Source organism: Microbacterium galbum, from assembly GCF_032464915.1.
GTDB classification, from domain to species: Bacteria; Actinomycetota; Actinomycetes; order Actinomycetales; family Microbacteriaceae; genus Microbacterium; species Microbacterium galbum.
In genome coordinates, this window is the sequence record NZ_JAWDIS010000003.1 from 170,149 (window position 1) to 281,947 (window position 111,799).

113 protein-coding genes, 4 tRNA genes and 1 other RNA gene (2 of these 118 running past the window's edge) are annotated in these 111,799 nt (G+C 70.8%); 79 read left to right on the forward strand and 39 right to left on the reverse strand.

Annotated elements, in window-relative coordinates:
* On the forward strand, positions 1-139 hold the end of the coding sequence (locus RWH45_RS13535; RefSeq protein WP_315995423.1) for a CDP-glycerol glycerophosphotransferase family protein. It extends 1,091 nt beyond the left edge of the window; the window shows 139 of its 1,230 coding nt (coding positions 1,092-1,230); its start codon lies beyond the left edge, outside the window; its stop codon occupies positions 137-139.
* A gap of 126 nt (positions 140-265) precedes the next feature.
* Here RWH45_RS13535 and RWH45_RS13540 read toward each other — a convergent pair whose 3' ends face one another.
* The 4 genes from RWH45_RS13540 to RWH45_RS13555 all read right to left on the reverse strand — a co-directional run bounded on the left by RWH45_RS13540 (position 266) and on the right by RWH45_RS13555 (position 4,135).
* Positions 266-1,630, reverse strand: coding sequence for a maltokinase N-terminal cap-like domain-containing protein (locus tag RWH45_RS13540; protein WP_315995424.1), 1,365 nt, complete (start codon positions 1,628-1,630; stop codon positions 266-268).
* A gap of 104 nt (positions 1,631-1,734) precedes the next feature.
* Positions 1,735-2,682, reverse strand: coding sequence for a hypothetical protein (locus tag RWH45_RS13545; protein ID WP_315995425.1), 948 nt, complete (start codon positions 2,680-2,682; stop codon positions 1,735-1,737).
* Between the two features lie 99 nt (positions 2,683-2,781).
* Positions 2,782-3,474 carry a phosphocholine cytidylyltransferase family protein gene (locus RWH45_RS13550; RefSeq protein WP_315995426.1) on the reverse strand — a complete coding sequence of 231 codons (693 nt, stop codon included), beginning with the start codon at positions 3,472-3,474 and terminating at the stop codon, positions 2,782-2,784.
* A gap of 25 nt (positions 3,475-3,499) precedes the next feature.
* Positions 3,500-4,135: a hypothetical protein gene (locus tag RWH45_RS13555; RefSeq protein ID WP_315995427.1), complete on the reverse strand. Its 636-nt coding sequence runs from the start codon at positions 4,133-4,135 to the stop codon at positions 3,500-3,502.
* Positions 4,136-4,154: 19 nt separating this feature from the next.
* Between RWH45_RS13555 and RWH45_RS13560 the strand changes: the two genes are divergently transcribed.
* From RWH45_RS13560 to RWH45_RS13570, 3 genes are read left to right on the forward strand one after another with little or no spacing between them, the layout of a single operon-like run.
* Entirely contained in the window at positions 4,155-6,071 is a 1,917-nt protein-coding gene (locus RWH45_RS13560; protein ID WP_315995428.1) for an ABC transporter ATP-binding protein, read from the forward strand.
* The gene (locus RWH45_RS13565; RefSeq protein ID WP_315995429.1) at positions 6,047-7,609 is read left to right on the forward strand and encodes a hypothetical protein; all 1,563 of its coding nucleotides are present in this window, start codon (positions 6,047-6,049) and stop codon (positions 7,607-7,609) included. Before RWH45_RS13560 ends, RWH45_RS13565 begins: the two co-directional genes overlap by 25 nt.
* 51 nt (positions 7,610-7,660) lie before the next feature.
* Positions 7,661-7,927, forward strand: a complete 267-nt coding sequence (locus RWH45_RS13570) for a DUF3039 domain-containing protein (RefSeq protein ID WP_136585370.1) — start codon at positions 7,661-7,663, stop codon at positions 7,925-7,927.
* A 624-nt stretch (positions 7,928-8,551) separates the two neighbouring features.
* Here RWH45_RS13570 and RWH45_RS13575 read toward each other — a convergent pair.
* Positions 8,552-9,877 carry a nicotinate phosphoribosyltransferase gene (locus RWH45_RS13575; protein WP_315995430.1) on the reverse strand — a complete coding sequence of 442 codons (1,326 nt, stop codon included), beginning with the start codon at positions 9,875-9,877 and terminating at the stop codon, positions 8,552-8,554.
* A gap of 121 nt (positions 9,878-9,998) precedes the next feature.
* On the opposite strand from RWH45_RS13575, the gene murI reads away from it, so the two are divergent.
* From murI to rdgB, 3 genes are read left to right on the forward strand one after another with little or no spacing between them, the layout of a single operon-like run.
* Entirely contained in the window at positions 9,999-10,817 is an 819-nt protein-coding gene (gene murI, locus RWH45_RS13580; protein WP_315995431.1) for a glutamate racemase, read from the forward strand.
* Positions 10,818-10,851: 34 nt separating this feature from the next.
* Positions 10,852-11,577: a ribonuclease PH gene (rph, locus tag RWH45_RS13585; RefSeq protein ID WP_315995432.1), complete on the forward strand. Its 726-nt coding sequence runs from the start codon at positions 10,852-10,854 to the stop codon at positions 11,575-11,577.
* A 1-nt stretch (position 11,578) separates the two neighbouring features.
* The gene (gene rdgB, locus RWH45_RS13590) at positions 11,579-12,175 is read left to right on the forward strand and encodes an RdgB/HAM1 family non-canonical purine NTP pyrophosphatase (protein WP_315995433.1); all 597 of its coding nucleotides are present in this window, start codon (positions 11,579-11,581) and stop codon (positions 12,173-12,175) included.
* A gap of 55 nt (positions 12,176-12,230) precedes the next feature.
* Here rdgB and RWH45_RS13595 read toward each other — a convergent pair whose 3' ends face one another.
* Both RWH45_RS13595 and RWH45_RS13600 read right to left on the reverse strand, forming a co-directional pair.
* Positions 12,231-12,884, reverse strand: a complete 654-nt coding sequence (locus RWH45_RS13595) for a TetR/AcrR family transcriptional regulator (RefSeq protein WP_315995434.1) — start codon at positions 12,882-12,884, stop codon at positions 12,231-12,233.
* 56 nt (positions 12,885-12,940) lie between these two features.
* Positions 12,941-14,239, reverse strand: coding sequence for an MFS transporter (locus tag RWH45_RS13600; RefSeq protein WP_315995435.1), 1,299 nt, complete (start codon positions 14,237-14,239; stop codon positions 12,941-12,943).
* Between the two features lie 203 nt (positions 14,240-14,442).
* Here RWH45_RS13600 and RWH45_RS13605 point away from each other — a divergent pair, with 203 nt between their 5' ends.
* From RWH45_RS13605 to RWH45_RS13615, 3 genes are all read left to right on the forward strand, one after another.
* Positions 14,443-15,426 (forward strand): NAD(P)-dependent oxidoreductase, encoded by a 984-nt coding sequence (locus tag RWH45_RS13605; protein WP_315995436.1) that lies wholly within the window; start codon positions 14,443-14,445, stop codon positions 15,424-15,426.
* Positions 15,426-16,076, forward strand: coding sequence for an RraA family protein (locus RWH45_RS13610; protein ID WP_315995437.1), 651 nt, complete (start codon positions 15,426-15,428; stop codon positions 16,074-16,076). The genes RWH45_RS13605 and RWH45_RS13610 overlap by 1 nt, the downstream gene beginning before the upstream one ends.
* Before the next feature lie 90 nt (positions 16,077-16,166).
* Entirely contained in the window at positions 16,167-17,084 is a 918-nt protein-coding gene (locus RWH45_RS13615) for a cation diffusion facilitator family transporter (RefSeq protein WP_315995438.1), read from the forward strand.
* A 149-nt stretch (positions 17,085-17,233) separates the two neighbouring features.
* Here RWH45_RS13615 and RWH45_RS13620 read toward each other — a convergent pair whose 3' ends face one another.
* Positions 17,234-19,684, reverse strand: coding sequence for an ATP-dependent DNA ligase (locus RWH45_RS13620; protein ID WP_315995439.1), 2,451 nt, complete (start codon positions 19,682-19,684; stop codon positions 17,234-17,236).
* A 185-nt stretch (positions 19,685-19,869) separates the two neighbouring features.
* Between RWH45_RS13620 and ku the strand changes: the two genes are divergently transcribed.
* Positions 19,870-20,721, forward strand: coding sequence for a non-homologous end joining protein Ku (ku, locus tag RWH45_RS13625; RefSeq protein ID WP_315995440.1), 852 nt, complete (start codon positions 19,870-19,872; stop codon positions 20,719-20,721).
* Between the two features lie 56 nt (positions 20,722-20,777).
* Here ku and RWH45_RS13630 read toward each other — a convergent pair whose 3' ends face one another.
* Both RWH45_RS13630 and RWH45_RS13635 read right to left on the reverse strand, forming a co-directional pair.
* Positions 20,778-21,524, reverse strand: coding sequence for a DedA family protein (locus RWH45_RS13630; protein ID WP_315995894.1), 747 nt, complete (start codon positions 21,522-21,524; stop codon positions 20,778-20,780).
* Between the two features lie 51 nt (positions 21,525-21,575).
* Positions 21,576-21,657 (reverse strand) — tRNA-Leu (locus RWH45_RS13635).
* A 148-nt stretch (positions 21,658-21,805) separates the two neighbouring features.
* Here RWH45_RS13635 and RWH45_RS13640 point away from each other — a divergent pair.
* Positions 21,806-22,831: an NADPH:quinone reductase gene (locus RWH45_RS13640; protein WP_315995441.1), complete on the forward strand. Its 1,026-nt coding sequence runs from the start codon at positions 21,806-21,808 to the stop codon at positions 22,829-22,831.
* A 61-nt stretch (positions 22,832-22,892) separates the two neighbouring features.
* Here RWH45_RS13640 and RWH45_RS13645 read toward each other — a convergent pair whose 3' ends face one another.
* The 3 genes from RWH45_RS13645 to RWH45_RS13655 form a co-directional block, all read right to left on the reverse strand.
* On the reverse strand, positions 22,893-24,677 hold the full coding sequence (locus RWH45_RS13645) for a M20/M25/M40 family metallo-hydrolase (protein ID WP_315995442.1): 1,785 nt from the start codon (positions 24,675-24,677) through the stop codon (positions 22,893-22,895).
* 188 nt (positions 24,678-24,865) lie between these two features.
* Positions 24,866-25,504 carry a DUF1275 family protein gene (locus tag RWH45_RS13650; RefSeq protein ID WP_315995443.1) on the reverse strand — a complete coding sequence of 213 codons (639 nt, stop codon included), beginning with the start codon at positions 25,502-25,504 and terminating at the stop codon, positions 24,866-24,868.
* Positions 25,505-25,621: 117 nt separating this feature from the next.
* Positions 25,622-26,854, reverse strand: a complete 1,233-nt coding sequence (locus RWH45_RS13655) for an MFS transporter (protein ID WP_315995895.1) — start codon at positions 26,852-26,854, stop codon at positions 25,622-25,624.
* 71 nt (positions 26,855-26,925) lie between these two features.
* Here RWH45_RS13655 and prfB point away from each other — a divergent pair, with 71 nt between their 5' ends.
* From prfB to smpB, 4 genes are all read left to right on the forward strand, one after another.
* The gene (gene prfB, locus RWH45_RS13660; RefSeq protein WP_298872117.1) at positions 26,926-28,038 is read left to right on the forward strand and encodes a peptide chain release factor 2; all 1,113 of its coding nucleotides are present in this window, start codon (positions 26,926-26,928) and stop codon (positions 28,036-28,038) included.
* Positions 28,039-28,162: 124 nt separating this feature from the next.
* A complete protein-coding gene (gene ftsE / locus RWH45_RS13665) occupies positions 28,163-29,188 on the forward strand; it encodes a cell division ATP-binding protein FtsE (RefSeq protein ID WP_315995444.1) in 1,026 nt (341 codons plus the stop codon).
* Positions 29,185-30,102, forward strand: coding sequence for a permease-like cell division protein FtsX (ftsX, locus tag RWH45_RS13670; RefSeq protein ID WP_315995445.1), 918 nt, complete (start codon positions 29,185-29,187; stop codon positions 30,100-30,102). The genes ftsE and ftsX overlap by 4 nt, the downstream gene beginning before the upstream one ends.
* A 76-nt stretch (positions 30,103-30,178) precedes the next feature.
* A complete protein-coding gene (smpB, locus tag RWH45_RS13675; RefSeq protein ID WP_076676126.1) occupies positions 30,179-30,655 on the forward strand; it encodes an SsrA-binding protein SmpB in 477 nt (158 codons plus the stop codon).
* 6 nt (positions 30,656-30,661) lie between these two features.
* Here the strand turns inward: smpB and RWH45_RS13680 are convergent, their stop codons facing one another.
* The gene (locus RWH45_RS13680) at positions 30,662-31,318 is read right to left on the reverse strand and encodes an SIMPL domain-containing protein (RefSeq protein WP_315995446.1); all 657 of its coding nucleotides are present in this window, start codon (positions 31,316-31,318) and stop codon (positions 30,662-30,664) included.
* Positions 31,319-31,567: 249 nt separating this feature from the next.
* Between RWH45_RS13680 and ssrA the strand changes: the two genes are divergently transcribed.
* Positions 31,568-31,937, forward strand: a transfer-messenger RNA (tmRNA) gene (gene ssrA, locus RWH45_RS13685).
* A gap of 166 nt (positions 31,938-32,103) precedes the next feature.
* Here the strand turns inward: ssrA and RWH45_RS13690 are convergent.
* A complete protein-coding gene (locus RWH45_RS13690) occupies positions 32,104-32,643 on the reverse strand; it encodes a YaeQ family protein (RefSeq protein ID WP_315995447.1) in 540 nt (179 codons plus the stop codon).
* 100 nt (positions 32,644-32,743) lie between these two features.
* Between RWH45_RS13690 and RWH45_RS13695 the strand changes: the two genes are divergently transcribed.
* Positions 32,744-33,040 (forward strand): hypothetical protein, encoded by a 297-nt coding sequence (locus RWH45_RS13695; RefSeq protein ID WP_315995448.1) that lies wholly within the window; start codon positions 32,744-32,746, stop codon positions 33,038-33,040.
* Positions 33,041-33,077: 37 nt separating this feature from the next.
* Here the strand turns inward: RWH45_RS13695 and RWH45_RS13700 are convergent, their stop codons facing one another.
* The gene (locus tag RWH45_RS13700) at positions 33,078-33,695 is read right to left on the reverse strand and encodes a hypothetical protein (RefSeq protein ID WP_315995449.1); all 618 of its coding nucleotides are present in this window, start codon (positions 33,693-33,695) and stop codon (positions 33,078-33,080) included.
* On the reverse strand, positions 33,692-34,519 hold the full coding sequence (locus RWH45_RS13705; RefSeq protein WP_315995450.1) for an inositol monophosphatase family protein: 828 nt from the start codon (positions 34,517-34,519) through the stop codon (positions 33,692-33,694). The genes RWH45_RS13700 and RWH45_RS13705 overlap by 4 nt, the downstream gene beginning before the upstream one ends.
* Positions 34,520-34,622: 103 nt before the next feature.
* On the opposite strand from RWH45_RS13705, the gene RWH45_RS13710 reads away from it, so the two are divergent.
* Positions 34,623-34,698, forward strand: a tRNA-Lys gene (locus RWH45_RS13710).
* A 111-nt stretch (positions 34,699-34,809) separates the two neighbouring features.
* Positions 34,810-35,394, forward strand: a complete 585-nt coding sequence (locus RWH45_RS13715) for an NUDIX hydrolase (RefSeq protein WP_315995451.1) — start codon at positions 34,810-34,812, stop codon at positions 35,392-35,394.
* A 14-nt stretch (positions 35,395-35,408) separates the two neighbouring features.
* On the opposite strand, the gene RWH45_RS13720 is transcribed toward RWH45_RS13715, so the two are convergent.
* Positions 35,409-35,735, reverse strand: coding sequence for a hypothetical protein (locus RWH45_RS13720; RefSeq protein ID WP_315995452.1), 327 nt, complete (start codon positions 35,733-35,735; stop codon positions 35,409-35,411).
* A 213-nt stretch (positions 35,736-35,948) separates the two neighbouring features.
* Between RWH45_RS13720 and RWH45_RS13725 the strand changes: the two genes are divergently transcribed.
* Positions 35,949-36,839: an alpha/beta fold hydrolase gene (locus tag RWH45_RS13725; RefSeq protein ID WP_315995453.1), complete on the forward strand. Its 891-nt coding sequence runs from the start codon at positions 35,949-35,951 to the stop codon at positions 36,837-36,839.
* A gap of 5 nt (positions 36,840-36,844) precedes the next feature.
* Here the strand turns inward: RWH45_RS13725 and RWH45_RS13730 are convergent, their stop codons facing one another.
* The 3 genes from RWH45_RS13730 to RWH45_RS13740 form a co-directional block, all read right to left on the reverse strand.
* Positions 36,845-38,092 (reverse strand): MFS transporter, encoded by a 1,248-nt coding sequence (locus tag RWH45_RS13730; RefSeq protein ID WP_315995454.1) that lies wholly within the window; start codon positions 38,090-38,092, stop codon positions 36,845-36,847.
* Positions 38,089-38,607: a MarR family winged helix-turn-helix transcriptional regulator gene (locus RWH45_RS13735; RefSeq protein WP_315995455.1), complete on the reverse strand. Its 519-nt coding sequence runs from the start codon at positions 38,605-38,607 to the stop codon at positions 38,089-38,091. Before RWH45_RS13735 ends, RWH45_RS13730 begins: the two co-directional genes overlap by 4 nt.
* 111 nt (positions 38,608-38,718) lie before the next feature.
* Entirely contained in the window at positions 38,719-39,462 is a 744-nt protein-coding gene (locus tag RWH45_RS13740) for an IclR family transcriptional regulator (RefSeq protein WP_315995896.1), read from the reverse strand.
* A 211-nt stretch (positions 39,463-39,673) separates the two neighbouring features.
* Between RWH45_RS13740 and RWH45_RS13745 the strand changes: the two genes are divergently transcribed.
* The 3 genes from RWH45_RS13745 (at position 39,674) to RWH45_RS13755 (ending at position 42,429) form a co-directional block, all read left to right on the forward strand.
* Complete coding sequence (locus tag RWH45_RS13745) at positions 39,674-40,447, forward strand: CoA transferase subunit A (protein ID WP_315995456.1); 774 nt, start codon at positions 39,674-39,676, stop codon at positions 40,445-40,447.
* Between the two features lie 120 nt (positions 40,448-40,567).
* Positions 40,568-41,245, forward strand: coding sequence for a CoA transferase subunit B (locus RWH45_RS13750; RefSeq protein ID WP_315995457.1), 678 nt, complete (start codon positions 40,568-40,570; stop codon positions 41,243-41,245).
* Positions 41,242-42,429 (forward strand): acetyl-CoA C-acetyltransferase, encoded by a 1,188-nt coding sequence (locus RWH45_RS13755; RefSeq protein WP_315995458.1) that lies wholly within the window; start codon positions 41,242-41,244, stop codon positions 42,427-42,429. Before RWH45_RS13750 ends, RWH45_RS13755 begins: the two co-directional genes overlap by 4 nt.
* A gap of 62 nt (positions 42,430-42,491) precedes the next feature.
* Here RWH45_RS13755 and RWH45_RS13760 read toward each other — a convergent pair whose 3' ends face one another.
* The gene (locus RWH45_RS13760) at positions 42,492-42,746 is read right to left on the reverse strand and encodes a cytochrome c-type biogenesis protein (protein ID WP_315995459.1); all 255 of its coding nucleotides are present in this window, start codon (positions 42,744-42,746) and stop codon (positions 42,492-42,494) included.
* Between the two features lie 150 nt (positions 42,747-42,896).
* Between RWH45_RS13760 and otsA the strand changes: the two genes are divergently transcribed.
* From otsA to serA, 9 genes are all read left to right on the forward strand, one after another.
* Positions 42,897-44,384 carry an alpha,alpha-trehalose-phosphate synthase (UDP-forming) gene (gene otsA, locus RWH45_RS13765; protein WP_315995460.1) on the forward strand — a complete coding sequence of 496 codons (1,488 nt, stop codon included), beginning with the start codon at positions 42,897-42,899 and terminating at the stop codon, positions 44,382-44,384.
* A gap of 49 nt (positions 44,385-44,433) precedes the next feature.
* On the forward strand, positions 44,434-45,213 hold the full coding sequence (otsB, locus tag RWH45_RS13770) for a trehalose-phosphatase (RefSeq protein ID WP_315995461.1): 780 nt from the start codon (positions 44,434-44,436) through the stop codon (positions 45,211-45,213).
* 88 nt (positions 45,214-45,301) lie between these two features.
* Complete coding sequence (ilvD, locus tag RWH45_RS13775; RefSeq protein ID WP_315995462.1) at positions 45,302-47,020, forward strand: dihydroxy-acid dehydratase; 1,719 nt, start codon at positions 45,302-45,304, stop codon at positions 47,018-47,020.
* Positions 47,021-47,064: 44 nt separating this feature from the next.
* Positions 47,065-48,873: an acetolactate synthase large subunit gene (locus RWH45_RS13780; protein WP_315995463.1), complete on the forward strand. Its 1,809-nt coding sequence runs from the start codon at positions 47,065-47,067 to the stop codon at positions 48,871-48,873.
* A gap of 1 nt (position 48,874) precedes the next feature.
* The gene (gene ilvN / locus RWH45_RS13785; protein WP_315995464.1) at positions 48,875-49,384 is read left to right on the forward strand and encodes an acetolactate synthase small subunit; all 510 of its coding nucleotides are present in this window, start codon (positions 48,875-48,877) and stop codon (positions 49,382-49,384) included.
* Positions 49,385-49,553: 169 nt separating this feature from the next.
* The gene (ilvC, locus tag RWH45_RS13790; RefSeq protein WP_315995465.1) at positions 49,554-50,579 is read left to right on the forward strand and encodes a ketol-acid reductoisomerase; all 1,026 of its coding nucleotides are present in this window, start codon (positions 49,554-49,556) and stop codon (positions 50,577-50,579) included.
* A gap of 143 nt (positions 50,580-50,722) precedes the next feature.
* Positions 50,723-51,298 carry a DNA polymerase III subunit gamma/tau gene (locus RWH45_RS13795; RefSeq protein WP_315995466.1) on the forward strand — a complete coding sequence of 192 codons (576 nt, stop codon included), beginning with the start codon at positions 50,723-50,725 and terminating at the stop codon, positions 51,296-51,298.
* A complete protein-coding gene (locus RWH45_RS13800; protein ID WP_315995467.1) occupies positions 51,295-51,633 on the forward strand; it encodes a bacitracin resistance protein in 339 nt (112 codons plus the stop codon). Before RWH45_RS13795 ends, RWH45_RS13800 begins: the two co-directional genes overlap by 4 nt.
* 300 nt (positions 51,634-51,933) lie before the next feature.
* Positions 51,934-53,538: a phosphoglycerate dehydrogenase gene (serA, locus tag RWH45_RS13805; protein WP_315995468.1), complete on the forward strand. Its 1,605-nt coding sequence runs from the start codon at positions 51,934-51,936 to the stop codon at positions 53,536-53,538.
* A gap of 91 nt (positions 53,539-53,629) precedes the next feature.
* On the opposite strand, the gene RWH45_RS13810 is transcribed toward serA, so the two are convergent.
* Complete coding sequence (locus RWH45_RS13810) at positions 53,630-54,172, reverse strand: TetR/AcrR family transcriptional regulator (protein WP_315995469.1); 543 nt, start codon at positions 54,170-54,172, stop codon at positions 53,630-53,632.
* Between the two features lie 79 nt (positions 54,173-54,251).
* On the opposite strand from RWH45_RS13810, the gene RWH45_RS13815 reads away from it, so the two are divergent.
* The 5 genes from RWH45_RS13815 to RWH45_RS13835 all read left to right on the forward strand — a co-directional run bounded on the left by RWH45_RS13815 (position 54,252) and on the right by RWH45_RS13835 (position 60,200).
* The gene (locus RWH45_RS13815) at positions 54,252-55,790 is read left to right on the forward strand and encodes an MFS transporter (RefSeq protein WP_315995470.1); all 1,539 of its coding nucleotides are present in this window, start codon (positions 54,252-54,254) and stop codon (positions 55,788-55,790) included.
* A gap of 25 nt (positions 55,791-55,815) precedes the next feature.
* Positions 55,816-56,865, forward strand: a complete 1,050-nt coding sequence (locus tag RWH45_RS13820) for a 3-isopropylmalate dehydrogenase (RefSeq protein ID WP_315995471.1) — start codon at positions 55,816-55,818, stop codon at positions 56,863-56,865.
* Between the two features lie 54 nt (positions 56,866-56,919).
* Positions 56,920-58,026, forward strand: a complete 1,107-nt coding sequence (locus RWH45_RS13825) for a branched-chain amino acid aminotransferase (protein ID WP_315995472.1) — start codon at positions 56,920-56,922, stop codon at positions 58,024-58,026.
* A gap of 172 nt (positions 58,027-58,198) precedes the next feature.
* Entirely contained in the window at positions 58,199-58,966 is a 768-nt protein-coding gene (locus RWH45_RS13830; protein WP_315995473.1) for a fumarylacetoacetate hydrolase family protein, read from the forward strand.
* Positions 58,959-60,200: an MFS transporter gene (locus RWH45_RS13835; protein WP_315995474.1), complete on the forward strand. Its 1,242-nt coding sequence runs from the start codon at positions 58,959-58,961 to the stop codon at positions 60,198-60,200. Before RWH45_RS13830 ends, RWH45_RS13835 begins: the two co-directional genes overlap by 8 nt.
* A gap of 69 nt (positions 60,201-60,269) precedes the next feature.
* On the opposite strand, the gene RWH45_RS13840 is transcribed toward RWH45_RS13835, so the two are convergent.
* The gene (locus RWH45_RS13840) at positions 60,270-61,358 is read right to left on the reverse strand and encodes an aminotransferase class V-fold PLP-dependent enzyme (protein WP_315995475.1); all 1,089 of its coding nucleotides are present in this window, start codon (positions 61,356-61,358) and stop codon (positions 60,270-60,272) included.
* 80 nt (positions 61,359-61,438) lie between these two features.
* Between RWH45_RS13840 and RWH45_RS13845 the strand changes: the two genes are divergently transcribed.
* From RWH45_RS13845 to RWH45_RS13885, 9 genes are all read left to right on the forward strand, one after another.
* Positions 61,439-62,389: a LysR family transcriptional regulator gene (locus RWH45_RS13845; RefSeq protein ID WP_315995476.1), complete on the forward strand. Its 951-nt coding sequence runs from the start codon at positions 61,439-61,441 to the stop codon at positions 62,387-62,389.
* Between the two features lie 10 nt (positions 62,390-62,399).
* Positions 62,400-63,908: a glutamate--tRNA ligase gene (gene gltX / locus RWH45_RS13850; RefSeq protein WP_315995477.1), complete on the forward strand. Its 1,509-nt coding sequence runs from the start codon at positions 62,400-62,402 to the stop codon at positions 63,906-63,908.
* Positions 63,909-64,008: 100 nt separating this feature from the next.
* A tRNA-Gln gene (locus RWH45_RS13855) sits at positions 64,009-64,080 on the forward strand.
* Positions 64,081-64,169: 89 nt separating this feature from the next.
* Complete coding sequence (locus RWH45_RS13860) at positions 64,170-64,373, forward strand: hypothetical protein (RefSeq protein WP_315995478.1); 204 nt, start codon at positions 64,170-64,172, stop codon at positions 64,371-64,373.
* 4 nt (positions 64,374-64,377) lie between these two features.
* Positions 64,378-64,842, forward strand: coding sequence for a hypothetical protein (locus tag RWH45_RS13865; protein WP_315995479.1), 465 nt, complete (start codon positions 64,378-64,380; stop codon positions 64,840-64,842).
* Positions 64,843-65,071: 229 nt separating this feature from the next.
* Positions 65,072-65,857: a DeoR/GlpR family DNA-binding transcription regulator gene (locus RWH45_RS13870; protein ID WP_315995480.1), complete on the forward strand. Its 786-nt coding sequence runs from the start codon at positions 65,072-65,074 to the stop codon at positions 65,855-65,857.
* On the forward strand, positions 65,854-66,819 hold the full coding sequence (locus tag RWH45_RS13875; protein ID WP_315995481.1) for a 1-phosphofructokinase family hexose kinase: 966 nt from the start codon (positions 65,854-65,856) through the stop codon (positions 66,817-66,819). The genes RWH45_RS13870 and RWH45_RS13875 overlap by 4 nt, the downstream gene beginning before the upstream one ends.
* A 17-nt stretch (positions 66,820-66,836) precedes the next feature.
* Entirely contained in the window at positions 66,837-68,897 is a 2,061-nt protein-coding gene (locus tag RWH45_RS13880) for a PTS fructose transporter subunit IIABC (RefSeq protein ID WP_315995482.1), read from the forward strand.
* Positions 68,898-68,924: 27 nt separating this feature from the next.
* Positions 68,925-69,194, forward strand: coding sequence for an HPr family phosphocarrier protein (locus tag RWH45_RS13885; protein WP_315995483.1), 270 nt, complete (start codon positions 68,925-68,927; stop codon positions 69,192-69,194).
* Positions 69,195-69,272: 78 nt separating this feature from the next.
* Here the strand turns inward: RWH45_RS13885 and RWH45_RS13890 are convergent, their stop codons facing one another.
* Together RWH45_RS13890 and RWH45_RS13895 are read right to left on the reverse strand one after the other, a co-directional pair.
* Positions 69,273-69,788, reverse strand: coding sequence for a hypothetical protein (locus RWH45_RS13890; RefSeq protein WP_315995484.1), 516 nt, complete (start codon positions 69,786-69,788; stop codon positions 69,273-69,275).
* Between the two features lie 49 nt (positions 69,789-69,837).
* A complete protein-coding gene (locus RWH45_RS13895) occupies positions 69,838-70,476 on the reverse strand; it encodes an MBL fold metallo-hydrolase (protein ID WP_315995485.1) in 639 nt (212 codons plus the stop codon).
* A gap of 187 nt (positions 70,477-70,663) precedes the next feature.
* On the opposite strand from RWH45_RS13895, the gene RWH45_RS13900 reads away from it, so the two are divergent.
* Positions 70,664-70,736: transfer RNA gene (locus RWH45_RS13900), tRNA-Glu, on the forward strand.
* A 289-nt stretch (positions 70,737-71,025) separates the two neighbouring features.
* Here RWH45_RS13900 and RWH45_RS13905 read toward each other — a convergent pair.
* Both RWH45_RS13905 and RWH45_RS13910 read right to left on the reverse strand, forming a co-directional pair.
* A complete protein-coding gene (locus RWH45_RS13905; RefSeq protein ID WP_315995486.1) occupies positions 71,026-72,099 on the reverse strand; it encodes a DUF4349 domain-containing protein in 1,074 nt (357 codons plus the stop codon).
* Positions 72,096-72,650, reverse strand: a complete 555-nt coding sequence (locus RWH45_RS13910; protein ID WP_315995487.1) for an RNA polymerase sigma factor — start codon at positions 72,648-72,650, stop codon at positions 72,096-72,098. Before RWH45_RS13910 ends, RWH45_RS13905 begins: the two co-directional genes overlap by 4 nt.
* 175 nt (positions 72,651-72,825) lie before the next feature.
* Here RWH45_RS13910 and RWH45_RS13915 point away from each other — a divergent pair, with 175 nt between their 5' ends.
* Entirely contained in the window at positions 72,826-73,887 is a 1,062-nt protein-coding gene (locus RWH45_RS13915; protein WP_315995488.1) for a TerC family protein, read from the forward strand.
* Between the two features lie 244 nt (positions 73,888-74,131).
* Here the strand turns inward: RWH45_RS13915 and RWH45_RS13920 are convergent, their stop codons facing one another.
* Both RWH45_RS13920 and RWH45_RS13925 read right to left on the reverse strand, forming a co-directional pair.
* A complete protein-coding gene (locus tag RWH45_RS13920) occupies positions 74,132-75,445 on the reverse strand; it encodes an LLM class flavin-dependent oxidoreductase (RefSeq protein ID WP_315995489.1) in 1,314 nt (437 codons plus the stop codon).
* Positions 75,442-76,752, reverse strand: a complete 1,311-nt coding sequence (locus RWH45_RS13925; RefSeq protein WP_315995490.1) for an O-acetylhomoserine aminocarboxypropyltransferase/cysteine synthase family protein — start codon at positions 76,750-76,752, stop codon at positions 75,442-75,444. The genes RWH45_RS13920 and RWH45_RS13925 overlap by 4 nt, the downstream gene beginning before the upstream one ends.
* A gap of 229 nt (positions 76,753-76,981) precedes the next feature.
* Here RWH45_RS13925 and leuC point away from each other — a divergent pair, with 229 nt between their 5' ends.
* From leuC to RWH45_RS13955, 6 genes are all read left to right on the forward strand, one after another.
* Positions 76,982-78,463 (forward strand): 3-isopropylmalate dehydratase large subunit, encoded by a 1,482-nt coding sequence (leuC, locus tag RWH45_RS13930; RefSeq protein WP_315995491.1) that lies wholly within the window; start codon positions 76,982-76,984, stop codon positions 78,461-78,463.
* Position 78,464: 1 nt separating this feature from the next.
* Positions 78,465-79,061 carry a 3-isopropylmalate dehydratase small subunit gene (gene leuD, locus RWH45_RS13935; RefSeq protein ID WP_315995492.1) on the forward strand — a complete coding sequence of 199 codons (597 nt, stop codon included), beginning with the start codon at positions 78,465-78,467 and terminating at the stop codon, positions 79,059-79,061.
* A gap of 63 nt (positions 79,062-79,124) precedes the next feature.
* Positions 79,125-80,498 (forward strand): UDP-N-acetylglucosamine 1-carboxyvinyltransferase, encoded by a 1,374-nt coding sequence (murA, locus tag RWH45_RS13940; protein WP_315995493.1) that lies wholly within the window; start codon positions 79,125-79,127, stop codon positions 80,496-80,498.
* A 5-nt stretch (positions 80,499-80,503) separates the two neighbouring features.
* Positions 80,504-81,244 (forward strand): lysophospholipid acyltransferase family protein, encoded by a 741-nt coding sequence (locus RWH45_RS13945; protein ID WP_315995494.1) that lies wholly within the window; start codon positions 80,504-80,506, stop codon positions 81,242-81,244.
* The gene (locus RWH45_RS13950) at positions 81,234-82,376 is read left to right on the forward strand and encodes an NAD(P)H-dependent glycerol-3-phosphate dehydrogenase (protein ID WP_315995495.1); all 1,143 of its coding nucleotides are present in this window, start codon (positions 81,234-81,236) and stop codon (positions 82,374-82,376) included. Before RWH45_RS13945 ends, RWH45_RS13950 begins: the two co-directional genes overlap by 11 nt.
* Complete coding sequence (locus RWH45_RS13955; RefSeq protein WP_315995496.1) at positions 82,276-83,361, forward strand: D-alanine--D-alanine ligase family protein; 1,086 nt, start codon at positions 82,276-82,278, stop codon at positions 83,359-83,361. Before RWH45_RS13950 ends, RWH45_RS13955 begins: the two co-directional genes overlap by 101 nt.
* A gap of 309 nt (positions 83,362-83,670) precedes the next feature.
* Here RWH45_RS13955 and RWH45_RS13960 read toward each other — a convergent pair whose 3' ends face one another.
* Positions 83,671-84,174, reverse strand: coding sequence for a DUF3515 family protein (locus RWH45_RS13960; RefSeq protein WP_315995497.1), 504 nt, complete (start codon positions 84,172-84,174; stop codon positions 83,671-83,673).
* A 25-nt stretch (positions 84,175-84,199) separates the two neighbouring features.
* On the opposite strand from RWH45_RS13960, the gene thiL reads away from it, so the two are divergent.
* A complete protein-coding gene (gene thiL / locus RWH45_RS13965) occupies positions 84,200-85,204 on the forward strand; it encodes a thiamine-phosphate kinase (protein WP_315995498.1) in 1,005 nt (334 codons plus the stop codon).
* A 109-nt stretch (positions 85,205-85,313) separates the two neighbouring features.
* Here the strand turns inward: thiL and rsmD are convergent, their stop codons facing one another.
* Positions 85,314-85,877 carry a 16S rRNA (guanine(966)-N(2))-methyltransferase RsmD gene (gene rsmD, locus RWH45_RS13970; RefSeq protein WP_315995499.1) on the reverse strand — a complete coding sequence of 188 codons (564 nt, stop codon included), beginning with the start codon at positions 85,875-85,877 and terminating at the stop codon, positions 85,314-85,316.
* 114 nt (positions 85,878-85,991) lie between these two features.
* Here rsmD and RWH45_RS13975 point away from each other — a divergent pair, with 114 nt between their 5' ends.
* The 6 genes from RWH45_RS13975 (at position 85,992) to mutM (ending at position 91,184) form a co-directional block, all read left to right on the forward strand.
* A complete protein-coding gene (locus tag RWH45_RS13975; protein WP_315995500.1) occupies positions 85,992-88,172 on the forward strand; it encodes an ATP-dependent DNA helicase RecG in 2,181 nt (726 codons plus the stop codon).
* 42 nt (positions 88,173-88,214) lie between these two features.
* Positions 88,215-88,712 carry a pantetheine-phosphate adenylyltransferase gene (gene coaD / locus RWH45_RS13980; protein ID WP_315995501.1) on the forward strand — a complete coding sequence of 166 codons (498 nt, stop codon included), beginning with the start codon at positions 88,215-88,217 and terminating at the stop codon, positions 88,710-88,712.
* 179 nt (positions 88,713-88,891) lie between these two features.
* A complete protein-coding gene (locus tag RWH45_RS13985; RefSeq protein ID WP_315995897.1) occupies positions 88,892-89,386 on the forward strand; it encodes a YceD family protein in 495 nt (164 codons plus the stop codon).
* 2 nt (positions 89,387-89,388) lie between these two features.
* Entirely contained in the window at positions 89,389-89,598 is a 210-nt protein-coding gene (gene rpmF, locus RWH45_RS13990; RefSeq protein WP_013586329.1) for a 50S ribosomal protein L32, read from the forward strand.
* Positions 89,599-89,608: 10 nt separating this feature from the next.
* Positions 89,609-90,301, forward strand: coding sequence for a ribonuclease III (gene rnc, locus RWH45_RS13995; protein ID WP_315995502.1), 693 nt, complete (start codon positions 89,609-89,611; stop codon positions 90,299-90,301).
* Positions 90,294-91,184, forward strand: a complete 891-nt coding sequence (gene mutM / locus RWH45_RS14000; protein WP_315995503.1) for a bifunctional DNA-formamidopyrimidine glycosylase/DNA-(apurinic or apyrimidinic site) lyase — start codon at positions 90,294-90,296, stop codon at positions 91,182-91,184. Before rnc ends, mutM begins: the two co-directional genes overlap by 8 nt.
* Before the next feature lie 75 nt (positions 91,185-91,259).
* Here mutM and RWH45_RS14005 read toward each other — a convergent pair whose 3' ends face one another.
* Together RWH45_RS14005 and RWH45_RS14010 are read right to left on the reverse strand one after the other, a co-directional pair.
* Positions 91,260-92,342, reverse strand: a complete 1,083-nt coding sequence (locus RWH45_RS14005) for a GNAT family N-acetyltransferase (RefSeq protein WP_315995504.1) — start codon at positions 92,340-92,342, stop codon at positions 91,260-91,262.
* Positions 92,343-92,405: 63 nt separating this feature from the next.
* Positions 92,406-92,693, reverse strand: a complete 288-nt coding sequence (locus RWH45_RS14010) for a hypothetical protein (RefSeq protein WP_315995505.1) — start codon at positions 92,691-92,693, stop codon at positions 92,406-92,408.
* Between the two features lie 425 nt (positions 92,694-93,118).
* On the opposite strand from RWH45_RS14010, the gene smc reads away from it, so the two are divergent.
* From smc to RWH45_RS14030, 4 genes are all read left to right on the forward strand, one after another.
* On the forward strand, positions 93,119-96,658 hold the full coding sequence (gene smc / locus RWH45_RS14015) for a chromosome segregation protein SMC (RefSeq protein ID WP_315995506.1): 3,540 nt from the start codon (positions 93,119-93,121) through the stop codon (positions 96,656-96,658).
* Between the two features lie 4 nt (positions 96,659-96,662).
* A complete protein-coding gene (gene ftsY, locus RWH45_RS14020; RefSeq protein ID WP_315995507.1) occupies positions 96,663-97,535 on the forward strand; it encodes a signal recognition particle-docking protein FtsY in 873 nt (290 codons plus the stop codon).
* 72 nt (positions 97,536-97,607) lie between these two features.
* Positions 97,608-98,108, forward strand: coding sequence for a DUF2004 domain-containing protein (locus tag RWH45_RS14025; protein ID WP_315995508.1), 501 nt, complete (start codon positions 97,608-97,610; stop codon positions 98,106-98,108).
* Between the two features lie 2 nt (positions 98,109-98,110).
* Positions 98,111-98,539 carry an MSMEG_6728 family protein gene (locus tag RWH45_RS14030; RefSeq protein WP_315995509.1) on the forward strand — a complete coding sequence of 143 codons (429 nt, stop codon included), beginning with the start codon at positions 98,111-98,113 and terminating at the stop codon, positions 98,537-98,539.
* Between the two features lie 69 nt (positions 98,540-98,608).
* On the opposite strand, the gene lipA is transcribed toward RWH45_RS14030, so the two are convergent.
* Entirely contained in the window at positions 98,609-99,643 is a 1,035-nt protein-coding gene (gene lipA / locus RWH45_RS14035) for a lipoyl synthase (protein WP_315995510.1), read from the reverse strand.
* Positions 99,640-100,278, reverse strand: a complete 639-nt coding sequence (gene lipB, locus RWH45_RS14040; RefSeq protein WP_315995511.1) for a lipoyl(octanoyl) transferase LipB — start codon at positions 100,276-100,278, stop codon at positions 99,640-99,642. Before lipB ends, lipA begins: the two co-directional genes overlap by 4 nt.
* Positions 100,279-100,341: 63 nt before the next feature.
* Here lipB and RWH45_RS14045 point away from each other — a divergent pair, with 63 nt between their 5' ends.
* Together RWH45_RS14045 and ffh are read left to right on the forward strand one after the other, a co-directional pair.
* Positions 100,342-100,887, forward strand: coding sequence for a TetR/AcrR family transcriptional regulator (locus tag RWH45_RS14045; RefSeq protein ID WP_315995512.1), 546 nt, complete (start codon positions 100,342-100,344; stop codon positions 100,885-100,887).
* Between the two features lie 70 nt (positions 100,888-100,957).
* Positions 100,958-102,502: a signal recognition particle protein gene (gene ffh / locus RWH45_RS14050; protein WP_315995513.1), complete on the forward strand. Its 1,545-nt coding sequence runs from the start codon at positions 100,958-100,960 to the stop codon at positions 102,500-102,502.
* 18 nt (positions 102,503-102,520) lie between these two features.
* On the opposite strand, the gene RWH45_RS14055 is transcribed toward ffh, so the two are convergent.
* Entirely contained in the window at positions 102,521-103,264 is a 744-nt protein-coding gene (locus RWH45_RS14055) for an SGNH/GDSL hydrolase family protein (protein ID WP_315995514.1), read from the reverse strand.
* Between the two features lie 49 nt (positions 103,265-103,313).
* On the reverse strand, positions 103,314-104,477 hold the full coding sequence (locus tag RWH45_RS14060; protein ID WP_315995515.1) for a glutamate--cysteine ligase: 1,164 nt from the start codon (positions 104,475-104,477) through the stop codon (positions 103,314-103,316).
* 222 nt (positions 104,478-104,699) lie between these two features.
* Here RWH45_RS14060 and rpsP point away from each other — a divergent pair, with 222 nt between their 5' ends.
* Genes rpsP through trmD form a run of 4 tightly spaced genes read left to right on the forward strand, consistent with a single transcriptional unit; the run spans position 104,700 to position 106,699 of the window.
* The gene (rpsP, locus tag RWH45_RS14065; protein ID WP_315995516.1) at positions 104,700-105,113 is read left to right on the forward strand and encodes a 30S ribosomal protein S16; all 414 of its coding nucleotides are present in this window, start codon (positions 104,700-104,702) and stop codon (positions 105,111-105,113) included.
* A 5-nt stretch (positions 105,114-105,118) separates the two neighbouring features.
* Complete coding sequence (locus RWH45_RS14070) at positions 105,119-105,349, forward strand: RNA-binding protein (RefSeq protein ID WP_315995517.1); 231 nt, start codon at positions 105,119-105,121, stop codon at positions 105,347-105,349.
* Complete coding sequence (rimM, locus tag RWH45_RS14075; protein ID WP_315995518.1) at positions 105,349-106,008, forward strand: ribosome maturation factor RimM; 660 nt, start codon at positions 105,349-105,351, stop codon at positions 106,006-106,008. The genes RWH45_RS14070 and rimM overlap by 1 nt, the downstream gene beginning before the upstream one ends.
* Before the next feature lies 1 nt (position 106,009).
* Positions 106,010-106,699: a tRNA (guanosine(37)-N1)-methyltransferase TrmD gene (gene trmD / locus RWH45_RS14080; protein WP_315995519.1), complete on the forward strand. Its 690-nt coding sequence runs from the start codon at positions 106,010-106,012 to the stop codon at positions 106,697-106,699.
* A gap of 166 nt (positions 106,700-106,865) precedes the next feature.
* Here trmD and map read toward each other — a convergent pair whose 3' ends face one another.
* Positions 106,866-107,648: a type I methionyl aminopeptidase gene (gene map, locus RWH45_RS14085; protein WP_315995520.1), complete on the reverse strand. Its 783-nt coding sequence runs from the start codon at positions 107,646-107,648 to the stop codon at positions 106,866-106,868.
* Between the two features lie 116 nt (positions 107,649-107,764).
* On the opposite strand from map, the gene RWH45_RS14090 reads away from it, so the two are divergent.
* The 7 genes from RWH45_RS14090 to RWH45_RS14120 form a co-directional block, all read left to right on the forward strand.
* Positions 107,765-108,256 (forward strand): MFS transporter permease, encoded by a 492-nt coding sequence (locus tag RWH45_RS14090; RefSeq protein WP_315995521.1) that lies wholly within the window; start codon positions 107,765-107,767, stop codon positions 108,254-108,256.
* Positions 108,257-108,438: 182 nt separating this feature from the next.
* On the forward strand, positions 108,439-108,786 hold the full coding sequence (gene rplS, locus RWH45_RS14095) for a 50S ribosomal protein L19 (protein WP_094736597.1): 348 nt from the start codon (positions 108,439-108,441) through the stop codon (positions 108,784-108,786).
* Positions 108,787-108,925: 139 nt separating this feature from the next.
* Positions 108,926-109,678: a signal peptidase I gene (gene lepB, locus RWH45_RS14100; protein ID WP_315995522.1), complete on the forward strand. Its 753-nt coding sequence runs from the start codon at positions 108,926-108,928 to the stop codon at positions 109,676-109,678.
* The gene (rnhB, locus tag RWH45_RS14105; protein ID WP_315995523.1) at positions 109,675-110,328 is read left to right on the forward strand and encodes a ribonuclease HII; all 654 of its coding nucleotides are present in this window, start codon (positions 109,675-109,677) and stop codon (positions 110,326-110,328) included. The genes lepB and rnhB overlap by 4 nt, the downstream gene beginning before the upstream one ends.
* A gap of 74 nt (positions 110,329-110,402) precedes the next feature.
* Complete coding sequence (locus RWH45_RS14110) at positions 110,403-110,726, forward strand: DUF2469 family protein (protein WP_055836674.1); 324 nt, start codon at positions 110,403-110,405, stop codon at positions 110,724-110,726.
* A gap of 93 nt (positions 110,727-110,819) precedes the next feature.
* Entirely contained in the window at positions 110,820-111,182 is a 363-nt protein-coding gene (locus RWH45_RS14115) for a YraN family protein (RefSeq protein WP_315995524.1), read from the forward strand.
* Positions 111,179-111,799: the start of a YifB family Mg chelatase-like AAA ATPase gene (locus RWH45_RS14120; RefSeq protein WP_315995525.1), read on the forward strand. The gene runs 906 nt beyond the window's last position; 621 of the gene's 1,527 nt are visible here — the first part of the coding sequence; the start codon lies at positions 111,179-111,181; its stop codon lies beyond the right edge, outside the window. Before RWH45_RS14115 ends, RWH45_RS14120 begins: the two co-directional genes overlap by 4 nt.

Here is a 111,799-nt window from a genome sequence, read left to right on the forward strand (position 1 = left end):
CGCGGTCGGGCGGCTCGAGCACTGGGTGCGCCACTACTTCGGCGACACCGGCCCCGGCGCCGCCACTGCCCGCTTCGAGGCCGCGATCGGCGAGCTGATGCAGCGGTGGGAGCAGTGGCACGCCGACTCGGCCGGCTGAGCGCACGCGGCGAACATCGCTGAGCCCGGCGAAGGGTCCGGGACCCGCGGCGCACCGGAGGTCCCTGAGCCTGTCGATTGGTCCGGGACCCGCTGCGTCGACGGGCTCAGCCCCCTCGCGCCACCGTCAGGTGAGGGGAGCCAGGCGTCCGATCGCGGCGAGCGGGATGCCGACCCAGTCGGGGCGGTTGCGCGTCTCGTAGATCGCCTCGTACACGGCCTTGTCGAGTTCGAACGCCGCGAGCAGGGCGTCGTCGACCGCCCGGTCTGGTCCCGCCGTCTCGGCGTATCCCGCGAGGAACGCCTGCTGGGCGGCGATGACCCACGCGCGCACCGCGGCACCGTCGTCGTCGGCGACCGCACCCGAGACGTAGTCGAACGAGCGCAGCATGCCCGCGACGTCGCGGACGGCGACGTCGGGCTGCAGGCGCTCGGCGATGGGCCGCAACGGCTCGCCCTCGAAGTCGAGCAAGACCCATCCGTTCGCGGCCGTGTCGAGCACCTGCCCGAGGTGCAGGTCGCCGTGCACGCGCTGCAGCGCGGGCCAGGGGGCGGCGGCCGCCACGGCGTAGACCTCCCGGATGCGGTCGGCGTAGGGGGCGAGCGCGGGGACCTCGGCGAGGGCGATCGACAGCCGTCGCTCCCATGCGCCGGCCACGGCCGCTCGGTCGGCGTCGTCGGGCTCCCGCGTCGGGAACTGCGCGGCGAGGGCAACGTGCATCCCGGCGACGCTCGCGCCGAGCGCGTGCGCCCGAGCGGCGAAGTCCTCATCGGCGGCCGCGGCGTCCAGCGCCACCCGCCACGCGTCCTCGACGCCGGCGAAGAACTCCTGCGCGAACGCCAGCGATCCGCTGACGGGCACGCCCTCGGGGGTCACCCACGATCCGCGGACCTCGCCGATCGCGGCGGGGACGAAGGCCGCACCGCCCGCGGCGAGCGCCGACTGCAGCTCCACGTCGGGGTTGATGCCGGGGTTCACCTGGCGGAAGAGCTTGCAGATGACCGGGATGCCGGCATCCTGCGCGTCCGCTTCCGCGCCGTCCGCCGTGGCGGGACGGAAGATGAGCGACGTGTTCGACTGCTCCCCGCTGAGCACCTTCGCCGTCGCGCGCGGGGCCGGGACCCGGGGGCCGGGGGAGGCGAGGGCGATGCCGAGGAATCCGTTCTCGGGTGTTCCGACCTCCCCGCCGACGGTCACCCAGGAGTACAGCTGATCGGTGAAGCCGGGGTCGGTGGTGGCATCGGCCCACACGTCGTCATCGGAGGCGGGGCCGATCAGGCTGCCGGGAGGCACCGATCCCTCGGGGCGCCGCGCGACCGGTACTTGGTAGACGATCGCGGGCTGCACCGCCTCGTCGCGGACGAGGAGGAGTCGCGTGTCGGCGTCGAGCGTCCAGTCGGCGACGACGGTGAGCCGAGGATCGCGGCCCTTCGTGCCGTACCAGCGCTGACGCGGCATCCAGACCGCGAGGAGATCGAGGAGGTCGCCCATGCGGCGAGGCTAACGCGCCCGCCGCCGCGACACGCGGGCCTTGCGCCGGTGCGGGTGTCGATGAGATGAGAGGGGAATCCGGTGGCGGTCGGGCGGCGATGCCGTCAGTCGAGCGCCGTATCGCCACCGGTGTCGGCGTGGGTCTCGGCTGTTGCGGCTCTCCGGCGCCGCGGGAGCGCCCCGCGAGCGGCGGATCCGGTCCTGCGTCCGGCGCCGGCGACCGCGGCGGAGAGCGCATCTCCCACGCGGCGCACGCCTCCGACCGCGGTCCTCTCGGGGCGCTCGGTTCCCGGGCGCGGTTCGAGGTCGGTCGGCAGGACGAGCGGCGGGGCGCCGAACGCGCGGCGGGCGGTGACGAGCACCCGGCGTCCGAGGACGTGGTTGCCGGCTCCGCCGACGACGGCGCCCACGCCGAAGGGGAGGGCCTTGCCGACCCAGGACGCGCCGCCCCGAGTGGCGAACTGGCGGACGAACATCGTCTTGAGCCGGTCGACGAGCGGTCCGACGGCCGCGCGCGGCAGGGTCTTCGTGATCGTCTCGCCCCACGAGCCGGAGCGGGTCGTTCCGCGACCGTCACCCTGCCGGGCGAGCTGCGCGACGAGGTCGACGCCCTCCTTGCCGAGCAGGAGGGCGAGCACGAGGGCGCGGGCGCGGTCGGGGTCGTCGACGGCGACGCCGTGCACCTCGGCGACCGACTGCGCGTAGAGCGCCGTCGCTTCCAGGAACCCGAGGGTCTCGACGCCGCTGAGGGCGAGGGTCACCCCGGTTCCGATACCCGGGACGACAGCGGTCGCCCCCACCGCTGCGCCGCCCGTCGTTACCGCGGCCAGGTATCGACGCTCGAGGATCCTCAGGATCTCGCCCACCGCGGCATCCGGATGCCGCAGGCGGATGCTCCGCAGGTGCGCGAGCACGACGGGGCGCTGCACCGACAGCACGCGGTCGAGCAGGCGGATGGCCGGCGGGTGCTCCTCCGACCCCGCGGGAGGCAGTCCCCCCTGCCAGGGGGCGTCCGACGGGAGGGAGTGGATGCGGTGCACCTTCTCGGCCATGCGCTCATCCTCTCCCGCTGGGCTGAGCGGTGGGCGAGAGCTCTCGCGTGCGCCGGGGAGATCGGGGCCGACCTGCGGTGCGCTCGGCTCGCGGCGGGTTCAGACGAAGAGGTTCGCGCGCTCGAGATCCTCGGCGAAGTCGACCTCGACCGCATACAGGTCGGAGATGTCGAGGGGCTCCACGCGCACGCCGTCCTCGGCGATGGCCAGTTCGAGGCCGCGCTCGAAGTAGTCCTGGTCGTCGACCCGCTGCAGGTGGCGCTGCAGCGTCTTCTTGTCGCGCGACGAGATGTAGTTGATGCCCACGGCCTCGCCGATGCCGCCGACGACGACCTTCGACAGCTGGTGGATGAAGCCCTCGGCATCCACCGTGTATTTGACCTCTTCGTCGCTCACCTTGGCGGTGTCGACCGTGACGAACGAGCGGTCGTCGGCGACCAGGCGCGCGGCGCGACGGAGGACGAGGGGGTCGAACACGACGTCGCCGTTCATCCAGAGAACGCCGCCGCGGCCCGTCTTGGCGAGGGCGCGGAGCAGGCTCTTCGACGTGTTGGTCTGGTCGTAGCGGTCGTTGTAGACGTAGTCGACCCGGGGGAAGGCATCGACGATGGTCTCTGCGCGGTATCCGACCACCGTGATGATGCGCGCGTCGGCGCCGAAGGCCGCGTGGATGTTGTCGTGCTGCTGCTGCATGATGCTGCGGCCGTCGGCGAGGGGCGTCAGCGGTTTCGGCAGGCTGCGGCCGAGGCGCGAGCCCATGCCCGCGGCGAGGATCACGATCTGGACTGTCAAGGCTGGCTCCTGGGGGGATGAGTCGTCATGTCCGGTTCACCGGAATGTCACGCCTTCGTGTTCGATCAACAGTAGCGAGGGGGGCCTGGAAGGTGGCATGATTCGCGCCGGTCGTTGTGGTTTCGTGATGCCGGTGGATCGCTGCGCCGCGCGACCAGCCTGCGGGCGGTGTCGGAGGACGTTGATAGTTTGGTGCGATGACAGCCTCGCTGCCGGAATCGCCTGAACCCTCCTCTTCCTCCGCCGAGGGTGGTTCGGAGAGCGTCGAACCTTCTGCGTCGACGCCGGCGAAGCCGCGCACGCCGCGGGCTCCGCGCACCTCCACCCCGCGCACGACCACGCCTCGGACCACGACGCCGCGGACGCCCCGGCGGGCGCCGGGCTCCGCCGCGTCCGCGACGGCGGGCGACGCCGTCGAGAGTGCCGACGAGTCCGCGTCCCCCGCGCCGAAGCCGCGCGCGCCGCGCGCGAGCGGTTCCGCGACGACCGGTTCGCCGCGCACGCCCGCCGCGAAGAAGTCCGCCGCGTCCAAGACCACCGCGGCGAAGACCACCGCGGCCAAGACCACCGCAGCGAAGACCCCCACCGCGAAGACCTCTGCGGCGAAGTCCTCCGCCGCGAAGCCCGCGGCGAAGCGTCCGGCCGCCAAGAAGCCCGCCACGCCTCGAGGATCGGCCTCCGTGGCGCCGACGCACGCGCCCACTGATCCGGCCGAGCAGCCGAACACGGCGGCGGATGCCGCTGTGCAAACGCCGGAAGAGGGCGTCGCCGCCCCGGCCGCCGCCAGCGAGACCGTGACGCCGGTCGCGTTCCCCGATGACATCGTGGTGCCCCCGCGTCCGCCGCTGCCCGCTCCCGCCGCGAGCACCGTCTCCGATGACGTGATCGCCGACCCGGCAGCCCCCCTCGCCGCGTCCGCCGACGCGGACCCGTCGGCGGACGCGGACGCCGGAGCATCGACACCCGCGGAGGGTTCAGCAGACGACGACTCGTCGGCACCTGCGGGCGTCGATATCGCACCGAACTCCGACGACGCGGCGTCGGCGGACGCACCCGCCGCCGATACCGATGAGGCCGCGCCCACGGGCGCGGATGTCGTCGCGGATGCCGCCGCGCCCGTCGACCCCACTCCGGCCGACGTCGCCGTGGAGGAGCCCGTCGTCGAGCAGCCGGTCGATGCGGAACCCATCAGCGCTGAGCCCGCCGCGACCGAGGCCGTCGACGGTGAGCCCGCCGGTGACGAAGCCGTCGACGCCGAGCTCGGCGGCGCGGAGCCGGGTAGGGCAGGACTGCCCGCCGACCCCGCTGCCCCGACGTCATCCGGCGACGGCACAGCCGCCGCCGGTGAGCTCATCAGTGCGGACACGCCCGCGGAAGAGGCGGACGACACCGCCTCGACCGACGCGCCCACCCGCCTCCTCGACACCCCGCAGGTTCCCGCGGGAGAGGCCGCCGAGGGCGAGGATCCCACGCCTCCCGAGGTCCGTGTCGAGGAGCTGACCGTCGACGAGACGCCGGACGCCCCCGTGCACGCCCCGAGTGCCGAGGAGTGGATCCTCGATGCGGACGAGCCCGGCGTCGACGAGTCCGGAGACACCCGGCCCGGAACCGACGAACCCGTGACCGACGACCAGGGCGCCGACGACGCGGCGACCCACGACCCCGCGTCCGACGTTTCGGGGACCGACGTCTCCGCGACGGACGTCTCCGCCGCCGACGTCTCCGCGACCGACGTCTCCGCCGCCGACGTCCCCGCGACGGACGACCCCGACCTCGCGCTCGCCGCCGACACCGCCGTGATCGCCGACCGCCCGGCCGCCGAGGTCGACCCCGATGCCGTTCCCGTGCTGAGCCTGCGCAACGTGTCGAAGTCGTTCGGGGAGCTCCGCGCGGTCGACGCCATCGACCTGACGGTGCCCGCCGGCTCGTTCTACGGCCTGGTCGGCCCCAACGGCGCGGGGAAGACCACCACGCTGTCGATCATCGCCGGACTCCTGCGCGCCGACTCCGGCGCGGTCTCGATCAACGGCGTCGACGCGACGAAGCGCTCGCGCGAGGCGAAGAAGCTCATCGGGGTCCTGCCCGATCGTCTGCGCACCTTCGACCGCCTCACGGGGCGCCAGCTGCTGTCGTACTACGGCGCCCTCCGCGGGCTGCCCGCCCCCCTCGTCGAGAGTCGCACGACCGATCTGGCCCGTGCGTTCGACCTCGTCGACGCGCTGACCCGTCCCGTGTCGGACTACTCGGCCGGTATGACCAAGAAGGTCATGCTGGCCGGAGCGATGATCCATTCGCCGCGCCTGCTCGTGCTCGACGAGCCCTTCGAGGCCGTCGATCCCGTGTCGAGCGGCGTCATCCTCGACATCCTCGGGTCGTACGTCGATCACGGCGGAACGGTGATCCTCTCCAGCCACGGCATGGAGCTCGTCGAACGCGTCTGCTCACGGGTGGCCGTGATCGTGTCGGGTCAGGTGCTCGCCGAGGGCACCGTCGACGAGGTGCGCGGCGAGGCGAGCCTGGAAGAGCGCTACCTCGAGCTGGCCGGCGGCCTGGGCGACGTGGAGGGCCTCGAGTGGTTGCACACGTTCTCCGCCTGAGACTGGCGATGATGGTGGGCGCCCTGCGGGGCGACCCGCGCGAGGTGGTGCGCCGCGCGATCGGCGTGGTACTGCTGACCGCCGCGACGGGAGTCGCCGCGGTCAGCGCCGCCGGCCTCGCCGACGCCGACCGTCTGACCACGGCCGTCGTGACGGTTCTCGCGGGTTCCGCCGTCACCCTCGGCTTCGCAGTGGGGCCCCCGGTGACCGCCTCGGTCGATCCGCTCGACCCGCGCCGCTTCGCCGTCGTCGGACCCGAGCCGCGTCCGCTGGCGGGTGCCCTCCTGCTCGCGGGTTTCCTCAGCGTCCCGGTCCTCGTCGTCCTCGTGCTCGGCATCAGCCTCGCCGTCGCCTGGAGCGCCCACGGTGCTCCGGCGGTGGCGACCGTGGCATCCGTCATCCTCGGGCTCACCACGTGCGTGCTGCTCGCCCGCGTCAGCATGGCCCTCGGCGCGCTCGTGCAGCGACCTCGGCAGTCCCGCGAGTTGATGGGCGTGTACCTCGTCGCCGTGCTGGTGGTCGTCGTGCCCGTCGGGGTGTTCCTCGGCTCGCTCGAGTGGCGCGGCGCCGTCCCCTCGCAGTTGGCCTCGGCGGCCGAGATCCTGGCGTGGACGCCGATCGGTGCCGCATGGGGCATCGCGCTGGCACCGACCGCGGGCGCCGCCATCGGCAGTCTCGTCGTGGCCCTCGTGACCATCGCCGTGCTCGGGCTGGCGTGGTTCGCTCTCGTGACTCTGCTCCTGACGACCACGCGCCGTCCGGCGGCGGCGCGCGAGCGCGGGGGGCTGGGGTGGTTCGCGATCCTCCCGGGCACGCCTGGGGGAGCTGTCGCCGCCCGCAGCCTGTCGTACTGGCTGCGCGACCGTCGGTACATCGTCAACGTGGTCGTCGTGCCGATCGCGGCCGTCGTGTCGACGGTGCCCCTGCTCGTGGCGGGTGTGCCCTTCGAGCTCGCGGTTCTGCTGCCCGTACCGATCATGGCGCTGTTCTTCGGCTGGCTCCCGCACAACGATCTCGCGTACGACTCGACCGCCCTGTGGATGCACATCGCCAGCGGCATGCGCGGCGCCCCCGACCGCATCGGCCGTCTCGTGCCGGTACTGCTCATCGGCATCCCGGTACTCGCCGTCACTCTTCCGCTCGCCGTCGTCGCCCACGGGCGGTGGGCGATCCTGCCCGCCATGATCGGCGTCTGCGCTGCCCTCTTTCTCGCCGGTCTGGGGCTGTCCAGCGTGTCGTCGGTGCTCGCCCCCTACGCGGTGTCGCGCCCGGGCGACAGCCCGTTCCAGCAGCCGCAGCGCACCGGCTCGGGCGGTGTCATCGCGCAGGGCCTCGTGATGGTGGGAGCCATCCTCGCGGCCCTGCCGTCGATCCTGCTGACCTGGCGAGCCGTCGGGGGAGACACCATCGATGCGATGTTCGCGATGTGGGTCGGTATCGGAGCCGGAGGCGTCGTCCTGATCGTCGGCGTCACGGTCGGCGCGGTGCTCTTCGAGCAGCGGGCGACACGACTCATGGAGTTCGCCGAGGCGACCTGAGCGCGAACCCGACCGAGCCCGGGGCCGGGGTCGCGGCTACACTGGCTCTCCATGAGCACGCCTCTCGACAGTCCGGACAGCGGGGGTCTCGCGACCCTCGATCGCGAGCTCGAAGAGCTCATCCGCGAAGAGAACATCGAGCCCGGCGATCATGAGCGCTTCTCGCATTACGTGAAGAAGGACAAGATCCTCGAGTCGGCGATCACCGGCAAGCCCGTGCGCGCCCTCTGTGGCAAGAAGTGGACACCCGGGCGCGACCCCGAGAAGTTCCCCGTCTGCCCCCAGTGCAAAGAGATCTACGAGTCGCTCGTCAACTGAGGACTCTCCCCCCGTGAGGGGTCAAGAGATGTCGCCCGTGCGTCCGCCCGGCGATACTTCTTGACCCCTCACGTGCGTCTCCGGCGTCTCGCGCGCTCCCCTCCCTGCGAAACTGCTCGGGCTCGTCTCCGCGTGGCCGCGCCGGCGACGATCCCCCGCACCTGACGCGGCCGGGGCTCGGTCGCGGCGGGGCGAGGTTGTTTCTGCGGTTGTGTTTGCCGTAGTTGGCCGCAAAGGGGGCGTGGGGGCGGCCTTGTGGGGCGATCGAAGCCGTGCGGGGCCCGGTCGCGGCGGGGCGAGGTCGCCTCTCCGATCGTGTTCGCCGCACATCGCCGCGCAGCGGTCGGCCGGGGGAGAACCCTCAGCCGTTCACGCCGCCGGGACCCGCGACCCCGCGTGAGGGCGGGAAGGGTCCTCCGCGCTTCCTACCGGCACACCACCCCGACCACGTGAGCACCGTGCGGGGCCACGGCCGTGCCGTACGTGCATCCGGCCCGTGAGCACCGTGCAGGGCCACGGCCGTGCCGCACGTGCATCCGACCCGTGAGCGCGCGGTCCTCCGCGCGCGGCGCCCGGATCGCGCCATGGCCGAAGCCCTGCGTCAGACGGTGAGCGCCCCGTGCCTCACTGCGCCTCGCGATATTCCGTGGGCAGCGCGGGGTCGGCCTTGCTCAGCGCGAGCGCCCGCACGGGGAGCTCCTCCCGCACGCGCGCGTGGTGGGCCCGTGCGGCCTGCACGCCCGCGGCACCGAGGGCCGCGGCATCCGCTTCGCCGTGGTGCATGAGGGTCGTCTGCAGGGGGCGGGCATCGGGGTGCTCGGCCGCCGTCGACAGCTCCTCGAAGCCGTCGCTGACGACGACGAGCTCCGAGGTGGCGGTGCCCGCGTCGAGCGTGCGGAACGCCGCCTTGCGGCCGCCGTGCGACGCCTTCTGCGCCGAGGCCTTCGCCACGCCGACCCACGAGCCGTCGGCCGCCTCGCGCGCCACGAGCTTGAAGACCAGCCCCGCCGTGGGAACGCCCGACCCGGTCGCGACCGACGTGCCCACGCCGTACGCGTCCACGGGCGACGCCGCAAGCGCGGCGAGGGCGTACTCGTCGAGATCGCTCGTCACGGTGATGCGGGTTCCGGTGGCGCCGAGCTCGTCGAGCAGCTCCCGCACTTCGCCGGCGACGATCGGCAGGTCGCCGGAGTCGATGCGCACGCCCCCGAGCCCCGTGCCGGCGACGCGCACGGCGGTGCGCACGCCCTCGGTGATGTCGTAGGTGTCGACGAGCAGGGTCGTGGCGCTGCCGAGCGCGTCGACCTGCGAGCGGAACGCGTCCTCCTCGCTGTCGTGCAGGAGCGTCCACGCGTGCGCGGCAGTGCCCATCGTCGGCACGCCCCAGCGTCGGCCGGCCTCGAGGTTGCTGGTCGCCGAGAACCCGGCGATGTAGGCGGCGCGGGCCGCGGCGACCGCCGCCTCCTCGCTCGCGCGACGCGAGCCCATCTCGGCGAGGGGGCGGTCGCCGGCGGCGACGCTCATGCGCGCGGCGGCGGTCGCGACCGCCGAGTCGTAGTTCAGGATGCTGAGCGCCAGCGTCTCCAGGATCACGGCCTCGGCGAACGTGCCCTCGATGGTGAGAAGGGGAGAACCGGGGAAGTACACCTCGCCCTCGCGATAGCCGGTCACGGATCCCGTGAAGCGGTAGTCCGCGAGGAAGTCGAGGGTCGCGGCATCCACGACCTTCTCATCATGCAGATAGCGCAGCTCGTCGTCGCCGAAGCGGAAGTCCTGAATGGCATGGAGCAGGCGGCCCGTGCCGGCGACCACGCCGAAGCGGCGTCCGCCCGACAGGCGCCGCCCGAACACCTCGAAGACGCATCGGCGCTGCGCCGTGCCGTCGCGGAGGGCCGCGTCGAGCATCGTGAGTTCGTAGCGGTCGGTGTGCAGGGCGGTGCTGCGGCTCATCGCGCCAGCCTATTGCGGCACCCGCGCGGAGCCCGCCCGTCCCGTCGGCGGTTGACACGGGCGCGACGGTTCGCCCCGGCCCACCGAGCTCGTCCTCGCCCGCCGGGTAGGCTGGACCCCTATGAATGACGCGCCGATCGGGATCTTCGACTCGGGAGTCGGCGGTCTCACCGTCGCCCGGGCCGTGTCGGCGCAGCTGCCGCGCGAGTCGATCCTCTACATCGGCGACACCGCCCGCTCGCCCTACGGCCCCAAGCCCATCGCCGACGTCCGCAAGTACTCGCTCGAGGTGCTCGACACCCTGGTCGAGCAGGGCGTGAAGATGCTCGTGATCGCGTGCAACACGGCATCCGCCGCCATGCTGCGCGATGCGCGCGAGCGCTACGACGTCCCCGTGGTCGAGGTCATCGGCCCCGCGGTGCGCACCGCGATGTCGACCACGCGCAACGGCCGCATCGGCGTCATCGGCACGACCGGCACGATCGGCTCCCGCGCGTACCAGGACATGCTCGAGGTCAACGAGCGCCTCACGGTGTTCGCGGAAGCCTGCCCGCGGTTCGTGGAGTTCGTCGAGGCGGGCGTCACCGACTCGCCCGAGGTGCTCGCCACGGCGGAGCAGTATCTGGCGCCGCTCCGGCACGCGGGCGTCGACACCCTCGTGCTCGGCTGCACGCACTACCCGTTCCTCGAGGGCGCCATCAGCTACGTGATGGGTCCCGACGTGAGCCTTGTCTCGAGCGACAGCGAGACCGCGAAGGACGTGTTCCGTCAGCTCGTCTCACGTGACCTGCTCGCGAGCCCGGATGCCGTTCCCCACCACCGCTACGAGGCCACCGGCTCGTCGGCCGACGATTTCCTGCGCCTGGCGCACCGCCTCATGGGCCGGGAGGTGCGCGAGGTGCAGCTCGTGCAGACCGGTGCCATCGACCTGCCGCGCTGAGGCGTGGCATCCATCTTCGTCCTGAGGAGGACCCATGACCCGCAAAGACGGTCGCGAGAACGACCAGCTCCGTCCCGTGACCATCGAACGCGGATGGTCGGCGCACGCCGAGGGCTCCGCGCTCATCACCGTCGGCGGCACGAAGGTGCTGTGCACCGCGTCGTTCACCAACGGCGTCCCGCGTTGGCTGACCGGCAAGGGCAAGGGCTGGGTCACCGCCGAGTACGCGATGCTGCCGCGCGCGACGAATAGTCGCAACGACCGCGAGAGCATCAAGGGCAAGGTCGGCGGTCGCACGCACGAGATCTCGCGCCTGATCGGCCGTGCCCTGCGCGCCGTCGTCGACACGAAGGCGCTGGGCGAGAACACCATCGTGATCGACTGCGACGTGCTGCAGGCCGATGGCGGCACGCGGACGGCGGCCATCACGGGTGCGTACGTCGCCCTGGCGGATGCCATCGCCTGGGGCCGCGAGAAGAAGTTCATCGCCCAGCGCTCCGAGGTGCTGCGCGACTCCGTCGCCGCGGTGTCGGTGGGCATCATCGACGGTGAGCCGATGCTCGACCTCGCTTACGTCGAGGATGTGCGGGCCGAGACCGACATGAACGTCGTCGTCACCGGGCGCGGCCTCTTCGTCGAGGTGCAGGGCACCGCCGAGGGGGCGCCCTTCGACAAGGCGGAGCTGGACCGGCTGCTCGACCTGGCGGTGAACGGCTGCGCCGACCTGCGCGGCATCCAGTCCGCGGCTCTCGAGGCCTGACATGGCGCGCGTCGTCCTCGCCACGCACAACCCGCACAAGGTCGAGGAGTTCCAGGCGATCGTCGCCGCCGTCCGCCCCGACCTCGAGGTCGTCGGATACGACGGGCCCGAGCCGGTCGAGGACGGCGTCACCTTCGCGGCGAACGCGCTGATCAAGGCGCGGGCGGCGGCGGCCCACACGGGACTGCCGGCGTTGGCGGATGACTCCGGCGTCGCGGTCGACGTGCTCGGCGGGTCTCCCGGCGTGTTCTCCGCGTACTGGGCGGGCCACCGGAAAGACGCCACAGCCAATCTCGAGCTGCTGCTCGATCAGCTGTCCGACGTCGCCGACCCGCACCGCGCGGCGCAGTTCGTGTCGGTGATCGCGCTCGTGCGTCCTGACGGGACGGAGAACGTTGTCGAGGGCCGCTGGCCCGGTCGCCTGGCGACCGCGCCCGCCGGCCCGGGCGGTTTCGGGTACGACCCGATCTTCATCCCCGACGGTCAGCCCGAGGGCGCAGAGCGCACGGTGGGGGAGTGGACCGCCGAGGAGAAGAACGCCGCCTCGCACCGCGCCCGGGCGTTCGTCGAGCTGGTGCCGCTGCTCGCGACGCTGTAGTCGGGCCCCGGAGGTGCTCGACGAGGGACACCGTCGGGGCGCCCGGCGGTCGGGGTCAGTCGACCAGCGTCGCGGCCAGTCCGCGGAGCGTTCCGCGATACATCGTGGTCAGGTCGCGCACGATACGTGAGGGGGCGCGGCGCGTGACCGTGTGCACATCGAGCAGCTCGCGCGAGTTGAACAGCGCATTGCAGGTTGCGAGGGCGCGGTCGTAGAGCGACTCGTCGACGCCGTCGAGTCTCATGAGCTCGCGCACGGCGGGTCCCCAGGCCGCGTCGATGATGAGCGCGTGGCGTTCGCCCCGGGCCTTGCGGGTGAGGAACCCCTCGCGCGAGCGGATGAGCACCATGGCCGGTCCGTGGGCCACGACGAGTTCGAACCACTTGCCGAGAACCGCCTCGAAGAGGTCGGCGCCATCGAGGTCGAGATCTCGGGCGTAGCCGATGAGCTGTTCGAGGACGTCGAGCAAGTACTCGCGATGAAGCTCGTCGATGGTCGGGAAATAGCGGTACGCCGTGGCGACCGACAGGCCGGCCCGCGCGGCGATCGCCGGCATCGACGCGGCCTCCGGATCGGCCAGCAGCAGATCACCGGTCGCCGCCAGGAGAGCGGCCTTGTTCCGCGCCACATCCTGCCGCGGACCCCGCCGCCGTACCGAGCCGGCGGCGGGGTCCGCGGCGGCGTCGACGGGGGCGGGCAGGGGGGTCATGCAGAAAGGGTAGCGCGGGAGTCGGCGGCTCTGGGAACCGCCGACCCCCGCGTGCGTCACCGGTAGAGGTGGCTCGTGCCGTCGCGGCTGGGGCGCACCCCGGCGGTCACGAGGACGAGGCCCAGGAGGCCCGCCACGATGAGGATGAACGCCGGCATGTAGGTGTTGCCCGTGGCGTCGATCAGCCAGGTGGCGAGGTAGGGACCCGCACCGCCGCCGATCACGGCACCGACGCTATGGCCGACGGCCACACCGGTATGACGGATGCGGGTGGGGTAGAACTCGGAGACCGAGCCATAGGTGCCGGCCTGGCACAGAGCGTACGGAATCATTCCCAGAGCCAGACCGAGGACGGCGAGCCCGAAAGACCCGGTGTTCATCAAGGCGAACGAAGGCAGGGTGATCACGACGTACGCGATGTAGGCCACGACGAGGGTGCGCTTGGCGCCCACGCGATTGCCGAACACACCGGCGAACGGGATGAGACAGGCCGCCAGCAGCACCGCGACCAGCACGATCGTCGAGGCTTGGCTCTTGCTGAAGCCGAGCACCTCGGAGAAGTAGACGGCGACGAACACGGTCCCGACGTAGGTCCCGAGGTTCTGGACGGTCGAGATGCCCATCACCTTGAACAGCTGCGGGCGGTACTCGCGGACGAGGTCGAGGAACGGCTTCTTCGTGGTGGCGTCCTCCTGAGCGAGGGCTGTGAACTCGGGGCTGTCCTCGACCTTCAGGCGCATGTACAGGCACAGGATGCCGAGCGGCAGCGCCGCGAGGAAGGGCAGACGCCAGCCCCAATCCACCATGATGTCGGCCGGGATCAGCGCGGCGATCAGTGCCGCGGCGCCTGCAGCCAGGCCCTTGCCGAGGTTGGCGACGCTGGGGATGAAAGAGATGTAGAGCGGTCGACGGTGCGGCGGTGCCCACTCGCGGATGTAGGAAGCCGCGCCGCCGATCTCTCCACCGGCGGAGAATCCCTGCAGCATGCGCAGCAGGACCAGGAGGGCGGGGGCGAGGATGCCGATCTGCGTGTAGCCGGGCAGCAGGCCGGTCAGTGTGGCCGCGGCTCCCATCAGGGTGATACTCGCCACGAGACTGACCCGGCGTCCACGCCGGTCACCGAGCCGACCGAAGTACCACGCTCCGAGGGGGCGCACGAGGAATGCCGAGCCGAAGACCAGGAAGGTATTGAGCAAAGCGACGGTCGGGTCGTCGCTCGGGAAGAACACCAGGGAGAGGGTCGCGGCGACGTAGCCGTAGACGCTGAAGTCGTAGTACTCGATGAACGTGCCGAAGATTGCGGCACCGGTGGCCTTCTTGGCGCCCGTTCGGCGTTTCTCGGTCACAGCGGTCATGAGTGAATCCTGTCTCCGTTGACTAAATGCGCCTTGTGTCGCACTTTACGAGTTCAGCATGAGGGGGTTTCGGCATGCTGTCAAGACGCCCATTGCGTGACTGCAGGAGCCGCATCACGTGCGAGACGATGATTGAGGACGACGCCGTTGCGACGTATGGTGTTTAAAACGAGAGCAGTGTCTCGATTAGCAAAGGTGCAGCGATGAGTCACATCCATGTCACGAACCCCATCGACGAGGACGTCTTGGCGGACCTGCGACGATCCCACCACGTCACCGTCGGGTTCGGAGACGACGCCCGGGGGTGGGGTGAGGTGGCGACCACGGTCGAGGCCACGATCGTCCGCGCGGAGACCATCGACGCGCGCATGATCGCGTCGGCCCCTCGCCTGAAGATCATCGCCCGGCACGGCGTCGGAACCGACAACGTCGACCTCGACGCCGCCGCTGCGGCGGGCATCTGGGTCACCACCACGCCCGGTGCGAACGCGCGCGCGGTTGCCGAGCACGTCTTCGCGCTGATGCTGACGCTCATACGACGCGTTCGAGAAGCCTCGTCGAGCGTTCAGCGCGGGCGCTGGAGCGAAGAGCGTCCCTCGCTCACCGGAGGAGAGTTGAACGGGCGCACCCTGCTGCTCGTCGGCGGAGGGGGGATCGCAGCCCTCGTCGCCCCGATCGCGCGTGGATTCGGAATGCGGGTCGTCGTCGCCGACCCCTATCTCGCACCCGAGGCGGCTCACGAGCTCGGCGTGGGCCTCGCCGGCCTCGACGACGCCCTTCCTTCGGCCGACGTGGTCAGCCTTCACGTTCCGCTGACCGCCGAGACGCGGCATCTGCTCGACGACCGTCGCCTCGGATTGCTACCCGCGCGAGCCGTCGTGATCAACACCTCGCGCGGCGGCGTCATCGACGAGGCGGCCCTCGTCGCCCGACTGCGGTCGGGGGCGCTCGCCGGCGCGGGGCTCGACGTGATCGAGGCCGAGAGCATCGACATGAACGACCCCCTGACCCACACTCGCACCGACCTGACGCTCGGGAACCTCCTGGTCACCCCGCATGTGGCCGGTCAAACGGAGGAGGCGCTCGTCGCGGTCGGCCGACTCGCGGCGCAGAGCGTGGAACAGGCGCTCGCCGGACGTCGTCCCGACCGGGCCGTCCGCGATCTCGCCGCAACGGCGGTGGTCTGATGTTCATCGCCGCCGACGCTTCCTCCATCTCCGTCTCCCCGGGGTGGCGTCGCGCCCCGATCGGCCTCGTCGACGCTGTCGCCGCGTATCCCGTCGCCCTCATCGGCGACGTCACCGCGCGCATGGGCATGATGACTTCCGTGATCCGCCCGCAGAACGGTCTCCCTCGGTTCGCGGGTACCGTCCTGCCCGTCCTCACCCGCGACGGTGACAACCTCGCCATCCATCGTGGTCTCGACGAAGCGGCCCCCGGCGACGTGCTCGTCGTCGACGCGCACGCTGAGACGAACCGCGCGGTCTTCGGCGACATCCTCGGCGAGGTCTGTGTCGTCCGCGGTGTACGCGGCGTCGTGATCGACGGGGCGACCCGCGACGTCGATGAGCTCGAGAGACTCGGCCTGCCCGTCTTCGCGCGAGCGGTCAATCCGGCCGGCCCCTCGAAGGCCGGCCCGGGGGTGGTGGGAGCGCCGGTCGCCGTCGGCAATGTCGTCTGCCGCGCCGGTGACGCGATCGTCGCCGACCGTGACGGGATCGTCGTGCTCCCCGCCGCGGCCCTCGAGGAGGTGCTCGAACGGTTGTCGGCCCAGGACGCCTTCGAGAACGGCCTGCGCGCGCGCATCCGGGGTGGCGACGCCGTCGATGGCGGCTGAGCGCGTCAGGCGGCGATGACGAGACAGGTTCTCATTCCCGACTTCCCCGGAATCACGCGGATGTCGCCGCACCGCGCCTAGCCTGGACCGATGCACGACCACGCCCCGTCCGGTGGCATCCGCGATGCCGGCAACCGGCGCCTGCTCGCCACCGCACTCGCGCTCACCGCGACGGTGATGCTCGTGCAGATCGTCGGGGCGATCCTGTCGGGCTCCCTGGCGCTGCTGGCCGACGCGGCGCACATGTTCACCGACGCGGCGGCGCTCGTCGTCGCGCTCGTGGCGACCGCGATCGCCGCGCGCCCCGCCGACGACCGCCGCACGTTCGGGTACCAGCGCGCCGAGGTGCTCGGAGCACTGGTCAACGGCGTCATCCTGATCGTCCTGTGCGCCTGGGTGGGGGTCGAGGCCGTGCAGCGGCTGCTCGCTCCCGCCGAGGCCGAGGTGCAGGGCGGGCTCATGCTCGTCGTCGCCGGTGTCGGCATGGTCGCGAATGCGGTGTCGATGTGGCTGCTCAGCCGCGCGCAGAAGCGCAGCATCAACGTCCGCGGCGCCTACCTCGAGGTGCTGGGCGACCTGGTGGGGTCGATCGCGGTGATCATCGCCGCGATCGTGATCGTCACGACGGGTTTCGTGCAGGCGGATGCCATCGCCTCCCTGCTGATCGCGGTGCTCATCGTGCCGCGGGCCATCGGGCTACTGCGCGAGGTCGTCGTGGTGCTGACCGAGTCGGCGCCGGTCGGGATGCACGTCGCCGAAATCCGCGAGCACCTGCGCGGAGCGGACGGAGTGGTCGACGTGCACGACGTGCACGTGTGGCAGCTCACCCGCGGCGCGCCCGTGTTCAGCGCGCACGTCATCGTCGAGGACGCGGCTCTCGCGGATGGTCGCGCCGCGGCCATCCTCGCGTCGCTGCAGACGTGTCTGGCAGATCATTTCGATGTGGAGCACTCGACGTTCCAGCTCGAACCCGCCGGTCACGTCGAGCACGATTCGCGCCACGCCTAGGTCGCCGGACCCGGCGGCGTCGACGGGCTCAGCCACCTCGCGCCGCGGGCCGGAGGTCCCTGAGCTCGTCGAAGGGACCGGTCGCTCCCCGTCGCCGGGGGTTTCGGTGGCGTCGACGGGCTCACCCACCTCGCGCCGCGGGCCGGGGGCTAGACCTCCCGCACGACCTCCTCGGGGCTCTTGTCCGGCCGCAGGCCGCGCCACCGCGCCTGGCGCAGGATGCCGCCGGGCGTGAATTCCGCGAACTCCACCTCTCCCATGAGCTCCGGCCGCACCCACAGCGCGTCGCGGGCGTCTGCCGCCGGAACCCCGACGAACGGGTCGATCTCCGACCGGAGCGGCTCGAGAAGACCGCGGAGGCGGGCGAGCGTCTGCTCGCTGAACCCCGACCCCACGCGTCCCGCGTACCGCAGCCCGTCCGTCGACGGGACACCCACCAACAGCGAGCCGATCGTGCCCGCGCGGTTCCCCTTGCCCGGACGGATCCCCCCGATCACCACCTCCTGCGTCCGCGAGTGCTTGACCTTGAGCCACTGCTCCGACCGCGCACCTCGGCGGTAGGTCGAGCCCGGGTCCTTGACGACGACCCCTTCGAGGCCGAACCGCTCGCTTGTGGACACGGCGGCATCCACGTCGTCGAAAACGGGCGGCACGACGATCGGCGCACCGGCCGCGGCGGCGAGGTCCTCGAGCACCTCACGACGCTGAGCGAGGGGGAGGGATGCCACATCGCGCACTCCCACCGACAGCACGTCGAAGAGGTAGAGGTGCACGGGCGTCCGGGCCGCTTCCCGCTCGATCTCGCGGGGCTGCGCCAGGTTCATGCGCTTCTGCAGGAGCGGGAAGCTCGGTCGTCCCGTGTCGTCGAGGGCCACGATCTCGCCGTCGAACACGGCGTGCTGGGGGCCGAGGTGCAGATCGACGGCGCTCAGCTCCGGGTAGGCGGCGGTGAGGTCGTTGCCGTTGCGCGAGCGCAGTCGCAAGCGTTCGCCGTCCCAGACCCCCAGACCCCGGATGCCGTCCCACTTCATCTCCACCCACGGGGTGCCACCCCAGCGCGCCGCCGCCGCGCGCGCGATTCCCGGCGTGGCGGAGGTGGCGAGCATGGGTCGAAGGTCCGCGGCGACGGGGGTGTCGCTCGCCGACCGGCCGATCACGGCGTCCGCGGCGACGGGGGAGGGCGCGGGCGCCGCCCGGTCGCGCGCCACGACCGGGGCTCCCTCGTTCTGCGGGTGGCCGTCGGCATCCGTCTTCATGCGGTGCAGCAGCCACTGCGACTTCTCGCCCCGCCCCTCGGTGCGGATCAGCGCGAGACGCACGCGCCCGAGCGGACCACCCTCTCGACCGGTGAGGGTGGCGATCACCTCGTCGTCGCGCCACTTCTCGAGGGCGTAGGTGCCGGTGTCCCACACCGTCATGGTTCCGGCGCCGTACTCTCCGCGCGGGATCTCGCCCGCGAAGTCGAGGTATTGCATCGGGTGGTCCTCGGTCATCACGGCGAGGCTGTTCTTCGCCGTGGTCGGCGGGACGCCTTTCGGCACCGCCCAGCTGACGAGCACGCCGTCGCGTTCGAGCCGGAGGTCCCAGTGCAGCCGCGAGGCGTGGTGCTCCTGGATGACGAAGCGGGGCGCGCCTTCGCCACGGGGAGCGCCGTGAGGATGCTCGGGCACCGGCTCGGGCGTCCGATCGGCGGATCGTTTCGCGATGTACGCGCGGAGGGGTCCATGGACCTCGTCGACCGGGGCCAGGGGGTCCTCGGGCCTGTCGAGCACCTCGGTGAACAGCAGATGCCGCAGCTCGGGATCGTCGAGCTCGGCCCACGTGCGGGGAGCCGCGACGAACGGCTGCGTGCGCCCGCGCAACGAGTACGGAGCGATCGTCGTCTTCGAGCCGTTGTTCTGGCTCCAGTCGATGAACACCTTCCCGGGCCGCGCGGCCTTGGACATCTGGCTGACCACGAGCTCCGGGTGATCCGCCTCGATCGCGCGCGCGAGTTCCTTCGCCACCGCACTCGCCGCGTCGCTCGACTGCCGCCCGTCGAGGCGCGCGTACAGGTGGATGCCCTTGCTCCCGCTCGTGACCGGCAGGGGATCCAGTCCCATGTCGGTCAGGATGGCGCGCGCCCACCGTGCGACCTCGGCGCACTCCGCGAGCCCTGTGCCCGGACCCGGGTCGAGATCGAGCACCAGCCGGTCGGGGTTCTGACGCTCTCCCTCGCTCGAGAAGCGCCATTGCGGCACGTGCAGCTCGAGGCTCGCCACCTGCGCCAGGTAGACGAGGGTGGGGAGGTCGTCGACCAGCGGGTAGTCCTTGGCGCCCGAGGAGTGGTCGATCGGGAAGCGCCGCACCCACGCCGGCGCCCCGGGCTCGAGGGCCTTGGCGAAGAACGGCTCGCCCGGTGCGGACGCCGTGCCGACGCCGTCGGGCCAGCGCTTGCGGGTGAGAGGCCGATCGGCCACGTGGGGCAGCAGCAGCGGGGCGATGCGCGAGTAGTAGTCGATGACCTCGCCCTTGGTGGTCCCGGTCTCGGGGTAGAGCACTTTGTCGAGGTTCGAGAGGCGCAGGCGGCGGCCGTCGATCCGCACCGTCTGCTCCGTCATCGCCCCAGCGTAGGGCGGGGGAGGGTCCGGATGCCGAGGGGGTTGCGCCCCGTCGGCCCTCCCGATGGCGTCGACGGGCTCAGCCACCTCCGCGGGAAGGTCCCTGAGCGTGACGAAGGGACCGGGGCTCTCCCCCCGGCGCAAGGGGCTCGGCATCCGTCCCCCTCCGGGTGTTCACTGGGGTCATGCGATCGATCTGGAAGGGCGCCCTGACGTTCGGCCTCGTCAACGTGCCCGTCAAGGTGTACTCGGCCACCGAAGACCACGACGTCTCGCTGCACCAGGTGCACAACGCCGACGGCGGACGCATCCGGTACCAGCGCATCTGCGAGATCGACGGCGAGGTCGTGCCCTACAGCGACATCGACAAGGCGTACGACGACGGCGAGCAGACGGTCGTCCTCACCAAGGACGATCTGGCGTCGCTGCCGAGCGAGCGCAGCCGCGAGATCGAGGTCGTCGAGTTCGTGCCCAGCGAGCAGGTCGACCTGCTCACCCTCGACAAGGCCTACTACCTCGAGCCCGACTCCTCGTCGCCGAAGGCGTACGTGCTGCTGCGCAAGACGCTCGAGCAGACCGACCGCACGGCGATCGTCCGGTTCTCCCTGCGGCAGAAGACGCGGCTCGCCGCCCTGCGCGTCCGTGGCGATGTGCTGGTGCTGCAGACGCTCCTGTGGGCCGACGAGGTGCGCGAGGCCGCGTTCCCGGCGCTGGAGGAGAGCGTGCGCATCTCGGCGAAGGAGCTCGAGATGTCGGCATCTCTGGTCGACAGCTTCTCGAAGGACTTCGACCCCGAGGAGTTCACCGACGAGTACCAGGAGGAGCTGCGCACCCTCATCGACGCCAAGCTCGAGCAGGGCGACGCCCTCGACACGGATGCCACCTTCGGCAAGGCCGAGGACGACGACGGCGGCGAGGTGATCGACCTCATGGAGGCGCTGCGGGCGAGCGTCGAGCGGTCGCGCGCCGCGCGGGGCGAGAAGGATGCGCCCGCGAAGAAGGCTCCGGCGAAGAAGAAGACGTCGAAGGCGTCGTGACGGGGTCGGGTGCCCGAGGCGTCGGCGGCAGCAGAGCGCCGGCGGCGCCCACGGCATCAGCGCGTCGGCTGGTCTCCGTCTTCGAGGGTCTTCGGGTCGAGGGAGAGTGACTCTGCCTCGGCGGGGGTGACCGCGCCCTCGCGCTTGGCGGCGGCGCGCTCGCGGAAGTAGTGGACGACGACGAAGCCCACCGTGCCGACGACGACCGCGAGGAGGATGACGTCGATGTACTCGGCGACGAACTCGCCCACGCCGGGGATGAGGCTCAGCACGTACCCGAACACCGTCAGGCCGAAGCCCCACAGCACGGCTCCGATGAAGTTGTAGAGGGTGTACTTCCACTTGTTCATGTGGCCGACGCCCGCGGCGATGGGGGCGAAGGTGCGCACGATCGGCACGAAGCGCGCCAGGATGACGGTCAGACCACCGAAGCGCACGAAGAACGCGTTGGTGCGCTCGACGTTCTTGCGGCTGAACAGGCCGGAGTCCTTGCGCTCGAAGATCGCCGGACCGGCCTTGTGGCCGATGACGTAGCCCACCTCACCGCCGAGGAACGCGGCGAGACCGATGAGCAGCCCGGTGACCCACACGTTGACGCCGAAGACGCCGTGCGGGGGGTGCGTGACCGGGTTCGACAGGATGCCGGCCATCACCAGCAGCGTGTCGCCGGGAAGGAGGAAGCCGATGAGCAGGCCCGTCTCGGCGAAGATGATGAGGCAGACGATGGCCAGGGCCCACGGGCCGGCCGAGTCGATGATCGTCGCGGGGTCGAGCCACGGGAGCAGTGAGGCGGTGGTGTGGATCACATCGGTCCCGTTCGGGTCGGAGAGGCGGTGCTGGCGAAACGGTGAACGTGCGGAAGGGGGGACTTGAACCCCCACGCCCGAAGGCACAGGAACCTAAATCCTGCGTGTCTGCCGATTTCACCACTCCCGCGAGTGGGATCAGTCTAAGCGCGCGCACGCGCGCGCTCGATGTGAACGAGCCGTCAAACCCCCGCGATCTCACCCGCGGCCGCCGCGGGGGCGGGGGCCCGCCGACACGCCCACGGGAATGCCCCTGCGCCGAGGCGGTTTGACTCCATATGAAGGCGATCACGTATACCCAGCCCGGTGACTCCTCCGTCCTGTCGCTCGTCGAGCGACCACTGCCCGAGCCGGGCCCCGGCGAGGTGCGCGTGCGCATCACGGTGTCGGGGGTGAACCCCACCGACTGGAAGGCGCGTGAAAGCGCCGGCCGCCCCCTCCCGTTCGACGAGATCACCCCGAACCAGGACGGAGCGGGCATCGTGGATGCCGTCGGCCCCGGCGTCTCGACCCTCTCGGCGGGCCAGCGGGTCTGGGTCTACCTGGCCGCCCACCAGCGTCCGACCGGCACCGCCGCCGAGTACGCGGTCCTCCCGGCCGAGCGGGCGGTGCCCCTGGCCGACGGAGCGTCGTTCGAACTCGGCGCGAGCCTCGGCGTGCCCGCGATGACCGCCCATCGCGCGCTCACCGTGCACGAGGACGGCCCCTCGCGCCTCGCGCCCGGTGCTCTCACCGGCCGTACCGTGCTCGTCCAGGGCGGTGCCGGCGCCGTGGGGCACGCGGCGATCCAGCTCGCCGCCTGGGCCGGCGCGAAGGTCATCGCCACCGTCAGCAACGACGAGAAGGCGAAGCTCGCCCGCGCGGCCGGCGCGCACCACGTGCTGCAGTACCCGAGCGCGTCGCTGGCCGACGGCATCCGTGAGATCGCCCCCGACGGGGTCGAGCACATCGTCGAGGTCGCCATCGCCGACAACGCCGCCCTCGACGTCGAGGTCGTCGCCAACCACGGCACGATCGGCTACTACGCCGACAACGGCGGTGACACCTTCGCCGCCCCCGTCCGCCCCAGCTTCGCGAAGAACGTGCGCTGGCAGGGACTGCTGCTGTACACCGTGGGGGAGCGCGCGCTGGCCGCAGCGGCCGAGGACGTCGCGGCCGCGGTGGCCGACGGTGCCCTCCCGGTGGGCGAGGCGCACGGCCTGCCGCTGACGTGGTTCGACCTGTCCGACACCGCCGCCGCTCATGACGCCGTCGCGGGAGGCGCCACGGGCAAGGTCCTCATCCGGGTGACCGACGCGGAGTGAGCCCCCCTCATCGACGAACCGCCGGGACCCGAACGGGCCCCGGCGGTTCGCGTTCGCCTGCTTACTGCTGAGTGCGACGGCGGGCGATCACGGTGCCGGCTGCGACGATCAGCCCCAGGGCCAGCATGCCGGCGCCGACCGCGGGCAGCGGCGAGCCGTCGACGTCGCTACCGGTGTTCGCCAGGTCGCCGCCGCGCGGGCCGCTTCCGGCCGGGCCCCCGGTGGCGCTGGGCGCGGGGCTCGGTGCCGTGGTCGGCGCCGCGGTGGGCTCAGCCGTCGGGGCGACGGTGGGCTCGGTGGTCGGCTCGGGCGACGGCTCACCCGGCGTGGGCTCGGGGGAGGGCTCCACCGCGGCTTCCCACGCGAGGGCGAACGCGGCGTGACCGATCGCGGGCGCGAAGATGTCGATCGCGTCGCGATTGACGTTCGCCAGCGTGTCGTCGATCGTGTGGTAGGTGCGGTCCATGAACACCCCGGCCGTTCCGCCGAACAGGCGCGCCTGCTCCTCGGTCTTGATGTCGTCGGCACCCGAGAACAGACCGCCCGCGGGGATGCCGTTGTCGATGAAGGCCTGGTAGTCGCTGCGGCCCGAGTACTCGGTGTCGATCCACGGCTGATCGATCGCGTCGAAGTAATCGGTGTAGATCTGCTCGATCTCCGCCGAACCCGCGGGGATCTCGACGGGCGCCTCGTACGTCGACTCGTTCGCGTCGTAGACGCCGACGGTGAAGTTCTCCGACCCGATCATGTCGTAGTTGAGGTAGGACGAGATGCGCTCGAGCTCGGCCGGGTCGTTGGCGATCAGATCGTCTACGTACGCGGTCGAGCCGACCAGGCCGACCTCCTCGGCGCTCCAGAGCGCGAGGCGGATCCGCTTGTCGTTGGGCGTCTCGGATGCCGCGATCCTCTCGGCCAGGGCGAGGATGGCCGCCGAACCCGAGGCGTTGTCGTTGACGCCGGGGCCCTCGGCCACACCGTCGAGGTGCGCGCCGATCACGACGGTGTCGTCGGGGTCGCCCGCGATGCTGTCGGCGATGACGTTGAAGGACTCGGTCACGAGGAACTGCTTCTCGATGACCGCCGTCCCTTCGACTGGAACGTCGGCAGGGGCCGCGGCGACGAGCGCCGCGATGGCGTCACCGCTGGCCTGGGGCAGCGTGGCGGCGGGGGAGTCGTCTTCGTTGCGCGGTCCCGAGGCGACGTTGGTCAGCTGGTCGTCCGGGGAAACGCCCTCCTCGGCGGGACGCTCGTTGTTGTAGACGAACACCGCTCCCGCCCCGGCCGCGGTGGCGTTGTCGATCTTCGCCTCGAAGGTGCAGATGCCGCGCTGGATGAGCACGATCGCGCCCGCCGGGACGGCGGCGAAGTCACCGGGCTCGCAGCCGAGGTGCGCGCCGTCGGCGTCGGAGGGCAAGGACAGCTGCGCGGTGTAGTCGCCCTCGATGCCCTCGCTGAGGTCGAAGTGCGACCCGGTGTAGGTGGTGCCGTCCACCGTGAGCGAGGCCTCGCCGAACTCCGGGGTGGGGACCTCGAACGTCTGACGCGAGACGGTGAAGGCGCCGGTTCCCTCGAGGACCTGCTCGGCGTAGCGGGCGGCGGCCTCGTACCCGGGTCCGTTCCAGACGCGGTAGCCGTCGGCGGCGAATGACTCGCTGATGTCCGACAACTCGGTCAGGTGCGTCATGACGTCGGCGCCCGTGACCCCGAGGTCATCGGGCGGGGTGGCCGGGGCGGCGAACGCGGCCGGGGCGATCAGTAGGCCGCCGCCCACCAGGGCGCCGGTCGCCAGCAACGCCGACGCCCGTCGAGCGCGAGAGGGAGGGGAATGCAGGGTGTTTCGGAGCACGATGAATGCGCCTCTCCGCGGGCATCGATGCCCGCATCATCCAGGGGGAATGACGCGACGCCCAGAGAAGGCGATCGCGAGACGATTCTCATAGGGGATTCGTAAAAAACGCAATGGTGGCCGCATTCTTCACAGGCTTGAAACCTGGGGGTCACACGGCCGAGGACCCCGAGCGACCGGCGGCGCGATCAGCCGCGCCGCGGATTCCGCCCGACGATCGCCGCTGCCACGAGCATCGTCGCAGCGGCCGTCGCGAGCGCCGCGGAACTGCCGAGGTCGTGCGCGAGGGCGCCCAGGACGGCACCCGCGACGAGCGCCGCCCACAGCAGCAGGGGGCGGCGCCACGCGGTGCGGGAACGACCGGTCACGAGGGCGGCGAGACCCAGGCCGAGGCTCACGAGCGTGCCGGTGGAGTAGGTGATGGCGACGCGCGCCCGATCCTCGGCGAGGAACAGCGTGTTGAGGGCTCCCATCGCCGCGGCGAGCAGGCCCGCGCGCCACAGTGTGGACGGACCGGCGGTCGCGAGCACCGCGGCGAGCCCCACCACGAGGGCCGATCCCGCGATGAGCGAGGCCTGCGCGCGCCGCGACCGCGGGCGCACCGCGCCGCCGACCGCGACACCCACGACGAACGCCGCGATGAGCCCCAGCGGCACGAGGGCCAGGGCGAGCGAGCTCGGCACGTCGACCGCGCCCTGCGTGGAGTTGCCGCTCATGAACGACACGAACAGTCCGCCGGTGTCGAGGTACCCGACGGCGTCGACGAAGCCGGCGACCGCCGCCAGTGCGGCCGACAGCGCGAGGGCTCCCCGTCCGACGTTCTGCACCGTGCCTCCTCGCCTCGGTCGAGGGATCGAGGCGCTCCATCGTCGTCCCGGCACGGCGTACCCGGCAAATCCGTCCATCCGCGGCATCCACCGCCGCCGGGGTTCCGGGCCCCGCCGTCAGCGCACGCGGGGCACGTATCGCGGCACCCAGCGGATGAACCCCGCTGCGCCGAGGACCGCGATGACGCCCATGGCCCCCACGCCGATCGACAGCGTCGCCACCGCGGTGAGCGCCGACACGATCAGCGGGGCGACGGCACCGCCGGCATCCGTGAGCGTCCGCCACGAGCCGAGGAATGCCGCGGGCTCGTTCGGCGGTGCGATGTCGGCCCCGAGGGTGAGCAGGATGCCGCTGGACAGACCGTTGCCGACCCCGAGCACCGCGGCGAACATGGCGTACCACATGGCCGCCGAGTCCAGGTCGTGCGTGAACGACAGGGCGAAGAACCCCGCTCCCATCAGGATCATCGCGGGCAGTGCCGCCCACAGGCGTCCGAAGCGGTCCATGACCTGGCCGCTGGCGTAGAACAGGGCGAAGTCGATCGCGCCCGACACCCCGACGACCACCGCGATCGTCCCCGCATCCAGTCCGAGCGACACGCCCCACAGGGGCAGCACGACCTGCCGCGCCGACCGCACCGCCGACAGCGAGGCCGCGGCGAGCCCCAGCCGCGCGAGCACTCCGCGGAACCGCCACATCGTGCGGAACACCCCGGCGCGCTCGACTGTCGGGATCGCTCCCGTCACGGGTTCTCCGGTGTCCTCCGCGTCGCGCGAGTCGCCGTCGACGCGGCGCGCCCCCGCGCCCACCGGCACCGCCTTCTCGGGATCGGGGCCGAAGAACACGAGGAGGACGGTGGCGACCTGGCACACCGCGAAGAAGACCACGGATGCCGTCTCGTCGCCGAAGATCCCCAGCAGTGCCGCCGAGATGAACGGGCCGACGAACATCCCGAGGCGGAACGTCCCGCCGAGCAGCGACAGGGCCCGCGCCCGGAAGTGCAGCGGCACGCGGGTCGTCATGAACGAGTGGCGCGCGAGCGCGAACGACGCGGCGCAGAACCCGATGAGGAAGACGGCCGCGGCGAAGAACGCCAGCGACTGCGCGAACATAATCCCGGTCAGGCCCGCGAGCACGATGATCCCGGCCACGCCCATCGTGAGGCGCTCGCCGAAGCGGGCGACGGCCCATCCCGCCGGGATGTTGCCGCACAGCTGGCCCACGACGAGGGCGGCGGCGACGAGGGCGGCCACGGCGACGTCGGCGCCGAGGCGGTTGGCGATCACGGGGATGAGGGGGATCACCGCGCCCTCGCCGAGCGCGAAGAGCAGGGTGGGGCCGTAGATCATCGGTGCGAAGCGCACCAGCACGTTCCGGGGAGAGTCGGCTGTCACCGTCTCCACGATAGGCTTGATGTCTCATGCTCGAACTCGATTTGACCGCCGACATCCAGGCGCTGCGCTCGACCTTCGCCGATATCCAGGCCGTGGTCGACGTCGACGCACTCAAAGCCGACATCGATCGCCTCAGCGAAGAGGCCGGTGCCCCCGACCTGTGGGACGACGTCGAGAACGCCCAGAAGGTCACCAGCCGTCTGAGCCACCGTCAGGCCGAACTCAAGCGGGTCTCGGAGATCGAGCAGCGTCTCGACGACCTCGAGGTGCTCGTCGAGCTCGCGATCGAGATGGACGACGAGGACTCCGCCGACGAGGCCCGTCGCGAGCTCGCGGCACTGAAAGACGTGATCGGCCAGCTCGAGGTGCAGACGCTCCTCGACGGGGAGTACGACCCGCGCTCCGCGGTCGTCACGATCCGTTCGGGAGCGGGCGGCGACGACGCGACCGACTTCGCCGAGATGCTCCTGCGCATGTACCTGCGCTGGGCCGAGCGCCACAAGTACCCCGTCAAGGTCATGGACACCTCCTACGCCGAGGGCGCCGGCATCAAGTCGGCCACCTTCGAGGTCGACGTCCCCTACGCCTACGGCACGCTGTCGGTCGAGGCCGGCACCCACCGCCTCGCGCGCATCAGCCCGTTCGGCGGCGCCGACAAGCGTCAGACGAGCTTCGCCGCGGTCGAGGTCATCCCCGTGATGGAAGAGGCCGTCGAGGTCGAGGTCCCCGAGGGCGACATCCGCGTCGACGTCTTCCGTTCCTCCGGCCCCGGCGGGCAGTCGGTCAACACCACCGACTCCGCCGTGCGCATCACGCACCTCCCGACCGGCCTCGTCGTGTCGATGCAGAACGAGAAGTCGCAGATCCAGAACCGCGCCGCCGCCATGCGCGTGCTGCAGACGCGCCTGCTCTTGCTCAAGCGCGAAGAAGAGGCCGCCAAGAAGAAGGAGCTCGCCGGCACGATCACCGCGAGCTGGGGCGACCAGATGCGCTCCTACTTCCTCTACGGCCAGCAGCTCGTGAAAGACCTGCGCACCGGCTACGAGGTCGGCAACCCCGCCGTCGTCTTCGACGGCGATCTCGACGGTCTGATCGCCGCCGGAATCCGTTGGCGCAAGCGCAAGGACGACGACGACTGATCATCCCCTTTCGACGAGAGTCCTATGGATGCCGGTACCCCCGGCATCCATAGGACTCTCTCGGTTTGGCGACACGGCGCGTCCTGACGGGCTGTTTCGCGCCCGCGCTTAGGCTCGTCGAGCCATGATCCGGTTCGAGAACGTCACCAAGAGGTATCGCGGCACCGCGAAGCCCGCCCTCAACGCCGTCGACTTCGAGGTGCAGCGCGGGGAGTTCGTCTTCCTCGTCGGAGCCTCGGGTTCGGGCAAGTCGTCGTGCCTGCAGCTCATCCTGAGGGCGGAGACCCCCACCGAGGGGCGCGTCGTCGTGCTCGGCCGCGACCTGCGCACCCTGTCGAACCGCAAGGTCCCCTACTTCCGCCGCCACATCGGGTCGGTGTTCCAGGACTTCCGCCTGCTGCCGAACAAGACCGTGCACCAGAACGTCGCTTTCACGCTGCAGGTCACGGGCGCCTCGCGTGGGTTCATCCAGCAGGCCGTGCCGGAGGTGCTCGCGCTCGTCGGCCTCGACGGCAAGGAGAAGCGCCTGCCGCATGAGCTGTCGGGTGGCGAGCAGCAGCGCGTCGCGATCGCGCGAGCGTTGGTCAACCGCCCGCAGGTGCTCCTCGCCGACGAGCCGACCGGAAACCTCGACCCCGGCACCTCGATCGACATCATGCGCCTTCTCGCGCGCATCAACGCCGGCGGGACGACCGTCGTGATGGCCACGCACGAGGCCGGTTTCGTCGACCAGATGCAGCGCCGCGTGATCGAACTGCGCGGCGGCGAGATGGTGCGCGACGAACGCCACGGCGGCTACGGCGACACCTCCAGCCTCCCGCGACTCGCGCCCGAGGTCGAGAAGGGCGCCGCCGCGGTGGCCGCCCTCACCGCGGTGCTCGAGGTCCAGCGCGAGGTGACGAGCGTGACCGGCCCCGTGGAGCCGCTGCCGTCGGCGGCCGTCACCCGCCCCGCGGCCGCATCCGACCCGGATGCCACGACCCCCGCCCCCGCGGTGACCACGCCGGCCGCCGAGCAGACGCGCGAGCCGGGCACCAACACGCGCTCCATCCCCGTCACGACCCCCGACATCGAGGCCCTCGGCGTCGCCGACCGCCTCGGTCTGGGCGCGAAGACGGATCGCAACGACGAAGTGGGACCCACGTCATGAGGTTCGGGCTCATCCTCTCGGAGGCCTTCACGGGCCTGCGACGCAACGCCTCGATGGTGATCTCGGTCATCCTCGTGACTTTCGTGTCGCTCACCTTCGTCGGCGCGGCGATGCTCATGCAGATGCAGATCGGCAAGATGCAGTCGTACTGGGCCGACCGCGCCCAGGTGGCGGTGTCGATGTGCGCGACCGTGTCGGACGTCGACACCTGCACCACCGGTCAGGCCGCTACGCAGGAGCAGATCGACGCGGTGACGGCGAAGCTCGACGGCGACGCCCTCGCCCCGCTCATCCGCGACTACACCTACGCCACCAGCGAGCAGGTGTTCGAGAACGCCAAGGGCCTGCTGCCCGACGACATCATCGGCGTCGTCACCGCGGATCAGTTCAATGCGACCTTCAGCATCAACCTCGTCGACCAGAACCAGTCCGACGTCATCATCGAGGCCTTCAGCGGCCAGGCGGGCGTCGAAGAGGTCACGAACCAGATGCAGTACCTCGAGCCCCTGTTCCAGGCGCTCACGGTCGCGACCTACGTCGCGGTCGGCATCGCCGGGCTCATGCTGATCGCGGCGGTGCTGCTGATCGCCACCACGATCCGCCTCTCGGCCTTCGCGCGACGCCGCGAGCTCGGGATCATGCGTCTTGTCGGTGCCTCGAACCGCTTCATCCAGACGCCGTTCATCGTCGAGGGCGTGCTGGCGGCGCTGATCGGCTCGGCGCTGGCGAGCGTGGCGGTGTGGGCGATCGTGGGCGTGGGTGTCAACCAGTACCTGCGCGACCGCATCGGCTTCATCACGTCGTGGGTGGGCATCGGCGACGTCGCGTTCGTCATCCCGGTCATCGTCGTGATCGGCGTGATCCTCGCCGCCCTCAGCGCGAGCTTCGCGATCCGTCGCTGGTTGCGCGCCTGACCGTTCGCGACGGCGGGCTCCGGCGTCCTGTAGGCTGAGGGGCTCTGTGTGCCCATGATCATGAGGAGGTGGCACCATGCCTCGTGAGCAGGGTGAGAAGCTCATCGCGTCGAACAAGAAGGCGCGTCACGACTACGCCATCGAGAAGACCTACGAGGCCGGTCTCGTCCTGACCGGCACCGAGGTGAAGTCGCTGCGCCAGGGGCGGGCGAACCTCACCGACGGCTACGCGTACATCGACGGCGGTCAGGCGTTCCTCGATGCCGTGCACATCCCCGAGTACTCGCAGGGACACTGGACGAACCACTCCGCCAAGCGCACGCGCAAGCTGCTGCTGCACAAGGAGGAGATCGTCAAGCTCTCGCACGCGGTCGCCGCGGGCGGCTACACCCTCGTCCCGCTGCGCCTGTACTTCCTCGACGGGCGCGCGAAGGTCGAGATCGCGGTCGCGAAGGGCAAGCGCGAGTTCGAGAAGCGTCAGACCATCCGCGAGCGCGAGGACAAGCGCGAGGCCGAGCGTGCGATGCGCACCAAGAACCGCCTGGGCGAGTAGGACCCGTCACTCGGCGCGGAAGCGCCCCTCGACGACCGAGGTCACGACGATCTCCGGCGGCTGCAGGCTGAACGACGACCCTCCGGCCGACGCAGCCGCCATCATGCGGGCGCCCATCGGCGCGGGGGAATCGGGGCGGGTCGCGAGCAGCCCGGCATCCGCCACCTCGACGGCGGAGACGGATGCCAGCCCCAGGGCGTCGGCGTAGGCGGTCGCGCGCTCCACGGCCACGTGCACGGCCTCGGCGGCGACCTCGCGCTCGGTGCGTGCGCGCGTGTCGGGGGAGAGGCGCCAGTCGACGGCGGTGACCTGCACGTCGTCGGACTCGGTGACGTCGCCGAGCCACCACGACAAGGCGCCGGCGTCGATGAACGTGGCCGAGAGCTCGACGCTCGCGTGGTGGACGAGGGGGAGTTGCGCCCCCTCGGCGTTCCACGGCCGGTCCGACCAGACCGAGACACGGGCGCTCGACCATTCCGAGACCTCGCCCGAACGCAGGTGGGCGACGAGGCCGTCCTGCACCGACGATGCGCGCTCCTGCGCCTGCTCCACGACGGGGCCGCGAGACGGCCCGTTGACCGAGACCGTGACACGGACCGCCGCTTCTTCGGCGCGGACGCGGGCGTTGCTCTCGCCTCGGACGGTGATGACGACGTCGCTCATGCGGTGAGCATACGCGACGGCGTCGACGGGGCGACGGGCGTGCGACGGTCCGATGCGCGAGTCGTCGACGCGGGGAATTCGCGGGCCGACGCGACGGGGCGACGGGCGCGGGGCGGTCCGATGCGAGAGTCGTCGACACCGGGAATTCGCGAGCCCCCGATGCGTTGTAGACTGTGATGCTCGGGTGCTTTCCGCTCCCGGCATGGCAACTCAACAGCGTGACAACGGCCGCTCCTTCACGGAGTTCCCGGGGCTGATCGGTTTCGACAGCGCCTGCGAACCCGCGAGAAGCGGGCCGAGGATGTGGGGTTATCTCGTAAACGCTCCCTGCAAAACAATAAGTGCCAATGCTAAGCGCACTGACTTCGCCCTCGCTGCGTAAGCGAGCCCGATAGTCCGTCAGACCGTGTGTGACCCCGCCACGGATCCTGGCGTCATTTAGGGGTCTTGCTGCGTGACGGCGTCTGGACGTCACGCGGGACTTTTCCCAGGCTGGGCTCGTCGACTTAGGTGTCTGTGACAAAGGTCGGAGCCGAGCAGAACGTCTGCACAGACTGCGCCCGGAGAAAACGCGGAGACCCAGCGTTGGACGGGGGTTCGATTCCCCCCAGCTCCACGAGCCGTTGTCACGATGAGTCGTCAGAAAGCCCTCGCTCCCGCCCGTTTCGGTGGGGCGGGGGCTTTCTCGTACGCCGATGAGCGCCGCGCGGGCCTCTGTGCGGCGTGAGCGTCACCGGTGGGCGCGACGTACCCGGCCGTGTGCTCGGCCCGCCTGCCGGCGCCGCTCAGCTCGCGCTGCGCGTGTGGATGTCGCTCTCGCCCGAGGCGCCGTTCAGCTCGAGGTAGATGCGTCCCTCGGTGCGCGTCAGGGTGGCCGTGTTCCGTCGCTCGATCGACTCCGCGAGACGCTCGACGAACCCGGGGTCGAAACTGTGCAGCAGCACCTCGTCACCGCGGTGGATGCGCTTGCCCGCCCACGCGGCGGCGACCTTCTCGGGGTCGCGGTGGGTATAGACCGCGACGCGTTCGGCCTTCATGCTCCCGGTGTGCAGGCGGGCGGCATCCGGGGCTCCCACCTCCACCCAGGCGACGAGCGCGCCGGTGAGGTCGCGCACCAGGACGGCGGGTTCGTCGGTCGCGGCGACTCCCTCGCTGAAGGCGATGCCCTCTTCGAACTCGAGGCAGTAGGCGAGCACGCGGGTGAGCATGTAGGGCGCGGTCTCGGACGGATGCCGCGCGACGCGCAGCTGCAGCTCGTCGTAGACGCCGCGGTCGACATCGGAGAGCTGCACGGTGAACGTGTGAATGGTCGCGCCGATAGCCACGAGGGTCGAGCCTACGTGAGGAGCGGGGATCCTCGTGCCTCCGGACTCCGACCGCGGAGGGACGTTGCCCGGATGACTCCGTGCCGCCTAGCGTCGAAGGATGCCAGATCCCCGCGCCCTCCGCATCGACGTCGGTCCGTTCCACCTCGCCCCGACGCCCGACGCGTCCACGTGGACCGCCGAGCAGGAGCGCGGCGGACGCGGCGCGGCATCCGGGATCGACGCCGACGGGAATGACGCGGGACGGATCACGGCCGGGTGGACCGACTGGGTCGCGTTCGCGCAGCGGGTGCTGCAGGCCGATGCCCTGTGGCGCGATGTCGAGGCGCGGGGCGACGCGTGGGACGAGGGGTTCTCGGCGGCTCGCGACGTGGAGGCGCGCAACCCGTACCGGTGACGGGCGACGCCGAGCCGGCGACCGTCGGCGCCGTCGGCTACCGGGGGCTCTGGACGAGGATCAGGCTCTGTCGGGTGTCGGCGAGCTTCACGAAGCCGTCGCCGAAGAAGTAGGTCAGGCCGTAGCCGTCGGCACCGCGTCCGTTCAGCCAGTCGGGGTTCTCGGTCACGTAGACGCCGTCGGCATCTTTCTCGACCTTCCATCCCGCGGCGACGAGGTCTTTCTGCGCCGTCTTCGCGGTGGCGTCGTCGATGGGTGCCCAGCCGAAGATCTGCACACGGTCGGAGGCGATCTTCGTGTCGCCCCACTTGCACTGGATGCCGTCGTCGAGAGCCGTGGCGCCCATGCGGAACTGGTCCTCCTGCGACGTCCAGCCGAGGCTCTTGAAGTCGTCGGCGGTGGCTTGGGGGATGATGTTCTCGCACGTGGGGTCTGCGGGCGGGGTCGCCGAACCGGATGGCGATGCGGCCGGCGCCGGCGTCTCGACACCGGCGGCGGGCGCGGCCGAGGAGGGTGCCTCTGCGGCCGGCGCGGGCTCGGGTGCGGGGGCCGCGCACCCCGCGAGGACGAGGGCCGCGAAGGCGCCGCCTGCGACGAGAGCGGACACACGAGCACGGGCGGAGCGCCGCCGCGAGACGGTGGTCGCGCGCATCATCGTGAACCCTCGCCTTCGTGCAGCAGGGTGAGGAAAGCGTCGTGCAGCACGCCGTTAGTCGCGAGCGACGATTCGGCGTCGAGTCGGTCGGCTCCGTCGAACGCGGTGAAGCGTCCGCCGGCTTCGCGCACGATGGGGGCGATCGCGGCGATGTCGTACTCCTTCACGCCGAACTCGGCGACGAGCTCGAGCCGCCCCTCAGCGAGCCACATGTACGGCAAGGCGTCGCCGTAGGCGCGGTCGCGCCACACGGCACGGGCGAGGCGCTCGAGCGTCGGCACGAGGTCGACGTCATCCCACTGCTCGATGCTCTGGAAGCTGATGCTCGAGGCCGCGACGTCGTCGATACCGGAGACGTGGATGCGGCGGGTCTCCCCGGTGGCGGTGGTCGTCCACGCGCCCTGGCCGGTCGCCGCCCACCAGCGGCGCCCGATCGCGGGCTGGCTGACGACGCCGACGGTCGGGACGCCGTCGACGGTGAGGGCGATGAGCGTGGCCCACACGGGGATGCCGCGCATGTAGTTGTGGGTGCCGTCGATCGGATCGATCACCCAGCGCCGCGAGGTGTCGCCGGAGCTGCCGTACTCCTCGCCCAGGATCGCGTCGGCGGGGCGCTCGGCATCCAGGATCTCCCGGATGGCGCGCTCGGTGGCGAGGTCGGCCTCGGTGACGTGCGTGCGGTCGGGCTTGGTGTCGATGCGCAGGTCGGCGGCGTCGAAACGCTGCATCGCGACCGCGTCGGCGGCGTCGGCCAGGCGGAGGGCGAGTGCGAGATCGTCGGTCAGGTCCGCGAGGGTCGCGGCGGGCTCTTCGATGCGGGACACGGCTCCAGGATAACCGGCGCTCCTGGCTCGATTTGGTGTGGTCGCGTCACCCCTGGTAATGTCATTCCTCGGCGCGGAGAGCGAATCTCCCGCCGAACGGAACGCACCTCTAGCTCAATCGGCAGAGCAACTGACTCTTAATCAGTGGGTTCTGGGTTCAAGTCCCAGGGGGTGCACCACCACCGGAATCCCCTTCGCAGCCTCGCGGTTGCGGAGGGGATTTCGGCGTCTGCGGGGGAGGTCAGGTCAGGTTCGGTCGCAATCCCGTTGCGCGAGGGAATGCTCTCGGCATGATGGGATCCTGGCCGCTGAGCAGCGGCGCGAAGGCGGGAGGACACATGGCCGACGACGAGATGTGGGACGTGACCGACATTCAGGGCACGCCCACGGGCACCCTCCACCGACGCGGTGACGGCCCGGTGCCGGCCGGGTCATTCCATATCGTGGCATCTGTCTGCCTCGTGTCATCGTCCGGCCGCGTGCTGATGAGCCGCCGCGCCGAGGGGAAGGACTACCCCCTCGCGTGGGAGTTCCCGGCCGGGAGCGCGCTGCGCGGCGAGACGAGCCGCACCGGTGCGGTGCGCGAGCTCGCCGAGGAGACCGGGATGAGGGTCACCGGCGACGACCTCGTGCTGGTCGGGCGGGTGATCGAGGAGCGGGCGCTCTTCGACCTGTGGGTCGCGCGCGTCGACGGCGAGCCCGTGCCCGTGCCGGATCCGGAAGAAGTGGTCGAGTCGGAGTGGGTCAGCCTCGACGTGGTGCGCCGTCGGTGGGAGGAGGGCCTGTTCGCGACGCCGTGGAACGCGCGGTTCGACCAGCTGTGGGACACGCTCCAGGAGCGCGTGGCGGATATGGGGGCGGAGATCGCTCCCTGATCCGAATGCAGCGGCTACGCCGGGGGGAGAGCTGCGATCAATCGCGAGCCGGATATCGACACGGCGACGATGGCCGCGGTCCCGGCCAGCGGCAGTACCGCGAGCGGGACGGCGGCGCCGGGGCCGAAGGCGACCAGCATCACCAGGAACGTCACCCACGCCACCACCCCGATCGCCACCCACGCCCACATCATCCGCGTAGTGCGTTGTCTGAGCGCGGTCGCCGTCATCGGACGATCGTGATGGATGACGTCGTCCGTCCACCGGGTGCCGTCCCACGATCGCTGGGTGCGGGGCGCGACGACGTACCACCCCGGTTCGACGGGGGACGGGGTACTCATGCGGCGAACGCCGGCTTCGGCCACGCGGGCAGCGCGCTCGAGGTGAAGACCTCAGAAGTCGACTTCACGTTGTGCCCCCATGTGTCGACCCTATGCAAACTGCTCGCCGGTCGCGAGGTCGTCACCGGCCCGTCCGCGGTCGGCAGTTGCGGGCATCGCATGCATTGCCGGTGCCTCGGTCCCGGTGTCGGGCCCCCGTGCCACGATGTCGCCATGCCGAACGAGAGCGCCTCGCCAGCCACGTACGTCACCCATGACCTCGCGGTCGCGGAGGGAGACCTGCGCGTCGGTGAGTGGCATCCGGATGCCGAGGGCACCCCGTGGCTGCTCGTGCACGGGGTCACCGCGTCGCACGTGGCGTGGGCGTGGGTCGCGGCACAGAGTCCGGCGCGGCTGATCGCCCCCGATCTGCGCGGGCGCGGGCGCAGCACGGCGTCGGCGCGGCGAATCGGGCTGGCGCAGCACGCCGATGACCTGGCAGAGGTGCTCGACGGCCTCGAGGTCGAGCGGGCGATCGTGGTCGGGCACTCGATGGGCGCGTTCATCTCGTTGGTGTTCGGCGAACGGCACCCCGACCGGGTCGAGCGGATCGTCCTCGTCGACGGCGGGCTGCCCCTGACCCTGCCGCGTGGGATGGAACCGCGCGAGGCGGTGCGCCACGTGCTCGGACCGACCGCGGCGCGGCTCGACATGCGCTTCCCGAGCGAGGGCGCGTACCGTGATTTCTGGCGGGCGCACCCCGCGTTCACAGGGCGCGAAGACCCGCTGCTCGACGCCTACTTCGCCTACGACCTGGTCGGTGAATCACCCGCGCTGCGGCCGGCGACGACGTTCGCCACGGTCGAAGCCGACTCCATCGACCAGAACGCCGGCGAGGCCATCGCGGGAGCGCTCGAACGCCTGCGCCGCCCGACGCGGCTGATCGCGGCTGAGCGGGGATTGCTCGGCGAGGTTCCGCCGCTGTACCCCGACCTCGACGGCATCCGCAGCCGATTCCCCCGGCTTGCGGCGACGCGCCGGGTGCCGGCCGTCGATCACTATTCGATCGTCATGTCGGCACCCGGCGCGCGGGCTGTGGTGCAGGAGGTCCTTGCGGGGGAGTGACGGTGTTACGCAGCGTCTCCGACCAGCACGGCGGCGCCTTCATCGGCGGCGTCGGGGTGCGAGCCGTCGACGTGGGCCAGCAGGCGACGGCCGAACAGGATGCACGCAGCGGCGATGAACACCGAGGCGGCGGCCATGAAGTACGGCACATCGGCGCCGTAGGCGTGCCAGAGCCACGCCGCGAGCGGCGGAGCGACGGCCCCGCCGAGGAAGCGGACGGCGGAGTACGCCGACGAGGCGACCGAGCGCGGCAGGTCGGTGGCCTCCATCACGGCCTCGGTCAGCGCGGTGTTGACCACGCCCAGCACGAGGCCACCCACGATGATGCACACGACGAGGGCGGTCGACGACGCCACGGTGAAGGCCGCGACCACCAGGTCGATTGCCAGCAGGGGCAGCGCGATCAGCAGCACGCTTGTCAGGCGCAGCCTGCGCAGCAGCAGCGGAGCGACCCAGACACTCGTGATCGCGAGGCCCACGCCCCAGCCGAAGAAGGTGAGGCCGATACCCATGGCACCGAATCCGAGGGGGAACGGCGAGAACGCCAGGAGGGTGAAGAAGCCGATGTTGTAGAACAGGGCGGTCGCCGCGAGGATCGCGAGCGCCGGGCGGCCCAGCGCGCGGAACGGGGCGCTGAAGGGAAGGGGCGTACGCGCGGGCTTCGGTCCGCGAAGAAGGACCGCCACCGCGATGAACGCGATCGCCATCAGGGCGACGACGCCGAAGAACGGTCCGCGCCAGCTGACCTCGCCGAGGACGCCGCCCAGCAGCGGACCGACGGCGATGCCGAGGCCGAGTGCCGCCTCGTACAGGATGATCGCCGACGATGTGCCGCCCGATGCGGCCCCGACGATCGTCGCGAGAGCGGTGGAGATGAAGAGCGCGTTGCCCAGACCCCACCCGGCGCGGAAGCCGATGACGGCGTCGACGCTGCCGCTCAGGGCGCAGAACAGTGCGAACACCACGATCAGCCCGAGACCCACCAGCAGGGTGGCCTTGGCGCCGATGCGGCTGGAGATCCAGCTGGTGACGAGCATCGCGAGACCGGTCACCACGAGGTAGCTCGTGAAGAGCAGCTCGGTCTGCACCGGGCTCGCCTTCAACGACTCGGCGATCGCGGGAAGAATCGGATCGACGAGCCCGATACCCATGAACGCCACGACCGACGCGAAGGCGACTGCCCAGACTTGTGCGGGCTGTTTCCAGACGCTCGGGGCCTTATCGACCGGGTCGGCTGCGGTACCGGCGCTCACCGGACCACCTCTCTTTCTTCTTCGGAGCGACGTGCGGCACCGCGCGAGGCGCGTACCTGGTCGCTCGGTTTCTCGGTGTGTTCGTTCGACCCGACGGGCGCCATCCCGACCTGGCGCGAGAGAGCCGAGGCCGCCGTGCTGACGGCCTCCCACTCCGCGGGGGACAAGTCGGCCACGTGCGGCGCGAGGGCAGCGCGGAAGAGCTCGTACCAGCGCTCGAGGGCGTCGAGGCCGTCCTCGGTGGCCGCCACCACGCTCACGCGGGAGTCGTCGGGGTGACTGCGACGCGACACGAGTCCAGCGGCATCCATCTGCCGGATCAGCCGGGTCATACCGGGCTGCGTGACGCGGCTGAGCGTCGCAAGGTCGCCGAGGCGCTGCGGGCCGTGGTCGCGCAGCAGCGTCAGCGTGCGCCACTGCGCCGCGGGAGCGTCGGAGTTCGTGTCGAGGGCGGCTACACGCGTGAGCGCATGCACGGCGAGCAGCAGGCGCTGGAGGTCGTCGTCACGGGTCATAGATGAAAGTATACCCCAGTTATATACCGTAGGTATCTATTGCGGGCTCCGCGCGCGCGGCCGGCGCCACACGTCGTGACAGGGCGCCGAGCGCCGGCGGCGCGCGCCCTGTCATCGCGCGGCGATCCGCGTCGACAACTGGTGCGCGTGCGCCAGCAGGATCCGCCCGAGTTCGGCGAGTCGCTCGCCGCCGAACCGGAACTCGACTCCCGTCAGGCTCAGCGCCCATTGCGGGTCGCCGGCCCGCGTGAAGACCGCGGCGCCCACACCCCAGCTGCCCTCGACGATCAAGCCGGGGTTGACCGCGTAGCCCCGCGCCTGTGTGTCGGCGACGCGCGCGCGTAGCCGCGCGGGGGAGTGTGAGGCTCCCCAGCGTTCGACGAGCTCCGGATGCCGTTCGAGGTAGGCGTCCACGTCCTGGGGCGGCAGGAACGCGAGGATCGCGAGCCCTGCCGACGCGACGCCCAGGGGGAAGCGCACCCCCTCCGACAGCACGAACGAGCGGATGGGGAAGCTCCCGTCCTCGCGGACGAGGCAGACGGTCTCGTCGCCGCGCCGCACCGAGAGGAACGCGCTCTCCTCGGTGCGGACCGCCAGCGAGCGCACGATGTCGCGCGCGGTCGCCGTGATGTCGAAGCGGGATGCCGCGACGCTGCCCATCAGGTACAGCTCGGGTCCCGGGAGCCAGTGCCCGGTCGCGTCGTCGCGGTCGACGAGACCTTCGGCTCGCAGGGCACTCAGCAGTCGGTGAGTCGTCGGACGTGTCAGATCGGCGTCGCGCGCGAGGTCGGCCACCGCGGCACCCGCCTCGCCGGCGGCTGTGACCAGACGCAGGAGGTGCGCTGCGCGGGCGATGGCCTGGGCTCCGGGGACGGTGGCCGGGGTCTCTCGCGCCGCGGCACGATGTGGTCGCGGCCCCCTCGGAGTGACTTCCCCGGGTGATTCGGGCGATCTGGTGTCCACGATGTGGACGCTACGCCCGGCAGCATCCACATGGCAAGAACGGGCTGGCCGCGGCGCCGGCCCGCGCCGCAGGGTGGAGGGACGCCGCTACGAAGGAGTTCGCGTGATCGACAAGACCGTCGCCTCAGCTGCCGAGGCCGTCGCCGACATCCCCGACGGAGCATCTCTCGCTGTCGGCGGCTTCGGCCTCTCGGGCAATCCCATCGCCCTGATCGAGGCTCTGCTCGCCCAGGGAACCCGCGACCTGTCGGTCGTGTCGAACAACTGCGGCGTCGACGACTGGGGGCTCGGCATCTTGCTGGGCGCCGGTCGCATCCGCAAGATGACCTCGTCGTACGTCGGCGAGAACAAGGAGTTCGAGCGGCAGTTCCTCTCGGGCGAGCTCGAACTCGAGCTCACTCCGCAGGGCACGCTTGCCGAGAAGCTGCGGGCCGGCGGCTCGGGCATCGCGGCCTTCTACACGCAGACCGGAGTGGGTACCCAGGTCGCCGAGGGCGGCCTGCCCCGCCGCTACGACGCGGCCGGCGGTATCGCTGTGGCCTCCCCGGTCAAGGACGTGCGCACCTTCGACGTGAACGGCGAGCAGCGCGAGTTCGTGCTCGAAGAGGCGATCACCACCGATTTCTCGCTCGTGCACGCCTACCAGGGCGACCGCCACGGCAACCTCGTCTTCCGCAAGGCCGCGCGGGCCTTCAACCCCCTCGCCGCCATGGCCGGCCGTACCTGCATCGTGCAGGTCGAGCACCTCGTCGAACCCGGCGAGCTCGATCCGGATGCGGTGCATCTGCCCGGCGTCTACGTGCATCGGATCGTCGAGGTCGGGCCCGACATCCCCAAGCGCATCGAGAAGCGCACCGTCCGGGAGGGGAACCGGTGATCATGCCGAAATGCTGCCCCCGGTCCCTTCGACAGGCTCAGGGACCTGGACAGGCTAAGAGACCTCGCGGTCAGGGGCCCCGCTGCGCACCGATGTCGACCGTCACCGAGGAGAACTGACATGCCCCTGTCCCGCATCGAGATGGCGGCCCGCGCCGCCCGGGAGCTCGCCGACGGCGCGTACGTCAACCTCGGCATCGGGCTTCCCACGCTCGTCCCCAACCACGTGCCCGACGGGGTGACGGTCGTGCTGCAGTCCGAGAACGGCATCCTCGGCGTCGGTCCGTACCCGACCGAGGACGCGGTGGACCCCGACCTCATCAACGCCGGCAAGGAGACGGTCACGACGTTGCCGGGAGCCGCGTTCTTCGATTCCGCCCTGAGCTTCGGCATGATCCGCGGGGGCAAGATTGACGCCGCGATCCTCGGGGCGATGCAGGTGTCGGCATCCGGAGACCTGGCGAACTGGATGATCCCCGGGAAGATGGTCAAGGGTCCCGGCGGCGCGATGGACCTCGTTCACGGCGCCGCGCGCGTGATCGTGCTGATGGAGCACGTCGCGAAGGACGGCTCGCCCAAGATCGTCGACTCCTGCTCGCTCCCGCTGACCGGTCGCGGCGTGGTCGACCGGATCATCACCGACCTCGCCGTCATCGACGTGACGGAGGATGGACTCGTGCTCGTCGAGCTCGCCCCCGGGGTGAGCGTCGACGAGGTGCGGGATGCCACCCAGCCCCCGCTGACCGTGGGACTCACCGAGAAGCGCACAGAGAAGCTCACAGAGGAGCAGAACGCATGACCACCGACAACGACGTCGTCATCGTCGCCGCCGCGCGCACCCCGCAGGGTCGTCTGAAGGGGCAGCTCGCGCCGCTCACGGCTGTCCAGCTCGGCGCCGCGGCGATCCGCGGGGCGCTCGAGCGCGGCGGCATCCCCGCCGACGCCGTCGACGCGGTGCTCGTCGGGCAGGTGCTGCAGGCCGGGGCGGGGCAGAACGCGGCGCGTCAGGCCGCGATCGCAGCGGGCATCGGCTGGGATGTGCACAGCGCCACGATCAACAAGGTGTGCCTCTCGGGGCTCACCGCGGTCATCGACGCCGCGCGCATGCTCCGCCTCGGAGACGCGAGCGTCGTGGTCGCCGCCGGCATGGAATCCATGACCCGCGCCCCGCACCTGCTCATGAACTCGCGCGAGGGGTACTCCTACGGCTCCGTCGAGGTCCTCGACCACATGGCTCACGACGGGCTGACCGACGCGTACGACAGCGAGAGCATGGGCGCGTCCACCGAGCGCGCGAACGCCCGCTACGAGGTCACGCGCGAGGCGCAGGACGCCGTCTCGGCGCGGTCGCACCAGCGAGCCGCCGCAGCCCAGGCCGACGGGATGTTCGAGGCCGAGATCGTGCCCGTCTCGATCCCGCAGCGCAAGGGAGACCCGGTCGTCGTCGCGGCTGACGAGGGGATCCGCCCCGACACCACGGTCGAGACGCTCGCGAAGCTGCGCCCGGCGTTCGCCGAGGGGGGATCGATCACCGCCGGCAACGCCTCGCAGATCTCCGACGGCGCCTCGGCGGTCGTCGTCACCACGCGCGCTGTCGCCGCCGAACACGGCTGGGACGTGCTCGCGGTCGTCGGCGCCGCGGGGCAGGTCGCCGGCCCCGACAACTCCCTCCACGCCCAGCCCGCGCGGGCGATCGAGAAGGCGCTGCAGAAGCAGGGACTCTCGGCCTCCGATCTCGACCTCGTCGAGATCAACGAGGCGTTCGGCGCGGTCGTGGCGCGGTCGCAGGCCGAACTCGGGCTCTCCGACGACGTCGTCAACCCCCACGGCGGGGGCATCGCGATCGGTCACCCGATCGGCGCCTCGGGCAACCGCCTCGTCGTTCACGCCGTCCACGAGCTCGTCCGCCGCGGGGGCGGCACGGCGGCGGTCGCCCTCTGCGGCGGCGGCGGCCAGGGCGACGCGCTGATCCTCACCCGCTGACCCGCAGATGGGAAGACGGATGCCACGACCCTCCGGCCGTGGCATCCGTCGGTGTCAGGGGGTCAGCGACCCAGGCGCTTCTTGAACAGCTTGTCCTGCTTCTTCGAGACGGGGGAGTCGCCCGCGATGACGCGGCCGCGGCGCGCGCGGCGGGTGTCGACGACGGCGCCGATCGCCAGCGCCAGGGTAATGCCCCAGCTGAGCCACGCCAGCGCCGTGCGCCAGGTGAACGGCTCGTCGTTCTTGAGGCCGCGCAGGAGCGTGACGCCACCGGTGATGGCGCTGAGGAGACCGGTTCCGAAGATGTACTGCCGCATGCGCCCAACCTATCGAGGAGGGCGATCGGATGCCGTGCCTTGACAGCGCTCGACCCGGGGGCGCCCTGAGCACCGCTTATCGCATCGCGTCCACCCCCGTGCGCGGACCGAGCCCGCTGTTAGCCTGAGGACGATCCCCGAGGAGGACCTGTGACCCAGGCCGATTTCGTCGTCGTCGCCAACCGCTTGCCCGTCGACCGCACCCCCGACGGAGAGGGCTGGCGCCGATCGCCGGGCGGGCTCGTCACCGCTCTCGAACCCGTCATGCGCCGCGCCGAGGGTGCCTGGGTGGGGTGGGCCGGTCAGGCCGACGCCACCGTGGAGCCGTTCGACTTCGAGGGCACGCACCTCGTCCCCGTGACCCTGTCGGCCTCCGACGTCGAGCTCTACTACGAGGGCTTCTCGAACGACACCATCTGGCCGCTCTACCACGACGTCATCGCGGCGCCGACCTACAAGCGGGCCTGGTGGGACGCCTACGTCAAGGTCAACCGGCGCTTCGCCGAGGCCGCGGCCGAGGTCGTCGCCGACGGCGGCATCGTGTGGGTGCAGGACTACCAGCTGCAGCTCGTGCCGAAGATGCTGCGCGAGCTGCGCCCCGACCTCACCATCGGCTACTTCCACCACATCCCGTTCCCCGCCTACGGCCTCTACGCTCAGCTCCCCTGGCGCAAGCAGGTGCTCGAGGGACTCCTCGGCGCTGACGTCATCGGTTTCCAGCGCGTGGCCGACGCGGGCAACTTCGCCCGCGCCGTGCGGCGACAGCTGCGGTACGAGACCAAGGCCAGCGGCATCCTGGTCCCCGAGGGCGAGACGACGCGCGTCGCGCTCGCCAAGGCGTTCCCCATCTCGATCGATGCCGACTCCTACATCGAGCTGGCGCAGAAGCCCGAGATCCAGCAGCGCGCCAAGGAGATCCGCGAGGGTCTCGGCAATCCGCGCAAGATCCTCCTCGGCGTCGACCGCCTCGACTACACCAAGGGCATCCGCCACCGTCTCAAGGCGTGGGGCGAGCTGCTCGAAGACGGTCGCGCGACGGTCGAGGACGCCACCCTCGTGCAGGTCGCGAGCCCCAGTCGCGAGCGCGTCGACGCCTACGTGCAGCTGCGCGACGAGATCGAGATGACCGTCGGCCGCATCAACGGAGACCACGACACCACCACGCACACGGCGATCCGCTACCTCCACCAGTCGTACCCGCGGGAGGAGATGGTGGCGCTGTTCCTGGCCGCCGACATCATGCTCGTCACGGCGCTGCGCGACGGCATGAACCTCGTCGCGAAGGAGTACGTGGCGAGCCGCGTCGACAACCGCGGCGTGCTCCTGCTCAGCGAGTTCGCCGGCGCCGCCGACGAGATGGGCAGCGCACTGCTCATCAACCCGCACGACATCGACGGCATGAAGGATGCCATCGTCCGCGCGCTCGAGATGCCCGCCGCCGAACAGGGCCGCCGCATGCGGGCGTTGCGCAAACGCGTGCGCGACCACGACGTCGAGGACTGGTCGCAGGACTTCCTTGAGGCGCTCTCGGTGTTCCACGAGAAGGCCTCCAGCGCCGCGGCCGCCGCCGAGGTCACCCGCGGCGACGACGGCTCCGCTCCCGAACTCGAGCCCATCGACGAGACGGATGCCGGATGACGGGGTCGCAGCTCGACCCGATCCGCGTCGATGAAGGGATGGATGCCGGATGACCGCCGCCGACGCCTCCGTCGAGGCCGTCGCGACGACCGCGACGCTGCTGATAGCCCTCGATTTCGACGGCACGCTCTCGCCGCTGGTCGACGAGCCGATGTCGGCGCGCATGACGCCGGACGCCCGCGCGGTGCTCGAGGAGCTCGCGGGCCTCCCGGCGACGACCGTGGCCCTCGTCTCCGGCCGCACGCTCGCCGATCTCCGCGTCATCGCGGAGCACGACGACTCCTCTCCGTGGTGGCTGATGGGCTCGCACGGGGCCGAGGCCTGGGAGCCGGGCTCCGGTGCCGTCGAAGCGGACGACGACGCCGACGACCGCGCGCTGCGCGACCGCCTCACCGCCGAGGTCCGCGACGCCGTCGCCGCGTTCCCCGGAGCACGGGTCGAGCCCAAGCAGTTCGGCCTCGGACTGCACACCCGGACGGCGGATGCCGATGCCGCCCGCGCGGCGCGGGAGGCGACCGACGCCGTCCTGGCCGCCCGAGCGCCGTCGTGGCGACGGCGCACCGGACACGACATCCTCGAGTTCTCGTTCCGGCACGAGGGCAAGGACTCCGCCGTCGCGCACCTGCGCGAGCGCGTGGGCGCCACGGCGGTGCTCTTCGCCGGCGACGACGTCACCGACGAGGACGCCCTGCGTTCGCTGGGGGCGGGCGACCTCGGCGTGCGCGTCGGCGGGGGAGAGACGGCGGCGACGCTGCGGGTCGACGACATCGCGGCCTTCGTGGCGGTCCTCGAGCGGATCGCCCGATTGCGGAGCGCGCACGCGGGGTGAGCGCCGGGGGCAGCGGCCCTCGACGATGAATCCACCGTTCACCGCCCAGGCGGCGTCGCGCGCGTGCCGCTCGCAATAGACTTCGAGAATGCCCGCACCGCAGAATCCGAACACCGGCGAGTTCGACATCAAGCCCCGCAGTCGCGTCGTCACCGACGGCATCGAAGCCACCACGTCGCGCGGAATGCTCCGCGCGGTCGGTATGGGCGACGAGGACTGGGACAAGCCCCAGATCGGCATCGCGTCGAGCTGGAACGAGATCACCCCCTGCAACCTCAGCCTCGACCGGCTCGCGCAGGGCGCCAAAGAAGGCGTCCACGCCGGCGGCGGTTACCCCCTGCAGTTCGGCACCATCTCCGTCTCCGATGGCATCTCCATGGGCCACGAGGGCATGCACTTCTCGCTCGTCTCGCGAGAGGTCATCGCCGACAGCGTCGAGACCGTCATGATGGCCGAGCGCCTCGACGGCTCCGTGCTCCTCGCGGGCTGCGACAAGTCGATCCCGGGCATGCTCATGGCATCCGCCCGTCTTGACCTGTCGAGCGTCTTCCTCTACGCCGGCTCCATCGCCCCGGGCTGGGTGAAGCTCAGCGACGGCACCGAGAAGGACGTCACGATCATCGACTCGTTCGAGGCCGTGGGCGCGTGTCTCGCGGGCAAGATGAGCGAGGCCGACCTCAAGCGCATCGAGTGCGCGATCGCCCCGGGCGAGGGTGCGTGCGGTGGCATGTACACCGCCAACACCATGGCCTCCGTCGCCGAGGCGCTCGGACTGAGCCTCCCCGGTTCGGCCGCCCCGCCCTCCGCCGACCGTCGCCGCGACTACTTCGCCCACCGCTCGGGCGAGGCCGTCGTCAACCTCCTTCGTCAGGGGATCACCACGCGCGACATCCTCACCAAGGAGGCGTTCGAGAACGCCATCGCCCTCGCCATGGCGCTCGGCGGTTCGACCAACGTCGTGCTGCACCTGCTCGCGATCGCGAACGAGGCCGAGGTCGAGCTGAACCTCCACGACTTCAACCGCATCGGCGACCGCACCCCGCACGTGGCCGACATGAAGCCGTTCGGCCAGTACGTCATGAACGACGTCGACCGCCACGGCGGCATCCCCGTGATCATGAAGGCGATGCTCGACGAGGGTCTGCTGCACGGCGACGCGCTCACCGTCACGGGCAAGACGCTCGCCGAGAACCTCGCCGACCTGAACCCCGACCCGGTCGACGGCAAGGTCATCCACTCGTTCGACGACCCGATCCACGCCACCGGCGGCATCACGATCCTGCACGGCTCGATGGCCCCCGAAGGCGCGGTGGTGAAGTCGGCCGGCTTCGACGGCAACGTGTTCGAGGGTCCCGCCCGCGTGTTCGAGCGTGAGCGCGGCGCGATGGACGCCCTCGAGGCCGGCGAGATCGCCGCCGGCGACGTGGTCGTCATCCGCTACGAGGGCCCCAAGGGCGGCCCGGGCATGCGTGAGATGCTCGCCATCACGGCGGCCATCAAGGGCGCGGGGCTCGGAAAAGATGTACTACTCTTGACGGACGGTCGATTCTCAGGCGGCACAACCGGACTGTGCATCGGCCACATAGCTCCCGAAGCGGTGGACGCAGGTCCCATCGCCTTCGTGCGCGATGGTGATCTGATACGGGTCGATATCGCCGCTCGCACTCTCGACTTGATCGTCGATGACGCCGAGCTGAGTTCCCGCCGTGATGGCTGGGAACCGCTTCCCCCGCGCTATACCCGTGGCGTTCTGGCCAAGTACTCCAAGCTCGTGCACTCCGCCGCGGAGGGCGCGGTCACGGGCTGACGGCCGTCCCCTTCTCACCTTCTTACGGTTCTCGAGGTACTCCCATGTCCATCGATTCCCCTACGGCGGCCGTGCCCCGGCCCCCCGCCCGCACCGCCCCGGCGCCCGTGATGACGGGTGCACAGGCGGTCGTCCGCTCGCTCGACCTGCTCGGCGTCACCGATGTGTTCGGCCTGCCGGGCGGAGCGATCATGCCCGTCTACGACCCGCTCATGGACGACGAGCACGTCCGCCACATCCTCGTCCGTCACGAGCAGGGCGCCGGTCACGCGGCCGAGGGCTACGCCGCGGCCTCGGGCAAGGTCGGCGTCGCGATCGCGACGTCGGGCCCCGGCGCGACCAACCTCGTCACCGCGATCGCCGACGCCTACATGGACTCGGTGCCGCTCGTGTGCATCACCGGGCAGGTGTTCTCCACCCTCATGGGTACGGATGCCTTCCAGGAGGCCGACATCGTGGGCATCACGATGCCGATCACGAAGCACTCGTTCCTGGTGAAGACCGCCGAGGAGATCCCCGGCGCGATCGCGGCGGCCTTCGAGATCGCCTCGACCGGTCGTCCCGGTCCGGTGCTCGTCGACATCACGAAGGACGCCCAGCAGGCCGAGGCGCCGTTCGTCTGGCCGCCCAAGATCGACCTGCCCGGCTACCGCCCGGTCACCAAGGCGCACGGCAAGCAGATCCAGGCCGCGGCCCACCTGCTCGCCACCGCGCAGAAGCCCGTGCTGTACGTGGGCGGCGGTGCGATCCGCGCCAACGCGGCGGCGGAGCTGAAGGTTCTCGCCGAGGCGACGGGCGCCCCCGTCGTCACCACGCTCATGGCGCGCGGCGCGTTCCCCGACTCCCACGAGCAGCATCTGGGCATGCCCGGCATGCACGGCACCGTCCCCGCCGTCCTCGCCCTGCAGGAGAGCGACCTCATCGTCTCGCTCGGCGCCCGCTTCGACGACCGCGTCACGGGCAAGGCGTCGCTGTTCGCGCCGAACGCCCAGGTGGTGCACGTCGACATCGACCCCGCCGAGATCTCCAAGATCCGCACGGCCGACGTGCCGATCGTGGGTGACCTGAAAGAGGTTCTCGTCGACCTGGACGCCGCGTTCCGCGCCGCCGACGCCGAGCACCTGCACGACTACAGCGAGTGGTGGACCTACCTGAACGGCCTCCGCGAGGAGTTCCCGCTGGGCTACACGCCCACCACCGACGGCCTCCTCTCGCCGCAGCATGTCATCCAGCGCATCGGCGAGATGACCGGACCCGAGGGCGTCTACGCCTCGGGCGTCGGCCAGCACCAGATGTGGGCGGCGCAGTTCATCAAGTACGAGCGTCCGAACGCGTGGCTCAACTCCGGCGGCGCCGGCACCATGGGCTACGCGGTCCCCGCGGCCATGGGCGCCAAGGTGGCCCAGCCCGATCGCGCCGTGTGGGCGATCGACGGTGACGGCTGCTTCCAGATGACCAACCAGGAGCTCGCGACCTGCGTCATCAACGACATCCCGATCAAGGTCGCGATCATCAACAACTCCTCCCTCGGCATGGTGCGCCAGTGGCAGACGCTGTTCTTCGACGGCCGCCACTCCAACACCGACCTCAACACGGGCCACGGCACGCGTCGCATCCCCGACTTCGTCAAGCTCGCCGAGGCGTACGGGTGCCTCGCGATCCGCGTCGAGAAGGAAGACGAGATCGACGCCGCAATCCAGCTCGCGCTGGACACGAACGACCGCCCCGTCGTGATCGACTTCGTCGTGAGTGCGGATGCCATGGTGTGGCCGATGGTCCCGCAGGGCGTCAGCAACAGCTACGTCCAGTACGCGCGCGATCACTCGCCCGCCTTCAACGAGCAGGAGGACTGAGATGTCTCGTCACGTTCTGAGCCTCCTCGTCGAGGACAAGCCGGGTCTGCTGACCCGCGTCGCCGGGCTCTTCGCCCGCCGCGGCTTCAACATCGAATCGCTCGCCGTCGGCGTGACCGAGGTGCCGGGTCTCTCGCGCATCACGGTCGTGGTCGACGTCGAGGGCCTGCCGCTCGAGCAGGTGACGAAGCAGCTCAACAAGCTGATCAACGTCATCAAGATCGTGGAGCTCGACCCCGCGGCATCCGTCCAGCGCGAGCACGTCCTCGTCAAGGTGCGCGCCGACAACGCCAGCCGCTCCAACGTGCTCGAGGTCGTGAACCTCTTCCGCGCCTCGGTCGTCGACTACGCACCCGATGCCATCGTGATCGAGATCACGGGCGACTCGGGCAAGGTCGGTGCGTTCCTCAAGGCCATCGAGCCCTTCGGCGTGAAGGAGCTCGCACAGTCGGGCCTTCTCGCCGTCGGTCGTGGCGGTAAGAGCATCACCGAGCGCGTCCTCCGCGGCTGACCCCGTCGGTCCCCGAGCCGGGCGGTCCTGAGCCTGTCGAAGGGTCCGACTCTCCGAATCCCGTCGGTCCTCGACCCTGTCGAGGGGTCCGACATCCGAACTTCATACGTCCCACAACCCCCGGTCCCTTCGACAAGCTCAGGGACCTGACTCAAGGAGAAACATCCTCATGGCAGAGATCTTCTACGACGACGACGCCGACCTCTCGATCATCCAGGGCAAGAAGGTCGCGATCGTCGGCTACGGCTCGCAGGGTCACGCCCACGCGCAGAACCTGCGCGACTCGGGCGTCGAGGTCGTCATCGCCCTCAAGGACGGCTCCAAGTCGGCCGCCAAGGCGCAGGAGGACGGCTTCGAGGTCAAGAACGTCGCCGACGCGGCCGAGTGGGCCGACCTCATCATGATCCTCGCGCCCGACCAGCACCAGCGCTCGATCTTCGCCGACTCGATCAAGGACAAGCTCACCGAGGGCAAGACGCTCGCCTTCGCGCACGGCTTCAACATCCGCTTCGGCTACATCGACGCCCCCGAGGGCGTGGACGTCATCCTCGTCGCCCCCAAGGCCCCCGGCCACACCGTGCGTCGCGAGTACGTCGCCGGCCGCGGCATCCCCGACATCATCGCCGTCGAGCGCGACGCCTCGGGCTCGGCCTGGGACACCGCCCTCTCGTACGCGAAGGCCATCGGCGGCACCCGCGCCGGCGTCATCAAGACGACCTTCACCGAAGAGACCGAGACCGACCTCTTCGGCGAGCAGGCCGTGCTCTGCGGTGGCATGAGCCACCTCGTGCAGGCCGGTTTCGAGACCCTCACCGAGGCGGGCTACCAGCCGCAGATCGCGTACTTCGAGGTGCTGCACGAGCTCAAGCTCATCGTCGACCTCATGTGGGAGGGCGGCATCGCCAAGCAGCGCTGGTCGATCTCCGACACCGCCGAGTACGGCGACTACGTCTCGGGCCCGCGCGTCATCTCGCCCGACGTCAAGGAGAGCATGAAGGCCGTCCTCGCCGATATCCAGTCGGGCGCGTTCGCCGAGCGGTTCATCGCCGACCAGGACAAGGGCGCCCCCGAGTTCCTCGAGCTCCGCGAGAAGGAGCAGGGTCACCCCATCGAGGCCACCGGCAAGGAGCTCCGCGGCCTCTTCGCGTGGAAGCAGCAGGACAGCGACTACGTCGAGGGCTCGGCTGCGCGCTGACCTCCCGATCGTCGCGAACGCCCCGTGGCTCCGGCCGTGGGGCGTTCGCCGTTCGGCGGGACGTCTTCGGTTCCGGATACCGCGCACCCGGCGTGATCGGCGGGGCGCGACCCGGCCGCGGGGGAGCCCGCTACCGTGGAACCGTGAGCACTCCGCGCGATGACGACGCCCTCTCGTGGGGCGGTGACGACGACCCGACCCTCGACGTCGGCGAGAAGCGTGCGCCCGAGGTGCGACCGTCGGATCCCGTGCAGCCCGTGTCGAGCGAGCCCGAGCCGCTGCAGCCGGCGGCCGAGCCGGAGCCGCTGCAGCCCGCCGCGACGTCGGCGTCGCGGACTCCGCAGGTGGCGGCATCCGCGGTGCACGACGCCCCCGCCGACGCCGGGCCGGCCGATGACGACCACGACGCGGATGCCGACTCCTCGGCGCCGCTGGGCAACGTCGGCCTCGTGGGCATCGGCATGGTCGCCGCGACGTTCCTGCTCTTCGCCCTCGGCTGGCTCCTCGCCGGTCTGCGACTGCGCAGCCTGGGGCTGCCGATCCCCGACGTCACGGTGATCGCCCTCACCGCGGGAGCCGTGCTGGCCCCGCTCGTGTGGTTCGTGGCGGTCCTGGTGCTCACCCGCGCATGGCGGACATGGCAGCGATTCCTGCTGCTGATCGTGGGGATCGTGCTGCTCGTCCCCTGGCCGTTCCTGTCGGTGGGAGCACTCGCATGAGCACCGCCACGCGCACGCGCGTCCTGCCCACATGGGTCGTCGTGGCCATCGCCGGCCTCTTCGGGCTGTTCTACGCCTACGTCGTCTGGAGCGCGGTCGCGCTGCTCATCACGCAGGCGACCGGTCCGCTGGGTCTCAACACCCTCGGGTGGGTGGTCTACATCCTCCCGATCGTCTTCCCCCTGCTCGCGTTCGCCGTCGCCTTCGCGATCGGGGCGCGCCGCGCGGCGGGGGAGTTCGCCCTGGCGATGCTCGCGGGTCTCACCCTCTCGGCGGCGTTCTGGCTCGCGATCGTCGGCTACGGAGCGACGTCGTACGGGCTCTACGGGGGCTGAGGCGGGCGACTCCGGTCTCCGGCCGTGCGCCCCGCGGCGAAGCGGTGTCGTGCCGGCATCCCGAACCGTGGGCCGAAGCCGAGCCGCCGGGAGATGCCGCCTCGCGGCGTGACCGAGGGGCCGCGCGAGCCCGTGCGTCGCCGTCGTCGACGGGCCGAGGCGTCCGGCGTCATACGGTCGGGCGCCCTCGCGGGGCCGCGCTAGGCTGACACACGGCCCGCACGGGTCGTGCGCCCGGTTCGCGCCGGCGGCGCGCGGCGGTGCGCGCCGGTCCCCAGCACCGTTTCGAAGGACGCATCCGTGACGAAGCCCGTCGTGCTCATCGCCGAAGAACTCTCTCCCGCCACGATCGACGCGCTCGGCCCCGACTTCGACGTGCGCAACGTCGACGGGACCGACCGCCCCGCGCTGCTCTCGGCCCTCGCCGACGCGCACGCGGTGCTCGTGCGCTCGGCCACCCAGATCGATGCCGAGGCGCTTGCCGCGGCTTCCTCGCTCAAGGTCGTCGCCCGCGCCGGGGTCGGCCTCGACAACGTCGACATCAAGTCGGCCACCGCCGCAGGTGTCATGGTCGTGAACGCCCCGACCTCCAACATCATCTCGGCCGCCGAGCTGACCGTAGGCCATGTGCTGAGCCTCGCGCGCCGCATCCCCGCCGCGCATGCCTCTCTCGCGCAGGGCCTGTGGAAGCGCAGCTCCTTCACCGGCACCGAGCTCTTCGAGAAGACGATCGGCATCATCGGCCTCGGACGCATCGGCGCCCTCATCGCCGCGCGCCTTCAGGGATTCGACATGCGCGTCATCGCGTACGACCCCTACGTCACGGCCGCGCGTGCGCAGCAGCTCGGCGTGCAGCTGGTCTCGCTCGACGAACTCCTCGAGCAGAGCGACTTCGTCACGATCCACATGCCGAAGACGCCCGAGACGACCGGCATGATCGGCGCCGAGCAGCTGCGCCGCATGAAGAACTCCGCGTACGTCATCAACGTCGCGCGCGGCGGCCTCATCGACGAAGAGGCGCTGTTCGACGCCCTCACCTCGGGCGAGATCGCGGGGGCCGGCCTCGACGTCTTCTCGACCGAGCCCCCCGCCGAGGGCGGCCCCGCCCGCAAGCTCCTCGACCTTCCGAACGTCGTGGTCACCCCGCATCTCGGGGCCAGCACGGAGGAGGCGCAGGAGAAGGCCGGCGTCTCCGTCGCCCGTTCGGTCAAGCTCGCCCTCGAGGGCGACCTCGTCCCGGATGCCGTGAACGTCGCCGGGGGAGCGATCGACCCGTTCGTGCGTCCCGGTATCGCCCTGGTCGAGATGCTCGGTCAGTTCTTCAGCGGTCTCGCCGACAGCGCGCTCACGAGCCTGGACATCGAGGTGCGCGGAGAGCTCGCGCAGTACGACGTGAGCGTCTACCGCCTCGCGGCGCTGAAGGGCTACTTCAGCCGCATCGTCAGTGAAACGGTGTCCTACGTGAACGCCCCGCTCTTCGCCGAGCAGCGCGGCGTCGAGGCGCGCTTGGTCGTCGAGGCCGAGAGCCCGCTATACCGCAACATCACGATCCTCCGCGGCACCCTCGCGGACGGCTCGACCCTCACGGTGGCCGGTACGCTCGCCGGCACTCGCATGGTGCCCAAGGTCGTCGCGATCAACGGCTACGACATCGAGGTGCCGATCGAGCAGCACCACATCGTCATGCGCTACGCCGACCGCCCCGGCATCGTCGCGATCTACGGCCAGAAGCTCGGTGAGGCCGGCATCAACATCGCGGGTCTCCAGGTGGCGGCCCAGGATGCCACGGGCCGCGCGCTGTCGGTGCTCACGGTGGACTCGCCGGTTCCCGACGAGATCCTCGGTGCGATGCGCGAGTCCGTCGGCGCCGATCTGTTCCGGCAGATCGAGATCATCGAGGGCTGAGTCCCGGACGCATCACGGGGGAGGGGGTCGCTGCGGCGGCCCCCTTTCTCATTCGAAGGGCGGTGCCGCGTCGCGTTGCGGACTGGCTGCCTCAGGTGGTGGCAGCCACCACGGCGTCGATGAGCTTGTCGAGCTCCGGTCCCTCGAGGGTCGGGCCGGGGACGGCGTTGAGGTCGAGGACCGCGTTGAAGTAGAGCCCGTCGCTGACCAGCAGCACCATCTGCAGCGCCGTCTCGTCGCGCGTGTGCGCGCGGAGGCTCTCCTCCCACAGTTCGCGCACCCGGCGAAGCGAGGCGGATGCCGCATCGTTGCCGTTCTGGGCGAGCCGTGAGACGGCGAGGATGGTCACATCGAGCGGGGAACCGGTGTTCTGCGACGAACGAAGATGCGCCGCGACGACGCCTTCGGCGGACTTCTCGATCTCGTCGACGTCTTCCTGCGCCAGGCGCTCGAGGCGGTCGACCAGTGCCGCTTCGAGAGCGCTCTTCGAGTTGAAGTGGTAGAGCAGGCCGCCCTTCGACACGCCGGCGCCGCGCGCGGTCGCATCCATGGTCGCCGCGCGTTCACCCTCGTCGACGAGGATCCGTGTGAAGGCGTCGAGGACGGCTTCGCGGGCGAGAGGGGGGCGACTCATGACTCCTCGATCGTACTGGCGGGTGGGACCTCGGACCTGATACTATACCGGCTGGACGGTTAAGAAACGGATCGGAAGAATGCTCACCTCGTCGATGCCCACCTCGGAGATCACCGTGACCCGCGCCGGGTGGCGCGGGTGGTTCGCGCTGGCGGTGCTCATGCTGCCCGTGCTGCTGGTCTCGGTCGACAACACGGTGCTGAGTTTCGCGCTGCCCGAGATCGCACTGTCGCTGCAGCCGTCCAGCATCGAGCAGCTGTGGATCATCGATGTCTATCCGCTCGTGCTCGCGGGCCTGCTCGTCACGATGGGCACCTTGGGCGACCGGTTCGGCCGTCGGCGTCTGCTGTTGATCGGCGCGACCGGCTTCGCGGCCGTCTCCGCACTGTCGGCCTTCGCGCCCACGGCGGCCCTGCTCATCGCCGGCCGCGCCCTCATGGGCGTCTTCGGCGCCATGCTGATGCCGTCGACGCTGTCGCTCCTGCGCAGCATCTTCCGCGACCGCGATCAGCGGCGCTTCGCCATCGCCATCTGGGCGTCGGGTTTCTCGGCGGGCGCCGCCCTCGGGCCGATCGTCGGAGGCTTCCTCCTCGAGCACTTCTCGTGGGGATCGGTGTTCCTCATGGCGGTGCCCGTGCTCATCCCCCTCCTGATCCTCGCCCCGTTCTTCGTGCCCGAGAGTCGCGACCCGCACCCCGGCCGCTTCGACCCCGTCAGCGTGCTGCTCTCGCTCGCGACGATGGTCCCGATCGTCTACGGCATCAAGAAGCTCGCCGTCGACGGCCCGCTCTCGCTCGCCCCGGCGCTCTTCGTCGTCGGCATCGTCTTCGGATGGCTGTTCGTGCGCCGTCAGCGCTCGCTGCCCACGCCGATGCTCGACATGTCGCTGTTCCGTCGAGGCACCTTCTCCGGCGCCATCCTCGTGAACCTGCTCAGCGTGGTCGGACTCGTCGGATTCCTCTACTTCGTCGCGCAGCACCTGCAGCTGGTCGTGGGGCTGTCGCCGATGGTCGCGGGCTTCGCGCTCCTGCCCGGGCTCGTACTCATGATCGTCTCCGGACTCGCCGTGGTGCCGGTCGCGAAGCGGTTCGCCCCGCGCGTGGTCGTGCCCGTCGCGCTCACGTTCTCTGTCGTCGCGTATGTCCTCGTCGCGCTCTCGACCGCCGACCTCGTCCAGCTCATCGTGGCGTTCGGCCTGCTGGGCATCGGTATCGGTGCCGCCGAGACCGTGTCGAACGAGTTGATCCTGTCGAGCGCTCCCTCGGCCAAGGCCGGTGCCGCGAGCGCCGTCTCCGAGACGGCCTACGAGGTCGGCGCGGTGCTGGGCACCGCCGTGCTCGGTGGCATCCTCGCGGCCTTCTATCGGGCGCAGCTGGTGCTCCCGGCGGGGCTCCCGGATGCCGCGGCCCAGGCGGCCCGCGAAACCCTCGCCGGGGCCGTGGCGGTGTCGCAGACCCTCGACGACCCGGCGCTGGCGGACGCCCTGCGGCTCGCCGCCGCGCACGCCTTCGACTCCGGCGTGGTCATCACGGCCTTGATCGGCGCGGGGCTGATCGTCGTGGCCGCGGTGATCGCTGCCACTACCCTGGGAGGAACCCGCGGCGCGTCGACGAAGTGACGTGCCCCGAGCTCTGAGGAGAGCGATGTCGCGTGTCGTGAAGCTGGCCGTCATCCCCGGTGACGGCATCGGTCCCGAAGTCGTCGCCGAGGCCGTCAAGGTGCTCGACGCCGTCACCGCCGAGTCGGATGTCGTCTTCGACAAGACGCCCTTCTCGCTCGGCGCCGGGCGCTACCTCGAGACCGGCGACACGCTCACCGACGACGACCTTGCCGCGATCGCGGGCCACGACGCGATTCTGCTCGGCGCCGTCGGCGGGGTCCCCGGCGACCCGCGCCTGAAGGACGCGAACATCGAACGCGGCCTGCTGCTGAAGCTCCGCTTCGAGCTCGACCACTACGTCAACCTGCGACCGTCGAAGCTCTACCCCGGCGCCGCGGGCCCCCTGGCAGACCCGGGCGACATCGACTTCGTCGTCGTGCGCGAGGGGACCGAGGGGCCGTACGTCGGCAACGGCGGTGCCATCCGCCGCGGAACCCCGCACGAGGTCGCCAACGAGACCTCGGTCAACACGGCCTACGGCGTCGAGCGCGTCGTTCGGTACGCCTTCGCCCTGGCCGAGCGCCGTCGCCGCACGCTCACGCTCGTGCACAAGACCAACGTGCTCGTCCACGCGGGCGGCATGTGGAAGCGCATCGTGGATGCCGTGGCATCCGAGTTCCCGGGGGTCGACGTAGACTACCTGCACGTCGACGCGGCGACGATCTTCCTGGTCACGAACCCGGGCCGCTTCGACGTGATCGTCACCGACAACCTCTTCGGCGACATCCTGACCGACCTGGCCGGCGCCGTCACCGGTGGCATCGGCCTCGCCGCATCGGGCAACATCAACCCCGACGGCGCGTTCCCCTCGATGTTCGAGCCCGTGCACGGATCGGCGCCCGACATCGCGGGAAGCCAGAAGGCCGACCCCACGGCCGCGATCCTCTCCGTCGCGCTGCTGCTCGATCACCTCGGGCTCACCGATGAATCCGCCCGCGTCACCCGCGCGGTGGAAGACGACATCGCGCACCGTGAGGGCTCGCGCACCACTGCTCAGATCGGCGACGCGATCGCCGCGCGCGTCCAGGCGTAACCTGGACCGACCGGCCCGCTTCGCCCCCGGCACACGAAGAGTTTTGGATCACAGATGACCACCATCGACACCGACCCCGACACCGGACTCGACCCGCTCGAGTTCTCCGTCACGCGCAACCTCGCGGCCAAGAGCGCCGCCGACCGCGACGCGATCCTCGCCAGCCCCGGCTTCGGTCAGAGCTTCACCGACCACATGGTCGACATCTGCTGGTCGGTCCGCGGCGGGTGGCACCGGCCGCGCGTCTCGCCGTACGGCCCGATCTCGCTCGACCCGGCTGCGGCCGTGCTGCACTACGGCCAGGAGATCTTCGAAGGCATCAAGGCCTACCGCCACGCCGACGGGTCGGTCCACACCTTCCGCCCCGACCAGAACGGACGGCGTCTGCAGCGCTCGGCCCGACGCCTCGCGCTGCCCGAACTGCCGGTTCCGTACTTCCTCCAGTCGCTGCGCGAACTCATCGCCGTCGACGGCGCGTGGGTGCCCTCCGGCGAGGACCAGAGCCTCTACCTGCGGCCGTTCATGTTCGCGAAGGAGGCGTTCCTCGGCGTCCGTCCCGCTCATAAGGTCGCGTACTACCTGATCGCCAGCCCGGCCGGCGCCTACTTCAAGGGCGGCGTCCAGCCGGTCTCGATCTGGCTGAGCGAGGACTACTCGCGCGCGGGCAAGGGCGGCACGGGGGCGGCAAAGACCGGCGGAAACTACGCCGCGAGCCTCCTTCCCCAGTCCGAGGCGTACGAGAACGAGTGCGACCAGGTCGTCTTCCTCGACCAGGATCGCAACGTCGAGGAGCTCGGCGGCATGAACGTCGTGTTCGTCTATAAGGACGGCACCATCGTCACTCCGCAGTCCGACTCCATCCTCGAGGGCATCACGCGCGACTCGCTCCTGCAGCTCGCGCGCGACCGCGGCCACCACGTCGAGGGGCGCAACGTCTCGCTGACCGAGTGGCGCGAGGGCGTGGCATCCGGAGACATCGTCGAGGTGTTCGCGTGCGGCACCGCTGCCGTGGTCACCCCGATCGGCATCCTCAAGGGGCGCGATTTCATCGACGAGCAGCCTTCGGGGACGCTCGCGCTCGAACTGCGCGAGGAGCTGACGAACATCCAGTACGGCCGCGCGGAAGACAAGCACGGCTGGTTGTACCGCCTCGACGCCTGATCCGCGTCGTCGGATGGAGGGGTTCCCGGATGCCGGGGGCCCCTTCGTCCGTGCACCGAGAGCTTCGACAAGCTCAGCCCCCGACGTCGCAGCCGCAACGGGAGCGAGGTCCCTGAGCCTGTCGAAGGGACCGGGCCCTGCCCGTATCGGACCCCGCGGATAGGCTGGCCCGGTGAAGATCGCTCGATTCAGCCACCAGGACGCCCTCCGCTACGGCATCGTCGACGACGACCACGTCGTCGTGCTCGAGGGTGACCCCATGTTCGCCGGGTTCGACACCACGGGTGAACGCATCCCCCTCTCCGACGTGACGCTGCTGGCCCCCGTCATCCCGCGCTCGAAGGTCGTGTGCATCGGTAAGAACTACCACGACCACGCTGCCGAGATGGGGGGTGAGGCGCCCGCCGAGCCCCTGATGTTCCTCAAGCCGAACACCTCCGTCATCGGCCCGAACGACGTCATCGTGCGCCCGACGGCCCTCAGCTCGCAGACCGACTACGAGGGCGAACTCGCCGTCGTCATCGGCCGTATCGCCAAGAACGTCCCGGTCGAGCGGGCGGGGGAGTACATCTTCGGCTACACCGTCGCCAACGACGTCACCGCGCGCGATCTGCAGCGCAGCGACGGCCAGTGGTCGCGCGCGAAGGGGTTCGACACCTTCTGCCCCGTCGGCCCGGTCATCGAGACCGACCTCGACGTCTCATCGGCCACGATCGTGACCCGCGTGAACGGCGAGGTCCGTCAGGACGGCCCGGTCTCCGACATGATCCACGACATCCCGACCCTCGTCGCCTACGCCTCCGCGGTGTTCACGCTGCTTCCGGGCGACCTGATCCTGACCGGAACGCCCGCCGGGATCGGCTCCTTCGGTGCGGGCGACGTCGTCGAGGTCGAGATCGGCGGCATCGGGGTGCTGCGCAACACCGCCCGCGATGCCTGACACCGCCGCGCCGGCGGGTGTCGACCTCGTCGCCACGCAGCGCTGTACGGTGCGCGTGCTCGCGGCGGGGCAGGTGCTCACCGGCGTGGCCTTCGGGGCGACGCTCTCGCTCGGCGCCCTCCTCGCCGCCGACCTGTCGGGCCAGGAGTCGCTGTCGGGCTTCGCGACCGCCTCGGTGACGCTGGGGGCCGCGTTGACGGCGATCCCTCTCGCGCGTCTCGCTGCGCGCCGGGGGAGGCGCCTCGCGCTGACCACCGGCAACATCGCCGCGCTGACGGGCATCGCGGTGGTCATCGCCGCGGCGGCGTCGCGCGCCTTCCCCCTGCTGCTCGTGGGGATCGCGTTGATCGGAGCCGGCAACGCCGCGACCCTGCAGTCGCGTTTCGCCGCGACCGATCTCGCACCCACCGCCCGGCGGGGCCGCGACCTCGCCACGGTCGTCTGGGCGACCACGGTGGGTGGAGTGGTCGGTCCGCTCCTGCTCGCTCCCGGCGAACTCCTCGGGGCGAGCATCGGGATGCCGCGCCTCACCGGGGCGTACCTCTTCTCGTTCGCGGCCCAGGCGTGCGCCTTCGCGCTCTACGTGCTCGTCCTGCGCCCGGATCCGCTGCTGCTCGCCCAGCGCCTCGATCGTGAGAGCACGGCATCCGCCCCTGCCGTGCCGCAGGCCGACCGTCCCGCGCTCGCGCGCTTCGCGATGCTCGCGGTCGCCGCCTCGCACGTGACGATGGCGTCGGTCATGGCGATGACGCCCGTCCACCTGTCCCACATCGTCGCCCCGGACGCCGTCACCCTGGCCGTCGGCGTGACGATCGCCCTCCACGTGTTCGGGATGTACGGGCTGTCGCCGGTGTTCGGCATCCTGGCCGACCGCCGGGGGCGGATCCCCGTCATCGTGCTCGGGCAGGTGCTGCTCGCGGCTTCGCTCGCCACCGCGTCGGCTTTCGGTGGCTCCCAGGCCGGCGTCCTGGTGGCGCTGGTGCTGCTCGGCCTCGGATGGAGCGCGGCGACGGTGGCCGGCTCCGCCCTGCTCACCGAGGCGACGCCGGTGGCGCTGCGGCCGCGTCGTCAGGGACGCAGCGACACGCTGATGACGGCGTGCGCGGCTGCGGGCTCCGTGCTCGCGGGCGTGATCCTCGGCCTCGTCGGGTACGGCGGTCTCGCCCTCTGGGCGCTCGTTCCGGTGGCCGTGGTCTGCATCGCCGCCGTCGTGGCGCTCCGCACCCGCGCGTGAGTCCCCGAGAATCGTCGCTTTCGAGCCCTACCAGGCGACAATTCTCGGCACCTCGCACGGGGGAGTGGGTCAGATCGCGTAGACCAGGCCGTCGAAGGCCGAGAGGTTCTCGATCCCGCGCACGCCGAGCGCATGCAGGGCGCGGTCGACGTCGCGCTCGTCGTTGAAGACGTGGAAGGCCACCCGGGCGCGACCCGCGCGGCCCGACGCTGTGATGCCGTGGGCGGTGAGCTGCGCGAGGGCTTCGCCGGTGGCATCCGGCCAGGTGACGATGGCCGAGGGGCGCTCGGGGTGAGCCAGGCCCAGGCCGTCGCGGAAGCGCGCGGCGAGGCCCGTGGTGTGCGTGTACGTCGCGGTGATGTCGGCATCGGCGAACAGAGCCAGGGCGGGAGCGGCGCCGACGAAGGCCTGCCACGCCGGCGAGACGTCGAAGCGGCGCGCGTCGGGGGCGAGCACGCCGCCCGTTCCGTAACACGACGACCACGGGTCGTCGCCGGAGTACCAGCCGGCCTGCACCGGTCGGATCTCGTGGGCGAACGCGGGTGAGATGGTGAGGAACGAGACGCCGCGGGGGCAGCACAGCCACTTGTAGGCGTGGCACACGGTCGCGTCGAACATCGTCGCGTCGACGGGCAGCCACCCGGCGGCCTGCGTGAGGTCGCAGAGCGTCCGCGCACCCGCGCGTGCGGCGGCGGCGGCGATGCCCACGGCATCCGCCACGTCGCCGGTGGCCGACTGCACGAGCGAGAAGGCCACGAGCCAGGTGTCGGCGGACACAGCGGCCGCGAGCTCCGAGAGGGGAGCGGTGCGCAACCGGATGCCTCGACCCGCGTGGGCGAAAGGCGCGACGAGCGAGGAGAAGTCGCCCTCGGCGCAGAGCACCTCGGCGCCGTCGGGAACCGAGGCGGCGATGAGCGCGACCTGCACCGACGTCTGCGATCCGATTGCGACGTCGCCCCGCGGCGCGCTCACCAGGCGGGCGTACGACGCGCGGGCGTCCTCCACTGCCTGCGAGGCCGCGACGACGTCGGGGCGACCGGATGCCGCGGCGTCGAGATCCGCGCGGACGGCGCGCACCGTCTCGCGCGACGGTAGGCCGAGGGTGCAGGCGGCGAGGTAGTCGCGGCCGCCGGCGAAGTGCGAGGCGAGGCTGCTCATGGAACCAGGTTCGTCCGTCGGCGCCTATTGCACTAGGGCAGGTGTTGCATGAGAAGCATCCACCCTGCTTATGTGTTCGGATGAGCGACATCGACGAGGGCCTCGACGCCCACGGCCTGCGGGTCGTCAAAGCGATCGCCGACACCGGATCGATCACCGCCGCGGCGCGTGCCCTCGGCTACAGCCAGCCCGCGGTCAGTCAGCAGTTGCGGCGCCTCGAGCAGCGCGCGGGCATGCCCATCGTCGAGCGCGTCGGGCGTGGGGTGCGCCTCACCGAGGCCGGCTGGGTGCTCGCCCGGCACGCGGCCACGGTGACGACGGCCCTCGATGCCGCCGCGGGCGACCTCGCGGAGCTGAGGGGGCTGCGCGCCGGACGCGTGCGGATCGCGGCGTTCCCCTCCGCCTCGTCGACCGTCGTGCCCCGCGTCATCGCCGCGGTCACGGCCCGCCGCCCCGGCGTCTCGATCAGCTTCGTCGAGGCGGAGCCGCCCGAGGCCATCTCGGCGGTGCGCGAGGATCGCGCCGACATCGCGCTCATCTACAGCTACCCCGGCGACCGCCGGGAGCAGCTCGCCCAGGCCGCCGCCGGGCTCTCGGTGCGCCGTCTCGGCGACGACGACACCGTCGTGGTCGTCCCCGCCGAGCACCCGGCCGCCACCGACGACCCGATCGACCTCTCGCAGCTCGCGGGGGAGCGATGGATCGCGGGCTGCCCCCAGTGCCGCGGGCACCTGCTCGAGGCCTGCGGGCGGGCGGGCTTCACCCCCGACATCGCGTTCGAGACCGACAACTACATCGCCGTCGAGAACCTCGTCGCGCTCGGCGTCGGCATGGCGATCCTGCCGCGCATGGCGGTGGCATCCCTTCCCCTCCCCGCCGGGATCGCGGTGCCGCGCCTCCCCGCCGCCGAAGCCCGGACGCTGCACGTCGTGACGGCGCGGGGGGCCGAGAGCGTGCCCGCGGTCGGTGCGGCCCTCGAGGTCGTGGCGGAGGTGCTGGCCGACCATCGGCCCGGTAACGCCCGCCGGTAGGATCGAGGGGATGTCTGCCACGCCCGATCCCCGCACCACGACCGCCACCGGCGCCGACGTTCGCGTCCGCTTCTGCCCGTCCCCGACGGGCCTGCCCCACGTCGGTCTCATCCGCACCGTCCTGTTCAACTGGGCCTACGCCCGGCACAACGGCGGCAAGCTCGTCTTCCGTATCGAAGACACCGACGCCGCGCGCGACAGCGAGGAGAGCTACCAGCAGCTCCTCGACGCGCTGCGGTGGATGAACATCGACTGGGACGAGGGCGTCGAGGTCGGCGGCCCGCACGCGCCGTACCGGCAGTCGCAGCGCCATGAGATCTATCGCGAGGTGCTCGACAAGCTCGTCGCGGCCGGCGCGGTGTACGAGAGCTACTCGACGGCGGAGGAGATCGACGCCCGTAACGAGGCCAACGGCCGCGCGAAGCAGCTCGGCTATGACAACTTCGACCGCGACCTCACCGACGAGCAGCGTGCGGCCTTCCGCGCCGAGGGGCGTCAGCCCGCGTGGCGTCTGCGCGTCCCCGATCACGACCTCAGCTACGTCGACCTCATCCGCGGCGAGGTGACGTTCCCGGCGGGGTCGTTCCCCGACTTCGTGCTCGTGCGCGCCGGCGGAGTGCCGCTGTACCCGTTCGTGAACCCGGTCGACGACGCGCTCATGGGCATCACCCACGTCATCCGCGGTGAAGACCTCATGCCGTCGACGGCGCGCCAGCTCGCGCTGTACTCGGCCCTGGTGAATGCCGGGGTCACGACGTTCATCCCGCGCTTCGGCCACATGCCCCTCGTGCTGGGCGAGACGGGCAACAAGAAGCTGTCGAAGCGCGACCCGCAGGCCGATCTGTTCCTGCAGCGCGAGAAGGGCTTCATCCACGAGGGCCTGCTCAACTACCTCTCGCTGCTGGGGTGGTCGCTCGCGAGCGATCGCGACGTCTTCTCGCTCGACGAGATGATCGCCGCCTTCGACATCGCCGACGTGAACCCGAACCCGGCACGCTTCGATCAGAAGAAGGCCGAGGCGATCAACGGCGACCACATCCGCATGCTGGATGCCGACGACTTCGCCGCGCGGATCGTCCCCTACCTCGCGGGCGCGGGGTATATCGCGGAGGAGCCGTCGGAGGAGCACCGCGCCATCATCGCCGCCGCAGCGCCCCTCGTGCAGGAACGCGTGCAGCTGCTCGGCGAGGTCCCGGGCATGCTCGGCTTCCTCTTCGTCTCCGACGTGTCGTATGCCGAGGACGCGCTGAAGGGGCTTCCCGCGAACGCGGCGGAGGTGCTCACGGCATGCTCCCGCGCCCTCGAGGGCGTCGACGACTTCACCGCCGCCGGTGTGCAGGCGGCGCTGTCGACGGCGCTCGTCGACGAACTGGGACTCAAGCCGCGCGTGGCCTACGGTCCGCCGCGCGTCGCCCTGACGGGCCGGCGGGTGTCGCCGCCGCTGTTCGAGTCGATGGAGCTGCTCGGGAAGGACGAGACGCTGCGGCGCCTGAGCGCTCTGGTGCAGCACCTGGGCTGAGCGTCCTCGTCCGCGCGACGCGCGCGGGCGGGGCGGGATTTGGCAGGGGAGCGGCTCTCACGTAAGCTTGACCCTCGGCACGAGTTCCGGCTCAGCGCCTTGGGGTATGGTGTAATTGGCAACACGGCGGTTTCTGGTTCCGTTGTTCTTGGTTCGAGTCCAGGTACCCCAGCTTCGAGAAAAGTCCCGATGATCGAGAGATCGTCGGGACTTTTCCGTTTCTCCCAGCCCACGCCGAAGCGGCGGGCCCACACTGGTGCGATGGGACTTTTCGTACAGCGACCCGAGGAACCGAGCGAGTGGGCCGGGCTGCCCGGTGAGCCGGTGCGGCAGCGGACGCGCGCCGAGATGCTCCCCGACGATGAGCACCCCGAAGCCTCCCCGGCCGGTCTGCTGGGGCTCGTCGACGCGCCCATCGCTTCGATCGAGATCCCGGTCCCGCCCACCGAGGGCGCGAGGGACTGAGCGCGTGATCATGCGTCGCGCCGCGACTCCGCCATCGCGCGCCGAACGGGGGAGGCCGCGCGTCGTCGCCGCGGTGGCGGTCGGGCTGCCGCTCGTCATCGCGGGCTGCGCGCCCACGGCATCCTCCCCTGTCATTCCGGCCGAAAGCGCCCCCGCGCCCTCTCCGTCGGCGTCGCCGGGGGAGCAGGTGCCGGAGCCCGCCATCGCGTCGCCCGACGACCTCGCGGGGACCGATGTCCGCGTCGCCATCGGGAGCGCGCTCGTCGTCGCCGTCCCCGACGGCACCGAGGCGGAGTGGACCGGTACCACCGCCGACGTGACGATCGCGGAATTCTCCGCCGGCGGACCCTCGGAGGGCGCGGTGTTCCGCCCCGGGTTTATCGCCCGCGCGCTCGGGACGACGGCTGCGACCGTCACCGGCCCTGACGGGAAGCAGGTCGACTTCACGATCTCCGTGGTGGCGCCTTAAGCACCGACCGCTCGTCATCTCGTGTCGAGCGGGGGTCTTCGAGGCCCGCCCGTTCGTCGCGCGGGGAGAGCGGCGGAGGACCGCGCGCCCGCGCGCCGCTGTGCCGCGCCTTTCCCGTGCGGACGCGTGGCGCCGTGTCGGTGCGCCGCGCATCTTCGCTGGATCCGATCATTCTGTTGCCCTGTGTGGTTTCATGTTGTACTGTGTGGGAATCTTCGAAGGAGATCCCGTGTACGCAATGGAGCGCCAGCAGCTCATCGAGCGCGAACTGCGCGAAGTCGGACGCGTCAGCGTCGTCGATCTCGCCCGCCGCTTCGACGTGACGACGGAGACCGTGCGTCGCGACCTCGACCGTCTGGAGAGCCTCGGCTCCCTCCGTCGCGTCCACGGCGGAGCGGTCGACGCCGGTCGGGCCAGCACGGCGGAGTCCCCGCTCACCGAGCGCCGCGAACGTCACGGCGATGCGAAGCGCGCGATCGCCGCGGCCGCGGTCTCGCTGCTGGGTCCGGACTTCCGCGGCTCGGTCTTCCTCGATGCGGGGACGACGCCCGCCGCGGTGGCCGCTCTGCTGCCCGAGGCTCTCGTCGCGGGTGTCGGCGCCGTCGAGGTCGTGACGCACTCGCTCGAAGCGGCGCACGTGCTCTCCGGCGATGACCGCCTGTCGCTGACCACCATCGGGGGCCGCGTCCGCGGGGTCACCGCCGCAGCGGTCGGCGCGCACACGGTCCGCACGATCGGTCAGCTGCGGCCCGACATCGCATTCGTCGGCACGAACGGCCTCAGTGCGGGCTTCGGCCTCAGCACGCCCGATCCCGACGAGGCCGCGGTGAAGGCCGCCATCATCCAGTCGGCCCGCCGCGTCGTGCTCGTCGCGGATGCGGCCAAGTTCGGAGAGGAACTGCTCGTGCGTTTCGCCCAGCTCGACGAGATCGACGTCCTCGTCACCGATGCGACCCCGCCCGCCGATCTGGCCGACGCCCTCGCCGACGCCGACGTCGAGGTGCGTGTCGCATGATCGTCACCCTGACCGCCAACCCCTCGGCCGACCGCGCCGTCGTGCTGTCCGACGCCCTCGTCCCGGGCGAGGTCCAGCGCGCCGTGTCGTCGCGGGAGGATGCCGGGGGCAAGGGCGTCAACGTCGCGCGCGTCGTCACGGCTGCCGGCGCCCCGGCCCGCGCGGTCGTGCCGGTCGGCGCCCACGACCCCTATCGCGTCCTGCTCGAAGACACCGGCATCGGCCTCGACATCGTCGAGGTGGCCGGTCGTGCCCGCGCGAACCTCACCATCACCGACCCCGCCGGCGAGACGACCAAGCTCAACCTCCCCGGCGCCGAGCTGAGCGCCACCGAGGCCGAAGCCCTCACGGCGGGTGTCGTCGCGGCGGCCGAAGGAGCGACCTGGCTCGTGCTCGCCGGTTCGCTGCCTCCCGGGGTCCCCGCGTCGTTCTACGCCGATCTCGTGTCCGCGGTCCGCACGCGGTGGGGTGTCGCCGCTCCGCTCATCGCCGTCGATGCCTCGGGTGAGGCCCTCGCGGCAGTGGTCGAGCGCGCGCGCCCCGACCTCATCAAGCCCAACCACGAGGAGCTCGCCGAGCTGGTGGGCGAGGATGCCGCGGACGACGTCGACGTGCTCGCCGAGGCGGTGCGTCGTGCCACGGCCCTCGTGCCCGGCCGTGTGGCATCCGCTCTCGTGACCCTCGGCGCCGATGGCGCTCTGCTGTTCACGGCCGAGGGAGCCTGGCGCGGACGCGCCCCCAAGATCCAGGTCGCCAGCACGGTCGGCGCGGGCGACAGCTCGCTCGCCGGCTATCTGCTGGCCGATCTCGACGGGGCCTCGGCCCCCGACCGTCTCGCACGCAGCATCGCCTACGGCGCCGCTGCCGCGACCCTGCCGGGGACGCAGGCCCCGACACCGGCCGATCTGCCCGCGGGCCCGATCGCCGTATCCGATTTCGCCACCCCCATCGCCACATCCTGACCACGGAGGTCACGACAATGTCCGACATCATCACTCCGGAGCTCGTCACTCTCGACGTGCCCCTGGGCACCGACAAGCAGTCGGTGATCCGCGCCCTGGCCGAGCGCGTCGTCGCGCAGGGCCGCGCGACGAGCGCTCAAGAGCTCTTCGACGACGCGTGGGCCCGCGAGCAGAAGGACGAGACCGGCCTGCCCGGCGGCATCGGCATCCCGCACGCGCGGAGCGCGTCGGTCACCGAACCGACCCTCGCCTTCGCCCGCCTCACGCCGGGCGTCGACTTCGGCGCCCCGGACGGTCCCGCCGACATCGTGTTCCTCATCGCCGCGCCGGCGGGCGCCGACGAGGCCCACCTCGCGGTGCTGTCGCAGCTCGCCCGCAGCCTCATGAACGACGGCTTCATGTCGGGTCTTCGTGCAGCGACGACGCCGTCCGACGCCGTGCGCATCATCACGGATGCCGTGAACCCCGCCCCGGCGTCCGCCCCGGCCGCCGAGGCCCCCGCCGCGACCCGCGCCGAGGCGCGCACCGCCACGGCGACCAAGACGAAGAAGATCGTCGCGGTCACCGCGTGCGCCACCGGCATCGCCCACACCTTCATGGCCGCCGACGCGCTCACCGCGGCCGGTGCCGAGACCGACGGCGTGGAGCTCGTCGTCGAGCCGCAGGGCTCGAGCGGCTACAAGGCGCTCCCGCAGAGCGTGATCGACGACGCCGACGCCGTGATCTTCGCGGTCGACGTCGACGTCCGCGAGCCGCAGCGCTTCGCGGGCAAGCCGGTCGTCCGCGCCGGCGTCAAGCGCGGTATCGAACAGCCGAAGCAGCTCATCGCCGAGGCCCTCGCCGCGTCCGACAACCCGAACGCCGCACGCGTGCAGGGCGGCGCCGCCACGGCATCCGCCTCCGACGCTCCGGCGGCCCAGCAGTCGGTCGGCCGTCGCATCCAGCGGTGGCTGCTCACCGGTGTGAGCTACATGATCCCGTTCGTCGCCGGTGGCGGTCTGCTGATCGCCCTGGGCTTCCTGCTCGGCGGCTACCAGGTGACGCAGAACGCCGCGAACGTCATCATCCAGAACTCGCTGTGGGACCTCCCGACCGACGGCATCACCTCGCCGCTCGGCCCGATCGGCCAATACCTCGGCTCGGTGGCCTTCATGATCGGTGCGACGTCGATGGGCTTCATCGTCGCCGTGCTCGCGGGCTTCATCGCCTACGCGATCGCCGATCGCCCCGGTATCGCGCCCGGCTTCGTGGCCGGTGCCGTCGCCGTGCTCATGAACGCGGGCTTCATCGGCGGCATCATCGGTGGTCTGCTCGCCGGCTTCATCGCCTGGTGGCTCGGCCGCTTCGACGCGCCGCGTTGGTTGCGGGGCCTCATGCCCGTCGTCATCGTGCCGTTCCTCGGATCGATCTTCGCCTCGGGTTTGATGATCCTCTTCCTCGGTCGTCCGATCGCCGCCCTCATGGCCGCCCTCACCGACGGTCTCAACTCGCTCGCCGCCTCCGGCGCCGGTGCGATCCTGCTCGGCGTGATCCTGGGCCTCATGATGTGCTTCGACCTCGGTGGACCGGTCAACAAGGTCGCCTACGTCTTCGCCACCACGGGCCTCGCCGCCGCCACGCAGACCAACACGGCTCCGTACCTGATCATGGCCGCGGTCATGGCTGCCGGTATGGTCCCGCCGCTCGCGATGGCCCTGGCCTCGACGCTTCTCGCCCGCAAGAAGTTCACGCCGGTCGAGCGCGAGAACGGCGCGGCCGCGTGGCTGCTCGGCGCCTCGTTCATCTCCGAGGGGGCGATCCCGTTCGCTGCGGCCGACCCGCTGCGCGTCATCCCCGCGTCGATGGTGGGCGGTGCCATCACCGGTGGTCTGAGCATGCTGTTCGGCACGCAGTCGTTCGCCCCGCACGGCGGCATCTTCGTCTTCTTCGCGATCAACCCCTTCTGGGGTTTCGCCCTCGCGATCGTGGCGGGTACCGTCGTGACGGCGCTGATCGTCGTCGCCCTCAAGGGCATCGGCCGCAGCACCAAGGACGCCGCCGTCGCCGAGACTGCTCCCGCAGCCACGGTCGCCGCGTAACACCCCGTCGAATCGGAAGGATTCACCATGGCAGAACGTCAGGCCACCATCGCCAGCGCCTCGGGCCTCCACGCCCGACCCGCCAAGCTCTTCGTGCAGGCCGTGCAGGAGAAGAAGGTCCCGGTCACGATCGCCGCCCAGGGCGGTCCCGACCTCAACGCGGGCAGCATCCTGTCGCTCATGGGTCTCGGCGCCGGCCACGGCACGGTCGTGACGCTCAAGGCCGAGGGCGAGGGTGCCGAGCAGGCGCTCGACGAGCTCGTCGCGCTCCTCAAGACCGACCTCGACGCGCAGTAAGCACGTCGTACCAGAACACCGGATGCCACGGCCCCGAAGGGTCGTGGCATCCGGTGTTCTGTGGTGGGCGCTGATCGGTCAGTCGAAGGTGAGGGAGAGGGACCCGGCTGCCTCGCGCAAGACGGTGCCGGTGTAGCGGAACTCGACGGTCGCAGGCGACCCGTCCTCCGTCACCGCAAGGGAACCCGTTCCCGATTCGAACCGCCAGGACGCCCTGTCCTCCGACAGGAGACGATCGATCGTGAGGTATCCATCGCTCGGGGCGGCCACCTCGATCGGCGCGACTCCCCGCAGCTCCGGGGGACAGGAGGGTCCGGAGAAGCCGGCCTCGGCGCATCTCCCGAACGCGGCCCGGAGCAGGGGAGTGGCCTCCGACTGCACGAGAGCCAGCTCGCCGTCCGGAACAGCCGGAAGCGAGAGGGGATCGCCGTTCAGGCCTGTCGTCGTCCCGTCCGGTACCGCGAGGAGGAACGACTCCGAGCGCTCGAGGACTCCCGTGGGGTCGGAGACCTCCACCTGATAGCGGCCTGGCCAGGCGTGCGCGTCGACGCGGCCGTCCGACAGCGGCATCTTGCACACACCGTCTATCGACACGTCGGCGACCGTCGGGATGGCAGCGCGGGACCGTCGGCGACAGCCTCGGCTAGACCTCGACCGTGTCGCCGGGCTTCAGATCGACGAAGGAGCCGCCGTTCTGCTCGACCGCCCACGTCAGGCGGGCGTCGCCCATCTGTTTGCCGGCGACCGACAGGGTCATGTCGTGGGTGGCGAACACCCGCTCGGGCTTGACCGCGAGGACGTAGTCGATCGCGTCGCCGATCTTGAGCCAAGGGGCCCCGACCGGCGCGGCGAGGAGCGAGACCTTCTTGTGCTTCGGCACCGCGTAGGAATCGCCGGGGTAGTAGAGCGTGTCGTTGACGAGGACGCCGACGTTGTCGACCACGGGGATCGACTCGTGGATCACCTCGTGACGTCCGCCGAAGAACTCGAGGTGGAACGGCCCGAGATCGAGCCGGTCGCCGGGTTTCACGACCATCACCTCGAACCCGGCAGCGGCGTCGCGAACGCCCTCGGGGCCGTAGATCGGCACGTCGGGGTGGGCCTTCTGCAGTCGCGTCAGGTGCTCCGGGGTCCAGTGGTCGGGGTGCTCGTGCGTGATGACCACGCCGACGAGACCCACCAGGTCTTCGAGGGGCGAGGTGAAGCTGCCGGGATCGATGACGAGCGTGTGCCCGTGTTCGACGACGACGAGAGCGGCGTGTTCGTGTTTGGTGAGGCGCATACTCCGATCCAACTCCCGGATGCCAGGGGGCGGCAAGCGCTGGCGCGTGAGGTGAACAGCGTCTAACGCCTCTTCCGTTGACCGCCGGATCGCGGTACCGTGGCCGGACACGCCCGGGATATCGGCGGCTCGGCCCCGATTTTGCGTGCGCGTCATTCGTGGTGCATACTTGAACACGTTGCGACGCGGCCCCATCGTATAGCGGCCTAGTACGCCGCCCTCTCACGGCGGTAACGCGGGTTCGAATCCCGCTGGGGTCACCCACACGAAAAAGAGCTTCGACCGGATGGTCGGAGCTCTTTTTCGTTGTCGGCGACCTCGGTAGGACGAGGAGCCGCATGCGCGGGTTGGGCCCCACCGCCCGCCCCCTCCGCGCGCCGTGAAGCGGCGCGTGGAGGGGGCGGAGGGAGAATCCTGCTGGGGTCACCCACACGAAAAAGAGCTTGGACCGAATGGTCGGAGCTCTTTTTCGTTGTCGGCGACCTCGGTAGGACGAGGAGCCGCATGCGCGGGTTGGGCCCCACAGCCCGGAGGCTCCGCGGCATCCCTTCAGCTCTCGCGTGCCGCGCGGCGGCGGCGGACGATCCGGCGCGCGCCCCACACCACCGCCGCGGCGATCGCGGCCACGGCGATCCACGGCAGCAGGAACCCGAGACCGATGACCGCCCCGTTCAGCATCGCGACGAGCCCGTTCCACCCGGCGGAGAGGCCGTCGCCGAAGCCGGCCGGGTCGGCGGCGACGGATGCCGTGCGGGCGGTCAGCTGCACGCTCAGCGACGACATCGCCACCTGGGAGGACAGCGACTGCAGGACCTGCCGATCGCTGTCGAGCTGAGCCTGCCGCTCCGCGAGGGCGGACTCGGCGGCGATGAGGTCGGACACCGAGCCGGCCTGGGCCATCAGTTCGGTCAGCCGGGCCACCGAGGCCTCGCCGGCGGCCACCCGCGCGCGCAGATCGATCGCCTGGTCGGTGACGTCGGACCGGGTCACACTGGTCGCGGTGACCTCGCCCACGTCGCCGAGGCCGTCCATCACGCCGGTGAGCGAGTCCGCGGGCACTCGGACCGTGATCCACCCGGACGAGAGCGTCGCGCCGGTCGTGGCACCCTCGAGGGGCATCGCGACACCGCCGTCACCGAGTTGCGAGGATTCGACGTAGCCGCCGGCGGCGGTGGCGGTGTCGCCGATCGCCTCGATGGCGGTGCCGATGTCGTCGACGGCCACGGTGCTGGACCCCGTGGCGACGATCTCCCGCCCTGGGGTGGCCGTCGACGCGGAGGCTTCCGACCGGATTCCCGCGCCGCTCTGGTCGGGGGCGACCGGGGCGGAACCCGCCCCCGCGCCGGCGAAGCCCTGGGCGGACTGATCGGTCGTCCCGCTCTCCGGCGCCCTGTCGGCTGCTCCCACGGCGGTCGACGAACCGCTGACGCCCGAGGTCGTGCCGAGCGAGGGGCCCACGACGGCGGCCATCACGACGACGGCCGCGGCAGCGCCGACGCCCGTCCACACGCCGCGGCGACGACGGCGACGACGGTCGCGCTCATCGGCGATCCGCCCGAAGACGGCCGTCTCGATGGCATCCACACGATCGGCGGGAAGGGTGGGAAGGGTGGGGCTGCTCATGGTGTCTCCGTCTCCATCGCGGTGGCGCGCATCCGTGAGCGGATGCGGGAGAGGCGGTTGCGCACCGTGCCGTGCGACACGCCCAGCGAGGCGGCAGCGGCCTCGTACCCGTAGCCCTCCGCCGCGCACAGCCGGAAGATCTCGCGGTCGAGCTCGCTCAACCGGTCGACGGCGGCCAGGATGGCGGCGACGGTCTGCACCTGCACGACCTGCGCTTCGACGTCGACGATGGAGGGGATGTCCGCGTCGAGTTCGGCGTGACTGCCGTGCCGCCGACGCGCCCGCAGGCGATTCTGCGCCTGCAGGCGGCAGATCGTCGCGAGCCACGGGAGGAGCGAATCGCCCTCCAGGCGCAGCGTCGGGATCTTCCGCCACGCGACGACGAAGGTCTCCTGGGTGACGTCCTCCGCGTCCGCGGCGTGGCCGACCAGCCCGAACGCGACCCAGTACACGGGCCGCACATAGGCGCGATACAGCTCCCGGAAGGCCACGTCCGACCCGGCGGCGGCGCGCGCGACGAGGGCTCTGTCGTCGATCACGGCGTCGGTCATCGGCATCCCTTCCCGGTCGGGCGAGGCTCTTCGAGCACTCTCTCATTGAGAGGTGTCCGCGCGCGGCGGATCGTCTCGCACAACTACGCACGCAATGAGAAGTACTTGCATAACCCGCGGGCCGACGAAGGGCGCTCGATAGACTCGAGCGTTTCCCCCGGAGAAAGGCCACGCGATGGAGCTGCAGCTCGACCCGCTCTTCCAGACGATCACGCTGGTGGTGCTGGTCGTCATCCTGATCGCCGACCTGCTGATCATCCTCAAGCGTCCGCATATCCCGGCGCCCAAGGAGTCGACGCTGTGGGTCGTCTTCTACGTCACTCTCGCGCTGATCTTCGCGGGCGTCCTGTGGATCGTCGCCGGGGGAGAGGTCGCGGGCCAGTTCGTCGCCGGCTGGCTCACCGAATACAGCCTGTCGATCGACAACCTCTTCGTCTTCGTGCTGATCATGGGCCAGTTCTCGGTACCGCGTCGCTACCAGCAGGAAGTGCTCATGGTGGGCATCATCATCGCGCTCGTCCTGCGCGGGGCGTTCATCCTGGTCGGCGCGACGATCATCGAGAACTTCAGCCCGATCTTCTACCTCTTCGGTCTGTTCCTGATCTACACCGCGATCCGGCAGGCGTTCCCGGGCGACGACGACGACGATGCGCAGAAAGAGAACCTCATCGTGCGGACGCTGCGTCGCGTGCTGCCCATGAGCGACTCCTACGACGGCAAGAAGGTCATCACCCGCGTGAACGGCAAGAAGCTGTTCACGCCGATGATCATCGTGTTCGTGGCGATCGGTGTGACCGACCTGCTCTTCGCGATCGACTCCATCCCCGCGATCTTCGGCATCACGCAGAGCCCGTTCATCGTGTTCACCGCGAACCTCTTCGCCCTCATGGGTCTGCGCCAGCTGTACTTCCTGCTCGGTGACCTGCTCGACCGCCTGAAGTACCTGCACTACGGCATCGCGTTCATCCTCGCCTTCATCGGCGTGAAGCTCATCCTGCACGCGATGCACGTCAACGAGCTGCCGTTCCTCAACGGCGGCGAGCCGATCGAGTGGGCGCCCGAGATCTCGACGTGGGTCTCGCTCGCGGTGATCATCCTGTCGATGGCGGTGGCCACGGTCGCGAGCCTGATCGCGGCGCGCCGGGAACCGGATGCCGATGGACGTCAGGATGCTGCGGCGGTCGTCGTCGACGAGAAGGGCACCCCCTCGACGGTGGAACAGCCCGAGCGCGACTGATCCGGCGGCGCAGCAGGAGCGCGCGAGACCGAGAGGACCCTGAGCTGGTCGAAGGGTCCGGACGTGCGCGGGGGACGGTGGCTTCGACAGGCTCAGCCACCTCGCGGCAGCTTGGCCGCCTCGCGGGGCTCAGCGACCTCGCGGGCGCTCGGCCGCCGCGCGGGGGGACGGTGGCTTCGACAGGCTCAGCCACCTCGCGGGAGCTCGGCCACCGTCTGGGCCCCGGCCTCCCGACGTCCGGGATCTAGAACGCGCGCAGGTTCGCCTGCAGACCGCCGTCGACGTACTCCTCGCGGAGGATGCCGCGGCGCCGGAGGATCGGCACCAGGTCGTCCAGCACCCGGTGCACCGTGACCGGGTGCAGGTCGCCCCACAGCAGCACGCCGTCGTTGCCCCACTCGCCGAGCTCCTCGATGCGGTCGGCGAACTCGTCGGCCGTGCCCACGAAGCCGGAGCCGTCGTTCAAGCGGCCGAGGCGTGCGTGCGCAGCGAGGAGTGTGCGCAGCGGGGTGTCGGCGTCGTGCTTCCCGACGAGGCGCCGGATGCTGCCCTCCGACACGTGCTCGCCGAAGATCGAGCGCTCGAGAGGGCGGTCGAGATCCAGACCCGTCAGGTCGGTCTCCAGGTCGCTCGACTGCTTGCGCGCGATAGCGATCAGGGCGTCGTCGGAGGGATCCGCGGATGCCGCCACCAGCCGGTCGGCTTCCTCCGGCGACGACACGAGCACGGGTTGGATCGCGAAGAGGATCTTGATGTCGGCGGCGGAGCGCCCGGCCGCCTCGGCAGCGGTGTGGATGCGCCCGCGATACGCGCGGATGCTCGCTTCGTCGAGCGGCGCCAGCGCGAGCTGAACGTCCGAGTTGTGCCCGGCGAACGAAAGACCGCGGCCCGAGCCGCCGGGGGAGACGATGGCGGGCTCGCCGTCGGTGAAGGGGATGGCGTTCAGCGGCCCGTCGAACCCGAAGTACTCGCCGCGGTGATGCGTGGCATCCAGTCTGGTGCCGTCGGCGTAGACGCCGGATTCCTCATCGACGACGAGGGCGCCCTCGCCCCAGCTGCGCCAGAGCTGCCGGATGCCGTCGAGCCACTCCTCGGCACGGTCGTACGCCGCATCGTGCCCGAGCTGGGGAGCCGTGGAGAAGTGGCGTGCGCTGCCGGTGTCGGTGACGACGTTCAGGCCCAGGCGGTGCCCGCTGAGGTGCTGGAGCGTCGCGAACTGTCGGGCGGCGGTGTAGGGCAGGGAGGCCGCGGGATTGACGGTCGGGACGACGCCGAGGTGCTGCGTCGCCGCGAAGAGGTACGGTGCGAGCAGCAGCGGGTCGTGCTTGGGGCCGCCGAAGGCGTGGCGCACGCGCAGGTCGATCGTGTCGGCGCTGCCGAGCGAGGGCGCGTCCTCGATGATCAGCAGGTCGAAGCCCGCCTGCTCGAGGGTGCGCGCGGAATCCTGGTAGAGCCCGGGCTCGGTCCATCGGTGGTTCCACCGCAGGTACGGGTGCCCCCAGCCGTGCGGGCCGAAGCCGCGCGCCAGGAACCAGCCGAAATGCTGCAGGCGGCTCACAGGACGACCGTCTTCCGCTCGAGGGAGGGCACACCGACGAACGCCTGCTCGAGGTCGGCGATGATGTCGTCCACGTCTTCGATGCCGATCGACAGTCGCACCGTGCCCGGGAACACGCCGGCCCGCTCGCGCTCGGCGACCGTGCGTGCGGAGTGGGAGGTGCTCTGCGGATGCAGGATGAGCGATCGCACGTCACCGAGGTGCGTCATGTGCGTGATCAGGCGTACCGACTGCACGAGGTGACGCGCGGCTTCGAGCCCGCCGCGAAGGGTCACGGTGAAGACCGAGCCGTGCCCGGCTCGGAGATACCGCTCGCCGAGAGCGTGGTGGGGGTGCGATTCGAGCCCGACGTAGTCGACGCGCTCCACTTCGGGGCGCCCCTCGAGCCACCGCGCCACCACCAGCGCGTTCGTGGACTGGCGCTCGACGCGCAGGCTCAGCGTCTCGATGCCCTGGCCGATGAGGAAGGCGTTGAGGGGCGACGGGGAGGGTCCGAAGCGCGGCGCCACGCTCTCGCGGATGTACTGCCCGCGCGCGCGCGGCCCGTGCTTCTCGGCGTAGCTCGCGCCGCCCAGCCGGTCGGTCTGCACCAGGTGGGGGAAGAGGTGCCCGGATGCCGCGGCGTCGAAGCGTCCGTCGTCGACGATGACACCGCCGAGCACCGCCCCCTGACCGGCCAGGAACTTGCTCGCGGAGTGCACCACGACGGCCGCGCCGTGCTCGATCGGGCGCAGGAGGTACGGCGTGGTGAAGGTGCTGTCGACGACGAGGGGGATGCCGCGCTCGGCACCGACCGCGGCGACGGCGGCGACATCGAGCACGTCGTTGCGGGCGTTGGAGAGGGTCTCGGCGAAGAGGGCCTTCGTCCGGGGTGTGACGGCTTCGCGGACGGCATCCGGATCGGAGACGTCGACGAAGGTCGTCTCGACCCCCAGCCGCGCGAGGTTGTCGAGCAGGAGTCCGCGCGTGCCCTCGTAGATGTGCTCCGAGACGACGACATGGTCGCCCGCGCCGGCGAGGGCGAGCAGGGCCACGGTCACCGCGGCCTGGCCGCTGGAGACGAGGACGGCCTGATCCCCGCCCTCGAGCGAGGCCAGGCGCTCCTCGACGGCCTGCACGGTGGGGTTGCCGGTGCGGCTGTACCCGAAGCCGGCGCCGGTCCCGAAGTGCTCGGCCGATTCGTCGAGGTCGCTGAAGGTGAACCCCGCGGTCAGGTAGATCGGTGTGGCCCGCGGCGTGGCGGGCGCGGTGGCCGAGCCCGCGTGCACCTGGCGGGTCGAGAATCCGGTGTCGGCACCTGCGGTCATGGGGCGCGCTCCTTCCTTCGGGATCGGGTCAGATTCGCACGCCTCGGCGCGGATCGACGAAATGTGCGGCGCCGTGTTACGCGGAAGGGGGTGTCGCGGCCGGTGGTATCGTGACCGGGTGCGGATCGCTCGCCTCCTCCTTAGCGGCCGCGACGAGACCTTGTCCTAGGCCTCTCTCGTCGCGGAGTTCGTCGCGGGCCTCACACCCCTTCCGAGGAGAAACGCCACCATGAGCAGCACATCGATCGACGGCATCCACGTTCCGGAGCGCCCCCGCACCCTGGCCGAGAAGGTCTGGGACGACCACCTCGTGGTCAAGGGTGAGAACGGCCAGCCCGATCTCATCTACATCGACCTGCACCTCGTGCACGAGGTCACGAGCCCGCAGGCGTTCGACGGTCTGCGCGCCGAGGGGCGTCCGGTGCGCCGTCTCGACCTGACGATCGCCACCGAGGACCACAACACCCCGACCCTCGACATCGACAAGCCGATCGCCGACCTCACCAGTCGCACCCAGATCGACACCCTCCGTCGCAACGCGGAGGAGTTCGGCGTGCGCATCCACTCGCTGGGCGACAAGGAGCAGGGGATCGTCCACGTCGTCGGCCCGCAGCTCGGCCTGACCATGCCCGGAATCACCGTGGTCTGCGGCGACTCGCACACCTCGACCCACGGCGCCTTCGGCGCCATGGCGTTCGGCATCGGCACGAGCGAGGTCGAGCACGTGCTCGCCACGCAGACCCTGCCGCTGAAGCCCTTCAAGACGATGGCGATCACCGTCGAGGGCGAGCTGAAGCCCGGTGTCACCGCGAAAGACATCATCCTCGCGATCATCGCCAAGATCGGCGCGAACGGCGGCCAGGGCTACGTGCTCGAGTTCCGCGGCAGCGCGATCCGCTCCCTCTCGATGGAGGGGCGCATGACGATGTGCAACATGTCGATCGAGGCGGGCGCCCGCGCTGGCATGATCGCCCCCGACGAGACGACCTTCGCCTACGTCAAGGACAAGCCGCACGCCCCGCAGGGGCAGGACTGGGACGACGCGGTCGCCTACTGGCGCACCCTCCCCAGCGATGAGGGCGCCGTCTACGACGCGGAGGTGTTCCTCGACGCGAACGAGCTCGAGCCCTTCGTCACGTGGGGCACCAACCCCGGTCAGGGCGTGTCGCTGTCGGACGTGGTCCCGACCCCCTCCGACCTCGCCGATCCCAACGAGCGCGCCGCCGCCGAACGGGCCCTGGAATACATGGACCTCGCCGCGGGCACGCCGATGAAGGACATCCCGGTGGATGCCGTCTTCATGGGCTCGTGCACCAACAGCCGCATCGAAGACCTGCGGGCCTTCGCCTCCGTCATCGAGGGCCGGTCGAAGGCCGAGAACGTCCGCGTGATGGTCGTGCCGGGGTCGGCGCGGGTTCGTCTGGAGGCCGAGGCCGAGGGCCTCGACAAGGTCTTCATCGCGTTCGGCGCGGAGTGGCGCTTCGCCGGGTGCTCGATGTGCCTGGGCATGAACCCCGACCAGCTGGCGCCGGGGGAGCGCTGCGCATCCACCTCGAACCGCAACTTCGAGGGACGGCAGGGCAAGGGCGGGCGCACGCACCTCGTGTCGCCGCTCGTGGCCGCGGCCACCGCCGTGCGGGGGACGCTGTCGAGCCCCGCCGATCTCGACCCGCTCCCCGCGGAGACCGTTTCGACCGGGGCGGAGGCCTGACATGGAGAAGTTCACGACGCACACCGGTGTCGCCGCCCCGCTGAAGCGCTCGGCCGTCGACACCGACCAGATCATCCCCGCGGTGTTCCTCAAGCGGGTCACCAAGACCGGCTTCGACGACGCGCTGTTCGCCAACTGGCGGCAGGATCCCGACTTCATCCTGAACCAGGACGCCTACCGCTCGGCATCCATCCTGGTGGCGGGCCCCGACTTCGGAACGGGTTCCAGCCGCGAACACGCCGTGTGGGCGCTGCGCGACTACGGTTTCCAGGTCGTGCTGAGCCCGAAGTTCGCCGACATCTTCCGCGGCAACTCCGGCAAGCAGGGCCTGGTCACGGGCGTGATCACCGAAGACGATCTGGAGCGCATCTGGGCCGCCATCGAGGCGCAGCCGGGCATCGAGATGACCGTCGACCTGCAGGCCAAGACGGCGATGATCGGCGACCTCACGGTCTCCTTCGACATCGACGATTACACTAGGTGGCGGCTTCTCGAAGGGCTCGACGACATCGGGCTCACGCTGCGCGATGAAGACAAGATCACGCAGTTCGAGGCGCGCCGCGAGGCATGGCGGCCGCGGACCCTCCCGGTCCGCTGAATCCGATCGACCCGATCGGATCGATTCGCCGCCCCTCGTCCACGAAGTGAGGTCCACCCCCCTATGAGCACACTCGTCACCGATTCCGGAGACCGCACCCCCGGACAGCCGGACTGGGAATCCGCGGAGACCCTGGCCATCCGCGGCGGGCGCCCGCTGCGGGGGACGGTCGAGGTCAAGGGCGCGAAGAACCTCGTGACCAAGGCGATGGTGGCGGCCCTCCTGGGCGAGACCGCGAGCACCCTGCGCGACGTGCCGATGATCAGCGACGTCAAGGTCGTCCGCTCGCTCCTCGAGGTGCACGGCGTCACGGTCACCGAGGGCGAGGAGGAGGGCACACTCCACCTCGACCCCTCGGGCGCCGTCGCCGCGCACTTCGAGGAGATCGACGCGCACGCGGGGGCATCTCGCATCCCGATCCTCTTCTGCGGCCCGCTGCTGCACCTGCTCGGTGAGGCGCTCATCCCCGATCTCGGTGGATGCCGCATCGGCGACCGTCCGATCAACTTCCACATGGACGCGCTCCGCGCCTTCGGCGCGGTCGTCGACAAGAGCTACGAGGGCATCCGCATCACGGCGCCCAACGGCCTGCACGGCGCGAACATCACGCTGCCGTACCCGAGCGTCGGCGCCACGGAGCAGGTGCTCCTCACCGCCGTGCGCGCGAAGGGCGTCACGGAACTGCGCAACGCCGCGATCGAGCCCGAGATCATGGATCTCATCGCGGTGCTGCAGAAGATGGGCGCGATCATCTCGTACGAGCCCAACCGCGTCATCTTCATCGAGGGCGTCGACAAGCTCGTCGGCTACGACCACCGCGCGATCTTCGACCGCAACGAGGCCGCATCCTGGGCCTGCGCGGCCCTCGCGACCGACGGTGAGATCTTCGCCAAGGGCGCGCGTCAGCAGGACATGCTCACGTTCCTCAACGTCTTCCGCAAGGCCGGGGGATGGTTCGACGTGCGCGAAGACGGCATCCTGTTCCGTCGTGGCGACGAACTCAAGCCCGTGATGGTCGAGACCGACGTGCACCCCGGCTTCATGACCGACTGGCAGCAGCCGCTCATCGTCGCCCTCACGCAGGCGGCGGGCACCTCGACCGTGCACGAGACCGTCTACGAGAACCGTCTCGGGTTCACCGCCGCGCTGAACAAGATGGGCGCCGACATCGTCGTGCACCCCAAGGGCATCGACAGTCCCGACCGTCGCGTCCCGCGTCGCGACCTCGAGCAGGCGGCCGTGATCAACGGCCCCACGCCGCTGCACGCCGCCGACGTCGAGGTCCCCGACCTGCGCGGCGGGTACAGCTACGTCATCGCCGCGCTGGCGGCCGAGGGCGAGTCGACGGTGCGCAACATCGGCATCATCCGCCGTGGGTACGAGAAGTTCCTCGAGAAGCTCACGGCTCTGCACGCCGACTTCGACGTCGTGGGCTGACGCCGGTGGCCTCGAACCCCGAGAAGAGCCGCCCGAGCGCCTTCTGGCCGCTCGCGGCGATCGTGGTGCCCCTCACCGGGCTCTTCGCCCGCATCGAGATCCGTGGTGCCGAGAACCTCCCGCGGGAGGGGGCGTTCGTACTCGCCCCCAATCACAACTCGGAGTTCGATCCCCTCGTGGTCGCCGTCGCGGTGTGGCGTGTCGGTCGAGCCCCCCGCTTCCTGGCGAAGGAGAGCCTTTTCCGCGCCCCCGTCCTCGGTGCGGCGCTCAAGGCGACGGGGATGGTGCCCGTTCCCCGCACCTCGACGAGCGCCAACCAGTCCATGAAGGCCGCCGAGCAGATCGCCCGCGACGGGCGGGGCGTCATCGTCTATGCCGAGGGCACGCTCACGCGCGACCCCGAGCTGTGGCCGATGCGCGGCAAGACGGGCGCGGTGCGGCTTGCTCTCGCGGGCGACCTGCCCCTCATCCCGATGGCGCAGTGGGGTGTGCAGCAGATCCTTCCGCGCTACGGCAAGCTGCGGTTCCCGCGCCGTTCGCGGGTGATCGTGGAGTTCGGACCGGCGATGGACATGTCGGACTACGCCGCCGCGCCCACCCAACCGGCGACGCTGACCCGGGCGACGGACGCGTTGATGAACCGCATCACAGAGATGCTCTCCGGCATCCGCGGCATTCCCGCACCCACCGAGCGGTGGAACCCGTCTCAGCACGGGCAGAACGAAACGGGCCGCCTTGACTCGTAAGAACCTGCAGCCGGCCGCGGGTCCGAAGGTCGCCGTCGTCGGTGCCGGCAGCTGGGGCACGACGTTCGGCAAGATCCTCGCCGACGGTGGAGCCTCGGTCGTCATGTGGGCGCGGCGCCCAGAGCTCGCGGCCGAGATCACCGAGTCCAAGCGCAACAGCCGCTACCTCTCGGGCATCAACCTGCCCCGCTCCATGACGGCGACGACCGACCTGGCGGAGGCGTTGACCGGAGCCGAGCAGATCTACCTGTCGGTGCCGAGCCAGTCTCTGCGCGAGAACCTCGCCGCGATCCGCCCGCTCGTGGAGCGCACCGACGTCCCGCTCGTGTCGCTCATGAAGGGTGTCGAGAAGTCGACCGGCCTGCGCATGAGCCAGGTCATCGAGCAGGTGCTCGAGTGCGACCCGGCGCGCATCGCCGTGGCATCCGGTCCGAATCTCGCTCTCGAGATCGCGCGCGAGCAGCCGACGGCCGCGGTCATCAGCTCGCTGAGCCCCGAGACGGCCGAGGCCGTCGCCCGGCGCGCCCGCAACCGGTACTTCCGCTCGTTCGTGAACACCGACGTCATCGGCACCGAGTTCGGCGGCGTGCTGAAGAACCTCATCGCGGTCGCGATCGGCATCGTCGACGGCGTGGGCTACGGCGAGAACACGAAGGCCTCGATCATCACCCGCGGGCTCGTCGAGATGACCGACTTCGCGGTCGCCCAGGGCGCGCAGCCCGAGACCCTGCAGGGCCTCGCGGGCCTCGGCGACCTGATCGCGACGTGCCAGTCGCCGCTCAGCCGCAACAACACCGCGGGGCGGCTGCTCGGCCAGGGCTACGGCTACAAAGAAGTGGTCACGCAGATGCAGCAGACCGCCGAGGGGTTGGCATCCGTCGCGCCCGTGCTGCAACTCGCGAAGCAGGTCGGCGTCGACATGCCGATCGTGCAGCAGGTGAAGATGGTGCTCGACGGGACGATGGATCCCCGCGACATCGCCCCGCACCTGACCACAGACGACGACCAGCCGCAGGGCGAGAGGACGCAGAATGAGCAATCCGGTGGTGGTGGTGCTCTTCGGCGGGCGCTCCAGCGAGCATTCGATCAGTTCCGCCACGGCGGGCGGGGTGCTGCGGGCGATCGACCGTGAGCGCTTCCGGGTGATCCCGGTCGGCATCACCCGCGACGGCGCCTTCGTGCTCGAGGACGACGACCCCGACAAGTTCGCGCTGATCCCCGACGCGCTGCCCGAGGTCCGCGACAACGGCACGCGGGTACGCCTGCCCGATTCGACGCTGTCGCGCGAGTGGACGGTGACGGATGCCGACGGCACCCGCTCGCTGGGCGAGGTCGACGTGGTGCTCCCGATCCTGCACGGACGGTTCGGCGAAGACGGCACGGTACAGGGCCTGCTCGAGCTCCTCGGCATCCCGTACGCCGGCGGCGGCGTGCTGATGTCGGCGATCGGCATGAACAAGCACGTCACCAAGCAGGTGCTCCGCGCGGCCGGCGTGCCCGTCGTGCCGTGGGTGGCCGTCACGCGCGCAGACCTCGCCCGCGACCGCGGGCTGTGGGAGCGGCGGATGCGGGCGCTCGACCTGCCCGTGTTCGTCAAGCCCAACGAGGCGGGTTCCAGCGTCGGTGTGACGAAGGTCTCGCGCTGGGAAGACCTGGACACCGCCCTCGACACCGCCTTCGCCGAAGACGGCCTGGTGCTGGTCGAGAAGGCGATCGTCGGACGCGAGGTCGAGTGCGGCGTGCTGCCCGGGCGCGACGGCGGGCCGGTGCGGGTCTCGGTGGCGGGGGAGATCGTCGTCACGGGCCGCGAGTTCTACGACTTCGAGGCCAAGTACCTCGACGCCCCCGGCGTCGACCTGGTCTGCCCCGCGGACCTTCGCGACGGCGAGCTCGCCGAGATGCAGCGCATCGCCGCCCAGGCCTTCGAGGCGATCGGCGGTCAGGGGCTGGCCCGCGTGGACTTCTTCTACACCGGCACCGAGTTCTACGTGAACGAGGTCAACACGATGCCCGGGTTCACCCCGATCTCGATGTTCCCCACGTGCTGGATCGCCTCGGGCCTGTCGTATCCGGACCTCATCAGCGACCTGCTCGACGCCGCGCTCCAGAAGGCCTGACCCGTCGCGGGGTGCCGCGGCCGCGCACGACCGCGGGTCGTCGAGACGACACGGCGGGGGTGAGCGCCCGGACGAGGCGTGTCTGCGAACCGACCCGCGGTCGTGCTCGCGTCATCCCTCCGCGGGCCGTCGCCGGATTCCGCGCTCTGCCGATCTCCGCATCGTCCCCTTCCGTGCACAACGGCGGGCCGACGGTCCGGCACGCCGCGACTGGATGCCGGTGAGCGGCGTGTCGCCGTGTTCCACCGCCGCGGTACTCATGGGTGCGCCGTGGCCCCCGGGCCGGGTCCGCTGTCGGAAGGGGGCGGGCTACGGCGCGGCGCTGGGGGTCGCCGTGGCGTCGGACGCCGAGGTGCACACCGAGCCGGTGGGCTGCAGATAGGTGCGGATCAGCGGTCCGAGCGCCTGGGCGACGTCGCCGCTGCTCGCCGCCTCGTAGTCGAGGTAGACCTGCAGGGCGGGGGTGCGACCGAACGTCGTGAGCGTGTAGCGGTTGTCGGCGGCCTGAGACTCGTCGACGAGCCAGTCGACGCCGTCGAAGGAACGGCACGGCAGCGTCGAGGGGCCGGGCGTCTCGAGCCCGCAGGTCATCAGGATCGCGGCGGGGTCGCCCCACGCTCCGGTGGCCTGGGCGTCGGTCCATCGACGTTCCTGGCCCGAGATGGTCTGCGGCAGGCGCGAGACGATGTCGGCGCACGCCGGGTCGTTCGCGTCCTTCGCCGGTTCCATCGCCACCGTCGCGCTGCACGCCGCGAGCCCCGGGAGCAGGGCGAGGGCGGTCAGCAGCGCGAGGGTACGGGGAGAGCGGGGCACCCCTCCAGGCTAATAGCGTGGGAGGGTGACCGACGCCGAGACCACCCCCGAGACAACTGTGGGCGAGCTGTCCGAGGGGCAGGTCCTCCGCGGCATCCTCGATCGCCTCCCGCCCTCGACCGCGCCCGTGGGCCCGGGCGACGACGCCGCCGTGCTCTCGGTGCCCGACGGGCGCGTGGTCGCCACGACCGACACGCTCGTGCACGGGCCCGACTTCCGCCTGGCCTGGTCGTCGCCGTTCGAGCTCGGTTTCAAGGCCGCAGCGGTCAACCTCGCCGACGTGGCGGCCATGGGCGCCCGCCCCGTGGCTCTTCTGGTCGCGCTGGCGATGCCCGACGCGACACCCGTGTCGTTCGTGCAGGGCCTCGCCGACGGTCTCGCGGCGGCGTGCGACGAGCTGGCCCCCGGCTGCGCGGTCGAGGGTGGGGACCTCACCGTCTCGGACACCCTCACCATCGCTGTGACGGCGCTCGGCAGCCTCGAGGGGCGCGACCCCGTTCGCCGTTCAGGTGCCCGCGTGGGCGACGGCGTCTACGTGATCGGCGAGCTCGGCGAGGCGGCGAGGGGGCTCGAGGTGCTGTTCCGGCGTTTCACCGACGCCGACGGCGCCCCCGTCGCCCTGACGCCGCAGGCCCGCGCGGCGCTCGACCCCCTCGACGCACGGGCCGTGTCGCGCCAACTCGCCCCGCGCCCGCCTCTGGCCACGGCGCTGGCGGCCGCGGCATCCGGGGCGACGGCCATGATGGACGTCTCCGACGGTCTCGTCCTCGACGCCACGCGCCTGGCCGACGCCTCCGACGTCACGATCGAGATCGACAGTGCCACGCTCGGCGATGAGCCGGCGCGCGCCCTGGACGGGGGAGAGGACCACGGGTTCCTCGTCGTGTTCCCCCCGGATGCCGAGCCCCACGGCCGTCGCATCGGCACGGTGGTCGCCCGGGGCGACGACGCGGTGCGGGTCGACGGGCGCGCCTGGGAGGGCCCGGGCGGGTGGGACCCGTACCGCGATTGGGACGCGGGGCGCGGCTGAGGCCGCGGTCCCCGTCGGCGGGGCGTGACCACCGTGCGCGCTCCTGTCGCTCGAACGGCGTGGGCCTCGCGTTCCCGGCCCTCCCGTCGACCGTGCGACGAGGCGCTCGTCAGGTCGCGGGGCGTCCCCACCACATCGTCGTGTCGCCGTACGCCCGGTCGCGGTCGGCCTCGAGGCCGGCGGAGACCCAATCGGGCGCGGGGGAGCGCTTCGCACGCTCGACGATCACGGTCGCCTCCGGGCTGAGCCGCGGCGCGAGCGCGACGAGCACGCTCGTGATCTCGGTCTCCGAGACGTCGTAGGGCGGGTCGATGAACACCAGGTCCCAGACCTGCGCGGATGCCGCGAGGTAGGTCGTGACGTTCGCGCGGTGCACGCGCGCGGGCGCGGTGACGCCCGCCGTGCGCAGACGGTCGGCGTTCTTGCGGATGAGGGCCGCCGCCGGGGCGGAGAGCTCGACGAGGTCGGCGGACGCGGCGCCGCGACTGAGGCTCTCGAGGCCGAGAGCGCCGGACCCGGCGTATAGGTCGGCGACGCGGGCGTCGTCGAGGACGCCCGCGGACTCGAGAGCGCCGAAGAGGGACTCGCGCACCCGGTCGCTGGTGGGGCGCGTGCCCTTCGGGGGGACGTCGAGGACGATGCCGCCGGCGCGGCCCGAGATGATGCGCGTCACCGCTCCAGCCTACGGTTTCCGGATGCCGCGGATCGGCCCCGCGACCAGGGGCCCGCTCCGGGCGGACCCGGGGTGCGGGCGGGTCGTGTCCGAGGGGCTGCCTAGACTCGGAGCATGCCCGGACTCTCGCTCGCGTCCCGCCTCGACGGCGCCGTCGGCGGCAAGACGGCGACGGCGTTCGACAAGGCGTTCGGCGTCAAGACGGTCGGCGAGCTCCTCGAGCACTACCCGCGTCGGTACGCGCGGCGGGGCGAGCTCACGCCCATCGCGACGTTGCCGCTGGGCGAGCCGGTGACCATCGTCGCCGAGGTGGTCAGCGCGAACGAGCGGCGAATGCAGAACCGCCGCGGGTCGCTGCTGGAGGTCGTGATCAGCGACGGCGACGGGCGTATGTCGCTGACGTTCTTCAACCAGCCCTGGCGGCTGAAAGACCTCACCCCCGGTCGACGGGGGATCTTCTCGGGGAAGGTGGGCGAGTACCGGCGGCAGACGCAGCTGACGAACCCCGACTACGAGCTGTTCGACGACATCGCCGAAGCGCGCGCCGAAGCGGAGGTCACCGCGAAGCGACCCATTCCGATCTATCCGGCCACGAGCTCCGTCCCGAGCACGCTCGTGCAGAAGACGATCGCGCTCGTCCTCGACGGGCTGGGCGAGATCGACGACCCCCTGCCCGACGATCTGCGCGCGCGCCGCGGCCTCCTCGACGCCCGCGCCGCGCTCGAGCGCATCCATCGCCCCGAGAGCGACGACGACATCCCGCCCGCGGTGGAGACGCTGCGCATGCAGGAGGCCTTCGTGCTGCAGACCGCGCTGCTGCAGCAGCGGCAGTTCGTGCGTGCGCTCTCCGCCGCCCGACGTCCCGCCGCCGCAGGAGGGCTTCTCGAACGCTTCGACGCCATCCTCCCGTTCGACCTCACTCCCGACCAGCAGAGCGTCGGCGCGCAGCTGGCGGCCGACCTCGTCGGCGACTGGCCGATGAACCGGCTCGTGCAGGGCGAGGTCGGGTCGGGCAAGACCCTGGTCGCCCTGCGCGCCATGCTCCAGGTCGCCGAGTCCGGCGGCCAGTCCGCGCTCATCGCGCCAACCGAGGTGCTCGCGGGCCAGCACCTGCGCTCGATCGCCCGCATGCTGGGACCGGAGCTGGCCCCCGAGCTCATGCCCACCCTCCTCACCGGGCAGATGCCGGCGGCCGAGCGTCGGAAGGCGGCGCTGCGGGTGGCCTCCGGTCAGGCGCGCATCGTCGTCGGCACCCACGCGCTGCTGAGCGCGACCACCACCTTCGCCGACCTCGGGTTCGTCGTGGTCGACGAACAGCACCGCTTCGGCGTCGACCAGCGCGAGGCGCTGCGCTCCAAGGGTGACTCTCCGCACACCCTCGTCCTCACGGCGACGCCCATTCCGCGCACCGTGGCGATGACGGTCTTCGGCGACCTCGACGTCTCGACCATCCGCACCATGCCGGCCGGGCGTGCCGGCATCCAATCGTTCGTCGCTCCGCTCGCCGAGAAGCCGGGCTGGTTCGCCCGGGTCTGGGACCGCGTGGCCGAAGAGGTGGCGCTCGGCCGGCAGGCCTTCGTGGTGTGCCCCGCGATCGACGCGGAGCAGGTCTCCGCCGACGGCAAGAGCGACGAGCCCGCCGACGCCCCGGTCGCCACCGCCGCGGGCGAGGGAAATCGCACCCGATGGGGCGTCGTGCAGGTCGACGCGCTCCTCGCACAGCTGCCGTCGTTCGCCGACATCCGCGTGCAGATCCTGCACGGCAAGATGGCCTCCGACGAGAAGGATGCCGTCATGCAGGCCTTCTCGCGCGGCGACATCGACGTGCTGGTCGCCACCACGGTGATCGAGGTCGGCGTCGACGTGCCCAACGCATCGACGATGGTGATCCTCGAAGCCGATCGCTTCGGCGTCTCGCAGCTGCATCAGCTGCGCGGGCGCGTCGGCCGCGGCGGTCTGCCGGGTCTCTGCCTGCTCGTGACGGAGGCTGCTCCGGGCACCTCCGCCCGGTCGCGGGTCGAGGCCGTCGCCGCGACCCTCGACGGATTCGCCCTGGCCGAGGTCGACCTCGAGCTGCGCGGCGAGGGAGACGTGCTCGGCGGCGCGCAGTCGGGGGTGCGGTCTTCGCTGCGGCTGCTGCGCGTGGTCACGGATGCCGCGCTCATCACCGAGGCCCGCGCCGAGGGCGAGCGCGTCCTCGCCGACGACCCGGCGCTCACCCGGCATCCGGGCCTCGCCGCCGCCCTGGAGCGGCGCGTCGGCGTCGAGGAGCGCGCCGCGCTGGCGAAGTCCTGAGTGGTCGGCCCCGCGGGGGAAGCTCCTCGCTAGGCTGGCCGAATGGACCCCCGGATCGCCGTCGTCCCCGGCTCGTTCGACCCGCCCACGCTCGGCCATCTCGACGTCATCCGACGCGCGGCCTGGCTGTTCGACCAGCTCCACGTGCTGGTGGTGCACAACCCCGGCAAAGAGGCCATGCTGCCCATCGCGCAGCGGCAGAGTCTGCTCGAGCAATCCATCCGCGAGGCGGGCATCGAGGGCGACGTGGTCGTGGCGGCCTGGAGCATGGGCCTGCTGGTCGACTACGCGACCGACGTGGGCGCCAAGGTGCTCGTCAAAGGCATCCGTTCGCAGGTCGACGTGGCGTACGAGACCCCCATGGCGATCGTCAATCGCGACCTCGCGCACGTCGAGACCGTCTTCCTGCTGCCCGACCCCTCGCACGCGCTCGTGTCGAGCTCCCTCGTGCGGCAGGTCGCGGGACTCGGGGGCGACGTGTCGCCGTACGTGCCGGCGGCCGTGGCGCGGTTCCTCGACACGGGCGCGCGCGACCTCTGACGTCGCGGCGCCGCATCCGTGACACGCGCGCGCGGCGGGCGACATCGCAGGAGGCGGGCTCGCCGCGCGGCGCCCGGCCCGCGCCCAGGGGCGCGCGGGTAGCATTGTCGACCGTGAGAACCCACCGTCCCGGACCTTTCCAGCTCCCCGTGCGCGACATCGAGCGCAAGCCCGGAGAGATGCGCGAGCACTCGCTCGACATCCCCGCCCCCGAGAAATGGGGCGAGGGTCTCGTCTCGGTCCCCGAGGCCGAGGTGCTCGAACTCGACGTGCGTCTGGAGTCCGTGCACGAGGGCATCCTCGTGTCGGGAACCGTCGACACCACCGCCACGGGCGTGTGCGGACGCTGCCTCATCGACATCACCGAGCCTGTCGAAGTCGAGTTCCAGGAACTTTTCACGTATCCTGGGGGAGAAGCGAGTGACTTCGACGTTCAAGACGACCACGTGGATCTTGAAAATCTGGTCCGGGATGCCATTGTCCTGTCGCTTCCGTTCCAGCCGGTGTGTCAGCCGGATTGCCCCGGGCTCGACCCGAACACGGGCGAGAGGCTGACGGAAAGCCCCGGCGAACCGGAGCAGTCGCCCGTCGATTCTCGATGGGCTGCGCTCCAGCAGTACACCCCAGACCACGGCGATGCGCTCCGCGCCGCCCCCAAGACAGAGAAGAGCTAGACATGGCAGGTAACCCCCCGAAGCGGAAGGTCTCCCGCTCCAACACCCGTTCGCGTCGCGCCCAGTGGAAGGCTGAAGCCCCCGCCCTGGTCAAGACCATCGAGAACGGCAAGGTCGTCTACAGCCGCCCTCACCAGGCGAAGGTCGTCACCGACTCGCAGGGCACCGAGCTCTTCCTCGAGTACAAGGGCCGCAAGGTCGCCGACGTCTGATCGGCACTTCGTGACGCGTAACAACGTCGAGCGCGATGCGCTCACCGAGAAGCTCGGGGTCGACATCGACCCCGAGCTTCTTTCTCTTGCTCTGACGCACCGCTCGTTCGCCTACGAGAACGGTGGCATCGCCCACAACGAACGCCTGGAGTTCCTCGGCGACTCGGTGCTGGGCCAAGCCGTCACGGTGCGTCTGTTCACCGGGCATCCCGACCTCGACGAGGGCAGCCTGGCCAAGCGTCGTGCGAGCGTCGTCTCGACCGTGGCGCTGGCCGAGGTCGCCCGTGGCATCGCACTCGGCGATCACGTGCGTCTCGGCCGTGGCGAGATCCTCACCGGCGGGCACGACAAGGACTCGATCCTCGCCGACACCATGGAGGCGATCATCGGCGCGGCCTTCCTCTCGGCCGGACCCGAGGCGGCGACCGCGATGGTGCTGCGCCTGGTCGAGCCGCTTCTCGCCGATCCCGAGCGTTACGGCGCCGCGATGGACCCGAAGACGAGCCTGCAGGAGATCGCGGCCCGTCTCGGTCTGACCGCCCCCGTCTACGGCGTCGAAGCCGCCGGACCCGACCACGACCGTCGTTTCACCGCGACCGTCACGGTGGGCGACGTCGTGACCACGGGCCAGGGCTCCAGCAAGAAGCAGGCGGAGATGGCCGCCGCGCTGACCGCCTGGCGCGAACTCGACGCGCGTGCCTGAGCTTCCCGAGGTCGAGGTCGTACGGGCGGGCCTCGAGCCCGCCGTCCGCGGGGCGCTCATCACATCGGTCGACGTGCGCGACGACCGCGCCCTGACCCGCCACACCGGGGGAGCGGCCCACTTCGAAGGCGAGCTCACCGGCCGACGCATCGACGCGGCCGTGCGACGCGGCAAGTTCCTGTGGATGCCGGTGTCCGACGACGAGACGATCGTCACGCATCTCGGCATGAGCGGTCAGATGCTCCTGCGCGTTCCCGGGGCTCCCGAGGAGCGGCACGAGCGCATCCGGATCGAGCTCGAGCACCCCGTGCACGGTCCGCTGTCGGTCGTCTTCGCCGACCAGCGCACGTTCGGCTCGCTCGCGATCGACGAGCTCGTCGACACGCCCGACGGCGCCGCAGGGGGACGCGGTTCCGGACTCGCTCGGGTCCCCACGCAGGTCGCGCACATCGGGCGCGATCCCCTCGACCCGGCCTTCGACGCCGCGCGCTTCCGCGCACGGCTGGGGCGCACGTCGTCCGGCGTCAAGCGCGTGCTGCTCGATCAGACGGTGGCCAGCGGCATCGGCAACATCTACGCCGACGAGTCGCTGTGGGCCGCGCGCATCCACCCCGAGACTCCGGCATCCGCTCTGTCGACGCGGGCGGTCAACCGCCTGCTCGGCGAGGTGCAGGCGGTGCTCGAGAAGGCTCTCGCCGAGGGGGGAACGAGCTTCGACGCGCAATACGTCAACGTCAACGGGCAGGCGGGGTACTTCGCCCACTCGCTCAACGCCTACGGGCGCACCGGCCAGCCGTGCCCGCGATGCGGTCGGCCGATCGTGCGCGTGTCGTTCATGAACCGCTCGAGCCACTTCTGCCCGCACTGCCAGCGCCTGCGCTGACCACGACTCGCGCGAGTCGCCAGGAATCGTCGCTCCGGGCTGCTCCCCGGCGACGATTTCTGGCGACTCACACGATCAGGCAAGGATCTTCTTCCACACGCCCTCGTACGAGATGGGGGCGAAGCCGATGCGTTCGTTGATCGAGAGCATCGGGCGGTTCTCCTCCGCGTTGTACGTCATGACGCGCGGGGACAGCGGCGCGACGTCGTGCCACGCGAGAAGCCCGGCGCACTTGACGAGCATGCCGAGGCGGTGGCCGCGGTGGGCGGCGACGACCAGGGTGTCCTCCTGGCTCGTCACCGTGGTGCGGTCCTTCCCGATCACGAGCTCGTTGAACGCCGCGAGCTCGCCGCTGTTGATGTGCTGGGCGGCGGTGACGAGCATGTGCCGCCCCGCGTCGAGGTATCCGGCTTCGTAGCGGCGGAGGCGGTCGGCATCCCACACCTCCTCGTCGAATTCGAGATCGGCCGAGGGCGCGTCGGTGACCATGCGCGACTTCATCCACGCGAAACCGTCGACGAACTCGTCGGGGGTGGGCAGCGTCCACTGCACGACGCGGTAGCCCGAGGCCGCCTCCTCCGCCTCGGCCAGCAGGGTTCCGAGGTGCGGGCGCGCGCCGGCCAGATCGAGTTGACTCACCCGCACGATCTGCTCGAGGGTGCACCCGGATGCCAACAGGAAGCGCGCCGCGTGGTCTTCGGGTATCGCTCCGAAACCCGTGGGTGCCGCGAGACGGGGGCCGTCTGCGGCGGGGTGCTCCGCCCACGCCTGCAGAACGGTGCGGCCTTCGTCGCGGGCGATGCGCTCGATCTCGGCGAAGGCGGCGCGGCCGATGCCGTGGCTCCAGGCGGAGCGCCGCAGTTCGATCAGCCAGAACCCGGTGCGGGCGCCGTCTTCCTGCGGGAAGTCGAGACCCACCCGGCCCACGACTTCGCCGTGGAAGACCGCGATCCAGGAGAACCGTTTCATCTCGGGTCGTGGCTGATAGAGGGGGAGCAGTTCGTCGGCGGGCATCGAGGAGTCGTCGTGGCCGGAGACCTCGGCATAGACGAGGTTGCGCAAACGCACCATGTCGAGGAAGTCCGCGGCATCGGGACCGTCGAGGGAGGTCGGGATGTGGAGGGGGCGCAGCTCGAGGCCGGCCGGAAGGGTGGTCATGTCACAGCTTTCGGATCGAAGGGGGATGCCGGTGGGGCCGACGTCATCCGTCGGCCCCACCGCTCAGAAGGGCGGGCGGCTGAAGGCCGCAGCGCTTCGCCAGGCGCGTTCGCGCTTCTCGCGCTCGGCCTGGACCGTGCGGGCGCGGTACGCGCTGACCGCCTGGTGGTCGAGCGCTCGGGCTCGATCGGCGTGCCGCGTCAGCAGCCAGAGGCCCAGGCGCAGCGACAGCCGGTCGAGCAGGCCGAGCGGGCGGTAGGCGGTGGTGTCGAACGTGACCGTCGACGGGGTGGGTGTCGGGGTGGGCGCGGCCGAGGCGTGCTGCGGCGCGCGCGTGAACAGGGCGTTCATGCGGATACTCCGTGAGGATGAAAGCGAGCGGATGACGCGACGAGCGCGTGGAGGGACCGGGAAGGTCCGGCGAGCACGAGAGGCTCGCGGACGCGGAGACGGGGAACGTCTCGACGCGACGGGGTTATCCGAGTCGGGAGTGCATGCCGACGGTGGAAGCCCCTTCGGACACGGATGCGGAGAGCACGGGGACGGCGATGAAGCCGGGGGCGGTGAAGCCGGTGGTGATGCGAATCATGGAAGGAACCTCCTTTCGACGTCGGTTTCGACCCCCGACGCTAGCGAACGCTTTCAGCGAATGTCAAGCTCATCCTCAGAAACGGCCGCTTCCCGGGCGCGTCTGCGCGTCGAGATCGGCCCGCCGCCGCGGAATTCCGGGGGTGTTCGGATAGCGTGGAGCGCCGGGACGATCGAGGGAGGGTGACGTGCATCTGAAGAGCGTCACGCTCAAAGGCTTCAAGTCCTTCGCCCAGTCGACCACCTTCGCCCTCGAGCCGGGCGTCACCTGCATCGTCGGCCCGAACGGCTCCGGCAAGTCCAACGTCGTCGACGCACTCGCGTGGGTGATGGGGGAACAGGGGGCGAAGACGCTGCGCGGCGGCAAGATGGAGGACGTCATCTTCGCCGGCACATCGACGCGCGGCCCGCTGGGCCGTGCCGAGGTGCAGCTGACGATCGACAACGGCGACGGCGCCCTGCCCATCGACTACAGCGAGGTGACGATCAGTCGCACGCTGTTCCGCAACGGGGCGAGCGAGTACGCCATCAACGGACAGACCTGCCGACTGCTCGACGTGCAGGAGCTGTTGAGCGACTCCGGCCTCGGACGCGAGATGCACGTCATCATCGGCCAGGGGCGCCTCGACACCGTCCTCCAGGCCACCGCCGAAGACCGACGAGGCTTCATCGAAGAAGCCGCCGGCATCCTCAAGCACCGTCGCCGCAAGGAGAAGACCGTCCGCAAGCTCGAGGCGATGGAGACGAACCTCACGCGCCTGAGCGACCTGGCGGGCGAGCTGCGTCGTCAGCTCAAGCCCCTCGGCAAGCAGGCCGAGATCGCACGAGAGGCGGCGACGATCGCGGCGGTCGTGCGCGACGCCAAGGCGCGCCTGTACGCCGACGACCTCGTGCGCCTGCGCACCGAGCTGGCCGACGCGGCCCGCGCCGAGAGCGAGCGCCACACCGAGCGCCTCGGGCTCCAGGAGCAGGCCGACGGGCTGCGTCGGCGCGTGGAGCGCCTCGAGAACGATCAGCGTTCCGAGGCCGTCGATCGGGCCCGCAGCGTCGCCTTCGCCCTTCAGCAGGTGCAGGAGCGTCTGCGCGGCCTCTACACCCTCGCCGGGCAGCGCCTCACCCTGCTGAGCGATGACGACAGCGACGGGTCCGGGTTCACACCGACGGTGTCGCAGCGCACGATCGATGACGTCCGCTCCGAGATCGACGACATCGCATCCGGTCTGGGCGACGCCCAGGATGCCGCGGCCGATGCGGCACGCGCTGTCGTCCGTGCGCGGGCCGACCTCGATGCCCTTGACGTCGACATCGCCGCCCAGAGCGCCCTCGTGTCGGAGCACGACCTCAAGATCCAGGCTCTACGGGGAACGGCGGATGCCGCGAACTCGGCTCTCACCGCCGTGCGCGGCGGTCTGGAGCGGCAGCAGAGGGCTTTGGACGCCGCGCTCGCGCGTCGAGCGGAAGCGGAGGAGGCCCGGGCCGAGTTGGATCCCGATGTCGTCCCCGAGGCGTCGACGGCGGAGCACGCGGCCGCGTACGAGCGCGCGCAGCGCGACGCGAACGAGGTCGAGACGACCGTGGCCGGACTCCGTGAGCGCCTGCACGCCGCCGAGCGCGAGCGTGACGCCCTGGCCGCCCAGACGACGGCCCTCGGCCGGGCCCTCGACGTGCGCAACGCCGCTGCCGACCTCCTCGCGGCGGGCGGGCCCGGCGTGCGCGGGCTCGTGAGCGACGACGTCAAGGTCACCGCGGGCTTCGAGGCCGCCATCGCGGCGGCGCTCGGCTCGCTCGCGGAGGGCCTGCTGGTCGACGACGCGGCATCCGCCTTCGCCGCTGCGCGCGAGGCGTCGGCGTCCGACCTCGGCCTGGTCGAGATCGCCATCGCCGGGGATGCGGACGCGGTGTCGCCTCCCGACCTCGGCGCGACCCCGGCGACGGACGTGATCACGGCGTCCGACGGGGTGCGCGGCATCCTGAGCCGGACCGTGATCGTCGACGACCTCGCCGCCGCGCACGCGCTGCGCGAGCGGATCCCGCACGACGTGACCGTCGTCACGCGTACGGGTGAGGTGATGACCGCGCACACGCTCCGGGCCGGATCGGATTCGGGGCGCTCGCGTCTCGAGCTCGCGGCCGAGCGCGACGCCGCGGCCGAACGGCTCGACGAGATCGTGGTGGTCGCCGACTCGCTCCGCGAAGCCCTCACCGACGAGCAGCGGGCGCTGGCCGACGCGCGGCAGCGCACCAAGGAGACGCTGTCGACACTGCGCGCGCATGATGCCGCCCTGGCGGCCCACGCCGAAAAGGTGAACCGCGTCACCGTTCGTCACGAGGCGGCGATGGCGGAGTGCGACCGGCTCGCGGCCGGTGTCGCTCAAGCGCAGACGGCCGTGGCCGAGGCCGAGGCGGCGGCGCGACGGGCCGACGACGCCCTCGCCCGTGCGCTGGACGCACCCCGGCCGCTGCTGGACGCAACGGCGAGGGAGCCCCTGGCCGCCGAGGTCGAGACGGCGCGCGAGCGCGAGATGCGCGCGCGCCTCGACATCGAAACGCTCAGGGAGCGGGTGCGTGCCGGTGAACTGCGCATCGTGCAGCTCGAGCAGCAGCGCGAACGCGAACGCGCCGCCGCCGACGAAGCCGCCCGCCGTGCCGTGATCCGCCGCGCCCAGCGCGAGGTGGCGGCCGAGGTCGCCGGGGCGCTCCCGGCCCTCCTGGACTCGGTCGACCGCTCGGTCAGCCAGGCTCGCGTGGAGCTCGCGGCGGCCGAGACCGCGCGCGCCGCGGTCACCGACGAGCTGACCCGCGCCCGTGCGGAGGAGGCGGCCGTGCGCGAACGCCTCGCGCGCCTGACCGAGAACGTGCACGGTCTCGAGCTCCAGATGCACGAGAAGAAGCTCCACGTCACGAGCCTGCTCGAACGCGTGCGATCGGAACTGGCGCTCGAGGAGAACATTCTCGTTTCGGAATACGGTCCCGACCAGGGTGTCCCCGCAGATGGCGATGGGCAGCCGACGGCCTTCGACCGCGCGGCTCAGAAACGCCGCCTCCAGGATGCGGAGCGCAAGCTCGGGCAGCTTGGCCGGGTGAATCCGCTCGCGCTCGAGGAGTTCGCGGCGCTGGAGCAGCGGCACGCCTTCCTCACCGAGCAGCTCGCCGACCTGCAGCAGACGCGCGCCGATCTGCAGACGATCATCGCCGAGCTCGACGAGCGGATGCAGACGATCTTCGTCGCCGCGTTCGAGGACACCCGGGCGGCGTTCACCGACATCTTCCCGATCCTCTTCCCCGGCGGTTCCGGCAGCATCTCGCTCACCGATCCCGACTCCCCGCTGACCACGGGCATCGAGGTGGCTGTGCGGCCCGTCGGCAAGAAGATCGAGCGGCTGTCCCTTCTCTCCGGCGGGGAGCGTTCTCTCGCGGCGGTGGCGTTCCTGACCTCGATCTTCACGGCGCGCCCGAGCCCCTTCTACATCCTCGACGAGGTCGAGGCGGCCCTCGACGACGCGAACCTCGGCCGGCTCCTCGGGGTGTTCGAGAAGCTGCGCGCCAGCAGCCAGCTCATCGTCATCACCCATCAGAAGCGCACGATGGAGATCGCCGACGCGCTGTACGGCGTCTCGATGCGGCAGGACGGGGTGTCGGCTGTGGTGGGGCAGCGCGTGGGCGACCGCGCGGCGTCGCGACCGGCTGCCCCCGCCGCCGCCCGCGACGAGGCCGCCCCCGTAAGCTGAAGCAATGGCTGAGAACTCCTGGTCGCTGGGCCGCGCGCTGCGCGGGTTGTTCGTCAAACCCACCATCGACGAGACGACCTGGGACGACCTCGAGACGGCGCTGCTGACCGCGGACTTCGGTCCCGACGTCACCGAGCGCCTCATCGACGAACTGCGCGAGAAGGTCGACCGCTATCGCACCACCGATCCCCGAGATCTGCAGCGCATGCTGCGCGAGACGCTCGAGGAGCACTTCGCGAAGTTCGACACCACGCTGCGCCTCACCGAGCGTCCCGCCGTCGTGCTCGTGGTCGGCGTGAACGGCGTCGGCAAGACGACGACGATCGGCAAGTTCGCCAAGTTCCTTCAGCGCTACGGCCGTACCGTGGTGGTCGGAGCCGCCGACACGTTCCGCGCCGCCGCCGTCGACCAGCTCGCGACGTGGGCCGAGCGCGGGGGAGCCACGATCGTGCGCCCGCAGCACGAGGGTCAGGATCCGGCATCCGTCGCCTTCCAGACCGTCGCCCACGCCAAGGAGACCGCCACCGAGATCGTGCTCATCGACACGGCCGGGCGCCTGCACACCAAGGGCGGACTCATGGACGAGCTCGGCAAGATCAAGCGCGTCGTCGAGAAGCAGGCCCCCATCAGCGAGGTGCTGCTGGTGCTCGATGCCACGACGGGCCAGAACGGGCTCATGCAGGCGCAGGCGTTCCTCGACAGCGCGGGCGTCACCGGGCTCGTGCTCACCAAGCTCGACGGTTCCGCGAGAGGCGGGTTCGTCCTCGCGGTGCAGGAGCGCACCGGCATTCCCGTCAAGCTGCTCGGCCAGGGCGAGGGCATCGGCGATCTCACCGGTTTCACCCCGCACGTGTTCGCCGCGTCGCTCGTCGACTGAGCGCCCATACCGCACCGTCGGCTCCGGGCGGGTCTCCTTCCCGAAGCCCGCGCGTGATGCTTACATGGGCTCATGGCGATCGAGCACGACTTCTTCGGACTCCTCGAGTCGGGCCCCGACGGGTCGATCTTCTGGAGCGAGAACGTCGAGTTCGGCGACCAGAGCGTGACGGTCGACCTCACCGCGCCCGACCAGGACGACGTGTCGACCGAGGCCCTCGACGTCGCCGCCTCGCTCATCTCGTCGCTCGAGGCCGTCGATCTCGCCGCCCGCAATGCCATGGTCAACGAGCTCGACTCGCGCACCAGCGAGGTGACCGAGTACATCCTCCAGCAGCAGGCGACCCTGGGCGACGAGCTCGACGACCTGCTCCTCGACGCGTCAGGCGACACCCATATCGACGTCATCAAGGCCCTGCAGTTGATGAGCATGACGATCCTCGCCGACGAGCACGGCGGCGCCGACCCGTTCGCGGTGCTCGAGTACGCGCTCGATCCCGATGCCACCGACGACGTGCTCCTGGTCAACCTCGCCTCCGACGGGCGGGTGCAGTCGGTCACCAGCGCCGACTGATCGTGCAGACCTTCCTGCCGTACCCGTCGTTCCGCGACTCCGCCGCCGCCCTCGACCCGAAGCGCCTCGGCAAGCAGCGCGTCGAGACGTTCCAGCTGCTCCGAGCGCTCACCGTGCCCGGTCACGGCTGGCGCCACCACCCGGCCGCGAAGATGTGGGACGGACACCTGCCGGCCTTGGTCGCCTACGGTCTCGTGATGTCCGACGAGTGGATCGCCCAGGGCCACGCCGACACGGTGCGCGAGAAGATCCTGGCGTTCGCACCCGAGGTCGACGGCACCGCGCAGAGCGATCTCGACCTCCCGCCCTGGATCGGGGACGAGGCGTTCCACCTCGCGCACCGCTCCAACCTCGTCCGCAAAGACCCGGAGTTCTACGTCCCGCGGTTCGGCGACGTCGCCGACGACCTGCCGTACGTCTGGCCGGTCTGACGCGTCACGCCTCGGCTCGCGGATGCCGCGGCATCCGCTGCGGGGCGGACGCTCCCGGCATCCGTCGGCTCACACCGCCTGCGCGAAGCCGGCGTCGGCGGAGGCGATGTCCTTCGCGAGGTGAGCGAGGTGCGGGGGGATCTCGCGCCCCTTCGACACCATCGACTGCGCCCACAGGCGCCCCGCGCGGTACGACGAGCGCACCAGCGGGCCCGCCAGTACGCCGAGGAAGCCGATGCGTTCCGCCTCTTCCTTGAACTCCACGAACTCCGCGGGCTTCACCCAGCGCTGGACGGGGAGGTGGCGCGGGGTGGGGCGCAGGTACTGCGTGATCGTGATGATGTCCGTACCCGCTGCGTGCAGGTCTTCGAGCGCCCGCACGACCTCCTCGGGCTCCTCGCCCATGCCGAGGATGAGGTTCGACTTCGTGATGAGTCCCGCATCGCGCGCGGCGCTCAGCACCCCGAGGGAGCGGTCGTACCGGAAGGCGGGACGGATGCGCTTGAAGATGCGCGGCACCGTCTCGACGTTGTGCGCGAACACCTCGGGGCGCGAAGAGAACACCTCGTCGAGGTGCGCGGGGTTGCCCGAGAAGTCGGTCGCGAGGATCTCCACTCCCGTGCCGGGGTTCTCGGCGTGGATGCGACGCACCGTCTCGGCGTGCAGCCAGGCGCCCTCGTCGGGGAGGTCGTCGCGCGCGACGCCGGTCACGGTGGCGTAGCGCAGCTGCATGCGCGTGACGCTCTCGGCCACGCGGCGCGGCTCGTCGCGGTCGTAGTCGGCGGGTTTGCCGGTGTCGATCTGGCAGAAGTCGCAGCGGCGCGTGCACTGCGAGCCGCCGATGAGGAAGGTAGCTTCGCGATCCTCCCAGCACTCGAAGATGTTGGGGCACCCGGCCTCCTGGCACACGGTGTGCAGCTCTTCGGTCTTCACGAGGTTCTGCAGCGCGGTGTACTCGGGGCCCATCTTGGCCTTCGTCTTGATCCACTCGGGCTTGCGCTCGATCGGTGTCTCGGCGTTGCGCACCTCGAGCCTCAGCAGCTTCCGCCCGTTCGGGGCGGTGGATGCCGGAGCCCCGGCGCCGCCGGTCCCGCAGGCGCTCATGCGGCGACCGCCGCGTACTCGGCGCGGAAGACGCGTTCGATGGCGGGCACGAGGTCGGCGGGGGAGACGTCGGCCCCGAGCACCTCGCTGACGGTGGTCACCCCGGCATCCGAGATCCCGCACGGCACGATATGCCGGAACCCCGCGAGGGTGTTGTCGCAATTGACGGCGAAGCCGTGCATCGTCACTCCTTTTTCGACGCGGACACCGATCGCCGCGATCTTGTCGACGCCGAGGGGGCGTCGGACCCAGACGCCGCTGCGTCCCTCCACGCGGAACCCGTCGACGCCGTTCGCACCGAGGGCGTCGATCAGCAGCGCCTCGAGGCGCCGGACGTGCGCGACGACATCGATCGGCTCGGGCAGGCGAACGATCGGGTATCCCACGAGCTGCCCCGGCCCGTGCCAGGTGATCTTGCCTCCGCGGTCGACGTCGACCACGGGGGTGCCGTCGTCGGGGCGCTCGTGCGCCTCGGTGCGCTTCCCCGCCGTGTAGACGGCCTCGTGCTCGAGCAGGAGCAGGGTGTCGGCGCGGGTGCCGGCCACGACGTCCGCGTGGATGCGACGCTGGTGTGCCCAGCCGTCGAGATACGGGACGTAGTGCGGCGCGAGGCCGGCGTCGTGGATGTCGATCATCGACCCCTCCGATGTTGGATTGAGTCCAACAATACATCCCGTGTCGCGACATAGTCTGGAGCGGTGACCCCCGAGCCCCGCAGCGGCAGACCGCGCGCCTCCTCGCGCGAAGTGCTGTCGGAGGCCGCGTGCGAGCTGTTCCTCGAGCAGGGGTACGACGCGACCTCCGTCTCGGACATCACCCGCCGTGCCGGCGTGAGCCGCTCGAGCTTCTTCAACTATTTCTCCGCCAAGAGCGATGTGCTGTGGTCGGGCTTCGACGAACGGGTCGACGCGGCGGTCGCCGACCTGCGCGACGGAGGCGCCCCTCTCGAGGTCCTCGCCGCGATCGGCGACGGGCTCGCCCCGGACGCCCTCGCACTCGCCATCGTCAACGCGGATGCCATGGGGATCGCCGCCGAGCTGGATCGCGATCGTGCGATCCGCCAGTTCCGCCTGCAGCGCGAGGCCGCCGCGCGGCTGGTCCGCGAGGGCGCCGCACCCCTGGCCGCGCAGGTGCGCGCGGGCGCTCTGTCGGCGGCCGTCCTCGCCGCCGTCTGGGCATGGGCCGATCACACCGCCGGCCGCTCGTTGACCGACGCGATGTCGGAGGCCCTGGCCGCGGCGTGAGGGGCCGGCATCCGGTGTCGGGCCGTCCCCGGCGGCGGTCCGGGCCGTCGCCGCGTAAACTCGACTCATCATGGCGACTTTCGGCACCCTCTCCGACCGGCTCACAGAGACCTTCCGCAACCTCCGGAAGAAGGGCCAGCTCACGCCCGCCGATGTCGACGGGACGGTGCGAGAGATCCGCCGCGCCCTCCTCGACGCCGACGTCGCGCTGCCCGTGGTCAAGGAGTTCACCGCCGCGGTGCGCGAGCGCGCCCTCGGCGACGAGGTCAACCGGGCGCTGAACCCCGCGCAGCAGGTCGTGCAGATCGTCAACGACGAGCTCATCGGCATCCTGGGCGGACAGCAGCGGCGTCTGCAGTTCGCCAAGAACCCGCCGACCGTCATCATGCTCGCCGGCCTCCAGGGCTCCGGAAAGACGACCTTCGCCGGCAAGCTCGCCAAGATGCTCGAGAAGGACGGCCACACGCCCCTCCTCGTGGCGTGCGACCTCCAGCGTCCCAACGCCGTCAACCAGCTGCAGGTCGTCGCCGAGCGCGCCGGTGCCACCATCTACGCCCCCGAGCCGGGTAACGGCGTCGGCGACCCGGTCAAGGTCGCCCGCGACGGCGTCGCCTACGCGACGCGTCAGCAGCACGACATCGTCATCATCGACACCGCCGGACGTCTGGGCGTCGACGCCGAGCTGATGAAGCAGGCCGCCGACATCCGCACGGCCACCCAGCCCGACGAGGTGCTCTTCGTCATCGACGCGATGATCGGTCAGGATGCCGTGAACACGGCCAAGGCCTTCCAGGACGGCGTCGACTTCACCGGCGTGGTGCTGTCGAAGCTCGACGGTGACGCCCGCGGTGGCGCTGCCCTCTCGGTCGCCTCGGTCACCGGACGCCCGATCATCTTCGCGTCGACCGGTGAGGGTCTCGACGACGTCGAGCCCTTCCACCCCGACCGCATGGCGTCCCGCATCCTCGACCTCGGTGACATCCTCACCCTGATCGAGCAGGCGCAGTCGGCCTTCGACGAGGCCGAGGCGATGAAGGTCGCCGAGAAGCTCGCGACGGAGACCTTCACGCTCGAGGACTTCCTCGAGCAGATGCAGCAGATGAAGAAGATGGGCTCCATGAAGAAGATGCTCGGGATGCTCCCGGGCATGGGGAACATGAAGCAGCAGCTCGAGGACTTCGACGAGCGCGAGATCGACCGCACCGAGGCCATCATCCGCTCGATGACGCTCGCCGAGCGTCGCAACCCCAAGATCCTCAACGGTTCGCGCCGTCTGCGCATCGCGCGCGGTTCGGGCATGACCGTCACCAACGTCAACCAGCTCGTCCAGCGATTCGACCAGGCCGCGAAGATGATGAAGACCGTCGCGCGCGGCGGCGTGCCCAACATCCCCGGCATGGGGCCGGTGGGCGGAAAGCCCGGCGCCTCGTCGAAGCGCGGCAAGCAGCAGAAGGCCAAGGGGTCACGCTCGGGCAACCCCGCGAAGCGGGCAGCCGAGAACGCCGGGATCGCGGCGACCACCGCCCCCACGGGTTCGGGGTTCGGTCTCGGCGGTCAGAACGCACCGAGCGAGGCCGACCTCGCCGAGCTGCAGAAGATGCTCGGTCGGGGCTGACCGGCGCGATCCGAGGCTCTAGGGCAGGATGCCGGCGTCCTGCAACGCCGACATGACGGTCTGCTCGATCGCCCGCTGCCCGCGGGGGGTGGGGTGGACGTCGTCCTCCTGCATCCACTCGGGGTGACCTCGCAGCGGCTGGCCGATGTCGAGATAGGTCCCGCCCACCGCGTCGACGGCTTCGCGCAACGCGTCGGAGGTGACGGCCGTGTCGTCGGGGACGTCGTCCTCGTCGTTCCAGACGGTGCTGAGCCCGACGATGCGCGCATCGGGGGCGGCGTCGTGCAGTTCGGCCACCGTGTCCTGGGTGTCGGCGCGGATCTCGTCGGCATCCTCCCAGAAGTCGTTGCTCGAGGATTCGACGATGAGCAGCTGAGGCTGCAGAGCGGCGACCGCGGGGACGAAGCCCGCGTAGGTGGTTCCGCAGTCGCCCTGCACGACGAAGCCCATCCCGGCACATGCGAGGTTCGTCATGGCCACCTCGCCGCGCGCGGCCAGCATGACCGGCCACGCCTCGGCGGGATCGAGACCGAAACCCGACATGAGCGAGTCGCCCAGGGCGACGGTGCGCACCGGCGCGGGGGTGATCGCGGGACTCGGCGTGACGGAGGCGGTGGCCTTCGGCGCCGGCAGCTGCGGGGCCGCCAAGGACGGCGTGGGGGCTGCACCGACCGGTTCGGCCGCGCACCCGGCGAGCAGGGCCACCGCTCCCGCGCAGAGGGCCACCAGCGAGGTCGCCCGGACGCGGCGCGCAGAATGCATGACGCGATCCTACGAGCGCGCGCCTATGAACCCGCGCGGAGACCGCCCTCTAGACGCGCAGCGCGGCGAGGTGCTCGCGCAGCGTGGGGCCACCCCGGAACTCGCGGATGAGATGCTGCACGACCTCGCGCAGGTCACCGTCGGCGGCGTCGGCCACCGCGACCTGTCGAGCGGAGCTGCCCCCGGTGGCGAGGATGGTCTCGAGGCTCGCGAACTCGCGCGCGCACTTCAGCTCCAGCGCCACCTCGGCGAGCTCCTCCATGGTCTCGCGCAGGTGCTCCACCACCGGGCGCTGCGTGCCCTCGCGGTCGACGATCACCCGGGCGTCGAGCCCGTAGCGAGCGGCACGCCACTTGTTCTCGCGCGCGTACCAGGGCGGGATGCCGGGCAACTCGCGCCCCTCGTCGAGCAGGCGCGAGAAGTGCTCGACCAGTGTCTGCGCGAGGGCCGCGACGGCGGCGAGCTCCGGCAGCGTCGACATCCCGTCGCACGCGCGGATCTCCACCGTTCCCCACTTCGGCGCCGGACGGATGTCCCACCGCACCTCGCTGGCATCCGCCATGACGCCGGTGCGCACCATGTCGTCGAGGTAGCCCTCGAAGTCGTCCCAGGTCTGCAGCTGCCAGGGGAGTCCCGCGGTCGGGAGCTGCTGGAAGACGAGGGCGCGGTTCGAGGCGTACCCCGTGCGTTCGCCGGCCCAGAACGGGCTCGAGGCCGACAGCGCCTGCAGGTGGGGGAGGAACACGGTGAGGGCGTTGACGATGGGGATGACCTTGTCGACGTCGTCGACGCCGATGTGCACGTGGATGCCCCAGATCATCATGTTGCGGCCCCACCACTGGGTCCGCTCGATGAGCGTGTGATAGCGCGTCTTGTCGGTCACCTGCTGGTCGTACCACTGCGCGAACGGGTGGCTGCCGGCGCAGAGCAGCTCGACGCCGCGCGGCTCGGTCTCCTCGCGCAGCGCGCAGATCGCGTCGCCGATGTCGTCGACGGCCTCGGCGACGGTGTGGCCGACGCCGCTGGTCACCTCGACGGTGTTGGTGAGCAGCTCCCCGGTGACCGTGAAGCGCTCGAGCGCCGACTTCTCCTCGAGTTCCTCGAGGACCTCAGGGGCGCGCGGGACCAGGTCGCCGGTCTCGCGGTCGGCGAGCATGAGCTCCCACTCCAGACCCACGGACGAACGCGTCGATGCAGCGAACGGGAGCCTCATGCGGTCAGTCTGACACGGGGCCCCGACGCGCGGATCCTCCGCTACCCTCCGTGTCGCGGCGTGTCGCCTGTCACCGCGAGGTCCGCGCGTCTGGCAGAATAGAGGGCTGGACCCGCCACTCGACCCTCTATCCAGTGTCGGTCCACCCTTTTGAGCTTCCGCCGGGTGTGCACCCCACTCTCCAGGCGTTCGGTTCGTTCGTTTTCATCATTTGGAGTCATCGTGGCTGTCAAGATCCGTCTCAAGCGCCTCGGAAAGATCCGCGCGCCCTACTACCGCATCGTCGTCGCCGACTCGCGCACCAAGCGCGACGGTCGCGTCATCGAGGAGATCGGCAAGTACCACCCGACCGAGGAGCCCTCGTTCATCGAGGTCGACTCGGACCGCGCGCAGTACTGGCTGTCGGTCGGCGCCCAGCCCACCGAGCAGGTCGCCGCCATCCTCAAGCTCACGGGCGACTGGGGCAAGTTCAAGGGCGACAAGGACGCCGTTTCGACCGTCAAGGTCCGCGAGCCCAAGGCCGCGTTCGAGGCCGACGCCTCGAAGAAGTCGGTCGTCAAGCCCAAGGCCGAGAAGAAGGCCGACGCTCCCGCCGAGGCGCCCGCTGAGGACGCCGCCGAGACCTCGGCCGAGTAATCCCCGTGCTGTCTGCCGCGCTCGAACACGTCGTCAAGGGGATCGTCGATCACCCGGATGCCGTCACCATCCGTTCCAGCACCTCGCCTCGCGGCGACGTGCTGGAGGTTCGCGTGCACCCCGATGACCGGGGCCGCGTGATCGGGCGCGGCGGACGCACCGCCAAAGCACTTCGCACGGTGGTGTCGGCTCTCGCCGACGGCCGCCGCGTGCGCGTCGACGTCGCCGACGACTGATGACGAACGGCGAGACCGCGGGCGCCCAGCCCGCCAAGACCCAGCTCCGCGTCGGACGCCTCGTGAAGGCCCACGGCCTCAAGGGCGCGTTCAAGCTCGAGCTCTACACCGACGACCCCGATGGACGCTTCGCGCCGGGGAGCACATTCACCCTCCAGGTTCCGGAGTCCTCGCCGTGGCACGGCCGCGAGCTGACGGTCCGCGAGTTCCGCTGGATGAACTCGCACCCGGTGGCCTTCTTCGAGGGCGTCGACGACCGCACCGCGGCGGAGGAGCTCGTGAAGGCGATCCTCTGGATCGATCAGGACACCTCCGAGGCGCCCGCCGAGGACGACGCGTGGTACGACCACCAGCTCGTCGGCCTCGATGTGGTCCGTGACGGGGCGGTAATCGGCCGCGTCGCGCGCGTCGACCACTTCCCCGCGCAGGACCTGCTGATCGTCAAGCAGTCCGGCGACGACCGCGAGGTGCTCGTCCCCTTCGTGAGTGCGATCGTGCCCGAGGTCGACATCGCGGGCGGCCGCGTCGTGGTCACGCCCCCGGCGGGGCTGTTCGAGGAGCTTCCCCCGGAGCCGGACGACGAGCAGGAGCCGACGTCCGAGCAGGCTTCCGCCGCCGACGCACCCGTCGACGACGCTCCCACCCACTCCGAGGACTGACGTGCGCATCGACGTCGTGTCGATCTTCCCGACGATCTTCGACGCGCTCGAGGTCTCCCTCCTCGGCAAGGCCCGGCAGAGTGGTCTCCTCGACGTGCAGGTGCACGATCTTCGTGCGTTCACGCACGATCGACACCGCACGGTCGACGACACCCCGTACGGCGGCGGCGCCGGAATGGTGATGAAGCCGGAGCCGTGGGGCGAGGCCCTCGACGCCATCGTCGGCGAGGCCGATCCGCGCCCCGTGATCGTCTTCCCCTCTCCGGCGGGCGAGCGTTTCACCCAGTCGATAGCCCGTGAGCTGTCCACGGCCCCGCACCTGGTCTTCGGATGCGGCCGGTACGAGGGCATCGACGAGCGCGTCTTCGACTACGCGTCCGAGCTCGGCGACGTACGGCTTCTCTCGCTCGGCGACTACGTCCTCAATGGCGGCGAGGTCGCCGTCATGGCGATGATCGAGGCCATCGGCCGGCTGGTGCCCGGCGTGGTCGGCAACCCCGAGAGCCTCGTCGAGGAGTCGCACGAGGACGGCCTGCTCGAGTACCCGTCCTTCACGAAACCCGCGACGTGGCGCGAGCGCGAGGTACCCCCGGTGCTGCTGAGCGGCAACCACGGCGCCGTCGCGCGCTGGCGCCGTGAGCAGCAGCTCGAGCGCACGCGGACGCGTCGCCCCGATCTGCTCGCCGACTGAGCGTCCGCGTTCCGGCTCCGGCGGCGTCCAGCCGCCACCTCGTGTTGGCCGCGCCCGACGTCGGCGCGTTCCGCGACCGGCGGACGCCGCGATTGCCGTGCGGTGCTGCGCGGCCCGAACGCGACGGATGCCGCGACCCCGGGGCCGCGGCATCCGGAACACGAACTCAGTCGACGCCGAGGAACGACCGGTCGGTGAGCACGATCGGGCCGGCGGCGGTGATCGCGACGGTGTGCTCGGAGTGCGCGCCGCGGGAGCCGTCGGCGCTGCGCAGCGTCCAGCCGTCGGGGTCGGTCACGAGCTCGTCGGTCGTCTGGAGGAACCACGGCTCGAGGGCGACGACCAGGCCGTCACGGAGGGGATACCCGCGACCCGCCTTGCCGTCGTTCGCGACGTGCGGGTCGCCGTGCATCGTGCGCCCCACGCCGTGGCCGCCGAAGTCGGTGTTGATGCTCAGGCCCTCGGCGTGCGCCACTGCGGCGACGGCGGCGGAGATGTCGCCGATCTTGTGACCGACCGTCGCGGCGTCGATCGCCGCGGCGAGGGCGCGCTGCGTGGTGTCGATGAGGGCGAGGTCCTCGTCGCGGGGCGTGCCGACCACGAACGATACGGCGGAGTCGGCGACCCACCCGTCGACGGAGGCGGCGAAGTCGAGCGAGACGAGGTCTCCGTCGCGCAGGACGTAGTCGTGGGGGAGCCCGTGCAGGACGGCGTCGTTGATCGAGGTGCACAGCACCTTGCCGAACGGGCTCGCGCCGAACGACGGGTGGTAGTCGATGTAGCAGGACTCCGCCCCGGCCGAACGGATCATGTCGTGCGCGCGACGATCGAGGTGCAGGAGGTTGGTGCCCACCTTGGTCTCGTCGCGCAGCGTGGCCAGCACCTCCGCGACGAAGCGACCCGCGGGGCGCATCGCGTCGATCTCGGCCGGCGTACGCAGTTCGATCATGGTGGTTCCCTTTCGTCGAGCTTCCATTCTCCCCGATCGATGCGGATGCCGTGGGCTCGGGCGCGGCCATGGACTTCTCAAAGGTGCCGCACATGGTAGCGCCCTAGCATCGGCTCATGGTGCTGCGCCGTCTGTTCTTCCGCTGGATGTTCCCGGCCGCCGTCGTGCTGCCGCTGTGGCTGTTCGTCGGCTGGATCGTCTTCTCGGGCGGGAGCGGGTGGGCGCTGCTCTGGCTGTTCGTCGCCATGCCCGCCGTCTTCGTCTCGCAGCTGCTGCTGTCGCTGCTGGTCCGCGCACGGGGCAGCGTCCGCGAATCCCGCGCGGTGTCCTGGCGCGACGCGGTCGGCATCGGGCTCTGGCACCTCGTCATCGTCGCGCTCGGACTGTTCGACTCGCGGGTGTTCTTCCCGCTCCTCGTGCTGTCGGTCGTGGGAGCGCTCGTGCTGTTCTGGTCATCGCTCGCTCAGGTGTGGAACGAGGCCCGCGGCGCCGTGACCGTGCTGCACGCGACCGATGGCACCGCGTACATCCCGGCGCCGCAGGAGCGTCCGCAGCAGAGGGTCGACGGTGACGTCATCGTCGTGTCGGAGTCGCGACGCGCGGAGTGATCGCCGCGTCGCCGCTGGCGCACGCACGTTTTGGTCGCGACGCCGGAACATGGCAGAATGATCCTTTGTGCCCTGACCGGCTCTGCCTCAGGGGAGTCCGCCGCATCCGCGGCTCGGGCACGCCTCACCTTTTCCCTTTTCATCGTGCGATCGACCTGTGGCGGTCGCAGGAAGTGACGATCATGCAGATCCTCGACTCCGTCGACGCGGCTTCGCTGCGCTCCGACATCCCCGTCTTCGCCCCCGGCGACACCGTCAAGGTGCACGTCAACATCACCGAAGGCAACCGCTCGCGTATTCAGGTGTTCCAGGGCGTCGTCATCGGTCGCTCGGGCGACGGCGTGCGCGAGACCTTCTGCGTCCGCAAGGTCAGCTTCCAGGTCGGCGTCGAGCGCACCTTCCCGGTCCACAGCCCCGTGATCGACCACATCGAGGTCGTCACCCGTGGTGACGTGCGTCGCGCGAAGCTCTACTACCTGCGCAGCCTGCGTGGCAAGAAGGCCAAGATCAAGGAGAAGCGCGACCGCTGAGTCGACTCTCTCGAACGCCCCGTGGGTTTCCCCACGGGGCGTTCGGCGTTTTCGCGGCGACGCGGTCACGGTGCGGCACGCGGGTGTGCGACCCTTGTTGCTGCGGTTCTCCGGTGTGCGGGAACCCGGTGAAGGAAACATGAGCGACCAGACCGCCTCGACCCCGGATGCCGTGTCCCCGGCATCCCGTTCCACCGTCCGCCGTCGAGGCTGGGGGTCGTTCCTGCGCGACCTCGTCGTGATCGTGGTCATCGCGCTGCTGGTGTCGTTCCTGGTCAAGACGTTCGTGGTGCGATCGTTCTACATCCCGTCGGCGTCGATGGAGAACACCTTGATGATCAAGGATCGGATCCTCGTCGACGAGCTCACCCCGCGCTTCGGCGAGTACTCCCGGGGGGATGTCGTGGTGTTCCGCGATCCGGGTGGATGGCTCGACACGGCCCCGGCCCCGGAGCGGTCCGCATTCGTGGAGGGCGTGGACTGGGTGCTGTCCCTCTTCGGCCTGTCGGCCCCCGACAGCGACGACCACCTCATCAAGCGCGTCATCGGCACGCCGGGCGACCACGTCGTCTGCTGCAACGCCCTGGGGCAGACAACCGTCAACGGCGTGCCGCTCGACGAGAGCTACGTGCGCCTGGCGCCGGGAGCCACGGCTCCCGAACCCGTTCCCTACGACGTCACCGTGCCCGACGGTTCCCTCTGGGTCCTCGGCGACAACCGCAACAGCTCGCGCGACTCGCGCTTCAACCAGGCGCAGCCGGGGCAGGGCTTCGTTCCGATCGACAACGTCGTCGGCCGCGCGTTCGTCATCACCTGGCCCTTCGACCGGTTCGGGCTGATCGATTTCCATCACGAGGTGTTCGCGGGGGTCCCCGCGCCGGGGCAGCAGTGATCGAGCCGACCCTCACCCTGGAACGCCGACTGCTCAAGCAGCACGCGATCGTCATCGCGTGCGACGAGGTCGGCCGAGGGGCGCTCGCAGGCCCGGTCGCCGTCGGCGCCGCCGTGGTCGATCCGGCCCGCTCGCGTAAGCGCGTGCCGGCGGGTCTGCGCGACTCGAAGCTCGTTCCCGAGGCGCGCCGGCCGGAGGTCGCCTCCCGCGCGGCGGCGTTCGTGCAGCACAGCGCGGTCGGGTGGGCGAGCTCGGTCGAGGTCGATGAGATCGGCATCATCCGCGCGCTCGGGCTCGCCGCGGTCCGCGCGATCGCCGACCTGCGCGCTCACGGCGTCGTCCCGGAGGAGGCCGTCGTCATCCTCGACGGCAATCACGACTACATCACGCCGGCGGGGGAGTCGGGTCTGACGGTGCGCCCGGTCATCAAGGCCGACCGCGACTGCGCGAGTGCGGCCGCGGCGTCCGTCATCGCGAAGGTCGCGCGCGACGCCCTCATGACCGGGCTGCACGACGACCTGCCCGTGTACGGGTGGGCGCGGAACAAGGGCTACGCGAGCCTCGATCACCGCGAGGCCATCTCCCTGCACGGCATGAGCACGCACCATCGCCATTCGTGGGCCATCGCGGCGGCGCCGACGCTGTTCTGACACCCGGGTGGACGCGCCCGGGCGGGTGCTCCCGTGCGGCTGCGGTCGTCGCGCGCGCCTAGGATGGGAAAACCATGGATGACGACGTCTTCGAGGATTACGACCGCGAACTCGAACTGGCCCTGTACCGCGAGTACCGCGATGTCGTGCGCCAGTTCACCTACGTGATCGAGACCGAGCGCCGGTTCTACCTCGCGAACGACGTCAACGTCGTCCGCCGCGACACCGAGCACGACTTCTACTTCGAGATCTCGATGACCGACGTGTGGGTGTGGGACATCTACCGCGCCGACCGCTTCGTGAAGTCCGTGCGCGTGCTGACGTTCAAGGACGTCAACGTCGAGGAGCTCTCGCGCCACGACTTCCAGCTGCCCGACGAACTGTCGCTCGACAACTGACGCCTCCTCCCCACTCCGGCCTTCCCTCGATCCATCCACCGACAGGGCTCCGGGCTCCACGGGGAGGATGAGCCTGCTGCCACGCTCTCGGGCATGGCAGCGAAAGACGACCTCGGCAGAGCCGGAGAAGACCGCGCGGTCGCCTATCTGATCGGCGACGGCTACCGCATCCTGGCGCGCAATTGGCGATGTCCACAGGGGGAGATCGACGTCGTGGCCGAGCGCAGCGGCACGCTCGTCGTCGTCGAGGTCAAGACCCGACGCAGCGAGGACTACGGTCACCCGTTCGAGGCAGTCGATCGACGGAAGGCCGAGCGCCTCTGGCGGCTGTCGATGGCCTGGCTCGCCGAGCATCCGCAGCACGCGCGCGGGCGTCGTCTGCGGGTCGACGTCATCGGCCTGATCGGTGACGATCCCGCCGACGCGCGCCTCGAGCACCTCGAGGACGCCCTGTGACGGTTGCGCGCACGTGGGCGGTGGCGATGACGGGACTGCGCGGCGACCTGGTCGAGGTCGAGGCCGACGTGTCGTCGCAGACTCCCGAGTTCGCGATCATCGGCCTGGCCGACAAGGCCCTGGGCGAAGCGGGCCGGCGGGTGCGCAATGCGTGCGCCAACCGTGGCCTGGACCTCCCCAAGCGGCGGATCACCGTCAACCTCTCCCCGGCGAGTCTGCCCAAGCGCGGCTCGGGCTTCGACGTCGCGATCGCCGTCGCGGCCCTCGCGACCTCCGTGCGGATGGATGCCGCTCACGTCGCCGACACGGTCCACATCGGCGAGCTCGGACTCGACGGTCGGCTGCGGCCCGTGGCCGGGGTCCTCCCCGCGGTCGTGGCGGCCCGCGCCGCGGGGCTGACCCGGGTCGCCGTACCGAAGGCGAACGCGGCGGAGGCGGCACTGGTCGACGGCATGGAGGTGTACCCGGCCGTCTGCCTCGCCGACGTGGTGCGCTGGCACGGGGGCAGCAGCGAGGCGCCCGACCTGGCCGCCGTCGAGCTGCCCGAATCTGCCGAACCGGCCGACGCCGTGCTCGATCTGGCTGACGTGGTGGGCCAGCGCGAGGCGGTCGAGGCC

Excerpts from the sequence above, each read along its gene's own strand:
- RWH45_RS13925 (WP_315995490.1), bottom strand. The coding sequence starts at position 76,752 with ATGACCGCAGGTGCCGACACCGGATTCTCGACCCGCCAGGTGCACGCG.
- RWH45_RS14010 (WP_315995505.1), bottom strand. The coding sequence starts at position 92,693 with ATGAACGCCCTGTTCACGCGCGCGCCGCAGCACGCCTCGGCCGCGCCC.
- RWH45_RS13915 (WP_315995488.1), top strand. The coding sequence starts at position 72,826 with ATGGAGCTGCAGCTCGACCCGCTCTTCCAGACGATCACGCTGGTGGTG.
- lepB (WP_315995522.1), top strand. The coding sequence starts at position 108,926 with ATGAGCGACCAGACCGCCTCGACCCCGGATGCCGTGTCCCCGGCATCC.
- ilvD (WP_315995462.1), top strand. The coding sequence starts at position 45,302 with ATGCCCGCACCGCAGAATCCGAACACCGGCGAGTTCGACATCAAGCCC.
- RWH45_RS13545 (WP_315995425.1), bottom strand. The coding sequence starts at position 2,682 with ATGGCCGAGAAGGTGCACCGCATCCACTCCCTCCCGTCGGACGCCCCC.
- RWH45_RS13725 (WP_315995453.1), top strand. The coding sequence starts at position 35,949 with ATGCCGAACGAGAGCGCCTCGCCAGCCACGTACGTCACCCATGACCTC.
- murA (WP_315995493.1), top strand. The coding sequence starts at position 79,125 with ATGAGCACACTCGTCACCGATTCCGGAGACCGCACCCCCGGACAGCCG.
- ftsX (WP_315995445.1), top strand. The coding sequence starts at position 29,185 with ATGAGGTTCGGGCTCATCCTCTCGGAGGCCTTCACGGGCCTGCGACGC.
- RWH45_RS14115 (WP_315995524.1), top strand. The coding sequence starts at position 110,820 with ATGGCAGCGAAAGACGACCTCGGCAGAGCCGGAGAAGACCGCGCGGTC.
- RWH45_RS13640 (WP_315995441.1), top strand. The coding sequence starts at position 21,806 with ATGAAGGCGATCACGTATACCCAGCCCGGTGACTCCTCCGTCCTGTCG.
- rpmF (WP_013586329.1), top strand. The coding sequence starts at position 89,389 with ATGGCAGGTAACCCCCCGAAGCGGAAGGTCTCCCGCTCCAACACCCGT.
- RWH45_RS13780 (WP_315995463.1), top strand. The coding sequence starts at position 47,065 with ATGTCCATCGATTCCCCTACGGCGGCCGTGCCCCGGCCCCCCGCCCGC.
- RWH45_RS13880 (WP_315995482.1), top strand. The coding sequence starts at position 66,837 with ATGTCCGACATCATCACTCCGGAGCTCGTCACTCTCGACGTGCCCCTG.
- ffh (WP_315995513.1), top strand. The coding sequence starts at position 100,958 with ATGGCGACTTTCGGCACCCTCTCCGACCGGCTCACAGAGACCTTCCGC.
- RWH45_RS13695 (WP_315995448.1), top strand. The coding sequence starts at position 32,744 with ATGCCAGATCCCCGCGCCCTCCGCATCGACGTCGGTCCGTTCCACCTC.
- RWH45_RS13735 (WP_315995455.1), bottom strand. The coding sequence starts at position 38,607 with ATGACCCGTGACGACGACCTCCAGCGCCTGCTGCTCGCCGTGCATGCG.
- RWH45_RS13840 (WP_315995475.1), bottom strand. The coding sequence starts at position 61,358 with ATGAGCAGCCTCGCCTCGCACTTCGCCGGCGGCCGCGACTACCTCGCC.
- RWH45_RS13750 (WP_315995457.1), top strand. The coding sequence starts at position 40,568 with ATGCCCCTGTCCCGCATCGAGATGGCGGCCCGCGCCGCCCGGGAGCTC.
- RWH45_RS13755 (WP_315995458.1), top strand. The coding sequence starts at position 41,242 with ATGACCACCGACAACGACGTCGTCATCGTCGCCGCCGCGCGCACCCCG.
- RWH45_RS13680 (WP_315995446.1), bottom strand. The coding sequence starts at position 31,318 with ATGAGCGACGTCGTCATCACCGTCCGAGGCGAGAGCAACGCCCGCGTC.
- RWH45_RS13800 (WP_315995467.1), top strand. The coding sequence starts at position 51,295 with ATGAGCACCGCCACGCGCACGCGCGTCCTGCCCACATGGGTCGTCGTG.
- lipA (WP_315995510.1), bottom strand. The coding sequence starts at position 99,643 with ATGAGCGCCTGCGGGACCGGCGGCGCCGGGGCTCCGGCATCCACCGCC.
- ku (WP_315995440.1), top strand. The coding sequence starts at position 19,870 with ATGCGATCGATCTGGAAGGGCGCCCTGACGTTCGGCCTCGTCAACGTG.
- RWH45_RS14025 (WP_315995508.1), top strand. The coding sequence starts at position 97,608 with ATGGCGATCGAGCACGACTTCTTCGGACTCCTCGAGTCGGGCCCCGAC.
- RWH45_RS13715 (WP_315995451.1), top strand. The coding sequence starts at position 34,810 with ATGATGGGATCCTGGCCGCTGAGCAGCGGCGCGAAGGCGGGAGGACAC.
- RWH45_RS13845 (WP_315995476.1), top strand. The coding sequence starts at position 61,439 with ATGAGCGACATCGACGAGGGCCTCGACGCCCACGGCCTGCGGGTCGTC.
- ilvN (WP_315995464.1), top strand. The coding sequence starts at position 48,875 with ATGTCTCGTCACGTTCTGAGCCTCCTCGTCGAGGACAAGCCGGGTCTG.
- RWH45_RS13815 (WP_315995470.1), top strand. The coding sequence starts at position 54,252 with ATGCTCACCTCGTCGATGCCCACCTCGGAGATCACCGTGACCCGCGCC.
- RWH45_RS13700 (WP_315995449.1), bottom strand. The coding sequence starts at position 33,695 with ATGATGCGCGCGACCACCGTCTCGCGGCGGCGCTCCGCCCGTGCTCGT.
- RWH45_RS13570 (WP_136585370.1), top strand. The coding sequence starts at position 7,661 with ATGAGCACGCCTCTCGACAGTCCGGACAGCGGGGGTCTCGCGACCCTC.
- prfB (WP_298872117.1), top strand. The coding sequence starts at position 26,926 with ATGCTCGAACTCGATTTGACCGCCGACATCCAGGCGCTGCGCTCGACC.
- otsB (WP_315995461.1), top strand. The coding sequence starts at position 44,434 with ATGACCGCCGCCGACGCCTCCGTCGAGGCCGTCGCGACGACCGCGACG.
- rdgB (WP_315995433.1), top strand. The coding sequence starts at position 11,579 with ATGGCGCGCGTCGTCCTCGCCACGCACAACCCGCACAAGGTCGAGGAG.
- RWH45_RS13595 (WP_315995434.1), bottom strand. The coding sequence starts at position 12,884 with ATGACCCCCCTGCCCGCCCCCGTCGACGCCGCCGCGGACCCCGCCGCC.
- RWH45_RS13885 (WP_315995483.1), top strand. The coding sequence starts at position 68,925 with ATGGCAGAACGTCAGGCCACCATCGCCAGCGCCTCGGGCCTCCACGCC.
- RWH45_RS13905 (WP_315995486.1), bottom strand. The coding sequence starts at position 72,099 with ATGAGCAGCCCCACCCTTCCCACCCTTCCCGCCGATCGTGTGGATGCC.
- rph (WP_315995432.1), top strand. The coding sequence starts at position 10,852 with ATGACCCGCAAAGACGGTCGCGAGAACGACCAGCTCCGTCCCGTGACC.
- RWH45_RS13540 (WP_315995424.1), bottom strand. The coding sequence starts at position 1,630 with ATGGGCGACCTCCTCGATCTCCTCGCGGTCTGGATGCCGCGTCAGCGC.
- RWH45_RS14090 (WP_315995521.1), top strand. The coding sequence starts at position 107,765 with ATGGTGCTGCGCCGTCTGTTCTTCCGCTGGATGTTCCCGGCCGCCGTC.
- RWH45_RS14110 (WP_055836674.1), top strand. The coding sequence starts at position 110,403 with ATGGATGACGACGTCTTCGAGGATTACGACCGCGAACTCGAACTGGCC.
- gltX (WP_315995477.1), top strand. The coding sequence starts at position 62,400 with ATGTCTGCCACGCCCGATCCCCGCACCACGACCGCCACCGGCGCCGAC.
- RWH45_RS13610 (WP_315995437.1), top strand. The coding sequence starts at position 15,426 with ATGTTCATCGCCGCCGACGCTTCCTCCATCTCCGTCTCCCCGGGGTGG.
- RWH45_RS13605 (WP_315995436.1), top strand. The coding sequence starts at position 14,443 with ATGAGTCACATCCATGTCACGAACCCCATCGACGAGGACGTCTTGGCG.
- RWH45_RS14055 (WP_315995514.1), bottom strand. The coding sequence starts at position 103,264 with ATGCATTCTGCGCGCCGCGTCCGGGCGACCTCGCTGGTGGCCCTCTGC.
- lipB (WP_315995511.1), bottom strand. The coding sequence starts at position 100,278 with ATGATCGACATCCACGACGCCGGCCTCGCGCCGCACTACGTCCCGTAT.
- ilvC (WP_315995465.1), top strand. The coding sequence starts at position 49,554 with ATGGCAGAGATCTTCTACGACGACGACGCCGACCTCTCGATCATCCAG.
- RWH45_RS13835 (WP_315995474.1), top strand. The coding sequence starts at position 58,959 with ATGCCTGACACCGCCGCGCCGGCGGGTGTCGACCTCGTCGCCACGCAG.
- RWH45_RS13860 (WP_315995478.1), top strand. The coding sequence starts at position 64,170 with ATGGGACTTTTCGTACAGCGACCCGAGGAACCGAGCGAGTGGGCCGGG.
- ftsE (WP_315995444.1), top strand. The coding sequence starts at position 28,163 with ATGATCCGGTTCGAGAACGTCACCAAGAGGTATCGCGGCACCGCGAAG.
- smpB (WP_076676126.1), top strand. The coding sequence starts at position 30,179 with ATGCCTCGTGAGCAGGGTGAGAAGCTCATCGCGTCGAACAAGAAGGCG.
- RWH45_RS13895 (WP_315995485.1), bottom strand. The coding sequence starts at position 70,476 with ATGCGCCTCACCAAACACGAACACGCCGCTCTCGTCGTCGTCGAACAC.
- RWH45_RS13985 (WP_315995897.1), top strand. The coding sequence starts at position 88,892 with ATGCGCGAGCACTCGCTCGACATCCCCGCCCCCGAGAAATGGGGCGAG.
- RWH45_RS13615 (WP_315995438.1), top strand. The coding sequence starts at position 16,167 with ATGCACGACCACGCCCCGTCCGGTGGCATCCGCGATGCCGGCAACCGG.
- coaD (WP_315995501.1), top strand. The coding sequence starts at position 88,215 with ATGGACCCCCGGATCGCCGTCGTCCCCGGCTCGTTCGACCCGCCCACG.
- RWH45_RS13600 (WP_315995435.1), bottom strand. The coding sequence starts at position 14,239 with ATGACCGCTGTGACCGAGAAACGCCGAACGGGCGCCAAGAAGGCCACC.
- map (WP_315995520.1), bottom strand. The coding sequence starts at position 107,648 with ATGATCGAACTGCGTACGCCGGCCGAGATCGACGCGATGCGCCCCGCG.
- murI (WP_315995431.1), top strand. The coding sequence starts at position 9,999 with ATGAATGACGCGCCGATCGGGATCTTCGACTCGGGAGTCGGCGGTCTC.
- RWH45_RS14060 (WP_315995515.1), bottom strand. The coding sequence starts at position 104,477 with ATGAGGCTCCCGTTCGCTGCATCGACGCGTTCGTCCGTGGGTCTGGAG.
- RWH45_RS13720 (WP_315995452.1), bottom strand. The coding sequence starts at position 35,735 with ATGAGTACCCCGTCCCCCGTCGAACCGGGGTGGTACGTCGTCGCGCCC.
- rimM (WP_315995518.1), top strand. The coding sequence starts at position 105,349 with ATGACGAACGGCGAGACCGCGGGCGCCCAGCCCGCCAAGACCCAGCTC.
- RWH45_RS13810 (WP_315995469.1), bottom strand. The coding sequence starts at position 54,172 with ATGAGTCGCCCCCCTCTCGCCCGCGAAGCCGTCCTCGACGCCTTCACA.
- RWH45_RS13760 (WP_315995459.1), bottom strand. The coding sequence starts at position 42,746 with ATGCGGCAGTACATCTTCGGAACCGGTCTCCTCAGCGCCATCACCGGT.
- RWH45_RS13620 (WP_315995439.1), bottom strand. The coding sequence starts at position 19,684 with ATGACGGAGCAGACGGTGCGGATCGACGGCCGCCGCCTGCGCCTCTCG.
- leuD (WP_315995492.1), top strand. The coding sequence starts at position 78,465 with ATGGAGAAGTTCACGACGCACACCGGTGTCGCCGCCCCGCTGAAGCGC.
- RWH45_RS13825 (WP_315995472.1), top strand. The coding sequence starts at position 56,920 with ATGACCACCATCGACACCGACCCCGACACCGGACTCGACCCGCTCGAG.
- RWH45_RS13910 (WP_315995487.1), bottom strand. The coding sequence starts at position 72,650 with ATGACCGACGCCGTGATCGACGACAGAGCCCTCGTCGCGCGCGCCGCC.
- RWH45_RS13975 (WP_315995500.1), top strand. The coding sequence starts at position 85,992 with ATGCCCGGACTCTCGCTCGCGTCCCGCCTCGACGGCGCCGTCGGCGGC.
- RWH45_RS13955 (WP_315995496.1), top strand. The coding sequence starts at position 82,276 with ATGAGCAATCCGGTGGTGGTGGTGCTCTTCGGCGGGCGCTCCAGCGAG.
- ftsY (WP_315995507.1), top strand. The coding sequence starts at position 96,663 with ATGGCTGAGAACTCCTGGTCGCTGGGCCGCGCGCTGCGCGGGTTGTTC.
- RWH45_RS14005 (WP_315995504.1), bottom strand. The coding sequence starts at position 92,342 with ATGACCACCCTTCCGGCCGGCCTCGAGCTGCGCCCCCTCCACATCCCG.
- RWH45_RS13820 (WP_315995471.1), top strand. The coding sequence starts at position 55,816 with ATGTCGCGTGTCGTGAAGCTGGCCGTCATCCCCGGTGACGGCATCGGT.
- leuC (WP_315995491.1), top strand. The coding sequence starts at position 76,982 with ATGAGCAGCACATCGATCGACGGCATCCACGTTCCGGAGCGCCCCCGC.
- RWH45_RS13875 (WP_315995481.1), top strand. The coding sequence starts at position 65,854 with ATGATCGTCACCCTGACCGCCAACCCCTCGGCCGACCGCGCCGTCGTG.
- rplS (WP_094736597.1), top strand. The coding sequence starts at position 108,439 with ATGCAGATCCTCGACTCCGTCGACGCGGCTTCGCTGCGCTCCGACATC.
- RWH45_RS13655 (WP_315995895.1), bottom strand. The coding sequence starts at position 26,854 with ATGATCTACGGCCCCACCCTGCTCTTCGCGCTCGGCGAGGGCGCGGTG.
- RWH45_RS13575 (WP_315995430.1), bottom strand. The coding sequence starts at position 9,877 with ATGAGCCGCAGCACCGCCCTGCACACCGACCGCTACGAACTCACGATG.